General features: G+C 63.8%; 100 protein-coding genes, 1 other RNA gene, 1 pseudogene and 1 riboswitch. Of the genes and pseudogenes, 41 read left to right on the top strand and 61 right to left on the bottom strand.

Going from position 1 to position 115,343, the window contains the following annotated elements:
- Window positions 1–4: 4 nt before the first annotated feature.
- Window positions 5–307: a hypothetical protein gene (locus C8K18_RS17805; protein WP_006049949.1), complete on the top strand. Its 303-nt coding sequence runs from the start codon at window positions 5–7 to the stop codon at window positions 305–307.
- 26 nt (window positions 308–333) lie between these two features.
- Window positions 334–585, top strand: a complete 252-nt coding sequence (locus C8K18_RS17800) for a YodC family protein (RefSeq protein WP_107708765.1) — start codon at window positions 334–336, stop codon at window positions 583–585.
- Between the two features lie 179 nt (window positions 586–764).
- Here the strand turns inward: C8K18_RS17800 and C8K18_RS17795 are convergent, their stop codons facing one another.
- Together C8K18_RS17795 and copC are read right to left on the bottom strand one after the other, a co-directional pair.
- Window positions 765–1,694, bottom strand: coding sequence for a CopD family protein (locus C8K18_RS17795; protein WP_029968194.1), 930 nt, complete (start codon window positions 1,692–1,694; stop codon window positions 765–767).
- Complete coding sequence (gene copC, locus C8K18_RS17790) at window positions 1,691–2,068, bottom strand: copper homeostasis periplasmic binding protein CopC (RefSeq protein WP_029968195.1); 378 nt, start codon at window positions 2,066–2,068, stop codon at window positions 1,691–1,693. Before copC ends, C8K18_RS17795 begins: the two co-directional genes overlap by 4 nt.
- A 405-nt stretch (window positions 2,069–2,473) precedes the next feature.
- Here copC and C8K18_RS17785 point away from each other — a divergent pair, with 405 nt between their 5' ends.
- From C8K18_RS17785 to C8K18_RS17770, 4 genes are all read left to right on the top strand, one after another.
- Window positions 2,474–3,205 carry a cytochrome c gene (locus tag C8K18_RS17785; RefSeq protein WP_029968196.1) on the top strand — a complete coding sequence of 244 codons (732 nt, stop codon included), beginning with the start codon at window positions 2,474–2,476 and terminating at the stop codon, window positions 3,203–3,205.
- Window positions 3,206–3,226: 21 nt separating this feature from the next.
- A complete protein-coding gene (locus tag C8K18_RS17780) occupies window positions 3,227–4,525 on the top strand; it encodes a cytochrome c (protein WP_006049944.1) in 1,299 nt (432 codons plus the stop codon).
- 131 nt (window positions 4,526–4,656) lie between these two features.
- Window positions 4,657–5,277, top strand: coding sequence for a hemolysin III family protein (locus C8K18_RS17775; protein ID WP_006049943.1), 621 nt, complete (start codon window positions 4,657–4,659; stop codon window positions 5,275–5,277).
- Between the two features lie 229 nt (window positions 5,278–5,506).
- Window positions 5,507–7,039, top strand: coding sequence for a DEAD/DEAH box helicase (locus C8K18_RS17770; RefSeq protein ID WP_029968197.1), 1,533 nt, complete (start codon window positions 5,507–5,509; stop codon window positions 7,037–7,039).
- Window positions 7,040–7,085: 46 nt separating this feature from the next.
- Here the strand turns inward: C8K18_RS17770 and C8K18_RS17765 are convergent, their stop codons facing one another.
- Complete coding sequence (locus C8K18_RS17765) at window positions 7,086–7,607, bottom strand: hypothetical protein (protein ID WP_029968198.1); 522 nt, start codon at window positions 7,605–7,607, stop codon at window positions 7,086–7,088.
- A gap of 135 nt (window positions 7,608–7,742) precedes the next feature.
- Window positions 7,743–8,570 carry a ferritin-like domain-containing protein gene (locus C8K18_RS17760; RefSeq protein WP_006049940.1) on the bottom strand — a complete coding sequence of 276 codons (828 nt, stop codon included), beginning with the start codon at window positions 8,568–8,570 and terminating at the stop codon, window positions 7,743–7,745.
- Between the two features lie 448 nt (window positions 8,571–9,018).
- Here C8K18_RS17760 and C8K18_RS17755 point away from each other — a divergent pair, with 448 nt between their 5' ends.
- Window positions 9,019–9,798 carry a DeoR/GlpR family DNA-binding transcription regulator gene (locus tag C8K18_RS17755; RefSeq protein WP_006049939.1) on the top strand — a complete coding sequence of 260 codons (780 nt, stop codon included), beginning with the start codon at window positions 9,019–9,021 and terminating at the stop codon, window positions 9,796–9,798.
- A gap of 318 nt (window positions 9,799–10,116) precedes the next feature.
- Window positions 10,117–10,314 (top strand): hypothetical protein, encoded by a 198-nt coding sequence (locus C8K18_RS17750; RefSeq protein WP_006049938.1) that lies wholly within the window; start codon window positions 10,117–10,119, stop codon window positions 10,312–10,314.
- Window positions 10,315–10,558: 244 nt separating this feature from the next.
- On the opposite strand, the gene C8K18_RS17745 is transcribed toward C8K18_RS17750, so the two are convergent.
- Window positions 10,559–10,933: a hypothetical protein gene (locus tag C8K18_RS17745; RefSeq protein ID WP_175130891.1), complete on the bottom strand. Its 375-nt coding sequence runs from the start codon at window positions 10,931–10,933 to the stop codon at window positions 10,559–10,561.
- 200 nt (window positions 10,934–11,133) lie between these two features.
- Here C8K18_RS17745 and glpD point away from each other — a divergent pair, with 200 nt between their 5' ends.
- From glpD to C8K18_RS17725, 4 genes are all read left to right on the top strand, one after another.
- Window positions 11,134–12,663, top strand: a complete 1,530-nt coding sequence (glpD, locus tag C8K18_RS17740) for a glycerol-3-phosphate dehydrogenase (protein WP_107708595.1) — start codon at window positions 11,134–11,136, stop codon at window positions 12,661–12,663.
- Between the two features lie 202 nt (window positions 12,664–12,865).
- The gene (gene glpK / locus C8K18_RS17735; RefSeq protein WP_107708593.1) at window positions 12,866–14,374 is read left to right on the top strand and encodes a glycerol kinase GlpK; all 1,509 of its coding nucleotides are present in this window, start codon (window positions 12,866–12,868) and stop codon (window positions 14,372–14,374) included.
- 119 nt (window positions 14,375–14,493) lie between these two features.
- Window positions 14,494–15,207 carry an MIP/aquaporin family protein gene (locus tag C8K18_RS17730; protein WP_006049934.1) on the top strand — a complete coding sequence of 238 codons (714 nt, stop codon included), beginning with the start codon at window positions 14,494–14,496 and terminating at the stop codon, window positions 15,205–15,207.
- Between the two features lie 147 nt (window positions 15,208–15,354).
- Window positions 15,355–16,041 carry an HAD family phosphatase gene (locus tag C8K18_RS17725; protein ID WP_107708763.1) on the top strand — a complete coding sequence of 229 codons (687 nt, stop codon included), beginning with the start codon at window positions 15,355–15,357 and terminating at the stop codon, window positions 16,039–16,041.
- A 51-nt stretch (window positions 16,042–16,092) separates the two neighbouring features.
- On the opposite strand, the gene ribB is transcribed toward C8K18_RS17725, so the two are convergent.
- The 4 genes from ribB to C8K18_RS17705 all read right to left on the bottom strand — a co-directional run bounded on the left by ribB (window position 16,093) and on the right by C8K18_RS17705 (window position 19,824).
- Window positions 16,093–16,809 carry a 3,4-dihydroxy-2-butanone-4-phosphate synthase gene (gene ribB, locus C8K18_RS17720; protein ID WP_181324923.1) on the bottom strand — a complete coding sequence of 239 codons (717 nt, stop codon included), beginning with the start codon at window positions 16,807–16,809 and terminating at the stop codon, window positions 16,093–16,095.
- Between the two features lie 154 nt (window positions 16,810–16,963).
- Window positions 16,964–17,148, bottom strand: a riboswitch (FMN riboswitch).
- A gap of 115 nt (window positions 17,149–17,263) precedes the next feature.
- Window positions 17,264–17,953 carry a helix-turn-helix domain-containing protein gene (locus C8K18_RS17715; protein ID WP_029968205.1) on the bottom strand — a complete coding sequence of 230 codons (690 nt, stop codon included), beginning with the start codon at window positions 17,951–17,953 and terminating at the stop codon, window positions 17,264–17,266.
- Window positions 17,954–18,195: 242 nt separating this feature from the next.
- A complete protein-coding gene (locus tag C8K18_RS17710) occupies window positions 18,196–19,383 on the bottom strand; it encodes an MFS transporter (protein ID WP_107708589.1) in 1,188 nt (395 codons plus the stop codon).
- A gap of 42 nt (window positions 19,384–19,425) precedes the next feature.
- Entirely contained in the window at window positions 19,426–19,824 is a 399-nt protein-coding gene (locus C8K18_RS17705) for a VOC family protein (RefSeq protein WP_107708587.1), read from the bottom strand.
- A 119-nt stretch (window positions 19,825–19,943) separates the two neighbouring features.
- On the opposite strand from C8K18_RS17705, the gene C8K18_RS17700 reads away from it, so the two are divergent.
- From C8K18_RS17700 to lnt, 7 genes are all read left to right on the top strand, one after another.
- Window positions 19,944–20,936 (top strand): LysR family transcriptional regulator, encoded by a 993-nt coding sequence (locus C8K18_RS17700; RefSeq protein WP_053858715.1) that lies wholly within the window; start codon window positions 19,944–19,946, stop codon window positions 20,934–20,936.
- Window positions 20,937–21,089: 153 nt separating this feature from the next.
- Window positions 21,090–22,475 carry a tRNA (N6-isopentenyl adenosine(37)-C2)-methylthiotransferase MiaB gene (miaB, locus tag C8K18_RS17695; RefSeq protein ID WP_006049926.1) on the top strand — a complete coding sequence of 462 codons (1,386 nt, stop codon included), beginning with the start codon at window positions 21,090–21,092 and terminating at the stop codon, window positions 22,473–22,475.
- A gap of 85 nt (window positions 22,476–22,560) precedes the next feature.
- Window positions 22,561–23,634: a PhoH family protein gene (locus C8K18_RS17690; RefSeq protein WP_006049925.1), complete on the top strand. Its 1,074-nt coding sequence runs from the start codon at window positions 22,561–22,563 to the stop codon at window positions 23,632–23,634.
- A 58-nt stretch (window positions 23,635–23,692) separates the two neighbouring features.
- Window positions 23,693–24,154: an rRNA maturation RNase YbeY gene (gene ybeY / locus C8K18_RS17685; RefSeq protein WP_006049924.1), complete on the top strand. Its 462-nt coding sequence runs from the start codon at window positions 23,693–23,695 to the stop codon at window positions 24,152–24,154.
- A gap of 54 nt (window positions 24,155–24,208) precedes the next feature.
- Window positions 24,209–24,988, top strand: coding sequence for a gamma-glutamylcyclotransferase (locus C8K18_RS17680; RefSeq protein WP_107708585.1), 780 nt, complete (start codon window positions 24,209–24,211; stop codon window positions 24,986–24,988).
- Between the two features lie 384 nt (window positions 24,989–25,372).
- Window positions 25,373–26,266: an HlyC/CorC family transporter gene (locus tag C8K18_RS17675; protein ID WP_006049922.1), complete on the top strand. Its 894-nt coding sequence runs from the start codon at window positions 25,373–25,375 to the stop codon at window positions 26,264–26,266.
- Between the two features lie 79 nt (window positions 26,267–26,345).
- On the top strand, window positions 26,346–28,070 hold the full coding sequence (gene lnt / locus C8K18_RS17670) for an apolipoprotein N-acyltransferase (RefSeq protein WP_107708583.1): 1,725 nt from the start codon (window positions 26,346–26,348) through the stop codon (window positions 28,068–28,070).
- Window positions 28,071–28,160: 90 nt separating this feature from the next.
- Here lnt and C8K18_RS17665 read toward each other — a convergent pair whose 3' ends face one another.
- A complete protein-coding gene (locus C8K18_RS17665; RefSeq protein WP_006049920.1) occupies window positions 28,161–28,919 on the bottom strand; it encodes a M48 family metallopeptidase in 759 nt (252 codons plus the stop codon).
- 258 nt (window positions 28,920–29,177) lie between these two features.
- Window positions 29,178–29,792 (bottom strand): glutathione S-transferase C-terminal domain-containing protein, encoded by a 615-nt coding sequence (locus tag C8K18_RS17660; RefSeq protein WP_181324922.1) that lies wholly within the window; start codon window positions 29,790–29,792, stop codon window positions 29,178–29,180.
- Window positions 29,793–30,048: 256 nt separating this feature from the next.
- On the opposite strand from C8K18_RS17660, the gene C8K18_RS17655 reads away from it, so the two are divergent.
- The 5 genes from C8K18_RS17655 to purH all read left to right on the top strand — a co-directional run bounded on the left by C8K18_RS17655 (window position 30,049) and on the right by purH (window position 35,871).
- Window positions 30,049–31,455 (top strand): aminopeptidase P N-terminal domain-containing protein, encoded by a 1,407-nt coding sequence (locus C8K18_RS17655; RefSeq protein ID WP_107708579.1) that lies wholly within the window; start codon window positions 30,049–30,051, stop codon window positions 31,453–31,455.
- Window positions 31,456–31,461: 6 nt separating this feature from the next.
- On the top strand, window positions 31,462–32,724 hold the full coding sequence (locus tag C8K18_RS17650; protein WP_107708577.1) for a UbiH/UbiF/VisC/COQ6 family ubiquinone biosynthesis hydroxylase: 1,263 nt from the start codon (window positions 31,462–31,464) through the stop codon (window positions 32,722–32,724).
- A 218-nt stretch (window positions 32,725–32,942) separates the two neighbouring features.
- The gene (gene dusB, locus C8K18_RS17645) at window positions 32,943–34,019 is read left to right on the top strand and encodes a tRNA dihydrouridine synthase DusB (RefSeq protein ID WP_029968232.1); all 1,077 of its coding nucleotides are present in this window, start codon (window positions 32,943–32,945) and stop codon (window positions 34,017–34,019) included.
- Window positions 34,016–34,249, top strand: coding sequence for a Fis family transcriptional regulator (locus tag C8K18_RS17640; protein ID WP_107708574.1), 234 nt, complete (start codon window positions 34,016–34,018; stop codon window positions 34,247–34,249). The genes dusB and C8K18_RS17640 overlap by 4 nt, the downstream gene beginning before the upstream one ends.
- A 56-nt stretch (window positions 34,250–34,305) precedes the next feature.
- On the top strand, window positions 34,306–35,871 hold the full coding sequence (gene purH, locus C8K18_RS17635) for a bifunctional phosphoribosylaminoimidazolecarboxamide formyltransferase/IMP cyclohydrolase (protein ID WP_006049914.1): 1,566 nt from the start codon (window positions 34,306–34,308) through the stop codon (window positions 35,869–35,871).
- A gap of 150 nt (window positions 35,872–36,021) precedes the next feature.
- Here purH and C8K18_RS17630 read toward each other — a convergent pair whose 3' ends face one another.
- On the bottom strand, window positions 36,022–36,261 hold the full coding sequence (locus C8K18_RS17630; RefSeq protein ID WP_006049913.1) for a hypothetical protein: 240 nt from the start codon (window positions 36,259–36,261) through the stop codon (window positions 36,022–36,024).
- Between the two features lie 128 nt (window positions 36,262–36,389).
- Here C8K18_RS17630 and ruvC point away from each other — a divergent pair, with 128 nt between their 5' ends.
- The 3 genes from ruvC (at window position 36,390) to ruvB (ending at window position 38,754) form a co-directional block, all read left to right on the top strand.
- Entirely contained in the window at window positions 36,390–36,932 is a 543-nt protein-coding gene (gene ruvC / locus C8K18_RS17625) for a crossover junction endodeoxyribonuclease RuvC (protein WP_007180437.1), read from the top strand.
- 54 nt (window positions 36,933–36,986) lie between these two features.
- Window positions 36,987–37,568 carry a Holliday junction branch migration protein RuvA gene (gene ruvA / locus C8K18_RS17620; RefSeq protein WP_006049911.1) on the top strand — a complete coding sequence of 194 codons (582 nt, stop codon included), beginning with the start codon at window positions 36,987–36,989 and terminating at the stop codon, window positions 37,566–37,568.
- Window positions 37,569–37,689: 121 nt separating this feature from the next.
- Window positions 37,690–38,754 carry a Holliday junction branch migration DNA helicase RuvB gene (gene ruvB, locus C8K18_RS17615; protein ID WP_053858723.1) on the top strand — a complete coding sequence of 355 codons (1,065 nt, stop codon included), beginning with the start codon at window positions 37,690–37,692 and terminating at the stop codon, window positions 38,752–38,754.
- A gap of 130 nt (window positions 38,755–38,884) precedes the next feature.
- Here ruvB and C8K18_RS17610 read toward each other — a convergent pair whose 3' ends face one another.
- The 3 genes from C8K18_RS17610 to tyrS form a co-directional block, all read right to left on the bottom strand.
- On the bottom strand, window positions 38,885–39,556 hold the full coding sequence (locus tag C8K18_RS17610) for a histidine phosphatase family protein (protein ID WP_107708572.1): 672 nt from the start codon (window positions 39,554–39,556) through the stop codon (window positions 38,885–38,887).
- A gap of 66 nt (window positions 39,557–39,622) precedes the next feature.
- On the bottom strand, window positions 39,623–40,093 hold the full coding sequence (gene dtd, locus C8K18_RS17605) for a D-aminoacyl-tRNA deacylase (protein ID WP_107708570.1): 471 nt from the start codon (window positions 40,091–40,093) through the stop codon (window positions 39,623–39,625).
- Window positions 40,094–40,142: 49 nt separating this feature from the next.
- On the bottom strand, window positions 40,143–41,396 hold the full coding sequence (tyrS, locus tag C8K18_RS17600; RefSeq protein WP_107708761.1) for a tyrosine--tRNA ligase: 1,254 nt from the start codon (window positions 41,394–41,396) through the stop codon (window positions 40,143–40,145).
- Between the two features lie 250 nt (window positions 41,397–41,646).
- On the opposite strand from tyrS, the gene C8K18_RS17595 reads away from it, so the two are divergent.
- Entirely contained in the window at window positions 41,647–42,777 is a 1,131-nt protein-coding gene (locus C8K18_RS17595) for an anhydro-N-acetylmuramic acid kinase (protein WP_107708759.1), read from the top strand.
- A gap of 100 nt (window positions 42,778–42,877) precedes the next feature.
- Here C8K18_RS17595 and erpA read toward each other — a convergent pair whose 3' ends face one another.
- The 3 genes from erpA to rplM all read right to left on the bottom strand — a co-directional run bounded on the left by erpA (window position 42,878) and on the right by rplM (window position 44,253).
- A complete protein-coding gene (gene erpA / locus C8K18_RS17590; RefSeq protein WP_029968241.1) occupies window positions 42,878–43,243 on the bottom strand; it encodes an iron-sulfur cluster insertion protein ErpA in 366 nt (121 codons plus the stop codon).
- Window positions 43,244–43,420: 177 nt separating this feature from the next.
- Window positions 43,421–43,813 (bottom strand): 30S ribosomal protein S9, encoded by a 393-nt coding sequence (gene rpsI, locus C8K18_RS17585; RefSeq protein ID WP_007180423.1) that lies wholly within the window; start codon window positions 43,811–43,813, stop codon window positions 43,421–43,423.
- 11 nt (window positions 43,814–43,824) lie between these two features.
- Window positions 43,825–44,253, bottom strand: a complete 429-nt coding sequence (gene rplM / locus C8K18_RS17580) for a 50S ribosomal protein L13 (RefSeq protein ID WP_020069304.1) — start codon at window positions 44,251–44,253, stop codon at window positions 43,825–43,827.
- Between the two features lie 643 nt (window positions 44,254–44,896).
- On the opposite strand from rplM, the gene C8K18_RS17575 reads away from it, so the two are divergent.
- On the top strand, window positions 44,897–45,319 hold the full coding sequence (locus C8K18_RS17575) for an OsmC family protein (protein ID WP_006053300.1): 423 nt from the start codon (window positions 44,897–44,899) through the stop codon (window positions 45,317–45,319).
- An 87-nt stretch (window positions 45,320–45,406) separates the two neighbouring features.
- Here the strand turns inward: C8K18_RS17575 and rnpB are convergent.
- The 3 genes and pseudogenes from rnpB to pyrC form a co-directional block, all read right to left on the bottom strand.
- An RNA gene (rnpB, locus tag C8K18_RS17570) (RNase P RNA component class A) lies at window positions 45,407–45,820 on the bottom strand.
- Window positions 45,821–45,907: 87 nt separating this feature from the next.
- A pseudogene (locus tag C8K18_RS17565) lies at window positions 45,908–46,537 on the bottom strand (DUF3025 domain-containing protein); the annotation flags it as partial.
- A 255-nt stretch (window positions 46,538–46,792) separates the two neighbouring features.
- Window positions 46,793–47,863, bottom strand: coding sequence for a dihydroorotase (gene pyrC / locus C8K18_RS17560; protein ID WP_107708568.1), 1,071 nt, complete (start codon window positions 47,861–47,863; stop codon window positions 46,793–46,795).
- Window positions 47,864–48,094: 231 nt separating this feature from the next.
- Here pyrC and C8K18_RS17555 point away from each other — a divergent pair, with 231 nt between their 5' ends.
- On the top strand, window positions 48,095–49,033 hold the full coding sequence (locus tag C8K18_RS17555) for a class II glutamine amidotransferase (protein WP_029968250.1): 939 nt from the start codon (window positions 48,095–48,097) through the stop codon (window positions 49,031–49,033).
- A 102-nt stretch (window positions 49,034–49,135) separates the two neighbouring features.
- On the opposite strand, the gene C8K18_RS17550 is transcribed toward C8K18_RS17555, so the two are convergent.
- The 6 genes from C8K18_RS17550 to C8K18_RS17525 all read right to left on the bottom strand — a co-directional run bounded on the left by C8K18_RS17550 (window position 49,136) and on the right by C8K18_RS17525 (window position 54,964).
- On the bottom strand, window positions 49,136–49,861 hold the full coding sequence (locus C8K18_RS17550) for an amino acid ABC transporter ATP-binding protein (protein ID WP_006051922.1): 726 nt from the start codon (window positions 49,859–49,861) through the stop codon (window positions 49,136–49,138).
- Window positions 49,858–50,535 (bottom strand): glutamate/aspartate ABC transporter permease GltK, encoded by a 678-nt coding sequence (gene gltK, locus C8K18_RS17545; protein WP_029968252.1) that lies wholly within the window; start codon window positions 50,533–50,535, stop codon window positions 49,858–49,860. The genes C8K18_RS17550 and gltK overlap by 4 nt, the downstream gene beginning before the upstream one ends.
- Window positions 50,535–51,275, bottom strand: coding sequence for an amino acid ABC transporter permease (locus C8K18_RS17540; protein ID WP_006051920.1), 741 nt, complete (start codon window positions 51,273–51,275; stop codon window positions 50,535–50,537). Before C8K18_RS17540 ends, gltK begins: the two co-directional genes overlap by 1 nt.
- 82 nt (window positions 51,276–51,357) lie before the next feature.
- Window positions 51,358–52,251 (bottom strand): glutamate/aspartate ABC transporter substrate-binding protein, encoded by an 894-nt coding sequence (locus C8K18_RS17535; protein ID WP_006051919.1) that lies wholly within the window; start codon window positions 52,249–52,251, stop codon window positions 51,358–51,360.
- Between the two features lie 283 nt (window positions 52,252–52,534).
- Window positions 52,535–53,857 (bottom strand): Glu/Leu/Phe/Val dehydrogenase, encoded by a 1,323-nt coding sequence (locus C8K18_RS17530; RefSeq protein ID WP_006051918.1) that lies wholly within the window; start codon window positions 53,855–53,857, stop codon window positions 52,535–52,537.
- 150 nt (window positions 53,858–54,007) lie between these two features.
- On the bottom strand, window positions 54,008–54,964 hold the full coding sequence (locus C8K18_RS17525; protein ID WP_053858726.1) for a LysR family transcriptional regulator: 957 nt from the start codon (window positions 54,962–54,964) through the stop codon (window positions 54,008–54,010).
- 234 nt (window positions 54,965–55,198) lie between these two features.
- Between C8K18_RS17525 and purB the strand changes: the two genes are divergently transcribed.
- Window positions 55,199–56,587, top strand: coding sequence for an adenylosuccinate lyase (gene purB, locus C8K18_RS17520; RefSeq protein ID WP_006051916.1), 1,389 nt, complete (start codon window positions 55,199–55,201; stop codon window positions 56,585–56,587).
- Between the two features lie 96 nt (window positions 56,588–56,683).
- Here the strand turns inward: purB and C8K18_RS17515 are convergent, their stop codons facing one another.
- The 4 genes from C8K18_RS17515 to edd form a co-directional block, all read right to left on the bottom strand.
- Window positions 56,684–57,178 carry a gluconokinase gene (locus C8K18_RS17515; protein WP_053858727.1) on the bottom strand — a complete coding sequence of 165 codons (495 nt, stop codon included), beginning with the start codon at window positions 57,176–57,178 and terminating at the stop codon, window positions 56,684–56,686.
- 10 nt (window positions 57,179–57,188) lie between these two features.
- Window positions 57,189–58,583 carry a gluconate:H+ symporter gene (locus C8K18_RS17510; protein ID WP_006051914.1) on the bottom strand — a complete coding sequence of 465 codons (1,395 nt, stop codon included), beginning with the start codon at window positions 58,581–58,583 and terminating at the stop codon, window positions 57,189–57,191.
- Window positions 58,584–58,853: 270 nt separating this feature from the next.
- Window positions 58,854–59,495, bottom strand: coding sequence for a bifunctional 4-hydroxy-2-oxoglutarate aldolase/2-dehydro-3-deoxy-phosphogluconate aldolase (gene eda / locus C8K18_RS17505; RefSeq protein ID WP_006051913.1), 642 nt, complete (start codon window positions 59,493–59,495; stop codon window positions 58,854–58,856).
- Window positions 59,496–59,614: 119 nt separating this feature from the next.
- Window positions 59,615–61,543, bottom strand: a complete 1,929-nt coding sequence (gene edd, locus C8K18_RS17500; RefSeq protein WP_107708566.1) for a phosphogluconate dehydratase — start codon at window positions 61,541–61,543, stop codon at window positions 59,615–59,617.
- A gap of 290 nt (window positions 61,544–61,833) precedes the next feature.
- Between edd and C8K18_RS17495 the strand changes: the two genes are divergently transcribed.
- Window positions 61,834–62,679, top strand: a complete 846-nt coding sequence (locus C8K18_RS17495) for a MurR/RpiR family transcriptional regulator (protein WP_029968261.1) — start codon at window positions 61,834–61,836, stop codon at window positions 62,677–62,679.
- 79 nt (window positions 62,680–62,758) lie between these two features.
- Here C8K18_RS17495 and C8K18_RS17490 read toward each other — a convergent pair whose 3' ends face one another.
- The 11 genes from C8K18_RS17490 to C8K18_RS17440 all read right to left on the bottom strand — a co-directional run bounded on the left by C8K18_RS17490 (window position 62,759) and on the right by C8K18_RS17440 (window position 85,892).
- Window positions 62,759–63,454 (bottom strand): OmpA family protein, encoded by a 696-nt coding sequence (locus tag C8K18_RS17490; protein WP_258196142.1) that lies wholly within the window; start codon window positions 63,452–63,454, stop codon window positions 62,759–62,761.
- A 176-nt stretch (window positions 63,455–63,630) separates the two neighbouring features.
- A complete protein-coding gene (locus tag C8K18_RS17485; protein WP_107708758.1) occupies window positions 63,631–75,021 on the bottom strand; it encodes a YadA-like family protein in 11,391 nt (3,796 codons plus the stop codon).
- A 1,143-nt stretch (window positions 75,022–76,164) separates the two neighbouring features.
- A complete protein-coding gene (locus C8K18_RS17480; RefSeq protein ID WP_006051907.1) occupies window positions 76,165–76,581 on the bottom strand; it encodes a CopD family protein in 417 nt (138 codons plus the stop codon).
- 153 nt (window positions 76,582–76,734) lie between these two features.
- On the bottom strand, window positions 76,735–78,006 hold the full coding sequence (locus C8K18_RS17475; protein ID WP_006051906.1) for a glutamate-5-semialdehyde dehydrogenase: 1,272 nt from the start codon (window positions 78,004–78,006) through the stop codon (window positions 76,735–76,737).
- 259 nt (window positions 78,007–78,265) lie between these two features.
- The gene (gene holA, locus C8K18_RS17470) at window positions 78,266–79,387 is read right to left on the bottom strand and encodes a DNA polymerase III subunit delta (RefSeq protein WP_107708562.1); all 1,122 of its coding nucleotides are present in this window, start codon (window positions 79,385–79,387) and stop codon (window positions 78,266–78,268) included.
- Window positions 79,388–79,426: 39 nt separating this feature from the next.
- Entirely contained in the window at window positions 79,427–79,981 is a 555-nt protein-coding gene (lptE, locus tag C8K18_RS17465) for an LPS assembly lipoprotein LptE (protein WP_029971464.1), read from the bottom strand.
- Window positions 79,982–80,072: 91 nt separating this feature from the next.
- A complete protein-coding gene (gene leuS, locus C8K18_RS17460) occupies window positions 80,073–82,664 on the bottom strand; it encodes a leucine--tRNA ligase (protein WP_107708560.1) in 2,592 nt (863 codons plus the stop codon).
- A gap of 154 nt (window positions 82,665–82,818) precedes the next feature.
- Window positions 82,819–83,292: a biopolymer transporter ExbD gene (locus C8K18_RS17455; protein WP_107708558.1), complete on the bottom strand. Its 474-nt coding sequence runs from the start codon at window positions 83,290–83,292 to the stop codon at window positions 82,819–82,821.
- 20 nt (window positions 83,293–83,312) lie between these two features.
- Window positions 83,313–84,032: a MotA/TolQ/ExbB proton channel family protein gene (locus C8K18_RS17450; protein WP_006051901.1), complete on the bottom strand. Its 720-nt coding sequence runs from the start codon at window positions 84,030–84,032 to the stop codon at window positions 83,313–83,315.
- Window positions 84,033–84,065: 33 nt separating this feature from the next.
- Complete coding sequence (dapB, locus tag C8K18_RS17445) at window positions 84,066–84,863, bottom strand: 4-hydroxy-tetrahydrodipicolinate reductase (RefSeq protein WP_044021887.1); 798 nt, start codon at window positions 84,861–84,863, stop codon at window positions 84,066–84,068.
- 198 nt (window positions 84,864–85,061) lie between these two features.
- The gene (locus tag C8K18_RS17440; RefSeq protein ID WP_107708557.1) at window positions 85,062–85,892 is read right to left on the bottom strand and encodes an outer membrane protein assembly factor BamE; all 831 of its coding nucleotides are present in this window, start codon (window positions 85,890–85,892) and stop codon (window positions 85,062–85,064) included.
- Window positions 85,893–86,050: 158 nt separating this feature from the next.
- Between C8K18_RS17440 and fur the strand changes: the two genes are divergently transcribed.
- Window positions 86,051–86,479, top strand: a complete 429-nt coding sequence (gene fur / locus C8K18_RS17435) for a ferric iron uptake transcriptional regulator (protein ID WP_006051897.1) — start codon at window positions 86,051–86,053, stop codon at window positions 86,477–86,479.
- A gap of 148 nt (window positions 86,480–86,627) precedes the next feature.
- On the opposite strand, the gene C8K18_RS17430 is transcribed toward fur, so the two are convergent.
- The 3 genes from C8K18_RS17430 to C8K18_RS17420 all read right to left on the bottom strand — a co-directional run bounded on the left by C8K18_RS17430 (window position 86,628) and on the right by C8K18_RS17420 (window position 89,788).
- Window positions 86,628–87,164, bottom strand: a complete 537-nt coding sequence (locus tag C8K18_RS17430) for an ureidoglycolate lyase (RefSeq protein ID WP_107708555.1) — start codon at window positions 87,162–87,164, stop codon at window positions 86,628–86,630.
- Between the two features lie 14 nt (window positions 87,165–87,178).
- On the bottom strand, window positions 87,179–88,189 hold the full coding sequence (gene alc / locus C8K18_RS17425; protein WP_006051895.1) for an allantoicase: 1,011 nt from the start codon (window positions 88,187–88,189) through the stop codon (window positions 87,179–87,181).
- Between the two features lie 267 nt (window positions 88,190–88,456).
- The gene (locus C8K18_RS17420) at window positions 88,457–89,788 is read right to left on the bottom strand and encodes a C4-dicarboxylate transporter DctA (RefSeq protein ID WP_107708553.1); all 1,332 of its coding nucleotides are present in this window, start codon (window positions 89,786–89,788) and stop codon (window positions 88,457–88,459) included.
- 228 nt (window positions 89,789–90,016) lie between these two features.
- On the opposite strand from C8K18_RS17420, the gene C8K18_RS17415 reads away from it, so the two are divergent.
- Window positions 90,017–90,712, top strand: coding sequence for a FadR/GntR family transcriptional regulator (locus C8K18_RS17415; RefSeq protein ID WP_107708551.1), 696 nt, complete (start codon window positions 90,017–90,019; stop codon window positions 90,710–90,712).
- Between the two features lie 116 nt (window positions 90,713–90,828).
- Here C8K18_RS17415 and gap read toward each other — a convergent pair whose 3' ends face one another.
- Together gap and tkt are read right to left on the bottom strand one after the other, a co-directional pair.
- Window positions 90,829–91,839 carry a type I glyceraldehyde-3-phosphate dehydrogenase gene (gap, locus tag C8K18_RS17410; protein ID WP_006051892.1) on the bottom strand — a complete coding sequence of 337 codons (1,011 nt, stop codon included), beginning with the start codon at window positions 91,837–91,839 and terminating at the stop codon, window positions 90,829–90,831.
- A gap of 107 nt (window positions 91,840–91,946) precedes the next feature.
- Window positions 91,947–93,968 carry a transketolase gene (tkt, locus tag C8K18_RS17405; RefSeq protein WP_006051891.1) on the bottom strand — a complete coding sequence of 674 codons (2,022 nt, stop codon included), beginning with the start codon at window positions 93,966–93,968 and terminating at the stop codon, window positions 91,947–91,949.
- Between the two features lie 301 nt (window positions 93,969–94,269).
- Here tkt and speE point away from each other — a divergent pair, with 301 nt between their 5' ends.
- The 3 genes from speE to C8K18_RS17390 all read left to right on the top strand — a co-directional run bounded on the left by speE (window position 94,270) and on the right by C8K18_RS17390 (window position 96,440).
- The gene (gene speE, locus C8K18_RS17400) at window positions 94,270–95,151 is read left to right on the top strand and encodes a polyamine aminopropyltransferase (protein WP_107708549.1); all 882 of its coding nucleotides are present in this window, start codon (window positions 94,270–94,272) and stop codon (window positions 95,149–95,151) included.
- 115 nt (window positions 95,152–95,266) lie between these two features.
- Entirely contained in the window at window positions 95,267–95,680 is a 414-nt protein-coding gene (locus C8K18_RS17395; RefSeq protein ID WP_006051889.1) for a glyoxalase/bleomycin resistance/extradiol dioxygenase family protein, read from the top strand.
- Between the two features lie 19 nt (window positions 95,681–95,699).
- Complete coding sequence (locus C8K18_RS17390; RefSeq protein ID WP_006051888.1) at window positions 95,700–96,440, top strand: 16S rRNA (uracil(1498)-N(3))-methyltransferase; 741 nt, start codon at window positions 95,700–95,702, stop codon at window positions 96,438–96,440.
- Between the two features lie 184 nt (window positions 96,441–96,624).
- On the opposite strand, the gene C8K18_RS17385 is transcribed toward C8K18_RS17390, so the two are convergent.
- From C8K18_RS17385 to C8K18_RS17375, 3 genes are all read right to left on the bottom strand, one after another.
- Window positions 96,625–97,194, bottom strand: coding sequence for a barstar family protein (locus C8K18_RS17385; protein WP_029971475.1), 570 nt, complete (start codon window positions 97,192–97,194; stop codon window positions 96,625–96,627).
- Between the two features lie 7 nt (window positions 97,195–97,201).
- On the bottom strand, window positions 97,202–97,618 hold the full coding sequence (locus C8K18_RS17380; RefSeq protein WP_006051886.1) for a ribonuclease: 417 nt from the start codon (window positions 97,616–97,618) through the stop codon (window positions 97,202–97,204).
- Window positions 97,619–98,038: 420 nt separating this feature from the next.
- Entirely contained in the window at window positions 98,039–100,378 is a 2,340-nt protein-coding gene (locus C8K18_RS17375) for an NADP-dependent malic enzyme (protein WP_029971476.1), read from the bottom strand.
- A 96-nt stretch (window positions 100,379–100,474) separates the two neighbouring features.
- On the opposite strand from C8K18_RS17375, the gene thiL reads away from it, so the two are divergent.
- The 4 genes from thiL to C8K18_RS17355 are packed head-to-tail and all read left to right on the top strand — an operon-like array spanning window position 100,475 to window position 103,108.
- Window positions 100,475–101,473, top strand: a complete 999-nt coding sequence (gene thiL, locus C8K18_RS17370; protein WP_107708546.1) for a thiamine-phosphate kinase — start codon at window positions 100,475–100,477, stop codon at window positions 101,471–101,473.
- Window positions 101,463–102,020: a phosphatidylglycerophosphatase A gene (locus C8K18_RS17365; protein WP_006051882.1), complete on the top strand. Its 558-nt coding sequence runs from the start codon at window positions 101,463–101,465 to the stop codon at window positions 102,018–102,020. Before thiL ends, C8K18_RS17365 begins: the two co-directional genes overlap by 11 nt.
- 28 nt (window positions 102,021–102,048) lie before the next feature.
- Window positions 102,049–102,549 (top strand): CinA family protein, encoded by a 501-nt coding sequence (locus tag C8K18_RS17360; RefSeq protein ID WP_107708544.1) that lies wholly within the window; start codon window positions 102,049–102,051, stop codon window positions 102,547–102,549.
- Between the two features lie 28 nt (window positions 102,550–102,577).
- Window positions 102,578–103,108, top strand: coding sequence for a cupin domain-containing protein (locus tag C8K18_RS17355; RefSeq protein WP_053858742.1), 531 nt, complete (start codon window positions 102,578–102,580; stop codon window positions 103,106–103,108).
- Between the two features lie 190 nt (window positions 103,109–103,298).
- On the opposite strand, the gene pyrF is transcribed toward C8K18_RS17355, so the two are convergent.
- The 11 genes from pyrF to C8K18_RS17300 form a co-directional block, all read right to left on the bottom strand.
- Window positions 103,299–104,114: an orotidine-5'-phosphate decarboxylase gene (pyrF, locus tag C8K18_RS17350; RefSeq protein ID WP_006051879.1), complete on the bottom strand. Its 816-nt coding sequence runs from the start codon at window positions 104,112–104,114 to the stop codon at window positions 103,299–103,301.
- 84 nt (window positions 104,115–104,198) lie between these two features.
- Window positions 104,199–105,278 carry an aldose 1-epimerase gene (locus tag C8K18_RS17345; RefSeq protein ID WP_006051878.1) on the bottom strand — a complete coding sequence of 360 codons (1,080 nt, stop codon included), beginning with the start codon at window positions 105,276–105,278 and terminating at the stop codon, window positions 104,199–104,201.
- Window positions 105,279–105,512: 234 nt separating this feature from the next.
- Window positions 105,513–106,430: an SMP-30/gluconolactonase/LRE family protein gene (locus C8K18_RS17340; RefSeq protein WP_181324921.1), complete on the bottom strand. Its 918-nt coding sequence runs from the start codon at window positions 106,428–106,430 to the stop codon at window positions 105,513–105,515.
- Entirely contained in the window at window positions 106,427–107,227 is an 801-nt protein-coding gene (locus C8K18_RS17335) for an SDR family NAD(P)-dependent oxidoreductase (RefSeq protein ID WP_107708542.1), read from the bottom strand. Before C8K18_RS17335 ends, C8K18_RS17340 begins: the two co-directional genes overlap by 4 nt.
- Window positions 107,228–107,254: 27 nt before the next feature.
- Window positions 107,255–108,271, bottom strand: a complete 1,017-nt coding sequence (araH, locus tag C8K18_RS17330; protein WP_053858746.1) for an L-arabinose ABC transporter permease AraH — start codon at window positions 108,269–108,271, stop codon at window positions 107,255–107,257.
- Window positions 108,272–108,323: 52 nt separating this feature from the next.
- Window positions 108,324–109,856 carry an L-arabinose ABC transporter ATP-binding protein AraG gene (gene araG / locus C8K18_RS17325; RefSeq protein WP_006051874.1) on the bottom strand — a complete coding sequence of 511 codons (1,533 nt, stop codon included), beginning with the start codon at window positions 109,854–109,856 and terminating at the stop codon, window positions 108,324–108,326.
- 170 nt (window positions 109,857–110,026) lie between these two features.
- Complete coding sequence (locus C8K18_RS17320) at window positions 110,027–111,025, bottom strand: arabinose ABC transporter substrate-binding protein (RefSeq protein ID WP_006051873.1); 999 nt, start codon at window positions 111,023–111,025, stop codon at window positions 110,027–110,029.
- Window positions 111,026–111,190: 165 nt separating this feature from the next.
- Window positions 111,191–111,967 carry an SDR family oxidoreductase gene (locus C8K18_RS17315; protein ID WP_107708540.1) on the bottom strand — a complete coding sequence of 259 codons (777 nt, stop codon included), beginning with the start codon at window positions 111,965–111,967 and terminating at the stop codon, window positions 111,191–111,193.
- Window positions 111,964–112,644: a 2-dehydro-3-deoxy-6-phosphogalactonate aldolase gene (locus C8K18_RS17310; RefSeq protein WP_006051871.1), complete on the bottom strand. Its 681-nt coding sequence runs from the start codon at window positions 112,642–112,644 to the stop codon at window positions 111,964–111,966. Before C8K18_RS17310 ends, C8K18_RS17315 begins: the two co-directional genes overlap by 4 nt.
- 36 nt (window positions 112,645–112,680) lie before the next feature.
- Window positions 112,681–113,805 (bottom strand): 2-dehydro-3-deoxygalactonokinase, encoded by a 1,125-nt coding sequence (locus C8K18_RS17305; RefSeq protein ID WP_107708538.1) that lies wholly within the window; start codon window positions 113,803–113,805, stop codon window positions 112,681–112,683.
- Entirely contained in the window at window positions 113,802–114,809 is a 1,008-nt protein-coding gene (locus C8K18_RS17300; protein ID WP_107708536.1) for an IclR family transcriptional regulator, read from the bottom strand. The genes C8K18_RS17305 and C8K18_RS17300 overlap by 4 nt, the downstream gene beginning before the upstream one ends.
- Between the last annotated feature and the right edge of the window lie 534 nt (window positions 114,810–115,343).

Raw genomic sequence — 115,343 nt, 5'->3', positions numbered from 1 at the left:
CTTCATGGGCGAATTCATTCCGGACTATCTGCTGCGCGAACAGGCGGCCGTCGGCGCGCTCGCGCTGTTCGGCGTGCTGCGCATCATCGGCGCGGCCGTCGCGTATGAACGCGGCTGGCGCATCGCGGCGCTCGAAAAATGGTTCATCGCCGCCGCCGTCATCTATTGCATTCCGCAGCTTTTCGACGTGCTCGCGCATGTCTACGGCGCGCACGCGGCCGCAGCCGAACTCGAAGGCAAAGCCGCAGGCTGCGCGATCGCGCTCTTTAGCGCGCCGATCGTCGGGCATCGGCTGGGCCTCGAATGAATCGATCGGGCGGCCACATGCTGAACATGCTGTCGACGCACATCGCCAGAACGGCCCGGCTCGCCAGGCCGGTGTACGGCGTCGGCGATGTGCTGAGGCTGAAATCGGGCGGATCGCCGATGACCGTCACATGGAGCGGTCCCGTGCTGTTCGCGTCAGGCAACTGGCTGATCTGCCAATGGTTCACCGATACGGGGGAACTGATGCAGGAGATGTTTCCCGAGGAAACGCTGGAGCCGGCGCAAGTGGAGAGGCGGTTGCCGGCTGCTGGGCAGTAGCGGATCGCCGGGTACACTAGCGGATTCGCTTGCCGAGTTCAGCGACCGTGTCTACGACGCCGCGCGTCGAAGTGCGCGGCGTTTTATGCGACGCGTGCGAACTACGCGTCGCCCGAGGTGACGCGGCAAGGCGCACCGTCACCGCCGCCTCGCCCCATCCAAACCCACCGACCCACCCCTCACCCAAGCGCCGCAAACGCCGGCACGCTATGCGACAGCACGGCGGCCGCGACAAAAACGCCGATCAGCGCTAGTGCTTCCAGGTAAAGCACGTTGACGAAGGTATGCGCGTCCATCGTCGATGCCGTGCGGCGCAGGCGTGGCAGCGCGAGGAAGCGGTTCAGTCCGCCAAGCACCAGCGCCAGTCCGACGAGCGTGAGCTTGAGAATCAGCACATGGCCCCACGAGCTCGACTCGATCGCCAGCAACGACCCGCCCGAACCCCGCACCGCATTGAAGATGCCGGACAGGATGACAAACCCGACCGCGACCAGCGACACATTCGACACCTGCGTCGCCGTGCGGATCAGCACGCCGCGCGCCGTCGACGCGCCCAGCGCCGGCAACGCGACGAGCCCGGCCGTGATCGCGAGACCGCCCCAGACGGTCGTCACGAGCACATGCAGCGTTTGCATCGCGATGGCCGCCGACGCGAGGCCGGCGTCCGCCGCATGTCCGAGCGACGCCTTGCCCGCCGCGATGACGATCACCGCGAGCCACAGCAGCGCATTGCGCAGCATGCCGCCGTGACTCGTCATGGCCGTGCCGAGCAAAATCAGCGCGCCGGCGAAGGCAACGCTCCAGCCATAGCCGACATGCGTTTGCGAAAGCACGGTCGGCACCATGCCGAACGCGGCGGGCAACGCCACGCCGCTCATCGACGCCGCCTGATACAGCAGCCAGCCGAGATCCGCGAGCACCAGCACGACGCTCGCCGTCAGCAACGACCGTTGCGCGCGCAACCACGCGGGTTGCGCGGGCGAGATCTTCGCCTTGGCATCGTCCGCCAGCCACGCGCCGAGCAACGCCGAACCGACGGCAAACGCAAACGCGACATTCATGAGCGCGGCCATCGCGACCTGCCCGATCCACAGTCCGTCGATGCTCATTTGACAGTGAACGCAAAGTCGCCTTGCGTGCGATGACCGTCGGTGGCAACCGCGGTCCAATGCACCGCGTAGTGGCCCGCGCCCAACTGCGGCAGCGGCAGATGCATGACGCGCGCATCCTGTTTATCGACTTGCGACGCAGCCGATGCGGCCGGCTTGCCGTTGGCATCGGCGAGCGCGATCTTGCTGAACGCCGGTTCGAGCGGCTCGGTGAAGTGCAGCGTGACCTCGGCGGGTGCGGCGACTTCGGCGTTGGCAGCCGGCTCGCTGGAAACGAGATGCGCATGCGCGAATGCCGTGGACGTCAGCAAGAGCGCCGCGGCGCCGAACGCGAATGAAAGCCGCGCCGGACGAATAATATGGATTAGCTTCATGTAAGGCCGATAGCGGTGAACAGGAAAACGGCAGTGGCCGGCAAGGCTGGAGCGGAATGCAGCAGACCGCGCGCGCCGCGCGAACAGATCGAACGCGCAACCCGGCGCGCCCGGAAGTGTACGCTTCGATGGTCCGCGTGCGCGTGGGTTCAACATCGCGCGCAAAAGTTCGCCGGGTACAGCGCTTGCAACCGTGGACCACGCAGTAAAAAGTCGAGAAGGCGTGCATGAACATGCTCGGGCGCGGCAATGCGCGTCAAACTGTCGCACGCCTGTGACATCCGCAAGCGTCGCGCGTGCGGCAAATAGTCATCATCACCCTTCGATGATAGAATGCTGCGTCGCCGCAGCGCCGGCTGCCCTTCACACCGAGCCGCTCGAAGTTCGGTCAGGTCCCCGATTTTGATGGAGTTACGCGTGTCTTCAAGACGCATTTTCCGCCCGTTGCTTGCCCTTCTGCTGATCGGCTCCGCGGGTGTCTATAGCGCTGCGAAAGCGCAGACTCAACCGAAGGCCCCCGATACGATGGAAGCGCGCGTGCAAGGTTGCACGGCCTGCCACGGCACACACGGTCAAGGCACGGACAACGACTACTTCCCGCGCCTCGCGGGCAAGCCGGCCGACTATCTGTACAACCAGTTGCAGAATTTCCGCGAAGGGCGCCGCAAGTATCCGCCCATGAACTACCTCGTCACGTATCTCTCCGACGACTATCTGCATCAGATCGCCACGTACTTCTCGAAGCAGCGCCCGCCGTATCCGGCGCCGGCCAAGCCGACGGTTTCGTCCACCACGCTCGCGCGCGGCCAGCAGATCGTGCTGAACGGCGACGCGTCGAAGCAGATTCCGGCTTGCGCGGCTTGCCACGGCAAGAGCCTGACCGGCATGGAGCCGGCCATTCCGGGTCTGGTCGGTCTGCACTCCGATTACATCAGCGCGCAGCTCGGCGCATGGCGTTCGGGCACGCGCCACGCAATCGCACCTGATTGCATGCACACCATCGCCACGCGTCTCACCGACGAAGACGTCAACGCGGTCGCTGCGTGGCTTTCCACGCAACAGGCTCCACAAAACCCCGTGCCGGCTCCGGCCCGCTCGATGAAGACTCCGCTTGCCTGCGGCAGCGAACCGCAATAAGGCACCGGGAGAGACACTCAAATGAAACGCAAGTCTTTGTTCGCCCTCTCGGCAGTTGTCGTTGTCGCGGCTGCTGCACTCGTCCCCGTCCTGTGGTCGGGCGGCGACAATCTGCATAACGGCTCGGCCGTGGCGGCAACGCCGGCCGACCAGGCCGCGCTCGTCAAGAAGGGCGAGTACCTCGCCCGCGCCGGCGACTGTATCGCCTGCCACACGGTGCGCGGCGGCAAGCAGTTCGCGGGCGGTCTGCCCATGGCCACGCCGTTCGGCACGATGTTCACGCCGAACATCACGCCTGACGACCAGTACGGCATCGGCAAGTGGACGCAGGACGACTTCTATCGCGCCATGCACACGGGCCGCTCGAAAGACGGCAGCCTGCTCTATCCGGGCTTCCCGTTCACGAGCTACACGAAAGTCACGCGCGCCGACTCGGACGCGATCTACGCGTATCTGCGTTCGGTGCCGCCGGTTGCCGTGCCGAGCCGTCCGCACGAACTCAAGTTCCCGTTCAACCAGCGCAACATGCTGATCGGCTGGCGCACGCTGTTCTTCCGTGAAGGCGAGTACAAGCCGGACCCGACCAAGTCGGTCGAGTGGAACCGCGGCGCCTATCTGATAGAAGGTCTCGGCCATTGCGGCATGTGCCACACGTCGATCAACGCAATGGGCGGCCCGGTCAGCTCGGCGGCCTTTGCCGGCGGTCTGATCCCGCTGCAGAACTGGTACGCGCCGTCGCTCACGTCGAACAAGGAAGCGGGTCTCGGCGACTGGGAAACGAAAGACATCGCCGATCTGCTGAAGACCGGCGTGTCGAACCGCGGCGCAGTGTTCGGCCCGATGGCGGAAGTGGTCCACAACAGCTTGCAGTACATGAGCGATGCGGACATCAACGCAATGGCCACGTACCTGAAGACGATTCCGCAGAAGAGCGAAGCACCTGAGCCGATGCAGCTCGAAACGTCCGAAAAGTTCGGCGGCGAACTGTTGAAGCAAGGTCAAAAGATCTACGCTGACAACTGCGCGAAGTGCCACGCGGACAATGGTCTCGGCATGCCGCCGGCCTTCCCGCCGCTCGCGAACAACCAGTCGATCCAGATGCCTTCGGCGGTCAACCCGATCCGCATGGTGCTGAACGGCGGTTATCCGCCGAGCACGGACGCGAACCCGCATCCGTACGGCATGCCGCCGTTCGCACAGTCGCTGTCGAATCAGGAAGTCGCAGCGGTCGTGACGTACATCCGTATGTCCTGGGGCAACCACGGCACGGCCGTGTCGCCGCAGCAAGTGTCCGATCTGCGTTCGGCGCCGCTCGACTAAGCAGCGTTTGTAGCATCAAGGGCGCGGCCTGCGAGATTCGCGGCCGCGCCCTTCGTTTTTTGATGACCGGTATCATGGAGTAATTAGCGCGGCAGCTTTTGCCCCAATGAAACCGTGCAGGAGAAAAGACCGTGCATGTCGGTGAGCGTTTGAACAGCATTACCCACCTCGTCGGCGCCGTGCTGTCGGTGGCGGGGCTGGTGACGCTCGTGACGATGGGCGCGGTCGAAGGCGACGCGTACAAGGTGGTCAGCTTCAGCGTGTACGGTGCGATGCTGTTCGTGCTGTATGCTATCTCGACGCTCTACCACAGCGTGCGCAACCCGCGCGTCAAGGCGGTGCTGCAGAAATGCGACCACTCGGCGATCTATCTGCTGATCGCCGGAAGCTATACTCCGTTCACGCTTGTCACGTTGCGTGGGCCGTGGGGCTGGTCGCTGTTCGGCGTGAGCTGGGGGCTTGCCGCTCTTGGCATCGTGCAGGAACTGACGCTCGGGCGACGCACCCGCAGCGTTTCGATGGTGCTGTATGTCCTGATGGGATGGCTCGCGCTCGTTGCCGTCCGCCCGCTGCTGGAAGCATTACCGGCTGCGGGCACTGCCTGGCTCGTGGCCGGCGGGGTCATCTACAGCGCCGGTATCTACTTCTTCATCAACGACGAGCGCATCCGGCACGGACATGGTATCTGGCACCTGTTCGTACTGGCGGGCAGTCTGTGTCAATTCGTCAGCGTCGCGCGCTATGTCGCGTGACGTCCACGGCGGCGAAATGCAACTTAAGGCCAGTCAACGTGTCTGCATAGCGCGTTGAAGCATCCGGCACGCATCTCGAGCGTGCCGCCGATTTCCCTGCGAACGGAACTGGGCCTCGGCCTTGATCTCGATCACGCCAGGCGGCGCGTACGTGCGGCATTGATGCCGCATTCCTGCCCCGCCGGCGCTTACATGCGCCGTTCGCGAAACTGCATTGCAAAGAGCATTTATGTCTTTTGATTCCCTCGGCTTGTCCGAACCGTTGGTCCGCGCTGTACACGAACTCGGCTACACCACTCCGACTCCTATCCAGACTCAGGCGATTCCGGCTGTGCTCAACGGCGGCGATCTGCTGGCCGGCGCGCAAACCGGCACCGGCAAGACGGCCGGCTTTACGCTGCCGATCCTTCAGCGTCTGAACTCCATGCCGGCGAACACGTCGGCGTCGGGCAAGCGCGCCGTGCGCGCGCTCATTCTCACGCCCACGCGCGAACTGGCCGCGCAGGTTGAAGAAAGCGTGCGTGCCTATGGCAAATATCTGAAGCTCAAGTCGACGGTAATGTTCGGCGGCGTCGGCATCAATCCGCAGATCGGTGCATTGCGGAGCGGCGTCGACATCGTCGTCGCGACGCCGGGCCGTTTGCTCGACCACATGCAGCAGAAGACCATCGACCTGTCGCATCTCGAGATTCTCGTGCTCGACGAAGCGGACCGCATGCTCGACATGGGCTTCATCCACGATATCAAGCGCGTGCTCGCGAAGCTGCCTCCGAAGCGGCAGAACCTGCTGTTCTCGGCAACGTTCTCGGATGAGATCAAAACGCTCGCCGACAACCTGCTCGACTCGCCGGCGCTAATCGAAGTCGCGCGCCGCAATACGACGGCGGAAACCGTCGCGCAAAAAATCCACCCGGTGGATCGCGACAAGAAGCGCGAGTTGCTCACGCACCTGATCAAGCAGCACAACTGGTTTCAGGTGCTGGTGTTCACGCGCACCAAGCACGGCGCGAATCGCCTTGCCGAGCAGTTGACGAAGGACGGCATCAGCGCGCTCGCCATTCACGGCAACAAGAGCCAGTCGGCGCGCACGCGCGCGTTGGCCGAGTTCAAGGACGGCACGCTGCAGGTTCTGGTGGCGACCGATATCGCCGCGCGCGGCATCGACATCGATCAGTTGCCGCACGTCGTCAACTTCGACTTGCCGAATGTGCCGGAAGATTACGTGCACCGCATCGGCCGTACGGGCCGCGCGGGCGCGACGGGCGAAGCGGTGTCGCTCGTGTGCGTCGACGAATTGCAGTTGCTGAAGGACATCGAGAAGCTGATCAAGCGTCCGGTGCCGCAGGAAGTGATCGCCGGTTTCGAACCGGACCCGACTGCGAAGCCGGAGCCGATTCTGCGCCGCGGCCAGGGCGGCGGCGGTGGCGGCGGACGTTCGCCGCGCCAGGGTCAAGGCGCGCCGAAGGGCGGCAACGGCGGCGCGGCAAAGCCAGCGCAACGCTCGGGGCAACGTCCGGCGAACGCTCAGCAGCAGCCGAAGCCGCAAGGCGCAAAGCCGGCCGGCAACGGCGGCCAGCCGCGCCGCGACGGTCAGCGTCAGGACGATCGTCCGCGCGCGATTGCTCATGAAGGTAGCGCCGCGCAGCACGCGCCGCGCAAACCTCAGGGTGGCAATCCGGGCGCATTGCTCGGCGGCGCAAAGTCACGCAACGACTCGCCGCGCGGTGGCAATCCGGCGCGCAGCGGTCAGCGCGGTCGCTAACCAAGCTTAGCCACAACCCAGCCGCAACACGAACGCGAGCCGCAAGTCACCCACCCGACGACGCGGCTCGCTTCAAATGCTCGACCTGCCGTTCCCATCGGTCGAGCACCTTCTCTCTCCCAACATCCAGCTCGAACGTGATGCCGCTCGTCAGGCGCGCATACTGCACGCTTTGCGTTTCCGCCGACTCGATCGAGCAGCTCATATAGACGAGACCGCTGTCGTCGCCGTCCGCGGAAGGCAGCGGTGCGGCGAGCAACTGCACCTGGTAAAACGCGTCGTCGAACACGAAGCTCAAGGCCGCGCGCCCGCTCCGTGCGATCGCGCGCGCCGCCCGCGCCTGCGGCCACAGCGCGATGCATAGCGTGCGCGAATCGGGCGCGTATAACTCGCCGATGCCGAGCAGTGACGTGCGAATGTGCTGGTTCACGTCGACGGTCAGGAGCGACGCGGTGAAGCCGGTCTTGCTCGCGAGCGACGAGCCGTCGAAGAGCGCGCGAATCGAGTCGGGCCATTCGTCGAATGCAGTCTGATCGAGTGCGCGCTGTGGCTGAGAGGAATCGCTCATCGCAAAGGTCCGGTTAAGAGGCAAGCATTCGTCATCATGCCTCGAAAAGCAGATGGCCCGCATCGAGCGGGCCATTTCTTTGACGGCGCGTTTGCGCGCGTGACCTAAGCAATGCGTCACTAACCTGCTACGCCCTCACCGAAAGAACACATGCTGCGTGATCTTCGCGAGCGGATAGTGCACGCCGGGTTGAATCTTCGCGGGCAAATCGAGCGGTTTGAGCAGCATCTTCACGCACATGTCCGCCGACAGATTGCGCCGCACGAGCGCGTTGATGCGCGCGGCGCGCTCGCGGTTATAAGCCTGATCGCGCACGCGTTCCGGATAACGAATCGCGAACACGTGACGCAAGGCGATCTCCGAATCTTCGTTCTTGATCTCCATCACGCGGCGCATTAGTGCGCCGAGCACCGCGAGCCGGCCATTGCCCTCGATCTTGTTGTACTTCTTGAAGTACTTGAAAAAGTGCTTGTAATGGCGGACTTCGTCCGTGCGAATGTTGTCCGTGATCTGCTTGAGAACCGGTTCGTCCGAACACTCGCCGATCGCGCGATACAGCGTCGCGGTGCCTGTTTCAACGACGCAGCGCGCCACCATTTCCAGCGCGCGAGTCTTTTCGAAATCTTCGACGGAACAGGTCAGCGAATACTCGTCCATGAAATTGCGGAACGCGGTGTCCCAGTCGTATTCGGGCCACACGTACGCGATATACGTCTTGAGCGCGCGGCCGTGCTGCATTTCCTCGGGCTCCCATTCGTTGTTGAGCCACGCGGAAACTTCGGGATCGTCGTTAAAGAACTGGCTGAGATTACTGGTGTAAAGATCAGTACCGCTTTCAATAAACGAAGCGGCGCACAACAGCAACAACAGGTCTTCATTTGCGACGGCTTTCTGGCGGTCGATCCGAGTGAGGTCGATGTCCTCGATTCGCCAGGGCATGACATGGTTCAGCTCTGTGTGCATCGTGTCTTGCTCCGAAAGCTGTATCGACTCGTGGAGCATGCTCGCAACCGCTGCTATTGCGCTGCCTCGCGTTGCGGTTCGCCGTGTCGGATACAGCGCCGTGAATTAGAGTTAACCCCTTGTGTCTGCATCTTAGCCTCTGTTTCGCAAGTCTGCAGACAACCCAGCACAGACCGTGCCGATTGGCCGCAGTTCCAATTCCACGATAGACGAAAGTTTCAGTGAGGCAAGCGCGATTGCAGCGCCCGGCAAAAAAGCCGACTCGGCGAGCTGACTGTGCTTCGCGAAATGCGAGTAACGGCGGCTCGCGAATGACGGCGTCGAGATAGCGACGATCCTCCGAGTTGGCGGACGCGCCCCGCGATGGTCTTACAATACGCGCACGCTCGTTCCCGCCCTGCCCGCGCCGCCGTGGGCAGACGCCATAACAAACTCACGACCCGAGACCATGACCCGAGATCCCCGCCTCACGCTGAACGCCCGGCAACAGGAACTGCTGGAGTGGGTGCAACGCGACGGCTTCGTGACCGTGGACGACCTCGCGTCCCACTTCGACGTGACGCCGCAGACGATCCGCCGCGACGTCAACTGGCTCGCCGACATGAACCTGCTGCGCCGCTATCACGGCGGCGCGAGTTTGCCGACCAGTTCCGAGAACGTCTCGTACACCGCGCGTCAGCGCATGTTCCACGACGAGAAACGGCGCATCGCCGCGTTAGTCGCCACGCACATTCCCGATCAGGCATCGCTCTTCATCAATCTCGGCACGACCACAGAGGAAGTCGCGCGCGCGCTCAACCGGCACCGCGGCCTGCGCGTGATCACCAACAATCTGAACGTCGCGAGCATGATGAGCGGCTATCCCGATTGCGAAGTGCTCGTCACGGGCGGCATCGTGCGACCGTGGGACAAGGGCATCGTCGGCGAACTGGCGATCGACTTCATCCGTCAGTTCAAGGTCGACTTCGCGATCATCGGCACCTCGAGCATCGAGACCGACGGCACCTTGCGCGATTTCGACACCCGCGAAGTGCGCGTCGCCGAAGCCATCATCCAGCACGCGCGCACCGTATTCCTGGCCGCCGACAGTTCCAAGTTCGGCCGCCCGGCGCTGGTCCGTCAGGGCCATCTCGACCAGATCGACGCACTTTTCACCGATGCCGCGCCGCCCGCCGACATGGTCGAAACGCTCAATACGGCCAATTGCCAGGTGTATGTGGCCGCGTGACCCGGCGCTGGCCGGCATGTTGCAGTGCACGCCGAACTTCAAGTGAAATCATGGATCTGCCCGCCGCCGCGAACCGCCTCTGCGACGCCTGATTGTCAAAGGGAAAATTTGCAGGGGCCGGTTTGGTGTTTAACGTTCGCTTGACTACACTCCAGTTCCCGGCGTTCGTTGCGCTCTCGCGTGCCGCCGGTGCGAAGTCAAAACTGTCGTAAGCCGTACCTCCCGCCCGATTTTTTGCGGACCACCTGGCAATGGCCCTGCCATTCGATGCCAGTCGCCGTCGAGGCTGTCCGCGTTTGCTTGACATGGAGAGAAACGATGCTGAGTCCGCACGAATTCGCCACGTTGTTGCTCGTCAAGGACGCTCCCAATCAAGTCGACATGGAGCGAGAAGAACTCGACGCCCTCCTCGAACGCCAGCTCGTGCAACTGGAGCGGCTCGCCTCGGGCAATGAACAATGGCGTGTAACGGAATCCGGCGATAGCGCACTTCGAGCGATTAAACGACTTTCCTGAAAACGACCCGCGCATCGTCGGGCTCGACGCCGGTTGTGGTCGAACGGTGAACGGCGATCGCCGCACGCGGCTCGCGGCAACGCAATGCCGCGGCGGCTGATCGCTGAGCGCTTTCGTCTTTTATGCTTGTGTCCACGCGGGCGCCTTTAACGGCGCCCGCTTCGATTTGGCACGCTTCAAAACGCTCGCGCCCTGCGGCCCTGGTTCGCTAACGCGACACAACCCAACGCGACCCACCGCGCCTTCAACCACTCCGCAAAGTCGGGTCCACCGCCGCGCGCCAACTGATCGCTCGCGCGCGCTGCTCGGTAAAGAACGCGACCCACTGATTACGAAGCTGCGGGTCCGCACTTGCGCCCTGGCTCGTGTAGCGCTGCGCAATCGACGCCTGGAACGCGCAGTAATCGTCCTTCGACAAGCGCCCGCGCCGGTTCGCCACATACGCATCGAACAGCGTCGCATACACGCCCTGCGCGTCGTTGCCGTAATCGACGGTCTGCGCGCTGCACATCTGCTGCAATGAAACGAACGACGGTGCGCCCATCGTTCCAGTCAGGCTCGGCGAAGCGACGCACCCTGCGAGCAACGCAGCGGCGCCCGCCATGAAAAGTCCACGCATGAAATTCACCCAGAAATGGCCAGTGCCAAGAGTATCGTCCGTGGCCGCGCGTCGCGCCACTACCCTGGCCATTCGATAGAGTCGCGCTCGGGCGCAGCGAACTTTACTTTTTCGAATATGTTCATTAAAGTTCGAAAACGAACACGAGCCGTTCGGTCGATTTTCAGACCGGTTCCCATACGACGCAGGAGACGCAGCAGGTGACGCAAGGCACGAAATACGATTTGCTCGTCGTGGGCGGCGGGATCAACGGCGCGGGCATCGCGCGCGACGCGGCCGGCCGCGGACTGTCCGTGCTGCTTTGCGAACAGGACGACCTGGCGGCGCATACATCGTCCGCGAGCACCAAGCTGATTCACGGCGGCTTGCGCTACCTCGAGTACCGCGAGTTCGGGCTCGTGCGCAAAGCATTGCAGGAACGCGAGACCTTGCTGCGCGCCGCGCCGCACATCATGTGGCCGCTGCGCTTCGTGATGCCGCACATGCCCGATCTGCGCCCGGCCTGGCTGATCCGCGCGGGCCTCTTTCTTTACGATCACCTCGCACGGCGCGAGCTGCTTCCCGGCTCGCGCGGCATCGTGATGCGCGATCATCCGGCCGGCGCGCCGCTCGTCGAATCGATCAAGCGCGGCTTCGTGTACTCGGACGGCTGGGTCAACGACGCGCGCCTCGTCGTGCTCAACGCGCTCGACGCCGCCGAGCACGGGGCGAAGATTCTCACGCGCACGAAACTGCTGAGCGCCGTGCGCGCCGGCGGCGAATGGCGCGCGCAACTCAGGCGCGCGGACGGCACCACTCTCGACGTGCGTGCCGCGTCGATCGCGAACGCCGCCGGCCCGTGGGTCGGCGAACTGCTGCAAGGCGCGCTGGGCCGCGCGGCGTCGCACAGCGTGCGGCTCGTCAAGGGCAGCCACATCGTCACGCGGAGGCTGTTCGAGCACGACCATGCGTACATTTTCCAGAACCCGGACAAGCGGATCATCTTCGCGATTCCATACGAGCACGACTACACGCTGATCGGCACGACCGACATCGAATATCGCGGCGACCCCGCGCAGGTCGCGATCACCGCCGACGAGACGCAGTACCTGTGCGACTCCATCAACCGCTATTTCAGGCAGAAAATTTCGCCGGCCGACGTGCGCTGGACCTACTCGGGCGTGCGGCCGCTGCTCGAGGAAGAAGGCGCCGACAACCCGTCGGCCGTCACGCGCGACTACTCGCTCGAACTCGACGCGCCCGCGGGCGAAGCGCCGCTGCTATCGGTGTTCGGCGGCAAGATCACGACGTTCCGCAAGCTCGCGGAAGAAGCCGTCGACAAACTCGCGGCCGCGCTAGGCAAAGGCGCGCCGTCGTGGACGGCCGGCGCGTCGTTGCCAGGCGGCGATATTGCGCATGCGAACTTCGAGCGCTTCCTCGCCGAGCTGAAGCAACGTTACGCATGGTTGCCCGACGATCTCGCGCATCGCCTCGCGCGCGCTTACGGCACGCGTGTGACGAAGGTGATCGGCCATGCGCATTCGCTCGCCGATCTCGGCCACGCGTTCGCGCCTGGTCTTTACGAGGCCGAGCTGACTTATCTGCGCGACGTCGAATGGGCGCGCAGCGCGCAGGACGTCCTCTGGCGCCGCTCGAAACTCGGCCTTCACGTCGAGCCGGGCACGCTCGACGCGATCACGCGCGACATCGACGCATGGTTCGCACACGAACCCGAGCGACAGCGCGCGTAACAAGAAAACCGAACAAGACCGAACACAACCGCTTTACCCTTCGGCTCGTTCGGCCACGCGCACGCGCGGACTCCGTTGCGGCGCGCTGGAAACGATAAGCCGTTCCCGTCGCCGGCACGCAGCCTGAACTGCTCGAGCTGCCTGAACCGCTTAAGCTATTCGAGCTGTCACGGCGACTCATAAAATGCATGGAGAAGAGACAATGCAGGATCAGTACATCCTCGCGCTTGACCAGGGCACCACCAGTTCGCGTGCGATGCTGTTCGACCGCCTCGGCAATGTCGTGTCGACGGCGCAAAAGGAGTTCGAGCAGATATATCCGCGGCCGGGCTGGGTCGAGCACGATCCGCAGGAAATCTGGTCGACGCAGGCGGGCGTCGCCGCCGAAGCCGTCACGCGCGCCGGCATGAACGGCACGTCGATTGCCGCCATCGGCATCACGAATCAGCGCGAAACGACCATCGTGTGGGACCGCGAAACCGGGCATCCGATCTACAACGCGATCGTCTGGCAGGACCGCCGCACCGCCGACTTCTGCGACCAGCTCAAGGAGCAGGGACTCGAAGCCCGAGTGCGTGCGAAGACCGGCTTGCCGGTCGACTCGTATTTCTCGGCGACCAAGATTCGCTGGATTCTCGACAACGTGGAAGGGGCGCGCGACAAGGCGAAGCAAGGCCGCCTCGCATTCGGCACAGTGGATAGCTGGCTCGTGTGGAATTTCACCAAGGGCGGCCTGCACGTCACCGACGTGACGAATGCATCGCGCACCATGCTCTTCAATATCCACACGCTGAAATGGGACGACGAATTGCTCGACGCGCTCGACATTCCGCGCAGCATGTTGCCGGAAGTGCGTCCTTCGTCGGAAGTGTATGGGCCGACCAAGACCACGGTGTTCGCGTCGAAGATTCCGCTCGCGGGCATCGCCGGCGACCAGCATGCGGCGCTGTTCGGCCAGATGTGCACGGAGTCGGGCATGGTGAAGAACACCTACGGCACCGGCTGCTTTCTCGTGATGAACACCGGCGACAAGCCAATTGAATCGAAGAACAATCTCGTCACGACGATTGCGTGGCAGATCGGCGATCAGATCAACTACGCGCTCGAAGGCAGCATCTTCATCGGCGGCGCGGTCGTGCAATGGCTGCGCGACGGTCTCGGCATCATCAAGAACGCGGCTGAAATCGAAACGCTCGCGCGCGGCGTGCCGCATTGCGACGGCGTGTATCTGGTGCCCGCGTTCGCCGGCCTGGGCGCGCCGCACTGGAATGCGCGGGCTCGCGGCACGCTGTTCGGCGTGACGCGCGGCACGACGTCCGCGCATATCGCGCGCGCGGCGCTCGATTCGATCGCGTATCAATCGCTCGACGTGCTGAAGGCGATGGAGGCCGACTCCGGCATTCGCATCGGCGAATTGCGCGTGGACGGCGGCGCATGCGCGAACAATCTGCTGATGCAATTCCAGGCCGACATTCTCGGCGTCGACGCGGTGCGTCCCAAGGTGTCGGAAACCACGGCGCTCGGCGCCGCGTATCTCGCGGGGCTCGCGGTCGGCTACTGGAAAGACGTCGGCGAACTGCAAAGCCAATGGAAGCTCGATCGACGCTTTACGCCCGCGCTCGGCAAAGAGGACGTGAAGGAATGCCTCGACGGCTGGCAGCGCGCGATTCGCGCTGCCAAAGCCTGGGCCGATACGCCGTCGAAATCCTGAGCTTGCGCGCGCTATTCACGCATCGACGTTCTGCAGGGCTAACACAAACCTGAGATAAAGCCGCAACGAAGCCGCCCGCCTCGCGGCTTCCCTAACAACAATATTTCGGATAACCAACGATGTCTCCTTACATTGCGGAATTCATCGGCACGGCACTGGTCGTGCTGCTCGGCGACGGCGCTGTCGCCAACGTGCTGCTTGCACGCACCAAGGGCAAAGGCGCGGACCTGATCGTGATCGTCATGGGCTGGGCGATGGCCGTGTTCATCGCGGTCTACGTGACGGCCTCGTACAGCGGCGCGCACCTGAATCCGGTGGTGACCATCAGCCTCGCGCTCGCGGGCAAGTTCGCGTGGGCCAAGGTGCCCGGTTATGTGGCCGCGCAAATGCTCGGCGGCATGGCGGGCGCACTGCTCGTGTGGGTCGCGTATCGGCAGCACTTCGCGAAGGAAGGCGACGCCGACGTCAAGCTCGGCGTGTTCTGCACCGCGCCCGCGATTCGCAGCGTGCCGCACAACCTGCTGACAGAGATGATCGCCACGTTCGTGCTGATTCTCGGCGTGCTGTATCTCGCTTCGCCGCAAGTCGGCCTCGGCGCGCTGGACGCGCTGCCGGTCGGACTCCTCGTGCTCGGCATCGGCATTTCTCTCGGCGGACCGACTGGTTACGCGATGAGTCCCGCGCGCGATCTGTCGCCGCGTTTGATGCACGCGCTGCTGCCGATCCCCGGCAAGCGCGACAGCGACTGGCGCTACGCGTGGATTCCCGTGTGCGGTCCGCTCGTCGGCGGCGCGGTCGCGGCGGGGCTTTATCTGTATCTGCACGCGCGTTGAGCGCGGCGCGCTCGCGGACCGGGAGCAATGCAATGGAGCGAAAGCGCCGCCGAAGCACGTATCATGGCGCTTTCACACCGCGCGCATGAGCCGGCTATTTATGGCTATGGCGTCTGCGCGCGCCACCGCTTTCCGGTTCCTCCACGCATGATCGACCACCTTATCTGCGACTGCGACGGCGTACTCGTCGACAGTGAAGTCATCGCCGACCGCGTCATGCACGAGACGCTCTCGGCTACGTTTCCGGGCCTCGACTTCGAGCCTATCGTCAAGACGGCGTTTGGCCAGCAAACGTCGCGCTTTCTCGAAGGCATCGAGACCGCGTTCGGCATCACGCTGCCGGCGGATTTTCTGAACACGATCGAACACAACGTCGAGCTCGCGCTCGCTGCGTCGCTTAGTCCGATCAACGGTGTGCGCGACGCGCTGCAGCGCGTGACGCTGCCCGCCGCCGTGGTGTCGAACAGCCGCATGTCGCGCGTCGCCGCATCGCTGCGGCGCGCCGGATTGCAGCAGATTTTCGGCGATCGCGTGTTCAGCGCGGAACAGGTCGCGCGGCCGAAGCCGTTCCCCGACGTGTACCTGTTTGCCGCGCAAATGCTCGGCGTCGATCCATCGCGATGCATCGTCGTGGAAGACAGTGTGGCCGGTTTGAACGCGGCGCGCGCGGCGGGAATGAAGACAATCGCGTTTGTCGGCGCGAGCCATATTCCCGACGGCTACGCGGACGCGCTGCGCAACATGGGTATCACGCGGATCATGCAGCACATGGACGAATTGCCGGCGTTAATCGACGCAGGTGTGCGCGGCGAGTTCGGCGACGTGCAGTCGTAGCGGTTCACAGAACCGCTCACTTCACGCGCCACGCCGCTCACGTTCGCACTCTTAAGCCGCTTCGACGCATTCGCGCGCCTGCGTCAGCGCCAGGCGAAACTCGGCCAGCTCCGCAATCGTCAGCATCGGCAGATTGTGTTTTGCGGCAAAGCGTTCGACGTCGGCGCCGCGCGTCATCGTGCCGTCGGCGTTCATCAATTCGCACAGCACGCCGGCGGGCTTGAGCCCGGCCAGAATCGCGAGGTCCACGGTGCCTTCCGTATGTCCGCGACGCGCCAGCACGCCGCCCGGCATCGCGCGCAACGGGAACACATGGCCGGGGCTCACGATGTCGGCAGGCTTCGCGTTATCGGCAATCGCCGCGCGGATCGTCGTCAGCCGGTCGAGTGCCGACACGCCGGTCGTCACGCCCTCGCGCGCTTCGATCGACACCGTGAACGCGGTGCCGTGACGGCTTTCGTTATGGACGGCCATCGGCGGAAGTTCGAGCGCGCGGACCTTGTTGTCGGTCAGACACAGACACACGATGCCGCTGCATTCGCGAATCAGCAGCGCCATGGTTTCGACGGAAAGACGCTCGGCGGACACGATCAGATCGGCCTCGTTCTCGCGGTCGTCGTCGTCTTGCAGCACGACGGCGCGGCCTTCGCGCATGGCTTGCAAGGCGGCGGCGATACGCGGCGGAACGGCTTCGGTGGAGAGCAGCGGGAGATCGGCGAATGCGTCGCGCGCAAGCGTCGAAGGAGCGGGAAAAGTAGCAAAGGACATGGTTGAAACGCTCATCGCAAAAGTTGGGCGAGAAACGTTTCAGGGCATTGCAAACAGACAAAGACGCGCCGTGCAGCGCCGCCTCACGATGCAGGCGGCGTTCGCGCACCACTCCGACATGCGAGCGGCGCCACGGAAACGAACATGACTATCTGCACATCTTCTTCCATCCGGACTGTGACCGTCGGCTCTGGCCTCTCACCAGATCTGCTGACCCCGCGGCGGCTTTCGGTCGATTGAAAACCGCAATATTGCGGGCGCTCGCGGGCTCGCCGGCCTGCGCTTTCGCGCTGCCGGCATACCGCCGGTGGGGAATTTCGCCCCGCCCTGAAGACGCACTGATTGCCGGACGAACCGGCGGGCCAAGCATACAACAGTCGCGCGCGAACCGCAGCGCAACCCCTACTGCCCGGACGGGTTTCGCGCCCGAGCGGCGCCTATGCGGCGCATTCGATCAAACGGGCGCAGCCTCGCGCGACGTGTCGTGCTGCGCGGGCACGTCCCAGCGCGGCGGCGTCTCGGCCTTCAGCGTCACGCGAAACGCGCGCGCTTCGGTGTCGCCGGGATTGCGCAGACTATGCGGCTGATCGGCGTCGAATACGATCGCGTCGCCGGTTGCCAGCAACTGGCGCTGGTCGTGCACGCTGACCTCGAGCGTGCCCTCGCTGACGACCAGATTGACCGTCGTGCCAGGCGCGCGGCGCACGCCCGCTTCGGTGTGCAACGGCGCGATGCGCAGCTCGTGAAATTCGGCGGCGGTCGGTTCGTTGTCGGGATAGAGCGGGCGAGCCGAATAGCGTCCGTTGGAACTGACGACGCGCGACGAACGCTCCGCCGGCAAGTGCTCGAAACCGTTCGTCGCGTGACGTCGCAGGAAGGCCGCGACCGACACCTTCAACGCGGCGGCCACCTTGCACAGCACCTTGATGGACGGCACGCTGCGCGCCGATTCGATTTGCGCGAGCATCGCGCGCGATACGCCGGACGCGCGGGCCAATGCGTCGAGCGACAACTGACGTTCCGCGCGCAAACGCGCGAGATTCACGCCGACGAGATGTTCGAGCGCGTCGAAAGGTTCAGCGGCACGCGGCGGCGCATCGGTATCGGCCGTGGGATCGCGGACCAGAGCAAGCGGGGAATGCATGATTGCCTCCAGAAGCGCCGCCGGGCGGCGGGCAAGCAGTTAGTGGAAGCAAGATAGCATCGCGCCCCGCAGCGCCCAACGAAGTTATCTTCACACTGTTATCAGTATTGCGGAGGACGCTTTTCGCAAAGCTTGTGCGCATTTTTCATATGCGGAGTGCAGTGCGCGTTTCGTTGTGGTCGCGATTGCGATTGCGGCTGTGATGGCGTGCAACGGCCTCCGCGTGCACGCCTCGCCAGGACTCACGCCCGCTCGCGCACCTGCACGCCGCTTCGTGCTTCATCGGACGCCGGCGTGTCCATGCGCGATGCGAACCACGTCAGCAGCAACGCGCTCAAGCTCACCGCCGCCGCGACCCACGGCAACGTATCGAGCGAATGGCCGTGATCGATCACGAGACCGCCGAGCCACGCGCCGCCCGCATTGCCGACATTGAACGCGCCGATGTTCAGCGTCGACGCGAGATTCGGCGCCTTGGCCGCCTTCTCGACCACGCGCATCTGCAGCGGCGGCACGGTCGCGAACGCGGCGATGCCCCACACGAACACGGTGACCGCCGCGGCCACCTGCGAATGGCTGGTGCGGGCGAACAGCGCCATCACGACGGCAAGCGCCGCGAGAATCGCCATCAGCGAAGGCATCAGCGCGCGGTCCGCAAGCTTGCCGCCCACGGTGTTGCCGATCGTCAGTCCCACGCCGAACAGCACGAGAATCAGCGTGACGGCGCGCGGCGAGAAGCCGCTCACCTGCTCGAGAATCGGCGCGATGTACGTGAACACGACGAACACGCCGCCGAAGCCGAGCACGGTCATCGCGAGCGCGGTCCAGACTTGCGGGTCCTTCAGCACGCGCACTTCATGGCCGAGACCGGCCGGGGCGGAATCGTGGCGATTCGGCACGAGCGCCGTCACGCCCGCCAGCGACAGCACGCCGAACGCGCTGACAATCCAGAAGGCGACGCGCCAGCCGAACTCCTGGCCGACGAACGTGCCGAACGGCACGCCGAGCACGTTCGCGAGCGTGAGGCCGGTGAACATCAGCGCAATCGCGCTCGCGCGCTTTTCCGACGGCACGAGCGACGCCGCCACCACCGCGCCGATGCCGAAGAACGAGCCGTGCGCGAACGAGGTCACGACGCGCGCGATCATCAGCACCGAATAGCTCGACGCAATCGCACACAGCGTATTGCCGACGATAAACACGCCCATCAGCAACTGCAGCGCGAGCTTGCGCGGCATTCTGCTGGTGACGACCGCAAGCAGCGGCGCGCCGACCGCGACGCCGAGCGCATAGCCGCTCACGAGCAGTCCTGCCGATGGAATCGACACGGCAAGATCGCGCGAGACTTCGGGCAGCAGGCCCATGATGACGAACTCGGTGGTCCCGATCGCGAAGGCGCTGATCGCGAGCGCGAGTAGTGGAATCGGCATTGTTGTTCTCCAGCTTGCAGGTTCGAAGTTTTACGGTTGGTTTTACGGTTGAGCGTGATGAAGCGCCGTCACGAACTCGACGACGACGCCCGGCGCGTGCGCCACGAAAATCTGCATGGCGGCTTCTTGCGGGGCCATCGGCGGGACTTGCGCCGTTCGATAGACGACGCCGGATGCGCGCAGGCGCGCGAGCAGCGCCTGCCATTCGGCGGCGCTTTCCAGACGGAAGGCGATATGGTCGATGCGCGGCGCCGCGCGTAGCGACGGGTCCGGTGCGCTCGCCTCGACCAGATGCACGACCGGCCGGCCGTCCGCGTAGAGCCAGTAGCCGTCGACGGAAAACGGCGGACGCGCGCCTTGCGTCAAGCCGGCAATATCGACGAAGAAACGGCGGGCCGCGTCGAGATCGGCCGTGACGATGGTCGCGTGATCCAGTTGCATGATTTCCGGCGGCGCTCAGCGCCGCATGAGTTTTCGAGAAACGAATTGTCGGCGCGCGGCGGCCATTTGATAATTGGCGTAGCATTTGAAGCATTTTCAAATGCCATTTGAAGCGAGCGATGGATAATCTCGGCGACATTCGCCTCTTTGTCGAGGCCGCGCAGCAAGGCAGTTTGTCCGCGGCGGGCCGCAAAATGGGGCTCACGCCCGCCGCCGCGAGCGCGCGCCTCGCCAAACTCGAAGCCGGCCTGAAGGCGCGGCTTTTCGAGCGCACGACCCGCCAGTTGCGGCTCACCGACGAAGGCCGTCTCTATCTGAACTGTTGCCGCCAGGCGCTGCAATCGCTGGACGACGCGAAGGCCGCGCTCCAGGCCGGGCAAGGCGTGGTGCGCGGCAAGGTGCGCGTGTCGGCGACTTCGGACTTCGGCCGCAATCTGCTGATGCATTGGCTCGACGAATTCAACGCGCTCTACCCTGAAGTGACGTTCGCGCTCACGCTGTCGGACTCGCTGTCGAATCTCGTGCAGGAGGACATCGACCTCGCGATCCGCTTCGGCGTGCCGCAAGACAGCTCGCTCGTCGCCCGCAAGCTCGCGCCGAACCGGCGTGTGCTGTGCGCGTCGCCGGACTACATCGCGCGCAAAGGCGAGCCCGAAGATCCGCACGATCTCGCCAATTTCGACTGCATCGTGCTCAACACCGGCTCGGGGCCGGCCAACGAATGGCGGTTCACGCGCGGTGACGAAGTGCAGAACTACACGGTGCCGCTCGAAACCGCGCGCGAGACCAACGACGGCGCCGTCGCCCGCGAATGGGCGCTGCGCGGCTACGGCATCGTGATCAAGTCGATGTGGGACGTGGAAGCGGATTTGCGCGCGGACGGCCTGAAAATCCTGCTACCCGAATGGCGCTATCCGGACGCGCCGCTGCACGCGCTATACCACCGCAACCGCTTCATGGCGCCGCGCGTGCGCGTGCTGCTGGATTTTCTGAGCGAGCGCTTCGCGCAGGTATCGGACGAACTGGAAGGCCTGCTCGGCTTGCCGCCCGAGGCGCTGGAGGCGCCGGAGGCCGATGTGCGCCGCGAGGCCCTATCCGGCGAAGGGCTATAATATTGCGTTACGCGGCAAGCGCGCGCGGGCTGCGGCTAGAGCCCAGCCGACGGCGACCAGAAGCCCCGTCCCACGGACCTCGCGCACGTTTTCGCCTCTCCTCGACCCTTTACACAGCGCCCCCAGGTTAACCACTGCGACCGGCGAAATTCGATGACCAAAAAAGTTTATGTAAAGACCTTTGGCTGCCAGATGAACGAGTACGACTCCGACAAGATGGTCGACGTACTCGGCGCGGCTGAGGGCCTCGTCAAGACCGACACGCCCGAAGACGCGGACGTGATCCTGTTCAACACCTGCTCGGTGCGCGAAAAAGCCCAGGAAAAAGTGTTCTCCGACCTCGGCCGCGTGCGCGAGCTGAAGGAAGCGAATCCCAACCTGATCATCGGCGTGGGCGGCTGCGTGGCGAGCCAGGAAGGCGCGTCCATCGTCGCGCGCGCGCCTTATGTCGATCTGGTGTTCGGCCCGCAAACGCTGCACCGTCTGCCGCAAATGATCGACAAGCGCCGGGAAAGCGGCCGCGCGCAGGTCGACATCTCGTTTCCCGAAATCGAAAAGTTCGACCATCTGCCGCCCGCGCGCGTGGAAGGCCCGAGCGCTTTCGTGTCGATCATGGAAGGTTGCAGCAAGTACTGCAGCTATTGCGTCGTGCCCTACACGCGCGGCGAAGAAGTCTCCCGTCCGCTTGACGACGTTCTGACGGAAATTGCCGGTCTCGCCGATCAGGGCGTGCGCGAAGTCACCTTGCTGGGTCAGAACGTGAACGCCTATCGTGGCGCGCTGACCGTCGGCTCGTCGGAAATCGCCGACTTTGCGACGCTGATCGAATACGTCGCCGATATTCCGGGCATCGAACGGATTCGCTATACCACGTCGCATCCGAAGGAATTCACGCAGCGTCTGATCGACACCTACGCGAAGGTGCCGAAGCTCGTGAGCCATCTGCATCTGCCGGTGCAACACGGTTCGGACCGCATTCTGATGGCGATGAAGCGCGGCTACACGGTGCTCGAGTACAAGTCCGTGATCCGCAAGCTGCGGGCGATTCGCCCGGACCTGTCGCTGTCCACTGACATGATCGTCGGATTTCCCGGCGAGACCGAAGAAGATTTCGACAAGATGATGGCGCTCGTGCACGAGATGAAGTACGACACGAGCTTCTCGTTCATCTACAGTCCGCGTCCGGGCACGCCGGCTGCGAACCTGCACGACGACACGCCGCGCGAAGTGAAGCTCAAGCGCCTGCAACACCTGCAAGCCACGATCGAGGAAAACGTCCAGCGCATCAGCGATTCGATGGTCGGCAAGGTCGAGCGTATTCTGGTCGAGCGCCCGGCGCGCAAGGACCCGAACGAGCTCGCAGGCCGCACGGAGAACAACCGCGTGGTGAATTTCCCGGCGCCGTTGGCTTCGCATGCTCGGCTGACCGGTCAGATGGTCGACGTGAAAATCGTCAAAGCGTACCCACATTCGCTGCGTGGCGAGCTTGTGCTGGTGCACGACAATGCAGAAAACGGTGCGAGCGCCGCCACCCATTGACCGACCATTGACGCCACGCGAACGTAAAACCGCAAGCCGGCCGCCGCCGCCCGCGTACTGAAACCGACAGGATCGACTCATCGCCTTGAAAACCACTCAGCCGCATCTGGAATTCACCGCTCCGCGCGACGACAACGCGCGGCTCGCCAACCTCTGCGGACCGCTCGACGAAAACCTGCGGCAGATCGAGCAGGCGCTCGACGTGACGCTGCAACGCCGCGGACACCGCATCACGATCCGCGGGCGCGGCGCGAAACTCGCGCTCACCGCGCTCGAGAACTTCTACAACAACGCGCGCGATCCGCTGTCTGTCGACGACATCCAGCTCGCGCTCGTCGAAGTGCGGCACCCGGCGCGGCATCGCACGAACGGCAACGGCAATGGCGACGAAGCTGGCGAGCCTGGCTTTCCGGGCAACCCCGACCATCCGTTCGACCAGCCCGCCGATCTTCTCGAAGACGACGCCGAGGAACTCGGTCCGAAGCTCTACACCCGGCGCGCCGATCTGCGCGGCCGCACGCCGGCGCAGCGCGACTACCTGAAGCAGATCGTCTCGCACGACGTCACCTTCGGCATCGGCCCGGCGGGCACCGGCAAGACGTATCTGGCGGTGGCCTGCGCGGTGGACGCGCTCGAGCGCGATCAGGTCAAGCGCATCGTGCTGACGCGGCCGGCCGTCGAAGCCGGCGAGCGGCTCGGCTTTCTGCCGGGCGATCTCGCGCAGAAGGTCGATCCGTACCTGCGTCCGCTGTACGACGCGCTCTACGATCTGCTCGGCTTCGACAAGACCGCGAAGATGTTCGAGCGGCAGATGATCGAGATCGCGCCGCTCGCGTACATGCGCGGCCGCACGCTGAATCACGCGTTCATCATTCTCGACGAGGCGCAGAACACCACGCCCGAGCAGATGAAGATGTTTCTCACGCGGATCGGCTTCGGCTCGAAGGCCGTGGTGACCGGCGACACGACGCAGGTCGACTTGCCGCGCGGCCACAAGAGCGGGCTCATCGAGGCGCAGCAGGTGCTGTCGGACGTGCGCGGCATTGCGCTCACGCGCTTTACCAGCGCGGACGTGGTGCGCCATCCGCTCGTCGCGCGGATCGTCGAGGCCTACGACGCGCATTCGCAGAAGACCGCCAGCCCCGCGGATTCGCGTTGATGCGGCCCGACGCACAGCGCAGCGCGCAACACCTCGCCTGATAAGACATCGAACAAGCATGAGCCGCGCCCCGAAACTGACGCTGAATCTGCAATTCCCGGCCGCGAAGGCGTGGCCCGAACACAAGGCCGTGCTGCCGCGCGCGACGGTGGCCGGCTGGATCAAGGCCGCGCTTTTCGCCGACGGCGAGCTGACCGTGCGTTTCGTCGACGCCGAGGAAGGCCGCACGCTGAATCGCACGTATCGCGGCAAGGACTATTCGACGAACGTGCTGACGTTTGCATACGCGGAGTCGGAGGACGATCCGGTCACTGGCGATCTGATCCTGTGCTGTCCGGTTGTCGAAAAGGAAGCCGCCGAGCAGGGCAAGCCGCTCGTCGCCCATTACGCGCATCTGCTCGTGCACGGTACGCTGCATGCGCAAGGCTACGACCACGAAGTCGAAGAAGAAGCCGAGGAAATGGAAGCGCTCGAAACCGAGATTCTCGGCAAGCTCGGCTTTCCCGACCCCTACCGTTGACCCTTGACTGTTAGCCGCTAACCTTTAACCACTGCACGCTGCCCGAACCGAACCGTGAGTTCCTTTCCTTCCGACGCCGACACTGACGCCCGACCGCCCTGCCCGGACTATCCGCCGGCGCTCGGCGAGTCGCGGCTGCTGACTGACGAAGAACTGCGCGCGTCGCTGGAATGCACGCTGCGTGACTGGGACCGGCAAAGCGACTTGTGGCTCTTCGGCTATGGCTCGCTGATCTGGAACCCTGGACTGCCCACCGTCGAAGCCACGCGCTCGAAGGTGCACGGCTATCACCGCGGGCTGTATTTGTGGTCGCGCGTGAATCGCGGCACGCCGGAGCAGCCGGGGCTTGTGCTCGCGCTCGATCGCGGCGGCTCGTGCACGGGCATCGCGTTTCGTCTCGCGGCAGAAGGCGCGATGCCGCATCTCGAGGCGCTCTGGCGCCGCGAAATGCCGATGGGTTCCTACCGGCCCGCGTGGCTGCCCTGTGTGCTCGCCGACGGCCGGCGCGTCGACGCACTTGCGTTCGTGATGCGCCGCGACGTGCCGACGTACACCGGCAAGCTCGGCGACGAGGTCGTCAAAACGGTGCTCGGTTGCGCGCGCGGCCGCTACGGCACGACGCTCGAGTACGTGAGCCGCACGGTTCACGCGCTGCGCGAAAGCGGCATGCCCGATCGCGCGCTGGAAGCGCTGCTCGCGCGCTGCCGGGCTGCGAGTGATGGGACGGAGGCGAACGGCGAGGCAAGCGGCGACTCAAGCGGCGACTCAAGCGGTGACTCAAGCGGTGACTCAAGCGGCGGCGAGCTTCGCACACAGCCGCAGACGAAGCTGTGAGCGCGCACGCCGAAGCGCCACATGCGGATGCAACGCGCAGACCGCAACTGGCGAATAGCCGCGCCATCGAACCTGCGATGCACTCTTTTCGCCGCAATCACGAGCAAACGAGCACGCGCGAAATCGCATGAAAGAAAGCGCCCTTCGCTCCGCCGTTCGTTTCGCGAATGTTCCGCGATTGTTCCGTGAAGCGCCCGGGTTTTTTCTCCAGGACGCTTTTCACCGCGTAATCAGTTAGGATTGACCCACGGCCCGTCGCTTGCGTCGGACCCTGTCAGCCCGGTTTCATTCATCGCCCGGCCGGGTGGGACACGGTCCTGCCATGTGCCTGGTGTATCCTTAATGCTCTGCAACAGCGCGCCCAGTCTTGCCGGGCGCACTACCATGAACGACACGTATCCCAGTCGACGCCAAACCGACAAACCGCACGAAAAGCGCTCGCTGCTCGAGCGTCTGACCGACTTCATCTCGCCCGAGCCCGACTCGCGCGCCGAACTTCTGGAAATCCTGCAGGACGCGCACGAGCGCAACCTGATCGACGCCGACTCGCTGTCGATGATCGAAGGCGTATTCCAGGTCTCCGAACTAAGCGCACGCGACATCATGGTGCCGCGCGCGCAGATGGACGCGATCAACATCGCGGACAACCCCGCCGAATTCATCCCTTACGTGCTGGAAAAAGCGCACTCGCGCTATCCGGTGTACGAGGGCAATCGCGACAACGTGATCGGCGTGCTGCTCGCGAAAGACCTGCTGCGCTACTACGCCGAAGAAGAATTCGACGTGCGCGGCATGCTGCGGCCGGCCGTGTTCATCCCCGAATCGAAGCGGTTGAATGTGCTGCTCCACGACTTTCGCGTGAATCGCAATCACCTCGCGGTGGTCGTCGACGAATACGGCGGCGTGGCCGGCCTGATTACGATTGAAGACGTGCTGGAGCAGATCGTCGGCGACATCGAGGACGAATACGATTTCGACGAGGAAAGCGGCAACATCATCGCGTCGCCGGACGGACGCTTTCGCGTGCGCGCGCTGACCGAGATCGAGCAGTTCAACGAGGCCTTCGGCACGCATTATTCAGACGAAGAAGTGGATACGATCGGCGGGCTCGTCACGCATTATTTCGGGCGCGTGCCGCACCGGGGCGAGAAGGTTCGCATCGACGATCTGATCTTCGAAATTCTGCGCGGCGACGCACGCCAGATACACATGCTGCTCGTGCGGCGCGATCCGCTTGCCGGTCAGCGCGAGCGCGAAGCGCAGCACGTGCAGACCTGAGCGGTCCTTCCCGCCTGCCGACCTTCGGCCTTCGCCCGAGCCTTTCCAACTTGTCACTCCTCTCGCCGACCGCGCAACAATGGCCGACCCGATCACTTCCTCCTCGCGCCGCGGCGTGAACACGACCGCCGCGCGACCGACGGGCGTGCGTGCGCTGCCTCGCTGGCATTACCTCGTCGCGCTCGCGGCCGGCGCGGCCAACACGTTGTCGTTCGCGCCCACGCCGCACGGCGGCTGGCTCGAACTCGCAATCTTCGTGTTCCTCTTCGGCTGGCTGACGCGCACGACCGGCTGGAAAAGCGCCGCGTTGACGGGCGGCGCGTTCGGCTTCGGCAACTTCGTGAGCGGCGTGTGGTGGCTCTACGTCAGCATGCATGATTTCGGCGGCATGCCCGCGCCGCTCGCGGGCGCTGCGCTCGTGCTGTTTTCGCTCTACCTCGCGCTGTATCCCGCTCTTGCCGCGGGCGTCTGGTCGTTTTGCGCGGGTCACGCGCGCAACGGCAAGTCCGCGGTCGACATGCCGTTTTCGCCGACGTGGCATGGCGCGCTCGCCTTCGCGAGTGCATGGGCTATCGGCGAATGGCTGCGCGGCACGGTGTTCACCGGCTTTCCGTGGCTCGCGAGCGGCTATGCGCAAGTCGACGGCCCGTTCGCCGGATTCGCGCCGCTCGCGGGTGTGTACGGCGTCGGCTGGATGCTCGCACTCGTGGCCGCGCTGATCGTGCAGGCGTTGCTCGCGTTGCTGCGCCGTTCGCGGGCGTCTCGCGAAACGTCGGCAAGCAGCGGCGACACGCGCGGCAGCGCAAACGCAGCGAGTATCGCGGTGCCGGCCGGCATCGCAGTCGCGTTAATCGCGGCCGGCCTGCTGCTGCCGCTCGCGAAGTGGACGGTGCCGGCCAACGCGCCGCTGACCGTGCGTCTGCTGCAAGGCGACGTCAAGCAGGACATGAAGTTCGAGGAAGCGGGCGTGCGCGCCGCCATCGACCAGTATCAGCAGATGATCACCTCGAAGCCGGCCGATCTGATCGTCACGCCGGAAACCGCCATTCCGGTGCTCGCGCAGCAACTGCCGGTGCCGTTCGCGTCGGCGGTGCGCAGCTTCGCCGATTCGACGGGCAGCGCGATCCTGTTCGGCGCTGTCGGCGGCTCGGTCACGCCCGAGGGCCGCGTGGTCGACTACACGAACAGCCTGTTCGGCGTCACGCCCGGCACGCGCGATATTTACCGCTACGACAAGCATCACCTCGTGCCGTTCGGCGAATTCGTGCCGTGGGGCTTTCGCTGGTTCGTCAATCTGATGAATATTCCGCTCGGCGATTTCGCGCGCGGCGGCCCCGTGCAGAAGCCGTTCGTCGTGCATAACCAGCCGGTCGCGGTCGACATCTGCTACGAGGACATTTTCGGCGAAGAGATTGCGCGGACGATCCGCGAGAGCGATACGCCGCCGGGCGTGCTGATCAACTCGACGAATCTCGCGTGGTTCGGCGACACGATCGCGCTCGAGCAGCATCTGCAGATTGCGCGCATGCGTTCGCTGGAAACCGGCCGGCCGATGCTGCGCGCGACCAACACCGGCACGACGGCCGCCATCGACGCCAACGGCAAGGTGCTTGGCAAGCTCGCGCCCTACACGATCGGCTCGCTCGACGTCACCGTGCAAGGCACAGCCGGCCGCACGCCGTATGTGACGAGCGGCAATAACACGGTGCTCGCGGTTTCGTTATTGCTGCTGGCATTCGGCTTTGCGTTCGGGCCGGGCATCAGGCGTCGCAAAAACGGTGACGCGGGAAATGGCGGGCAGTAAGCGATAAAAGAGCCATAAAAAGCACAGCAATAAAAACGCGCGCTGCGGCATAACCGCCAGCGCGCGTTTTTTCATCCGCTCAAACCAGGCTTACTGATTCGACGCAATGCGCTGCTGAATATGCTGCGCACGCGCCGGCGATGCCGGATGCGAACTCAGCATGCTCGATTTTCCGCCGTCCATTTGCGCGAGTTTGTTGAACGCCGTGACGAGACCCGACGGATCGAGATTCTTCTTTTTCTGCAAATCGAACGAGTAATCGTCGGCGGCGCTTTCCTGCGTTTGCGAGAATTGCGCGTTAATCAGCTTTTCCGAAAACTCGCCCAATTGCGAGCCGGACAGCGCGCCTGCAACGCCACCCGCCGACGACGCCACCGAACGCACCGCCGACGTCGCATACGCGACCTGCATCGCCTTCTTCGTGTGGCCAAGCGCCACGTGGCCCATTTCATGGCCGACCACGCCGCGCACTTCGTTGTCGTTCATCATGTCCATCAGGCCGCTGTAGACGCGCACGCAGCCGTTCGCCATCGCCCACGCGTTGACGTCCTTCGTCACATACACCTTGTAATTCACCGGCGTGCCGTTGATGTTGTCGCCCAGTTGCGCGGCGATCTTGTTCAGGCGCTTCTGGTATTTGCTGTTGGCCGGCGCAATTGTGTTTTCGCTGTCGAGTTGCGCGCACGATTTGTCGGTGAGCGCGCGCACGTCTGCGTCCGACAGCGTGGCGGCCTGCGTGGCCAGTTGGCCGGACTGAATCAGCGACGACGGGTCCAGGTTGCTGACGCTGGAACACGCGGCAAACAGCGAGCAGACGGAAGCGGCAATAACAAGGCGATATGGTTTCATTATGAAAGTCTCTTTGTGGTGTTATTCGTTCGACGGCGCGATGGACTCGCCGCCATTTGCAACGGCGCATATCCGCACGAAAAGACCGGATATGTTGACTGCATGACCATTGCCCACGCGACAGACGAAAAAAAAGCGCCTGAGGGCAGGCGCTTTTTTACCACAACTGAAAGCTTTAATTCATGACTTTGAAAGTGCGATTAACGCAATTTTGCAAACTTGCCTTAACCGTTAGCAACTTCGCTTTTATTTTGCAGGTCAGTTGGCCGGCGCAGTATCGATAAACGATTGGCGCAGCGAAAGCTTCTGAAAATGCTTGTCGAGATTCGGATGCGCATCGCGCCAGTTCAGCTCCGGCATGCGGAAATCCAGATAGCCCAACGCGCAGCCCACCGCGATATCGGCGAGCGTGTAGTGATTGCCCGCGCACCACGGCTTGGCCGCGAGCCCTTGCGACATGGCGACGAGCGCTTCGTCGATCTTGCGCTGCTGGCGCGCCACCCAGGCGTCGACGCGCTGCTCCGGCGTGCGCTGCGTGCTTTCGAGGCGAATCAGCACGGCGGCGTCGAGGAGGCCGTCTGCGAGCGCTTCCCAGCAGCGCACCTCGATGCGCTCGCGTCCCGATTGCGGGATCAGCTTGCCGACCGGCGACAGCGTGTCCACGTACTCGCAGATCACGCGTGAGTCGAACACCGCTTCGCCGTCTTCCATCACGAGGCACGGCACCTTGCCGAGCGGATTGAAGGTATGAATGCGGGTGTCCGGCGCCCAGATGTTCTCGGGCACCAGCTCGTAGTCGATCTTCTTGTCGGCCAGCACGATGCGCGCTTTGCGCACGAACGGGCTGGCGAGCGAACCGATGAGTTTCATCATTGCCATCTGCCTTTTTCTGAATCCGGCGAAAGTATAAGTGCTGAGCGGCATGCGCGAGCGCCCCGCGCGCGCTTCGCGAGCCGCACGCTCAGTCGCTGTGGATGGATTGCAACATTGCCGCGCCGCGCGCGCGCCGTCTAGCTGGCTGAATGGCCAAGGGGCGGTTTGGCCCCGACCAATCCCGCGCGCCCGCGCAACGTGCCGCCCCAACGCGCCGGCGCAAATTCGTCCGCGCATTGGGCGCTACAATCGCACGATGAACCAGCCGACCGAACCCACCATCGCCATCGACGTCTACCGCACGCGCCGCGAGCGCGTACTCGCCGCGCTGCGTGCAGCGGGCGGCGGCGTCGCCATCGTGCCGACCGCGCCCGAAGCGCTGCGCAACCGGGACGCCGACTACCCCTACCGGCACGACAGCTACTTCTACTACCTGACCGGCTTCACCGAACCGGAGGCGCTGCTCGTGCTCGACGCAAGCGCCGCTCCCGGCGAGCCCGCGTCGATCCTGTTCTGCCGCGAGAAAAACGTCGAGCGCGAGATCTGGGAAGGTTTCCGTTTCGGGCCCGAGGGCGCACGCGTCGCGTTCGGATTCGACGCCGCGTTTCCCTTCGACGAAATCGACGCACACCTGCCGCGGCTCCTCGCGGACAAGCCGTCGCTGCACTACGCGCTCGGCACGTCGGACGAACTCGACGGCCAGGTGCGCGGCTGGCTCGAAGCCGTGCGGACGCAGGGCCGCAGCGGCGTCGCGGCGCCCACGGCCGCGCGCGATCTGCTGCCGTTACTCGACGAGATGCGGCTCATCAAGGACGACCACGAGCTCGCCATCATGCGCCGCGCCGGACAAATTTCCGCGCAGGCGCACCGCCGGGCGATGGCCGCGTGCCGTCCCGGCGTGCGCGAGTACCAACTCGAAGCGGAGCTGCTCTACACGTTCCGCAAGTTCGGCGCACAGGCGCCCGCGTACACGTCGATCGTCGCCGCGGGCGCGAATGCGTGCGTGCTGCACTACCCGGCCGGCAACGCGATTGCGCAGGACGGCGACCTGATTCTGATCGATGCGGCCTGCGAACTCGACGGCTACGCGTCCGACATCACGCGCACTTTCCCGGCGAGCGGCCGCTTCACGCCGGCGCAGCGCGAGCTGTACGACATCGTGCTGGCCGCGCAGCAGGCCGCCGTCGACGCGACGCGCGCCGGCGCGACCTTCGACGACCCGCATCAGGCGGCCGTGCGCGTGCTGTCGCAAGGCTTGCTGGACACGGGCATCGTCGACCGCACGAAGTTCGCTTCCGTCGACGACGTGATCGCCGAGCGCGCCTACGCACCCTTCTATATGCACCGCACCGGCCACTGGCTCGGCATGGACGTGCACGATGTCGGCGACTACCGCGAGCGCGGCGCGCCGCGCGACGAGGCAGGCGTGCTGCCGTGGCGCACACTGCAGGCGTCGATGACGCTGACTATCGAGCCGGGCCTGTACATCCGGCCGGCCGAAGGCGTGCCCGAGCGTTACTGGAACATCGGCATCCGCATCGAGGACGACGCGATCATCACGCCAACGGGCTGCGAACTGATTACCCGCGACGTGCCGGTGGCCGCCGACGAAATAGAGGCGCTGATGCAGGAAGCCCGCGCGGCTCAGCAGACAAGGACGTAACCGGCCATGAACGATGCTTCTCCGTCCACGGTCATCCTGAAGCCCGCGGCGCTCAATCAGCATTTCGATTTCGACGTGACGATCGTCGGCGCAGGGCCGGTCGGACTCGCGCTTGCCGGTTGGCTCGCGCGCCGCAGCGCGACGCGCGAGCTGAAGATCGCGCTGATCGACGCGCGCGAGCCCGAAGATTCGATCGCGGACCCGCGCGCGATCGCCGTCTCGCACGGCAGCCGCATGATTCTCGAACCGCTGCGCTGGCCCGCCGACGCAACCGCGATCCAGCGCATCCATGTCTCGCAGCGCGGACACTTCGGCCGCACGCTGATCGACCACGGCGAGCACGGGCTGCCGGCGCTCGGCTACGTGCTGCGTTACGGCTCGATCGTGCACGGTCTGGCCGAAGCGGTGCATGCAACGCGAGTCCACTGGTTCCGTTCGACGTCCGCCGCGGCGCCGGTTCAGGAACACGACGGCGTCACGCTGCCGATCGAAACCGCGGGCGTCACGCGCCGGCTGCGCACGCGCATTCTGGTGAGCGCGGAAGGCGGTTTGTTCGGTGATCAGCGGGGTGCGCAGAAGGCTGGAAAGCGCGAGGGAGACAGCGCCACAAATGGCGCGGACAAGCCCGGCACGCGCGACTACGGGCAAACGGCGCTGGTCGGCACGGTGAGCGTGTCGACGCCGCAACCGCATGTCGCGTGGGAACGCTTCACGCCGGAAGGCCCGATTGCCTTGCTGCCGATGGGCGGCGTGCGCGGCGCCGACTACGCGCTCGTCTGGTGCTGCGCGCCCGAAGAAGCCGCGCGCCGCGCGCAGCTTCCCGACGACGAATTCCTGCGCGAACTCGGCGCCGCATTCGGCGGACGCATGGGACGCTTCACGCACATCAAGGGACGGGCGTCGTTCCCGCTCGGGTTGAACGCCGTCGATACGCAGGTGAGCGGCCGGGTCGTCGCCATCGGCAATGCCGCGCAGACGCTGCATCCGGTTGCGGGCCAAGGGCTCAATCTGGGTTTGCGCGACGCGCACGCGCTCGCCGACGCATTGTCGGCGGAAGGCCCGACGACGCTTGCGCTCGCCACTTTCGCGCAGCGTCGCGCGCTCGACCGGCGCTTGACGATCGGCGCCACCGACACGCTCGCGCGCCTTTTCACCGTCGACTTCGCGCCGCTCGCGATCATGCGCGGGCTTGCACTCACCGCGTTGGAATTCGTGCCGCCGGTGAAGACCGCGCTCGCGCGTCAAATGATGTTCGGCCAGCGCCGCTGACAAGCGCGGGCCACTTAACCAGGAACCCTCGCGCGAACCCTCGCGCGAGCGGCGCCGACTCTATGACGCAGGCGACTTTCATAGAAGATTTAATGGGTTACGACGCCCGCAATTGAAGTGCGGGCTATCTGTTAACGCTAAAATGGCGGTTTTCCCTCGCATTTCGCGAATGCTCCGATTGACGAAATCGAACAATCGGCGGCGCGCGCGTCCACGTCATGCCCACCATCGGCTCGCACAATCTGCGTAACAACCTGTTCGTCGCGCCCATGGCCGGCGTCACCGATCGTCCGTTCCGCCAGCTTTGCAAACGGCTCGGCGCGGGCTATGCGGTGTCGGAAATGGTCGCGTCGAACGCGCAACTGTGGAAGAGCGAGAAAACCATGCGCCGCGCGAACCACGCGGGCGAAGTCGAGCCGATTGCCGTGCAGATCGCCGGCGCCGACCCCGACATGATGGCCGAAGCCGCCCGCTACAACGTCGCGAACGGCGCGCAGATCATCGACATCAACATGGGCTGTCCGGCCAAGAAAGTCTGCAACGTCGCGGCCGGTTCTGCGCTGCTGCAAAACGAGCCGCTCGTGCAGCGCATCGTCGAGGCGGTGGTCGCGGCAGTGGGCGTCGGTCCCGACGCGGTGCCGGTCACGCTGAAAATCCGCACGGGCTGGAATCGCGAGAACAAAAACGCGCTGAACGTCGCGCGTCTCGCCGAGGCCGCCGGCATCTCCATGCTGACCGTGCACGGCCGCACGCGCGCCGACCTGTATCACGGCGACGCCGAGTACGAGACCATTGCCGCGGTCAAGGCGGCGGTGCGCATTCCGGTCGTGGCCAACGGCGACATTTCGTCGCCGGAAAAAGCGCGCCATGTGCTCGCCGTGACGGGCGCCGACGCGATCATGATCGGCCGCGCGGCGCAGGGGCGTCCGTGGCTGTTCCGCGAGATCGAGCATTTCCTGCAAACGGGCGAGTTGCTGCCGCCGCCGCGCATCGACGAAATCCAGCAGGTCATGAACGAGCACCTGGAAGATCACTACGGGTTCTACGGCGAATTTACGGGCGTTCGCACTGCGCGCAAGCACATCGGCTGGTACACTCGCGGCCTTTCCGGCGCCAACCTGTTCCGGCATCGCATGAATACGCTGGACAGCACGCGCGAACAACTCCTCGCCGTCAACGAATTTTTCGACGCGCAGAAGGCGATCTCCGACCGCCTCGTCTACGTCGACGAATCACCCGGCGATGCCGGGCTCGACAACCAGGGCGAGAACCACACCGACCGACTAGCTGCATGAGCAAGAACAATATCGAACAATCTGTCCGCGACAGCCTGGGCATCTATTTCCAGGATCTCGACGGCTCGAATCCGCACGACGTCTATGACATGGTGATTTCGTGCGTTGAAAAACCCCTGCTCGAAGTGGTGCTCGAGCAGGCCGGCGGCAATCAGTCGCTGGCCGCCGAGTATCTCGGCATCAACCGCAATACGCTGCGCAAGAAGCTGCAACACCATGGTCTGTTGTAGCGGGTTGTAGTTTTCTCGCGCCCTGCCACGTTTCCCTTCGGCTTTTCGTCTTCATCATGATCAAGCAAGCGCTCATCTCCGTTTCCGACAAGTCCGGCATTGTCGACTTCGCCAAGTCGCTGTCGGACCTCGGCGTCAAGATCCTGTCGACCGGCGGCACCGCGAAACTGCTCGCGGACGCGGGTCTGTCCGTCACCGAAGTCGCCGACTACACGGGCTTCCCGGAAATGCTGGACGGGCGCGTCAAAACGCTGCATCCGAAGGTGCACGGCGGCATTCTCGCGCGCCGCGATCTGCCGGAACACATGGCGGCGCTCGAGAAGCACGACATTCCGACCATCGACCTGCTGGTCGTGAACCTGTACCCGTTCGTGCAGACGGTGTCGAAGGAAGAGTGCTCGCTGGAAGACGCGATCGAGAACATCGACATCGGCGGCCCGACCATGCTGCGCTCGGCCGCGAAGAATCATCGCGACGTGACCGTGGTGGTCGATCCCGCTGATTACGCGGTCGTGCTCGACGAAATGCGCGCGAACAGCAACGCGGTCTCGTACAAGACGAACTTCCGTCTCGCGACCAAGGTGTTCGCGCACACGGCGCAATACGACGGCGCGATCACGAACTATCTGACCAGCCTCACCGACGAACTGCAGCACTCGTCGCGCAACGCTTATCCGGCTACGTTCAACCTCGCCTTCGACAAGGTGCAGGACTTGCGCTACGGCGAAAACCCGCATCAGAGCGCTGCGTTCTATCGCGATCTGTCGGTGCCGGCGGGCGCGCTGGCGAACTACAACCAGTTGCAGGGTAAGGAACTGTCGTACAACAACATCGCGGATTCGGACGCGGCGTGGGAATGCGTGAAGACCTTCGACGTGCCGGCCTGCGTGATCGTCAAGCACGCGAATCCGTGCGGCGTGGCGGTGGGCGCGGACGCGAACGAAGCGTATTCGAAGGCGTTCCAGACCGATCCGACTTCGGCGTTCGGCGGCATCATCGCGTTCAATCGCGAAGTGGACGAAACCGCGGCGCAAGCAGTGGCCAAGCAGTTCGTCGAAGTGCTGATCGCGCCGTCGTTCAGCGCCGAAGCGCGCCAGGTTTTCGCAGCGAAGCAGAACGTGCGTCTGCTGGAAATCGCGCTGGGCGAAGGCCATAACGCGTTCGATCTGAAGCGCGTGGGCGGCGGCCTGCTGGTTCAATCGCTCGATTCGAAAAACGTGCAGCCGCGCGAATTGCGCGTGGTGACGAAGCGTCATCCCACGCCGAAGGAGATGGACGATCTGCTGTTCGCCTGGCGCGTCGCGAAGTACGTGAAGTCGAACGCGATCGTGTTCTGCGGCAACGGCATGACGCTCGGCGTCGGCGCGGGTCAGATGAGCCGCGTGGATTCGGCGCGCATCGCCAGCATCAAGGCGCAGAACGCGGGCTTGGCGCTGACCGGTTCGGCGGTGGCGTCGGATGCGTTCTTCCCGTTCCGCGACGGCCTCGACGTGGTCGTGGCAGCGGGCGCGACGTGCGTGATCCAGCCGGGCGGCTCGATGCGCGACGACGAAGTGGTCAGCGCCGCGGACGAGCACAACATTGCGATGGTGCTGACCGGCGTGCGTCACTTCCGGCATTGATATTGGCTTGATCGGCGGCGTGTTGTTTTGCGTGTCCGCGGTAAGAGACGATAGAACGGCCCGGTGGAATTTTCCGCCGGGCCGTTTTGTTTTGGTGCTCCTGCGGCGGTCAGCGTTGGGCCGTCGGCGTTCGTGAGGCGTCATAGGTGATCAGTCCGGTGGGTCCTTGCGCTCGTAACCGTCCCTCACCTCGGGGTGCTGACTGATGTAGGTGCCGAGACCCTCGCCCTGTTTCGCCAGCCGCTTGAGCGCCGCGACGTGTTTGACGCCGACGCTTTTTTTCGAGTACCAATACGTCGTGCCCGAGTTGAAGCGGGCAGCGACAAAGTTATCGCCGATTTCGTAGGCCACGACGCCGGATGTCCCGCTTCTGTTTCCATAGCGCTGCATATCCGATCACCTCCTTCCGACAGACGCAGCAGTTTTTATTCCGCCCGCGCCGCCTTTTGCGGGCCGCCGTGCGGCGCGTCTGTTGTAGTATCGCAGGCACCTGGCTTTAACCGCATGTGCGGCACTTCATGAGAATTCTTGGCATCGACCCCGGCTTGCGCGTGACGGGCTTCGGCGTGATCGACCAAAGCGGACACACGCTCAGCTACGTCGCGAGCGGCGTTATCAAGACCGCCGACGCCGATCTGCCGTCGCGCCTCGGCACTATTTTCGAAGGCATTTCGACGCTGATTCGCCAGCACTCGCCGGATCAATCGGCGATCGAAAAAGTGTTCGTCAACGTCAATCCGCAGTCCACCTTGCTGCTCGGTCAGGCGCGCGGCGCGGCCATTTGCGGCCTCGTCGCGGGCGGCGTGCCAGTGGCCGAATACACCGCGCTGCAGTTGAAGCAGGCGGTGGTCGGCTACGGCCGCGCGACCAAGGAGCAGATGCAGCAGATGGTCGTGCGCCTGCTCAATCTTTCCGGCGTGCCGGGCACCGACGCCGCCGACGCGCTCGGCATGGCGATCTGTCACGCGCACGGCGGCACGACGTTGAGCACGCTCGGCGGCATCGCGCCATCGCTTGCAAAGAAAGGGCTGCGGGTCAGACGCGGGCGTCTCGTGGGATAGGTGCGCGGCACGCGCTGCGCTACACTCGCCCTTTCTCACAAGTTCGAACTCGCCATGATCGGTCGCATTGCCGGCGTTCTGCTGGAAAAAAACCCGCCGCATCTGCTCGTCGATTGCAACGGCGTCGGTTATGAAGTCGACGTGCCGATGAGCACGTTCTACAACCTGCCGTCCACTGGCGAGCGCGTCGTGCTGCTCACGCAAATGATCGTGCGCGAAGATGCGCACCTGTTGTACGGCTTCGGCACCGCCGAGGAACGTTCGACCTTCCGCGAGCTGCTGAAGATCTCCGGCATCGGCGCACGCATGGCGCTCGCCGTGCTCTCCGGCATGAGCGTGCACGAGCTCTCGCAGACGGTCACGCTGCAGGACGCCGCGCGCCTCACGCGCGTGCCGGGCATCGGCAAGAAGACGGCCGAGCGCTTGCTGCTCGAGTTGAAGGGCAAGCTCGGCGCCGACCTGGGCGCGATGGCCGGCACGGTGTCCGCATCCGGTCACGCGTCGGACATTCTCAATGCGCTGCTCGCGTTGGGCTACTCGGAGAAGGAAGCCCTCGCCGCAGTCAAAAACGTGCCGGCCGGCACGGGCGTGTCCGAAGGCATCAAGCTTGCGTTGAAGGCCTTGTCGAAGGCCTGAGGCTTTTTCACAGTGCGCGGGCCGCACGACCGATGCAGCAAGCTTTCCACAGTTCGCGAAGCCGCGCACCCTGGCCATTCGGCCGGGTTTCGCCGCGCGCCTCGCGCGGTACAATGACCGGATGATCGAAACCGACAAACTCGCCGCCGAGCGCATCATCGCGGCCACGCCCGTCTCGCCGAACGAGGAAGCGTTCGAACGCGCGTTGCGCCCGCGTCAGCTCGAAGAATATGTCGGGCAGGAAAAGGTGCGCGGCCAGCTCGAAATCTTTATCGAAGCCGCGAAGCGCCGCTCGGAATCGCTCGATCACGTATTGCTGTTCGGGCCGCCGGGTCTTGGCAAAACCACGCTCGCGCACATCATCGCGCGCGAAATGGGCGTGAATCTGCGGCAGACGTCCGGACCAGTGCTCGAACGCGCGGGCGACCTCGCCGCGCTGCTCACCAATCTCGAAGCCAACGACGTACTGTTCATCGACGAAATTCACAGGCTCTCGCCGGTCGTCGAGGAAATCCTGTACCCCGCGCTCGAGGATTATCAAATCGACATCATGATCGGCGAAGGGCCAGCCGCGCGCAGCGTGAAGCTGGACTTGCAGCCGTTCACGCTGGTCGGCGCGACCACCCGCGCGGGCATGCTGACGAATCCGCTGCGCGATCGCTTCGGCATCGTTGCGCGGCTCGAGTTTTATAACGCCGAAGAACTCGCGCGCATCGTCACGCGTTCGGCTTCGCTGCTGAATGCGCAGATTCATCCGGACGGCGCATTTGAAATTGCGAAGCGCGCGCGCGGCACGCCGCGTATCGCCAACCGGCTGCTGCGGCGCGTGCGCGATTTCGCCGAGGTCAAGGCCGACGGCAACATCACCGCGCAAGTGGCCGACGCGGCGCTGCGCATGCTCGACGTCGACGCGGTCGGCTTCGATCTGATGGACCGCAAGCTGCTCGAAGCGATCCTGCACAAGTTCGACGGCGGACCGGTCGGCGTCGACAACCTGGCGGCGGCGATCGGCGAGGAACGTGACACGATCGAAGACGTGCTCGAGCCGTATCTGATCCAGCAAGGCTTCCTGCAGCGCACGCCGCGCGGCCGCGTGGCCACGCTGCTCACTTACCGGCACTTCGGGCTTGCGGCGCCGGAAGCGTCGAGCGGGCTGCCTGGCTTGTGGGACTCGGCTGCGAGTTGAGTGCGGATTGGGTGTGGGAGTTCAGTTAATGTGCGGCTTAGCCGCGTGAGGGCTGAGTTCAGTTCAGCGTGCGGCATGGCCCTGCGCGCAGGCGGCGCAACGCGCACCGCCCGACGCATCCAACGCCTGATTACCGCCCCGGTTCCGGCACCTTCTTGAAACTGTCGTCGGCGCTCGGTGCGTCGAGATGCGATACATCGCCCCACGACACCACCGTCGCGCGCCCGTCGTCGTAATCGACCACGTTCACGCTCGTGTTCAACAGCGGGTAGTCGCGCGGCGCATCGAGCGGCAAGCCGCACGCGAAGCGGCGCACGCAATCGAGCACGCCGCCATGCGCGACGCAGGCGATCCGGCCGCCCGGATGTGCGGCCACAAGCGGCTCAATTGCATGCAGCACGCGATGGTAGAACACGCGCAGCGATTCGCCTTCGGGCGGCGCAAAGCCAGGATCGCGAGTCTGCCAATGCGCGTATTCGTCGGGAAAACGCGCGGCGATTTCGTCGCTGTCGTGGCCCTGGAATGCGCCGTACGAACGCTCACGCAAGCCTTCGCGCAACTGCACGGGCAAGCCGAGCGCGTCGGCGATGGGCTGCGCGGTTTGCCGCGCGCGTTGCAGGTCGCTCGAATAAATCGCGTCGAGCCGCGCGCCGTGCTTCACTTCATCGGCGATACGGCGAGCTAGTTTCTGCGCCTGGGCGAGACCCGCTTCGGCGAGCGGAATGTCGATATGCCCTTGAATGCGCTTGATGCGATTCCAGTCGGTCTCGCCGTGCCGGATAAACAGGATCTGCGTGGTCATGGGATCGAAGTGGGCGCTGTTCGCCGGTTGTGCCAGGCCGCTATTGTCGCAAGAACCGCGCGACGTTCAGGCGTTGGTTTGCAGCCAGAAGGTGACGGGGCCGTCGTTGACGAGCGACACCTGCATGTCCGCACCAAATTCGCCGGTCGCGACGATGGGATGTTTCGCGCGCGCCGCCGACACGAAATAGTCGAACAGACGCTTGCCCTCGTCCGGCGGCGCGGCGGGCGTGAAGCTCGGACGCAGCCCGCTGTTCGTGTCCGCGGCCAGCGTGAACTGCGACACCAGCAGCAAGCCGCCCGCACGCCCCGCGCCGTCCACGTTTTGCACTGACAGATTCATCTTGCCGGCGGCGTCGCTGAACACGCGGTAGCCGAGCACCTTCGCCAGCAGCCGGTCGGCCGCGGCTTGGGTGTCGCCGCGTTCCGCGCAGACGAGCGCGAGCAGGCCCGCGTCGATTGCACCCGTCACGCGCTCGGTGTCACCGTCCACGACACGCACCTCGGCGCGCCGCACGCGTTGGATCAACGCGATCATCGAGCGGGCTCCGGCTGTGCGCTACGGTTCATCGCACGCACGGTCATAGTCAGGCGGTCAGCGTGACGCGCGCAAAGCGGCGCTTGCCGACCTGCACGACGTACTCGCCCGCCTCGACTTTCAGGCCCTTGTCCGAGATGGTTGCGCCGTCGATTTTCACGCCGCCCTGCTCAATATTGCGCAGCGCTTCGCTCGTCGACGGCACAAGGTTCGCCTGCTTGAGCAACTGGCCGATCGCGAGCGGCGCGCCGGCGAGCGCGACCGCCGGAATATCGTCCGGCACACCGCCCTTCGCGCGGTGGTTGAAGTCTTCGAGCGCGCGCTCCGCGTCAGCCGGCGAATGAAAACGCGCGACGATTTCCTGGCCCAGCATGACCTTGAAATCGCGCGGATTGCGGCCTGCCTCGGCTTCACGCTTGAACGCAGCGATCTCGTCCATCGGACGGAACGACAGCAGTTCGAAGTAACGCCACATCAGCGTGTCGGAAATGCTCATCAGCTTGCCGAACATGTCTGTCGGTTTTTCGCTGATGCCGATGTAGTTGTTCTTCGACTTCGACATTTTCTCGACGCCGTCGAGGCCTTCCAGCAGCGGCATCGTCAGAATGCATTGCTGCTCCTGGCCGTACTGCTTCTGCAGTTCGCGACCAACGAGCAGGTTGAACTTCTGATCGGTGCCGCCGAGTTCGAGGTCGGCGTTGAGCGCAACCGAGTCGTAGCCCTGCATCAACGGGTACAGGAATTCGTGGATCGAAATCGGCACGCCGCTCTGGAAACGCTTGGTGAAATCTTCTCGCTCGAGAATGCGCGCCACCGTGTAGCGCGACGCGAGCTTGATCATGCCGTCGGCGCCGAGCGGCATCGACCATTCGCTGTTGTAGCGGATCTCGGTCTTCTCGCGATCGAGCACGAGCGCAGCCTGCTCGAAATACGTCTTCGCGTTCGATTCGATCTGCTCGCGCGTGAGCGGCGGGCGCGTGGCGTTGCGGCCCGACGGATCGCCGATCAGCGACGTGAAGTCGCCGATCAGAAAAATCACCGTGTGACCGAGGTCCTGCAACTGGCGCATCTTGTTCAGCACGACCGTGTGGCCGATGTGGATGTCCGGCGCGGTCGGATCGAGCCCGAGCTTGATGCGCAGCGGCGTGCCGGTAGCCGCGCTCTTCGCGAGTTTTTGCGCGAATTCTTCCTCGATCAGCAATTCGTCGACGCCGCGCTTCGTGACGGCGAGCGCGTGACGGACTTCGTCGGTGATCGGAAAAGCGGGGGCGGCGGGGTTCGGCTTGTTGGACTCGGTGCTCATGCTGGAAACTTGAAGTCGCGAAAAAAACAGATTGTCCCATAGATGCGCGCCGCCGCGCCCACTGAAGCGGGCTGGAGCGCCTGTATACGCGTGGCATTCGCAGCCGGACGACCAGCGAAGCATGGCGACGCGCTTCATCTTCGACCGCGCTTGCGCCGATAATCTGCTACAACCTTCGCCAACAGGCGGCAGAAACAGCGGCCGGCTGGCGGCAATGAACCCGCAACTCATCATCGACAGGAGCAGCAACGTGGCGCAAGAGCCCGCAGACGGCGTCTACTTTGGATTGATGTCAGGCACGAGCATGGACGGCGTGGACGGCGTGGCCGTCCGGTTCGCCGACGGGAAGCCGCCCGTGGTGCTGGCCGAGGCGTTCGTCGGTTTCGCGGCGGGCCTGCGGGAGGCGCTGTTCGCGCTGCAACAGCCCGGCGAAAACGAGATCGAACGCGAGGCGCTCGCCGCCAACGCGCTCGCCACGCGATATACCGTGTGCTGTCACGAGCTGCTGCGCGGCTGCCACGTCTCGGCCGCCGAGGTACGCGCGATCGGCGTGCATGGGCAGACGGTGCGGCATCGGCCGGAAAAGGGCTATACGCGGCAGATCAATAACCCGGCGCTGCTCGCGGAAATGATGCATATCGACGTGATCGCCGATTTCCGCAGCCGCGACGTCGCCGCCGGCGGCCAGGGCGCGCCGCTCGTGCCCGCGTTTCACGCAACCGTGTTCGGCTCGAAGGATGAAACGCGCGTGGTCTGCAATCTTGGCGGGATCAGCAATATCACGATTCTGAATGCGACCGGCAGCGTGCGCGGTTTCGATTGCGGGCCGGCAAACGCGCTGCTCGACGAATGGGCGCAACGCCATCTCGGCAAGCCGTTCGATGAAAACGGTCATTTCGCGGCCAGCGGCCAGGTCGACCGCCCGCTGCTGAATGCACTGCTGGACGAGCCGTTCTTCGCGCAACAGCCGCCCAAAAGCACCGGGCGCGATCTGTTCAACGCCGAGTGGCTCGACGCCAGGCTGCAGCCGTTCGCGGGACTCGCACCCGCCGATGTGCAGGCGACGCTCGTCGCGCTGACCGCGGTGTCGGTGGCGCGAGAGATCGAACGGCATGCATCGGATGTGAAAGCGGTCTACGTATGCGGCGGCGGCGCGCGAAATCCCGAGATCATGAAGGCCTTGCAGCAGGCGCTGGACGATAGCGGCGCGAGCGGCGTGCCGGTGATGACCACCGACGCGCTCGGCGTGCCGCCGAGCCAGGTCGAGCCGCTCGCGTTTGCATGGCTCGCGATGCGCTGCGTAGCGCGCCTGCCCGGCAGTTTGCCGGCCGTGACGGGTGCGAGCGCTGAGCGGGTGCTGGGGGCGATTTATCCGCGCTGACGGTTGATTCGCGCGGAGGGAGGCTCTCGCTTTGCCGCGCCGCCAATAAAAAAACGGGGCCGAAGCCCCGTTTCTTATGCAATACGCTGCCTACCCGGCTTTAAACCGAGAACGACGAACCGCAACCGCAAGTGGTGCTTGCGTTCGGATTCTTGATCACGAACTGGGCGCCGTTGATGTCGTCCTTGTAGTCGATCTCAGCGCCAACCAGGTACTGGTAGCTCATCGAATCGATCAACAATTGCACGCCGCTCTTGTTCATGACGGTGTCGTCTTCGTTGACGGCTTCGTCGAACGTAAAGCCGTATTGAAAGCCCGAGCAGCCGCCGCCCTGCACGAAAACGCGCAGTTTCAGGTCCGCATTGCCTTCTTCTTCGATCAGTTGCTTGACCTTGTCAGCCGCTGCGTCGGTAAAAACGAAGGGGGCGGGCATCTCGGTCACGGGTGTGTCGGTGACTGCGTTCATTCGAACTCTCCAGAAAGCTTCTAACCGCTATTGTAGGGCTGATCTCAATATCGTGCTGATGCCCACAAAATCAATGGGTTCTTACAGGGTGCCGCCACCATAAAAAAAGCCGCCTTCGCGATAGCGTTGGCGGCTTTTGCTGCGTTCCAGCGATAAGCCGGTTCGCACCCGAAACGATTAACGCTTCGAGAATTGCTTCCGGCGACGTGCCTTGTGGAAGCCGACCTTCTTACGTTCGACTTCACGAGCGTCACGCGTAACGAAGCCAGCCTTCGACAGTTCCGGCTTCAGCGTTGCGTCGTAGTCCATCAGCGCGCGGGTGATGCCGTGGCGAACCGCACCGGCTTGACCCGTTTCACCGCCACCGTTCACGTTGACCTTGATGTCGAACGTGACGCCGTGGTTCGTGAGTTCCAGCGGCTGACGCACGATCATCAGCGACGTTTCGCGCGAGAAGTAATCGGCGATAGGCTTGCCGTTGACAATGATCTCGCCCTTGCCAGCCTTGATGAAGACGCGTGCGACGGCGCTCTTGCGGCGGCCCGTGCCGTAATTCCAGTTACCGATCATGTGGGCTCCCCTTAGATCTCGAGCGCTTTCGGCTGTTGTGCCGAATGCGGATGCGTTGCTTCAGCGTAGACCTTCAGCTTCTTGATCATCGCGTAGCCGAGCGGGCCCTTCGGCAGCATGCCCTTGACCGCTTTCTCGAGCGCGCGGCCCGGGAAGCGTTCCTGCATCTTGCCGAACGTCGTTTCATAGATACCGCCCGGGTAGCCCGAGTGACGGTAGTACTTCTTGTCAGTAGCCTTGTTGCCCGTGACCTTCAGCTTGCCGGCGTTGATAACGATGATGAAATCACCGGTGTCGACGTGCGGAGTGAATTCAGGCTTGTGCTTGCCGCGAAGACGGTGTGCCACTTCGCTGGCGACACGCCCGAGAACCTTATCCGTCGCGTCAATCACGTACCATTCACGCGTAACCTCATGGGCTTTTGCGGAAAACGTCTTCATGATCGATCCAAAAAAATTGCTGCGCCCAATGTATTTTTTCCTGCTTGTAGTGTGCGCATCGAGGCGCGTGCAGGCTCTCCCTGGTTCTTCCTCCGCGGGCGCGGATGCGGAAAAGCCCTGAATTATAAAGGAATTTGTGACGTCAAGTCAAAACGTGCGGGATTTGGTGCGGGAGCCGCCTGATATTGGCTCCCGCGAGCGCACGTCATGCAGGCCGGCGCGGGCGAAAAAAAACCCGAACTAGCGGTTCGGGTTTAATCCACCAAAGGAGGAGGTGGAGGAGACAGCGGAGGTTGCGCACTGCTGCAACCGATGAGGCAATTATATGAAGCATCCTTGTGCGACGCAAGAACATTTGCATTGCGAAATCGATTTTCATAATGTGGTTGGATGGCGACGGCGGCCCGGCTTGTTGTGGGACTTGCAAATAAAGGCGTCGGTGGACTGCTTCGGCTTGGGTGGCCTGCGACCTCTAGAGTAAAACCCCTAAACTTATCTCGAACTCCACCCTGCCGCCCGCCATGCCGCGCCGCAACATACAAGCCGCGATTGCGCATAATTTCCCGCCGACGTCGCCTCGGGCGGACACCGAAACGCCGGGCTACAATGCCGTCTCGATAGTCGAAGCGCGGTGGAGCACAGCATGGAATGCAAAGTAAGCTGGATGGGGCAAGACGGGATGGCGTTCGCGGCCGAGACGGGCAGCGGCCACCTGGTCGCGATGGACGGCGCGCCCGAAGGCGGCGGCCGCAATCTCGCGCCGCGTCCGATGGAAATGGTCTTGCTCGGCACGGGCGGTTGCACGGCCTACGACGTCGTGATGATCCTGAAGAAAAGCCGTCAGGAAATCGCCGGCTGCTCGGTGACGCTGAAGGCCGAGCGCGCCAGCGAAGATCCGAAGGTGTTCACGAAGATTCATTTTCACTTCACTGTGACGGGCAAGAACCTGAACCCGGCGACCGTGGAGCGCGCGATCAACCTGTCGCACGACAAGTATTGCTCGGCGTCGATCATGATCGCGAAGACGGCCGAACTGACCCACTCGTTCGATATCGTGCCGAGTTGAACCAGCGGAACTGAGTGTGGCGGCCCGCGGGCCGCATCAACGAAAAATGCCGGCGTCCCTAAAAGACGCCGGCATTTGTTTGTGTGGTGGCAAAGCAGGCCGATAAGCCGGATTCTGTGCACGCGCAACGTCCGAAGACGCGACGCGCGTGGCAGCCATTCCTCTAGGCGCGCCATTGCTGACGCGCTCAAGCTTCCTACCCGCAGACGAGACGGGGGCCCCGTCCTGCATCTCGAAGATGCGCGCCTGCCTACTTGGAATTGCTCCGGGTGGAGGTTACCGTGCCGGTCTGCCTTGCAGCAGCCGCGGTGCGCTCTTACCGCACCGTTTCACCCTTACCTGATCCCGGCTTGCGCCGGGCCATCGGCGGTTTGCTTTCTGTTGCCCTGTTCCGCGTGTCGCCACGGATGGCCGTTAGCCATCACCCTGCCCTGTGGAGTCCGGACTTTCCTCGCCCTCTTTGGCCGAAGCCGCCGAGGCCGCGACTGCCTGGCCTGCTTTGCTGGCGCCGATTTTAACATCTGCGCGCCGGCCCGCGCGGAATACGGACGTGTCGTCATAGAAGGCCGGCGTCTCGTTTTCCGGCCACCAGCCGGGGATGCCCAGCACGGGAAGCGGCGCAAACATACGGCTCGTCAACGCTTCCGTATTCAGCAACGCGGCGCTGACCGCCTCGTCGAGCCACGCGTCGCGCGAAGCGGCGTCCCATTCGAAGTACGCGGGCAGCACGTCGACGATCCACGCGTGCCCGGTGCACGCCTTGAACGGCGCGATCAGCTTTTCGAGCAGCGCGTGGCCGAAGCAGCGCACCTCGCAACTCGCGCCCGATGCGCCCCATGCGTCGCGCCGCTGGAGCAACAGCGTGCGCCAGTCGAACTGACGCAGCGCAGCGCTCAAGCGCGGATCGGCGCAAGCAAACAGCAGCGCGTTTTCGTCGAAGAGCGTCAGCGCGTCGCGCACGCCGCCGCGCGTCGGCCCGACGCCCAGCAAGTCGATGGCCGCCGACTGCCGCGCGTTCAGCGCCGCCTTGATGCGCGGAAACGCAAACCACATCGACGCGTTGAAGAAGTCGTGCAGATTGTGGCGCGTCGGCACGCAGCCGGTGGACGCAATGTGCGCCTCGTAGGCGGCGCCGGGCGGCAGCTCGTCCTGCGCGATGAACGCGAGCCGCTGGCCGCGGCCTGTCACTTGCCGCGTCTTCGACGCGTCGGCGTTCATTTCGGCGAGCAACGCGGCGTAGCTCGTGAGCGCGGCGCGCTGCCAGCGTTGGCCGCGCTCGGCGAACGGCGCGAACCACGGCTTCGACCAGTCGATTGCGGCGAAGCCCGACCGCGCGCCTGGCGAGAGCGCTTCATTGCCGGCGCCGTGGCCTTCGTCGTGGCGTGCGCTCACGTCGAGTTGTATCGCTTCAGTCGTTGCGGGCGCCGTTTCGCGCCTCGCCTCGGGCTCCGCCATCTCCGCGTCACCCACGCGTCAGATCAGGCGCCAGCCAATCGATTCACCGCCGCGCAGCGGCACGACCGGCGTATCGCCGACCGGCAATTCCGCCGGCAACGTCCATTCCTCGCGACGCAGCGTGACCTTGCCCGCGTTGCGCGGCAAACCGTAAAAATCCGCGCCGTAGAAGCTCGCGAAGCCTTCGAGCTTGTCGAGCGCGCCGGCTTTGTCGAAAGCCTCGGTGTACAACTCGAGCGCGTGCAGCGCCGTGTAGCAGCCCGCGCAGCCGCACGCGTGTTCCTTCAAACCCTTCGGATGCGGCGCGCTGTCCGTACCGAGGAAGAAGCGCGGATTGCCCGACGTCGCCGCTTCGACCAGCGCGAGCCGATGCGTCTCACGCTTGAGCACCGGCAGGCAGTAGTAATGCGGGCGAATGCCGCCCTGGAAAATCGCGTTGCGGTTGTAGAGCAGATGGTGCGCGGTGATCGTCGCGCCCAGCAGTTCCGGCGCGACGCCGGCTTCGCGGATGTAGTCGACGGCGTCCTTCGTGGTGATGTGCTCGAACACCACCTTCAGCGCCGGAAACTCGCGGCGCAGCGGCGTCATGACCCGGTCGATGAACACCTTCTCGCGGTCGAACAGATCGATCGACGAATCCGTCACTTCGCCGTGCACCAGCAGCGGCATGCCGGTTTCCTGCATCACTTCCAGCGTTTTCGCGCACTTCATGATGTCGGTCACGCCCGCGTCGGAGTTCGTCGTCGCGCCGGCCGGATAGAGCTTCACGCCGTGCACGAAGCCGCTTTCGCGCGCGCGGCGGATTTCATCGGGCGGCGTGTTGTCGGTCAGGTACAGCGTCATCAGCGGCTCGAACTGCGCGCCGGCCGGAATGGCGCCGACGATCCGCTCGCGGTAAGCCTGGGCCATCGCCGTCGTCGTGACCGGCGGCTTCAGGTTCGGCATGATGATCGCGCGGCCGAACTGGCGCGCGGTATCCGGCAGCACCGCCGCCAGCATGGCGCCGTCGCGCACGTGCAGGTGCCAGTCGTCAGGACGGGTGAGCGTAACGGAGTCGAGGGAAGCGGAAGCAGCGTTGGGAGCGGTCATGGCGAGAAAAGAGCGAGAGCGGAACGGAGCGGAATAAGAGCCGAACAAGGCGCAACGACGAATCGGAACGATGCGCGAACAACGCCCCAGCAATGCACCGGCGCTGAGGTCAAACCGCCGTGTTGCGGCCTGAACACACGTCAATTTTGCAATTTGGCGTTCGTGGCTCGGTGATATGCTTGGAAAATCATCATTGTAACGGCTCGCCCCGTTCACAGGCCTACCCGCAACATGTGCCAACTTCTAGGAATGAACTGCGCCGCGCCGACGGACGTCACGTTCTCGTTCACCGGCTTTGCGGCGCGCGGCGGCGTCACCGATCACCATGCCGACGGCTGGGGTATCGCCTTCTTCGAAGACAAAGCGTGTCGCCTTTTCATCGACCATCAATCGTCGGCTACCTCGCCGATCGCCGAGATGGTCAAGCGCTATCCGATCAAGTCGAAGAACACGATCGCGCATATCCGCAAGGCGACGCAAGGGCACATTCTGCTGGAAAACTGCCACCCGTTCATGCGCGAACTGTGGGGGCGTCACTGGATCTTCGCGCATAACGGCGATCTGAAGGATTATTCGCCGGTGCTCTCAGGCGTGTATCAGCCGGTCGGCACGACCGACAGCGAGCTCGCTTTCTGCGCGCTGCTCGAAGGTTTGCGCAAGGCGTTTCCCGGCGCGCAGCAACCGCCGCTCAACGAACTCTTCGCCGCGCTCGAAAAGCTCACGCGCGAAATCACGCAATTCGGCGTGTTCAATTTCCTGATGTCGAACGGCCAGGCGCTATTTGCGCATTGCTCGACGCATCTGCATTACATCGTGCGGCGCTGGCCCTTTTCCACCGCGCATCTTGTCGACGCGGACGTGTCCATCGACTTCGCCAAGTACACGACGCCGGAAGACCGCGTCGCCGTGATCGCGACGCAGCCGCTGACCGACAACGAAGTGTGGACCGCGTTCGAACCAGGCGATCTGCTGATGTTCCAGCACGGCGACGTGATTGGCCGCGTCAATGTGCCGGTGCCGGCCTCGGTGCTGGAAAAGCTGCGCAATCCGGCGCTCGACGCGTCCGCTTCGGCGAGCACGATTGCGGCTTCGGCGGCGGCCGAATCTGCCGCGGCTGAGTTGGAAGTCGATCTGGAAGCGGCCGACGACGCCGCCGCCTTCGAGTCGTGAAAGTCGTAGCCACGGCGATCACGCATCGATAAAAAAAGCCGCTTTTTCAAGCGGCTTTTCGTTGAAGCGCCCACCGCGACAACCACGCGGCAACGCTTGCGCTCAGTGCAGGATCTTCGCCAGAAAATCCTTCGCGCGATCGGACTTCGGATTGTCGAAGAAGTCGTCCTTGCGGTCGTCCTCGACGATCAAGCCCTTGTCCATGAAGATCACGCGATGCGCGACCTTCTTCGCGAAGCCCATTTCGTGCGTGACGCACATCATGGTCATGCCTTCCTGCGCGAGTTCGACCATCACGTCGAGCACTTCGTTGATCATTTCCGGATCAAGCGCCGAAGTCGGCTCGTCGAACAGCATTGCAATCGGGTCCATCGACAACGCGCGCGCAATCGCCACACGCTGCTGCTGACCGCCCGACAATTGCCCTGGAAACTTGTCCGCATGCGCGCGCAAGCCGACGCGGTCCAGCAGCTTCAGACCCTTCGCCGAGGCTTCGTCTTTCGAGCGGCCGAGCACCTTGATCTGCGCGAGCGTAAGGTTTTGCACGATCGACAGATGCGGGAACAGTTCGAAGTGCTGGAACACCATGCCGACCTTCGAGCGCAGCTTCGACAGATTGGTTTTCTTGTCCGTCAGCGACTGCCCGTTGATGACGATCTCGCCCTTCTGAAACGGCTCGAGTCCGTTGACGGTCTTGATCAGCGTGGACTTGCCCGAACCCGACGGTCCGCACACCACCACCACTTCACCCTTTTTGACTTCCGTCGTGCAGTCCGTCAGCACCTGAAACTGGCCGTACCACTTCGAAACATTCTTGATAGAGATCATCTTGCGACCTTTTTCTGAAGACCTTTGACAAGGCTCGACGCGACCACGCAGATCACGAAATAACACGCGCCCGCGAACAGTACCATTTCGACATTCGTGCCGTCACGATCGCCAATATTCGTGGCAGTGCGGAAGAAGTCGGCGAGGCTGATCACGTAGACGAGCGACGTATCCTGGAAGAGCACGATGCCCTGCGTGAGCAGCAGCGGCACCATCGCGCGGAACGCCTGCGGCAGCACCACGAGACGCATGGACTGCGCGTAGTTCATGCCGAGCGCGAACGACGCGTTGACCTGCCCGCGCGGCACGGACTGAATCCCCGCGCGAATGATCTCGGAGTAATACGCCGCCTCGAACAGCGAGAAAGCGACCATTGCCGATGCGAGACGAATGTCGATATCCGCCGACAGACCGAGCACGTTCTGCAGCAGTTGCGGCACGATCAGGAAGAACCACAGCAGGACCATGACCAGCGGGATCGAACGGAAAATCGTCACGTAGCCCTTCGCGAACCACTCGAAAGGCTTGAACGACGACAGCCGCAGCATGGCGAGAACCGTGCCCCACACAATGCCGATCACGATCGCGATCAGCGTGATCTTGAAGGTGACGACCGCGCCCGTCCACAGCGTAGGCAGTGCGCCCGGAATACCGCTCCAGTCGAAATGGTGCATCACTTGCCTCCGATATAGCCGGGCAACCGGGTCTTGGCTTCGACCCAGCGCATGAATTGCATGACGACCAGATTGATCAGCACGTACGCGAGCGTGACAGCGATGAACGACTCGTAGGTCTGCGACGTGTAGTCGACAAGCTGTCGCGCCTGGGCGGAGAGATCGAGCAGACCGATGGTCGACGCGACCGCCGAGTTCTTGAAGATATTCAGAAACTCAGACGTGAGCGGCGGCACGATGATCCGGTACGCGACAGGCAGCAGCACGTAGCGATACGTCTGCCATTGCGTGAAGCCCATCGCGAGCCCCGCGGCACGTTGGCCGCGCGGCAGCGCGTTGATGCCCGAGCGCACCTGCTCGCACACGCGCGCGGCGGTGAAGAGCCCGAGACAGATGATCGAGGAAGAAAAGAACTGCGCGCCTGGCGGCAGTTGCTTGAACCAGTTTCCGATGGATGCCGGCAGCAACTCCGGTATCACCAGATACCAGATAAAGAACTGCACGATCAGCGGAATATTGCGGAAAATCGCGACGTAGAGCGTGCCGATGCCGGACGCCCACTTGTTCGGCACCGTGCGCAGCACACCGAACAACGAGCCGACGATCAGCGCGATCACCCATGCCGACAGCGACACGGTAATCGTCACCCAGAAACCCGACAGCAGCCAGCCCAGATAAGTGGTCGGCTCGCCGGTGGAGACGGGACTCAGCAGAATGCCCCAGTTCCAGTGATATGACATGACCAAGACTCCAGCAAAAAGAAACGGAAGAAGCGCGTGGCCCCTTCCGTTTCATTCAGCATTTCAAAAAAACAGCTAAGGTTTAATCGATTGCCTTGTCATTCGGATTCTTGTAAAGCGCCTTCATGTCGTCGCTTTCCGGGAAGTTCAGGTTCAAGCCCTTCGGCGGAATCGGCGATTCGAACCACTTCTTGTAGATCTTGTCGGCTTCGCCCGAAGTTTCGACCTTCGCGATTGCGTCGTCGACGACCTTCTTGAATTCCGGATCGTTCTTGCGCAGCATGCAGCCGTATGCTTCATGCGACTGCGGCGCGCCGACGATCACGAAATCGTTCGGCGTGTTCGACTTTGCACGCTCGCCGGCGAGCAGCGCGTCGTCCATCATGAACGCAGCGGCGCGGCCGGTGGAGAGCGTCAGGAACGACTCGCCGTGATCCTTCGCGCTGATGATGTTCATGCCCAGGCTCTTGTCCTGGTTCATCTTGCGAAGCAGGCGCTCGGACGTGGTGCCGGCGGTCGTGACGACCGTCTTGCCCTTCAGGTCGGCCCAGTCCTTGATGCCCGAATCTTTCTTGGTCATCAGACGCGTGCCGATCACGAAGATCGTGTTAGAGAACGCCACTTGTTGCTGGCGTTCCGCGTTATTCGTGGTTGAGCCGCATTCCATGTCGACGGTGCCGTTCTGCACCAGCGGAATACGGTTTTGCGACGTAACCGGAATCAGCTTCACTTTCAGGTTCGGCGCGTTCAGCTTCTGCTTGACCGCCTCGACCACCTTCAGCGCGAATTCCTGCGAATAGCCGATGACTTCCTGCTTGTCGTCATAGTACGAAAACGGAATCGACGACTCGCGATGACCCAGCGCGATGACGCCCGTGTCCTTGATCTTTTTCAGCGTGCCGGCGTCTTGCGCGTGCGCGCCAACCGTAAACAGTCCGAGAGTCGCGAGCAGCAGCGCAGCTTTTTTAACCTTCATGTTTGATCTCCTTGGCAAGAACCGGCGCCAGTTTAGCAAAGTAATTATTCTGAAAGTATGGCTATAAACCATTGTTGTTGCGTGCACGCCGCTATTGGTCGGCGGCGGCTTCGCGCAGCCGGTCAACCTTTCCGGATATGCAAAGGCGGGCAGCATCGTCGCGATGCCGCCCGCCAGGTAAAACACGCGCTCTTGTGAAGTGCGTTCAGGCATGCGCATTTACTTCAAATGCGCGGCGCATCCGCGAGGTAGCGAATCCGCCGTTCGCTTTACAAGCCCGCGATCAGGGGTACAGACCGCGCATTTCGCGCGCTTGCAAAATCCGCTTGCACGCGACGATAAACGCCGCCGTCCGCACCGAAACGTTCTGCTCGCTCGACACTTGCCATACGGCCGCAAACGCTTCGCGCATCACGCGCTCGAGGCGCTGGTTGATCTCGTCTTCGGTCCAGAAGAAGCTCGAGAAATCCTGCACCCATTCGAAGTACGACACCGTCACGCCGCCCGCGTTGGCCACCACGTCCGGAATCACGAGGATGCCGCGGTCGTGCAGGATGTCGTCGGCGGCCGTGGTGGTCGGGCCGTTCGCGCCTTCCACGACGATCTTCGTCTTGATCTTGCCGGCGTTCTTTTCGGTGATCTGGTTTTCGAGCGCGGCCGGAATCAGGATGTCCGATTCCACGGTCCAGAACTCTTCGTTCGTCACCGAGTCGGCTTCGGCGAAACCGCCCACGCCGCCCGTCTTCGCCACATGTTCCAGCAACGCGACGGCGTCGATACCGGTCGACTTGTACAGCGAGCCGGTGTGATCCTGCACCGCGACGACCTTCGCACCCGCTTCCTGGAACAGACGCGCCGCGATGCCGCCGACGTTGCCGAAACCTTGCACTGCAATGCGCGCGCCTTCGATATCGAAGCCGATGCGGCGTGCCGCTTCGCAGCCGACCACGAACACGCCGCGGCCGGTCGCTTCGCGGCGGCCGAGCGAACCGCCGAGCGTGATCGGCTTGCCGGTCACGACGCCGGTTGCCGTTTGGCCCTGGTTCATGGAGTACGTGTCCATCATCCACGCCATGATCTGCTCGTTCGTGTTCACGTCCGGCGCGGGAATGTCGGTGTTCGGTCCGATGATGATGCCGATTTCGCTGGTGTAGCGGCGCGTGACGCGCTCGAGTTCACCACGCGACAGCTTGCGCGGATCGAGGCGGATGCCGCCCTTCGCGCCGCCGTAAGGAACGTTCACCGCAGCGTTTTTCACCGACATCCACGCGGACAGCGCCATCACTTCCGACAGCGTCACGTCCTGGTGATAACGCACGCCGCCCTTGCCTGGACCGCGCGACACGTTGTGCTGCACGCGGTAGCCCTCGAAGTGCGCGACCGTGCCGTTATCGAGTTCGATAGGCACGTCAACGATCAGAATCCGCTTCGGGCGCTTCAGGGTTTCCAGCCAGCGTGACAGCGAGCCGAGGTAGGGCGCGACGCGGTCGACCTGGCGCAGGTAGTTGCCCCACGGGCCGAGGTCTTCGCTATTCAGGTAGGAGGGGACGGACTGCGACGTTAATGCTGATTGGGCAGATTGGGCGGCTTGCTGCTGGGAAGACATGAACGCTCCGGCGTTGATCGAGTAGCAGCATTGTCGAAAAAGGCCGTTTTGAAATCCAATGCCGTTTCCTTATCCGATTATGTCTTTTTTGCATAACCCTTCGGAAGCCGCAAATTCGCGTCGCGGGCGCGCAGGTTTGGCGAGGCTCTCTTACGCGCCGCGCTGCGCCAGTTCTTCCGACACCACGTCCCACAACTGCCGCACGAGAATCTGCCGCGCGTCGTCGCTTTTCGCGGCGAGCTTGTCACGGTAGAGGCGTATCTCCATCGTGAGCGTGAGCTGGCCTTCGGGCGTGCCGCGCGTCGCCCGGTCCAGACGAATCAGCTTGCCGTCCGCGACCGCGTCTTCCACAGCGCTGTGCGGCAGAAAAGCGATGCCGTGGCCGGCGAGCGCCATCGCCTTCAGACCTTCGGCCATGTCGGTTTCGTAGAGCCGGTCCAGATTGAGACGCTCCGGGGCGTTGGCGAGAATCACCTCGGTCATGCGCCCCAGATACGCATTCGGCGTGTACGACAGATAAGGCGTGGGCGCCTCAGCGGTGCCCGGCAGCGTATGACGCGGCCGGCCCGCGCGCCCCGGCGCCGAGAACGGACTGATCGGCTCGTTGCCAAGCGTCAGCATGTCGTAGCGGGCCGGATCGAGCGCGACCGGATGGCTCGGATGGTGATAACCCATCATCAGATCGCAGCCGCCTTCCACCAGAGAGAGCGCCGCGTCGTGCACATTCAGCGCACGCAACCGCGTATGAATCGGGCCCATCTGCGCCTCGATGCGTTGCAGCCAGCGCGGAAAGTACGTGAGCGAGAGCGTGTGCGGCACCGCGAACTCGATCGTCGCTTGCGGCGTCGCCGTGTGGCCGCGCAACAGCGCGCGGGCCTCGTGGAACTGCGAAAGCATCGCGAGCGCCTGCTCGTTGAACACCTGGCCCGCCGGCGTGAGACGCGTCGGATACACCGAGCGGTCGATGAGCTCCGTGCCGAGCCACGCCTCGAGCGCCTGGATGCGCCGCGAGAACGCCGGCTGCGTGACGTGACGCAGTTCAGCCGAGCGGCTGAAACTGCGCGTTTCCGCGAGCGAAACGAAGTCTTCGAGCCATTTCAGTTCCATGCGAAGCCTGCTGCCGGCGAGAGAGAGGAAGTCAGCATTCTAGTGGCTCTGCCGATGCGAATGCTCACGCTCCACCCGGCAGCCGACTTTGCCTTTGCATCGTCCGCTGCGGCTCACGCGCGTCCGGCCTATTCCGGCCGAATCCGCCTCTGGTGGTAAAATTCGCGGTTCCCTCCGTTCCGATCCGCTCGCTGTGACTCCAGCGAGCGCTCAACGCCTAGACCAGCCGCCATCATGTCCGACACCCGCCCCGACACTCTGTTCGCGCTGAATGCGCTCTCCCCGCTCGACGGCCGCTATGCGTCGAAAACCGAAGCCCTGCGCGACTGGCTCTCGGAAGCCGCGTTCATGCGCAATCGCGTGACGGTCGAAATTCATTGGCTGATCGCGCTCTCGCGCGCCGGTTTCGCCGAAGTGCCGCGCTTTTCAGACGCCGCCGAACAATTCCTGCTGCAACTGGCCGAGCGCTTCACCGCGCATGACGCCGCGCGCATCAAGGACATCGAGCGCGTGACGAATCACGACGTGAAGGCGGTCGAATACTGGCTGAAGGAATCGGTCAAGGGTCAGGAAGAACTGGAGCGCGCAAGCGAGTTCATCCATTTCGCGTGCACGTCGGAAGACATCAACAACACGTCGCACGGCCTGATGCTGGCGGGCGCGCGCGAGCATGTGATCCTGCCGGCGCTGCGCACGGTGCATCAGAAGCTCGTCGCGCTCGCTCACGCGCACGCGGAACAGCCGATGCTCTCGCGCACGCACGGCCAGCCGGCCAGCCCGACGACGCTCGGCAAGGAAATCGCCAATGTCGCCGCGCGTCTCGAACGCGCGATCGAGCGCATCGCGAAGGTCGAACTGCTCGGCAAGATGAACGGCGCGGTCGGCAACTTCAATGCGCATCTGTCGGCGTATCCGGAGTTCGACTGGGAAGCGTTCTCGCGCGAAGTGGTCGAGCAGCGTCTGAAGCTCACGTTCAATCCGTACACGATCCAGATCGAGCCGCACGATTACATGGCCGAGCTGTTCGACGCCGTCGCGCGCGCCAACACGATCCTGCTGGATCTCGACCGCGACGTGTGGGGCTACATCTCGGTCGGCTATTTCAAGCAGCGCACGAAGGCCGGCGAGATCGGTTCGTCGACGATGCCGCACAAGGTCAACCCCATCGACTTCGAAAACTCCGAAGGCAATCTCGGACTCGCGAACGCAACGCTGCGCCACCTCGCCGACAAGCTGCCGGTGTCGCGCTGGCAGCGCGACCTGACCGATTCGACGGTGCTGCGCAACATGGGCGTCGCGTTCGGTTATTCGCTGCTCGCGTACGACTCGCTGATCCGCGGTCTGGACAAGCTCGAAGTGAATGCGCAGCGTCTGAACGAAGACCTCGACAACTGCTGGGAAGTGCTGGCCGAGCCGGTGCAAACCGTGATGCGCCGCTACGGCATCGAAAATCCGTACGAGCAGTTGAAGGAACTGACGCGCGGCAAGGGCATCACGCGTGAGGCGCTGCAGGCGTTCGTCGGCGGGCTTGCGATTCCGCAGGACGCGAAAGACCGTTTGCTCGCGATGACGCCGGGTTCATACATCGGCAAGGCAGTCGAGTTGGCGAAGCGCATCGGCTAAAGCCCGATTCATCCGCTGCTCTGCTCGTCGAGCAAAAGAAAAGCCGCTCCCCGGAGCGGCTTTTCTTCGTCTGAACGGTTAGTTCAGGATGGCGGATTAACGCTTCTCGACCTGCTTCAACACATCGTCGACGATCTGTTCCGGCGACAGTTCGATGCTCACCGTGACCGCCTCGTCAGCGCCCGGTTCCTCGAGCGTGTCGAGCTGGCTTTGCAGCAGCGACGGGTCGAAAAAATGGCCCGTGCGCGTGGTCAAACGCTCTTGCAGCACCTCGCGCGAACCCTTCAGGTACACGAAGCAGACGTCCTTGTCGCCGTCGCGCAAAATGTCGCGATACGAACGCTTCAGCGACGAACAGGTGAACACGGCCGTCTCGCCCGCCTTCTGCTTTTCTTCGATCGCGGCGCGGATAGTTTTGAGCCACGGCCACCGGTCTTCGTCGGTGAGCGGAATGCCGTGGTGCATCTTCTCCTTGTTTGCGGCGCTATGAAACGCGTCGCCGTCGGTGAACGCGCAGTGCAGGCGCTCCGCCAGCATCTCGCCAATTCTCGTTTTGCCGGCGCCCGACACGCCCATTGCGATCAAAATCATCAAAAACTCCTTACAGGACCGCCGCGAGCGCGAAGGTCAACAGCAAACCCATCAACGAAATGATGGTCTCGAGGAGCGACCATGTCTTGAAGGTCTGCCCCACCGTCATACCGAAGTATTCCTTGATCAGCCAGAAACCGCCGTCGTTCACATGCGAGAAGATCAGCGAGCCCGAGCCGGTTGCCAGCACCAGCAGTTCCGGCTTCACCTGGATCGCGCTGGCCGCCGCGATCGGTGCAACGATGCCGCAGGCGGTGGTCATTGCGACCGTCGCCGAACCCGTCGCGAGGCGGATCAGCGCGGCGACGAGCCAGCCGAACAGCAGCGGCGACAAATGCGCGGAGGTCGCAGCAGCCACGATTTCCTTCGAAATGCCGCTATCCATCAGCACGCGTCCGAAACCGCCGCCCGCGCCGACGATCAGCGTAATGCCCGCGATCGGCGCCAGACATTCGCCGCAGAATTTCTGGATCTGGTCGCGATTGAAACCGCGGCTCGCACCAAAGGTCCAGAAGCTGACCAGCACGGCGATCAGCAGCGCGACGTCCGAATTGCCGACGAAGTGCAGCAGGTCGTTCGGCAAGGTCTTCGGCGTGAATACCAGATCGGCCCAGCTGCCCACCAGCATCAGGATCACCGGCAGCAACACCGTGAACAGCGTAATGCCGAAGCTCGGCAGTTCGCGCTTCGGCGCTGCGTTCGCGCCGCCCGGCGTGCCGGAGAGCGCGACGTCGTCCCTGTTCAGAAACTGCGCGGCGAGCGCGTTCTCTTGCGGCAGCTTGATGTAGCGGTTGATCATCAGCGCAAACAGCGGACCGGCGACGATAGCCGTCGGCACGCCGACGATCAGACCATACGCAATCGTCTTGCCAATGTCCGCGTGGTACTGCTGCACGGCGAGCATCGCGGCCGGGTGCGGCGGAATCAGCCCGTGCACGACGGACAGGCCCGCGACCATCGGCAGGCCGACGAGCAGCAGCGATTTGTTGGTGCGCTTGGCGACGTTGAACGCGATGGGAATCAGCAGCACGAAGCCGACTTCGAAGAACACCGGCAAGCCGACGATGATCGCGACGACCATCATCGCCCAGTGAATATTCTTCTCGCCGAACCAGTCGATGAGCGTCGTGGCGATGCGTTCCGCGCCGCCCGATTCGGCCATCATCTTGCCGAGCATCGTGCCGAGACCCACCACCACCGCGATGTGCCCGAGCGTGTTGCCGTTGCCCGTTTCGAACGACTTGACGATGGTCGCCATCGGCATGCCGGAGGCAAGCCCCAGCAGCAGCGACACGATGATCAGGACGAGGAACGGATAGACCTTGTAGCGCGTGATCAACAAGATCAGCAGGGCGATGGCGATCACCCCGTAAACCAGCAGCATGCTGCCGTGAACAGCTTCCATGAAGCTCCTCCTTTGCGTTATTGATTGTGGGTGCGAAGACGGCAGCCACCTCGTCTCATGGCGACCGCTGCGCCTCGAGGACGGCAAACCGCGCGGTCGCTGAATTTTACTGTCTGTTGTCTTGAAAAGCCCGCGAAACCCGCAGCATCTTTGCAACGAAGCCTCGCTGCGACAGCCTGAAGCGGCTGTATCGGCGAGGCTCCGGTTGAGAGCTTGCTGTGTCTGCGTCTGCGTCCGCGTCTGTGTTCGCCAGAACGCGGCGGTTATCGACTAGTGAGCGGGTGCGGCCAATTGGCTCGCCGCGCGCGCGAGGCGCGTGACTTCGTCCCAGTTTTGCGCGGCGACCGCGGCTTTCGGCGTCAGCCAGGAGCCGCCCACGCAGACCACGTTCGGCAGCGACAGGAAGTGCGTGGCGGTTTCCGCCGTGATGCCGCCCGTCGGGCAGAACTTCAGCGTCGGAAACGGACCATGAAAAGCTTGCAGCATCGGCACGCCGCCCGCCTGCTGCGCCGGGAAAAACTTCACGATTTCATAGCCGAGTTCGAGCGCGGTGATGATGTCGCTCGGCGTCATCACGCCCGGCAAAAGCGGCAGGCCGGCATCCTGCGCGGCCTTGTGCATGTCTTTCGTGAGTCCCGGCGACACGCCGAACTGCGCGCCCGCTTTCTTCGCCTGCGCGCAATGCTCGGGCTTCGTGATCGTGCCGACGCCCACCACGATGTCTTCGGCCAACTGGCTCGCGCGCTCGATCGCGGCGATCCCCGCCGCCGTGCGCAGCGTGATTTCCAGCACCTTCACGCCGCCCGCATGCAGCGCGCGCGACACGTGTTCGCCCTGCTCGACCGAATCGAACGCGAGCACCGGAATCACCGGACCCAGGCGGACGATCTCGCTTACTGTTTTCGACGTCATAGTGAAACTCCTTGTTTCTGCCAACCGTCTGTTGCGTCGCCGGGCGGGCTTTGTCGGGCTGCCCGGTTGGACTTCGTTGGACCTGGTTCGACTGTCCGTTGGCTTGTTTGCGAAGACTGCTAGCCTGCCTGAGTGGTGCTGGTACGCGTTTCGCCGTGCTGTGCGGCGGCGTGCTGCACAGCAGACGCCGCGTGCTCGCCGTGCGCTGCCGGACGCTCGCCCACCATCGGACCGAACACCGACGCGCCCTGCTCCGCCGGCGCCGCCGCCGCGCGGAATACGCCGAACAGTTCGCGGCCGAAACCCACTTCGTTTTCCGCCTGATTGAGCGGCGCGGCGTTAGGTCGCGCGGCCCATTCGGCGGCGTCGATCTCGACGTCGAGCACGCCGGCTTCGGCGTCGATCACCAGCATGTCGCCCGTGTGCACTTTGCCGATCGGCCCTTGCAGCAACGCTTCCGGCGACAGATGAATGACCGCGGGCACTTTACCCGACGCGCCCGACATGCGGCCGTCCGTGACGAGTGCGACATGGAAACCCTGATCCTGCAACACGCCGAGCAGCGGCGTCAAACGATGCAGTTCCGGCATGCCGTTCGCCCGCGCGCCCTGGAAGCGCACGACGGCGACAAAGTCGCGCTTGAGCTCGCCGTTGTCGAACGCCTCCTGCACGGCTTCCTGCGAATCGAACACGATGGCCGGCGCCTTCACCTTGCGATGCTGCGCCGCAACCGCCGAAATCTTGATCACGCCGCGGCCGAGCTTGCCCTGCATCAGACGCAAGCCGCCGTCCGGCTGGAACGGCTCCTTGATGCCGCGCAACACCGCTTTGTCCGCGCTGGTATCCACGCCCGGCACCCATTGCAGCTTGCCGTCGATCAGCTTCGGCTCTTCCGTGTAGCGATGCAGCCCCTGGCCGACGACCGTGTTGACGTCTTCGTGCAGCAAACCGCCTTCCAGCAGATTGCGCACCAGGAACGCGACGCCGCCGGCCGCATGGAAATGGTTCACATCGGCCTTGCCGTTCGGGTAAATCTTGGCGAGCAGCGGCACGGCTTGCGACAGCGTGTCGAAATCGTCCCAGTCGATCACGATGCCCGCCGCGCGCGCAATGGCGACGAGGTGCAGCGTGTGATTGGTGGAGCCGCCCGTCGCGAGCAACGCGACGATTCCGTTGACGATCGCCTTTTCGTCGATCACGTGGCCGATCGGCGTGTAATTGCCGCGCTCGACCGTCAGATCGAGCACGCGGCGCGCGGCCTGCGCGGTCAGCGCGTCGCGCAACGGCGTATGCGGATGCACGAAAGCCGAGCCCGGCAGATGCAGGCCCATGATTTCCATCAGCATCTGATTGCTGTTCGCCGTCCCGTAGAACGTGCAGGTGCCGTGGCCGTGATACGCGGCGGCTTCCGCTTCGAGCAGCGCGTCGCGGCCACATTGACCGGTTGCGAACTGCTGGCGGGTTTTGGCCTTGTCGTCGTTCGACAGGCCGCTCGTCATCGGACCGGCCGGCACGAAGATGGTCGGCAGATGGCCGAACTGCAGCGCGCCGATCAGAAGGCCCGGCACGATCTTGTCGCAGATGCCGAGGCACAACGCCGCGTCGAACATGTTGTGCGTGAGCGCGACTGCCGTGCTCATCGCGATGACTTCGCGCGAGAACAGCGACAGTTCCATGCCCGCGTTGCCCTGGGTGATGCCGTCGCACATGGCCGGCACGCCGCCCGCGAATTGCGCGACGCCGCCGTTTTCACGCGCGGCCTGCTTGATGATGTCCGGGTAGTTTTTGTACGGCGCGTGCGCCGACAACATCTCGTTGTACGACGAAACGATGCCGATGTTCGGCTCGCGAATCTGCTTGATGACGAGCTTGTCGTTGCCTTCGAGGCCCGCGAACCCGTGCGCCAGATTCGCGCAGGAAAGCGCGCCGCGCGCCGGGAACCGGCCCTGCGCCTGATGAATGCGGGAGAGATACGCATCACGAGTGGGCTTGCTGCGTTCGATCACGCGCTGCGTGACTTTCAACAATTGCGAATGCGGGGAAACCATCGGAGCTCCTTCGTCGCTGGCGGCAGATTGGGCGCGCTATGCCAGGTGGGTATCGCGGGGTCGCCGGAGAGACCGGCGAAAGGAATCTTAGTAGAAAAACTACATGGCCGCAATTGGAAATCTTGCTGCAGTGCAGTTTGGCGAAACGCCGCGAAGCCCTTTACTGGCGGCGCATCGGACGAATAACACCTGAACCTAGGGATAACACCTACGGCGATAATGTAGTTTTTGTACCTTCCAGCCAATCAAGCTATAGTCCACGCATTCTTCAGCATAGTGCGAGTTTTCCAATGATGCTGTCCCAGGTCGAAGAGATGCGCGAGCAGTTGCGCCCGTCGGAGCGCAAGCTGGCCGACTATGTGATCGAGGCGCCGCGCGAGGTGCTCGACCTCTCCATGACGGAAGTCGCGGCGCGCGCGGGTGTGAGTCAGCCGACTATCGCGCGGTTCTGTCATGCGCTCGGCTTTTCGGGGTTTCGCGAGTTCAAGATCCGGCTGGCGCAAGGCATCGCTACCGAAGTGCCGGCGGTTTATCGGGATGTGCGGCCGGACGAGGGTACGCCGGGTCTGATCGCCAAGGTCTTCGACCGGACCATCGGCACGCTGATCCAGGTGCGCAACAGCCTGTCGCCGCATAGCGTGGAAGCAGCCGTCGACTTGCTGGCGAACGCGGCGCGCATCGAGTTCTACGGAGCGGGCGGTTCAGGTATTGCGGCGCAGGACATCCAGCACAAGTTCTTCCGGCTCGGCATGCCGAGCGTCGCCTACTCCGATCCGCACACCTACTCGATGTCGGCCGCACTGCTCGGCCCCGGCGATGTGATCGTGACGGTATCGAATACCGGTCGAACCCGGGACATCATCGAAGCGACACATTCCGCGCTAAACTGCGGCGCCAAAGTGATTGCGATTACACATGGATCGTCGCCGCTCGCGAAGCTCGCGTCGATCTGTCTGTTCTCAAATGTCGTCGAGGAAAGCGATGTGTTTTCGCCGATGACGTCGCGCATGTCGCATCTCGCCATCGGCGACATTCTCGCTGTAGGCGTCGCACTCAAGCGCGGGCCCGAGCTTGTCGAGCGGATGGGTAAGGCGAAAGAAGTGATCGGCCGGCTGAGAATCGACGGCGAAAGCTGAAGAGGCGCAAATGAAAAATGCCTGCTCGATGGCAGGCCTTTTTCAGGTCAAACTCAGGTCAAACGATGCACGCGGCCAGTTACTCGGCGACCACGCGAACATCGACGCGGCGGTTCTGCGAACGACCTTCGGCCGTTGCATTCGACGCAACCGGATCGGCGCTGCCGAGGCCTTGTGCGACGAACTGCCCACCCTCGAGACCGCCATCGCGCAGATATTGCACGACCGCTTCGGCACGAGCCTTCGACAGCGCCAGGTTGTGTGCTTCGGAACCCGTCTTGTCGGTGTAGCCCGTCACCGTCACGCGGCGCAGATTCGCGCCCTTGTTCGCGGCCATGAAGTGATCCAGGTTTTCCTTCGCGATCGGGCTGAGCGTCGCGCTGTCCGTTGCAAAGTTGGCGTTGCCTTGCAGCAGCAGCCGGGCCTGCGGCGCCGCCGGCTTTGCTTGCGGCTGCGCAGCCTCTTGCTGCTGAACCGGCTGTTGCGGCACCGGCTGTTGTGCGACCGGCTGCTGTGCGACGGGCGCGCCGCACATGAACGTCATTTCACGCGCATCTTTCACCGGCTGGTTGTTGCTCACGCCGTCGACCGCGCCGAGCCACGTAATCGGCTTGGCCTGGCAGGTTTCTTCGGCCACGCGCACGCAGGTTTGCGAGCTGTCGAGGAGTCCAAGGCAGCTAACCCGATAAGTCGGTACGGTTTGATTCGGCGGGCTGATCGTACGCAGCGTGTAGGACGGTCCAGATTGCGTGCTGCACGCTGCAAAGATCGCCAAAGACGCGCCTGAGACCAACGCGCGGAGATATTTAAAAAGAGAAGTGTTCATTTTCACGAATGCAGTGATTGAAGCGGCGCCCTTGCCCCGTGTCCTGCGGACAAGAGCGCGCTTACAGTTCTAGTCAAGACAGATCCGGTTGATGGACCGGACTTGCGTCCGATCCATCGCGGCGCTTACCACTGGTACGAAGCACCGATGCCGATCGCCGTGCCTTGCGAGCTGGTGCCCGCGCCGGCCTTCATCTTCAGGTTCTCGGTGATACGTGCCGAGACGCCGAGCGCGACAGCCTGCGAACCCTTATACGAACCGCCACCGATACCGACCGCGATCGTCTTGCCTTGATCGACGTCCGGGATCATCGTCAGCGCCGTAGCGGCTGCGACACCGGCGTACGCGTTCTTGGCGACCTGGCTCACGCTGTTCTGCACCGAGTTGATCTGCTGATCGGTGTAGGCCTTCGAGGTCATGCCAGCCGGCAGATTGCCGACCGCCGAGCCGATTGCGTCGTTCAACTGACCCACGTTGACCGCGTCGGTCGTTGCCGTACCGGCTGCGACGTTGGTGACCTGGCGTTCGTTACCTGCCGAGCCCACCGACACCGAGTTCGCACGATCAGCCACCGAGTTCGCACCCAGCGCCACCGAGTTCGCCGCGGTTGCGCTTGCATTCGCACCCATTGCGGTCGAATGCGTACCGCTTGCAACTGCTGCTTCCGTATCGCGGTTGCCGTCTGCTGCGAACATCGGGTTGTTGGCGGCGTGCGCAATGTTCGTCACCGTCGAGATCGCCGAGTTCATCTGGTCGACGTTGACTGCGTCGTCACCGGACGTGCCTGCTGCCACGTTGTGGATCGTCGTGCCGCCCGCAGCACCATTACCCATCGTAATGCTGCTGTAGTTGGTCGTACCATCGGCGTTGTGGTCGTACGTGACTGCCGCGTTGGTCGTGCCGTTCGGGTTGATGATGCCCGACGCCTTCAACTGCGCGACGTTCACTGCGTCCGTGTCGGCCGTACCGGCTGCGACGTTGGTGATCTGGCGTTCGTTGCCCGCCGAGCCCACCGACACCGTGTTCGCACGGTCAGCCACCGAGTTCGAACCCAGTGCAACCGAGTTCGTCGCCAGAGACTGCGCATTACCGCCGATCGCCACCGATTCCGCGCCCGTTGCCTGTGAATCCGGCAACGTCGAGCTGGCGTGGAAATACTTGATACCGGTGCCGCCGCTGGTGATGTTGTTCAGCGTGTTGTTGATGTTGGTGATGTCCGACGTGTTCTGCGTCACACGGCCGTCGATGTTGGTGATCGCGTCACCCACGCTGTTCACGGTCGTGCCGCCCACCGAGTACGTCGGGGCCGAGATCGTGCCATCGCTGTTCACCGTCGAGCCGCCGCCGAGGGCATCTGCCGCCGACTGGCTCACGCCGTAGAGCTGCGAACCGTTCACTGCATCCACGCTCGTGGCGTTCACCGCGCCTGCGGCTACACCAGTCAACGTACGCGAACCTGCCGTACCCGTGAAGTCAACCACCGTGCCGTCGGTATCCTTCGCCACCGTGATGTTGCGCGACGTCGGGTCCTGCTGCACCAGACCGACCGAACCGTTGGCGATGTTTTGCGTCAGGTTGTCGATGTTCGTCGTGTTCTGCGTCGTACGACCGTCGATGTTGGTGATTGCGTCACCCACCGTGTTCACCGTCGTGCCGCCCACCGAGTACGTCGGAGCCGTGATTGCGCCCGTCGTCGAGTCGTAGGTCGAACCGCCACCCAGCGACGAGGCCGTGCTCGTGCCGATCTGGTTGACCTTCGCATCTTCCGACATCAGCTGGCTCACGTTCACCGCGTCCGTGGCGTTCAGACCTGCTGCCACATTCGTGATGCGACGCTCAGCACCTGCTGCACCCACCGACACTTCACCGGCTGCCGTGGCTGCAGAGATAGCGCTGCCGCCCGGGTTGAAGCCTGCCGTCGTCAGCGTGGTCGAGTTGGCCACCGAGTTCGAGCCCAGTGCTACCGAGTTCGCCGTCGTAGCCTGTGCGTTGCCGCCGATCGCCACCGCATCCGTACCCGTTGCCGACGAATCCGCCAGCGTCGAGTTGGCGTGGAAGTACTTGATGCCGCCACCATTCACGATGTTGTTCACCGTGTTGTTGATGTTGGTGACATTGCCTGCCAGGTTTGCGACGTTGTTATTGGTGTTCGACAGGTTGTTCGCGACGTTCGACACGTTCATGTTCGTCGCGTACAGCTGCGAGCCGTTCACTGCGTCCGTGCTCGATGCGCTCAGATCACCAGCCGTTACACCAGTCAGCGTACGCGTGCCTGCCGTACCCGTGAAGTCGACCACCGTGCCGTCGGTATCCTTCGCCACCGTGATGTTGCGCGACGTCGGGTCTTGCTGCACCAGACCGACCGAACCGTTGGCGATGTTTTGCGTCAGGTTGTCGATGTTCGTCGTGTTCTGCGTTGTGCGGTCATCCAGGTTGGTGATCGCGTCACCCACCGTGTGGACCGTCGTGCCGTCGACCGAGTACGTCGGAGCCGTGATTGCGCCCGTCGTCGAATCGTAGGTCGAACCACCGCCCAGCGACGAGGCCGTGCTCGCGCCGACCTGGTTCACCTTCGCGTCTTCCGACATCAGCTGGCTGACGTTCACCGCGTCCGTGGCGTTCAGACCTGCTGCCACGTTCGTGATACGACGCTCTGCACCTGCTGCGCCCACCGACACTTCACCGGCTGCCGTGGCTGCCGAGATCGCGCTGCCGCCCGGGTTGAAGCCTGCCGTCGCCAGCGTGCTCGAGTTGGCCACCGAGTTCGAGCCAAGTGCCACCGAGTTCGCCGTCGTCGCTTGCGCGTTGCCGCCGATCGCCACTGCGTTCGTACCCACTGCCGACGAATCCGCCAGCGCGGTGTTCGCGTGGAAGTACTTGATGCCGCCACCGTTCACGATGTTGTTCACCGTGTTGTTGATGTTGGTGACGTTGCCCGCCAGGTTTGCGACGTTGTTGTTCGTGTTCGACAGGTTGTTCGAAACGTTGTTGACCTTCGCGTCTTCCGACTGCAACTGGCTCACGTTCACTGCATCAGTCGCGTTCAGACCGGCTGCGACGTTCGTGATACGACGCTCCTTACCTGCCGCGCCCACCGACACTTCACCACCAGCTGCTGTCGCTGCTGCGATCGCCGTGCCGCCGACCGGCGTGAAGCCTGCCGTCGTCAACGTCGCCGAGTTCGCCACCGAGTTGGAGCCCAGTGCCACCGAGTTCGCCGTCGTCGCTTGCGCGTTGCCGCCGATTGCCACTGCGTCCGTACCCGTTGCCGACGAATCCGCCAGCGTGGTGTTCGCGTGGAAGTACTTGATGCCGCCACCGTTCACGATGTTGTTCACCGTGTTGTTGATGTTCGTGACGTTGCCGCTCAGGTTCGCGACGTTGTTGTTGGTGTTCGCGAGATTGTTGGCGACGTTCGAAACGTTGTTCGAAACGTTGTTCACCTTCGCGTCTTCCGACTGCAACTGGCTCACGTTCACTGCATCCGTAGCGTTCAGACCTGCTGCCACGTTCGTGATACGACGCTCCGCACCTGCCTTGCCCACCGACACTTCGCCGCCGGCTGCCGTCGCTGCTGCGATCGCCGTGCCACCGACCGGCGTGAAGCCTGCCGTCGTCAACGTGCTCGAGTTCGCCACCGAGTTGGAACCGAGTGCTACGGAGTTCGCCGTCGTTGCTTGAGCGTTGCCGCCGATCGCAACTGCATCCGTACCCGTTGCCGACGAATCCGCCAGCGTCGAGTTGGCGTGGAAGTACTTGATGCCGCCACCATTCACGATGTTGTTCACCGTGTTGTTGATGTTGGTGACATTGCCGCTCAGGTTCGCGACGTTGTTGTTGGTGTTGGACAGGTTGTTCGAAACGTTCGAAACGTTGTTCGAGACGTTGTTCACCTTCGCGTCTTCCGACTGCAACTGGCTCACGTTCACTGCATCCGTGGCGTTCAGACCTGCTGCCACGTTCGTGATGCGACGCTCCTTACCTGCCGCGCCCACCGACACTTCACCGCCCGCTGCCGTGGCTGCTGCGATCGCCGTGCCACCAACCGGCGTGAAGCCTGCCGTCGCCAGCGTCGCCGAGTTCGCCACCGAGTTCGAGCCCAGTGCCACCGAGTTCGCGGTCGTCGCCGAGGCTGCACCACCGATCGCCACTGCGTCCGTACCCGTTGCCGACGAATCCGCCAGCGTCGAGTTGGCGTGGAAGTACTTGATGCCGCCACCATTCACGATGTTGTTCACCGTGTTGTTGATGTTGGTGACATTGCCGCTCAGGTTCGCGACGTTGTTGTTGGTGTTGGCCAGGTTGTTCGAAACGTTCGAAACGTTGTTCGAGACGTTGTTCACCTTCGCGTCTTCCGACTGCAACTGGCTCACGTTCACTGCATCCGTTGCGTTCAGACCCGCTGCGACGTTCGTGATACGACGCTCCGCACCTGCCTTGCCCACCGACACTTCACCGCCTGCTGCCGTGGCTGCCGCGATTGCCGTGCCACCAACCGGCGTGAAGCCTGCCGTCGCCAGCGTCGCCGAGTTCGCCACCGAGTTCGAGCCCAGTGCCACCGAGTTCGCCGTCGTTGCCTGAGCGTTGCCGCCGATCGCCACTGCGTCCGTACCCGTTGCCGACGAATCCGCCAGCGTCGAGTTCGCGTGGAAATACTTGACGCCGCCACCGTTCACGATGTTGTTCACCGTGTTGTTCATGTTGGTGACATTGCCTGCCAGGTTGCTCAGGTTGTTGCTGACGTTGTTCACCTTCGCGTCTTCCGACTGCAACTGGCTCACGTTCACCGCGTCCGTAGCGTTCAGACCTGCTGCCACGTTCGTGATGCGACGCTCTGCACCTGCTGCGCCCACCGACACTTCGCCGCCGGCTGCCGTCGCTGCCGAGATCGCCGTGCCGCCGACCGGCGTGAAACCTGCCGTCGCCAGCGTGGCCGAGTTCGCCACCGAGTTCGAGCCGAGGGCCATCGAGTTTGCCGTCGTCGCCGAGGCTGCACCGCCGATTGCCACCGCGTTCGTGCCCGTTGCCGACGAATCAGCCAGCGTCGAGTTCGCATGGAAGTACTTGACGCCGCCACCGTTCACGATGTTGTTCACCGTGTTGTTGATGTTGGTGACATTGCCGCTCAGGTTCGCGACGTTGTTGTTGGTGTTCGACAGGTTGTTCGAAACGTTGTTGACCTTTGCGTCTTCCGACTGCAGCTGGCTCACGTTCACTGCATCGGTCGCGTTCAGACCCGCTGCCACGTTCGTGATACGACGCTCTGCACCCGCTGCACCCACCGACACTTCACCGCCAGCAGCCGTCGCTGCCGCGATCGCCGTGCCACCGACCGGCGTGAAGCCTGCCGTCGTCAACGTGGCCGAGTTTGCCACCGAGTTGGAGCCCAGTGCCACCGAGTTCGCCGTCGTCGCAGTTGCTGCACCACCGATCGCCACTGCGTTCGTACCCACTGCTGAGGAGTCGACCAGCGTCGAGTTAGCGTGGAAATACTTCGTACCCGCGCCGTTGGTGATGTTGTTCACCGTGTTGCTCAGGTTGTTCAGGTTGTTGTTGACCGTGTTGACCTTCGCGTCTTCCGACTGCAGCTGGCTCACGTTCACTGCATCCGTGGCGTTCAGACCCGCTGCCACATTCGTGATGCGACGTTCCTTACCTGCCGCGCCCACCGACACTTCACCACCAGCAGCAGTGGCTGCCGAAATCGCCGTGCCGCCAGCCGGCGTGAAGCCTGCCGTCGCCAGCGTGGCCGAGTTCGCCACCGAGTTCGAGCCCAAGGCCACCGAGTTCGCCGTCGTCGCCTGAGCGTTGCCACCGATCGCCACTGCGTCCGTACCCGTTGCCGACGAATCCGCCAGCGTCGAATTCGCGTGGAAGTACTTGACGCCGCCACCGTTCACGATGTTGTTCACCGTGTTGTTCATGTTGGTGACATTACCGCTCAGGTTTGCAACGTTGTTGTTCGTGTTCGACAGGTTGTTCGAAACGTTGTTGACCTTTGCGTCTTCCGACTGCAACTGGCTCACGTTCACTGCATCTGTCGCGCTCAGACCCGCTGCCACGTTCGTGATGCGACGTTCTGCACCTGCCTTGCCCACCGACACTTCGCCGCCCAGAGCCGTCCCTGCGGAGATCGCCGTGCCACCCGTCGGCGTGAAGCCTGCCGTCGCCAGCGTCGCCGAGTTCGCCACCGAGTTCGAGCCCAGTGCTACCGAGTTCGCCGTCGTCGCCGACGCTGCACCGCCGATTGCGACCGCGTTCGTGCCCGTTGCCGACGAATCAGCCAGCGTGGAGTTAGCGTGGAAGTACTTGATGCCGCCACCATTCACGATGTTGTTCACCGTGTTGTTGATGTTGGTGACGTTGCCGCTCAGGTTCGCGACGTTGTTGTTGGTGTTCGACAGGTTGTTCGCGACGTTCGACACGTTGTTCGAGACGTTGTTCACCTTTGCGTCTTCCGACTGCAACTGGCTCACGTTCACTGCATCAGTCGCGTTCAGACCGGCTGCGACGTTCGTGATACGACGCTCCTTACCTGCCGCGCCCACCGACACTTCACCACCAGCTGCTGTCGCTGCTGCGATCGCCGTGCCGCCGACCGGCGTGAAGCCTGCCGTCGCCAGCGTGCTCGAGTTGGCCACCGAGTTGGAACCCAGTGCCACCGAGTTTGCCGTCGTCGCTTGCGCGTTTCCGCCGATTGCCACTGCGTCCGTACCCGTTGCCGACGAATCCGCCAGCGTGGAATTCGCGTGGAAGTACTTGATGCCGCCACCGTTCACGATGTTGTTCACCGTGTTGTTGATGTTGGTGACGTTGCCGCTCAGGTTCGCGACGTTGTTGTTGGTGTTCGCCAGGTTGTTCGCGACGTTCGAAACGTTGTTCGAAACGTTGTTCACCTTTGCGTCTTCCGACTGCAGCTGGCTCACGTTCACTGCGTCCGTCGCGTTCAGACCTGCTGCGACGTTCGTGATACGACGTTCCTTACCTGCCGCGCCCACCGACACTTCACCACCAGCAGCAGTGGCTGCCGAAATCGCCGTGCCGCCAACCGGCGTGAAGCCTGCCGTCGTCAACGTCGCCGAGTTCGCCACCGAGTTCGAGCCCAAGGCCACCGAGTTCGCCGTCGTTGCCGAGGCTGCACCACCGATTGCCACCGCGTCCGTACCGGTCGCCGACGAATCCGCCAGCGTCGAGTTGGCGTGGAAGTATTTAACGCCGCCACCGTTCACGATGTTGTTCACCGTGTTGTTGATGTTGGTGACGTTGCCGCTCAGGTTCGCGACGTTGTTGTTCGTGTTCGACAGGTTGTTCGAAACGTTGTTGACCTTTGCGTCTTCCGACTGCAACTGGCTCACGTTCACTGCATCGGTCGCGCTCAGACCCGCTGCCACGTTCGTGATGCGACGCTCAGCGCCTGCCTTGCCCACCGACACTTCGCCGCCGGCTGCCGTCGCTGCCGAGATCGCCGTGCCACCCGTCGGCGTGAAGCCTGCCGTCGCCAGCGTCGCCGAGTTTGCCACCGAGCTCGAGCCCAGTGCTACCGAGTTCGCCGTCGTCGCCGACGCTGCACCACCGATTGCCACCGCGTTCGTGCCCGTTGCCGACGAATCAGCCAAGGTCGAGTTCGCGTGGAAGTACTTGATGCCGCCACCGTTCACGATGTTGTTCACCGTGTTGTTGATGTTGGTGACGTTGCCGCTCAGGTTCGCAACGTTGTTGTTGGTGTTCGACAGGTTGTTCGCGACGTTCGACACGTTGTTCGAGACGTTGTTGACCTTCGCGTCTTCAGACTGCAACTGGCTCACGTTGACGGCATCGGTCGCATTCAGACCGGCGGCGACGTTCGTGATGCGACGCTCTGCACCTGCTGCGCCAACCGACACTTCGCCGCCGGCTGCCGTGGCTGCCGAGATCGCCGTGCCGCCGACCGGCGTGAAACCTGCCGTCGCCAGCGTCGCTGAGTTCGCCACCGAGTTCGAGCCCAAGGCCACCGAGTTCGCCGTCGTTGCCGAGGCTGCACCACCGATTGCCACAGCATTCGTACCCGTTGCCGACGAATCAGCCAGCGTCGAGTTGGCGTGGAAGTACTTGACGCCGCCACCGTTCACGATGTTGTTCACCGTGTTGTTCATGTTGGTGACGTTGCCGCTCAGGTTTGCAACGTTGTTGTTCGTGTTCGACAGGTTGTTCGAAACGTTGTTGACCTTTGCGTCTTCCGACTGCAACTGGCTCACGTTCACTGCATCGGTCGCGCTCAGACCCGCTGCCACGTTCGTGATGCGACGCTCTGCACCTGCCTTGCCCACCGACACTTCGCCGCCCGCTGCTGTCCCTGCCGAGATCGCCGTGCCACCCGTCGGCGTGAAGCCTGCCGTCGCCAGCGTCGCCGAGTTTGCCACCGAGTTCGAGCCCAGTGCTACCGAGTTCGCCGTCGTCGCCGACGCTGCACCGCCGATTGCGACTGCGTTCGTGCCCGTCGCCGACGAATCAGCCAGCGTCGAGTTCGCGTGGAAATACTTGATGCCGCCACCGTTCACGATGTTGTTCACCGTGTTGTTGATGTTGGTGACGTTGCCGCTCAGGTTCGCAACGTTGTTGTTGGTGTTCGACAGGTTGTTCGCGACGTTCGACACGTTGTTCGAGACGTTGTTGACCTTCGCGTCTTCCGACTGCAACTGGCTCACGTTGACGGCATCGGTCGCATTCAGACCGGCTGCGACGTTCGTGATGCGACGCTCTGCACCTGCTGCGCCAACCGACACTTCGCCGCCGGCTGCCGTGGCTGCCGAGATCGCCGTGCCGCCGACCGGCGTAAAGCCTGCCGTCGTCAGCGTGGCCGAGTTCGCCACCGCCGCCGCGCCGAGCGCAACCGAGTTCACGGTTGCGGCCGAGGCGCCTTGCCCCAGCGCAACAGTATTTATTGCAGTGGCGCTGGAATAGTCGCCGATAGCGATAGCCTCACTGGCCGTCGCGTTGGCGTGAGGACCTACCGCGACTGCTGCATGAGCGCCGGCATTCGCGTTACCACCGATCGCAACGCCCCAGCCGTTGGTGTTCGACGTCGTGCCACTAACCGTGGACGTCGCGCCTTCGCCAACCGCCACGCTATCGTATGCTGCGGCGGTGGCAGATTCGCCAAACGCGGATGAGTTTGTTGCGGAGGCGAGCGAACCCCAGCCCATTGCGGTCGAACTGGCGCCGCTAGCCACGGCAACCGGTCCGGCAGCAACGCTGTTCGAGCCCGTCGCGGACGCGTCCGCCAGCGTCGAGTTAGCGTGGAAATACTTGATGCCGCCACCGTTCACGATGTTGTTCACCGTGTTGTTGATGTTGGTGACGTTCCCGCTCAGGTTCGCAACGTTGTTGTTGGTGTTCGACAGGTTGTTCGCGACGTTCGAAACGTTGTTCGAGACGTTGTTCACCTTTGCGTCTTCCGACTGCAGCTGGCTTACGTTCACTGCATCCGTGGCGTTCAGACCTGCTGCCACGTTCGTGATGCGACGTTCTTTACCTGCCGCGCCCACCGACACTTCACCGCCCACGGCCGTGGCTGCCGAAATCGCCGTGCCACCAACCGGCGTGAAGCCTGCCGTCGTCAGCGTGGCCGAGTTCGCCACCGAGTTGTAACCCAGTGCCACGGAGTTCACCGTTGCAGCAGTGGAAGAGCCACCCAACGCCGTGCCGTTGGCCGCACCACTGGTGGCCCCCGTGCCCACAGCAAGCTGGTTGTTTACACCGGTGCCGCCAGCAGTAGACGCCTGCGTGCCTATCGCGATCGACAGACCACCGCCTGCTGTAGCGTTCTGACCGATCGCCATATCCTGCGAGTAGCCGGTATAGCTGCCATCGCCAATCGCGATCGCTCCATCCATGAGCATCCCGCTCTGCATCGATGCATTACGGCCAATCGCAATGCTGCCTGCACCGCGAGCAACTGCATTCGGTCCGACCGCCACGCTATCGACGCCCACAGCCGACGAGTCGGCCAGCGTCGAGTTCGTGTGGAAGTACTTGATGCCGCCACCGTTCACGATGTTGTTCATCGTGTTGTTGATGTTGGTGACGTTGCCGCTCAGGTTCGCGACGTTGTTGTTCGTGTTGGCCAGGTTGTTCGCGACGTTCGAAACGTTGCTCGAGACGTTGTTCACCTTCGCGTCTTCCGACTGCAACTGGCTGACGTTCACTGCGTCGGTCGGGTTGAAACCTGCTGCGACGTTCGTGATGCGGCGTTCGGCACCTGCCGAACCCACCGACACTTCGCCGCCCGGGGCCGTCGCTGCCGAGATCGCCGTGCCACCGACCGGCGTGAAGCCTGCCGTCGTCAGCGCGGCCGAGTTCGCCACCGAATTGGAGCCCAGCGCCACCGAGTTCGATGTGGTCGCCGTTGCAAGGTAGCCAACCGTGACCGCACCCGCGCCAGACGTAAGCGAGTTGCTGCCGAGTGCGGTCGAGTTCGTGGCGCCAGCGGAAGCAGAGGTGCCGAGAGCAACCATGTTGTTCGTGGATACGGCGTTCAGCGTCGATGCGCCGTAACCGATGGCCGTCGACGATCCTCCGCCGGCTGTCGCGAAGCCGCCTATCGCGGTATCTCCGATGTACGTCGCGTACGCTGAGTCGCCTATGGCGATAGCGTCGTTCGTCGCCGTGCCAGACGCCCACGACAAAGCTTTCGGACCAATGGCGATTGAGCCGTATGATGATGTTGATGCACCCGCCTTGGCGTCGTCCGTGCCGTCGTTGTTCCCAGTCACCTTGAAATAGCGTGTACCTTGGCCGTTGTTGATGTTGGTGATCGAGGTGTTCAGCTTGCCCAGTGCCGTATCCACCGTGCCGAACGCCGTGCCGATGTCCGTCTTCGCGCCCGTCGTACCGTCGATCGAATTTGCGTTCGTCAGCGCGTAGCTAGGTGCGCTAATCGCGCCCGTCGAGCTAACCGTGGAACCGCCGCCAATGGCGCTGGCCGCAGAAGCGCTCACCGCGTAGAGCTGGCTGCCGTTGATCGCGTCGCCGCTAATGCTGCTGACGGTACCGGCTGCAACGTTCACGATCTTGTGACTGGTCATGTCGACCTGGTTCATCATTGCAATGCCGCTCGGGCCGTAGATCGTGACCTTTCCCGTCGCGTTGCTCCCGGAAGCGCCCACCAGAATCGCGGCGTTCGTGCCGTCAGGACTGAAGTAGTTGCCGTTTTCGGAAAGGACTACTCCAGTGCCGAGGCTCGAGCTACCGCTGAAGCATGTCGCAGCCTGCTGCGTGTTCGTCCATGCACCAGCTTGGGCCGCGCTAAAGCTGGCATAAGAGTTTATTGCATTCCCGCAATTGATGATCGAGCCCGCCATCGCGGATGGTGCGAACGCCGACAATCCCACCCCGGCAGCAACCAGCACTCCGCTTGCGCCTAGCGCCTTGATGCTACGTGCCTTGCGGCCGCTCTTTCCGCGTCCCTTCGCCACTTCCGGCGCTGCAACATATGTACCGGTAGTCTCATTCCAAACTGTTTTGTACGACTTGTTCACGATTTCATCCTGTAAAGGCGTGATGACTGGGATCTGCGCGGCACCGTGCTGATTAACGTGGTGCGTCGCTGCCAACGAGCTGCCAAAAGGATTCAATCTGACCGTCGCACTTATGCACTTGAGACTGTCTTAATATCCTTCCAGCGAAGATCTCAATATAAAACTGAGCGACTCTGGAGATAATCAGACTATGCTTAATTGGTCTCAATCGACTGTCACATACTAGGAAACGCGACTCGCGCCAGAACCTCACGGATCCTTGAAATTCTGTAAAGAAGTGGCTTTAAGGCAGGCAAGCATCGAAGTTAATTTAGGATTATTCTTATTCGATGCAGTTCGATCTGGAGAAACACGGCCTGTGGACGGGGCTTTGCCCGTGCGACCGCAGCGCTTGTCTCATCGCGCGAATTTGAAATACGAACGAGGCAGACCGACGATTGCGCGATTATGCGATGGCCCGACCAGGAATATACGGACTAAAATTCAGAAAAGTCCTAAAATACGAAAAATCACGGGAATAGCGTTTTTTAGGATTTGTCTTATTTCTATTATTTCTTTATTTGATAACTCCGGCCGTCACTAGAATAATGACGAGCTTGCCCTCGATTGCATCAGGCCAACACGAGTTTTAAACCGCCAAATTTCCCTCCACATGAAAGGCGGCGGAATTCGCAGATGAGCGCGAAAAAAACCGCGGCGAGGCGGTGGTTAGTTGCCCGGAAGCGGTTTGATTTAACTTTAAAGATCGACGCTTCCATGGCAGCTGGAGCGTTAAATTGCCGTGACAATCACGGCCGCGTCGGCCGTCCTTTACGCGGACTTGCGCTTCCCAGCCATCCGCGCTGAACGCCCGCTCCGGCCTATATCACGCCGGAGTGCTGCAAGCCGGTTACGTCCAGTCAATTCCCGTTGACAGTGACCGAACTCGGGAAAGCCGAGCTGTTCATGCCGCAACGCACCGATCGGTGAGCGTCAGGCCGTTTGGCCTGTGATGGGCCTGCTCATGCCCCGATTTGGCCAAGGCTTGCCGGCCCGTCCGGCGCCTGCTCTGCACGACGGTCAGGAGCGCGCACATAGCGGCATCAGCAGACCGGCGTTTCAACCATCCGCACACCCTGTGCAAGTCTCACAGCCGGGTACCTCTCAAAACGGCTTGATCACCACCAACGCGACCGCGGCCAGCATCCCCAGCACCGGCAGTTCATTGAACATCCGATACCACTTGTCCGAGCGACGGTTTTCCCCGCGCTCGAAAGTGCGCAGCAGCACGCCGCAGTAAGCGTGGTAAATCACCAGCAGCACAACCACGCCAACCTTCGCGTGAAGCCATCCCTGCCCTCGTCCGATACCGACGACAAGCCACAACCACAGCCCGCAAGCGAGCGCCGGCACCGCGATAAACGACATGAAGCGGAACAGTTTGCGCGCCATGATCAGCAGACGCTTCACCGCGGCGGGTTCGGTTTCCATCGCCAGATTGACGAAAATGCGCGGCAAATAGAACAGGCCGGCGAACCAGGAAGCGATCAGAACGATGTGAAACGTCTTGATCCAGAGCATCGTGGGAGTCCTTGGGTGGTGTGTGAGTTATTGTGGAGAGCGCCGACGATCATGCCGGGCCTGTGCCGCGACGCAAAGTGATCGGCGGTCGCGGGATTTGAAACAATCATGCGTGGCCGCGTTGCACGGCCACGCTTCCCATCGTGCAGGCGCCTACTGGCGGCCTTCGCCATGCCCAAGCACGACATACTTCAGCGACGTCAACCCTTCCAGCCCCACCGGGCCGCGCGCGTGGAGCTTGTCGTTGGAAATGCCGATTTCCGCGCCGAGACCGAATTCGAAGCCGTCGGCGAAACGCGTCGAGGCGTTCACCATCACGCTCGCCGAATCCACTTCGCGCAGGAAGCGCATGGCGCGATCGTGGTCTTCCGTGACGATCGCGTCGGTATGTTGCGAACTGTACGTGTTGATGTGCTCAATGGCGGCGTCGAGATCGTCGACCACCTTGATCGCGAGCACCGGCGCGAGATATTCGGTGCGCCAGTCTTCTTCGGTTGCGTCGGCGAGCGGACCCACGCCCGCGTCTGCCAGCACAGCACGCGCCGCCGCGTCCACGCGCAATTCGACATTTTTCTCGCGATACAGCTTGCCGAGCGGCGGCAGCACGTCGGACGCAATGCCGCGCGCGACCAGCAGCGTCTCCATCGTGTTGCAGGTGCCGTAGCGGTGCGTCTTGGCGTTATCGCAAACGGTCAGCGCCTTCTTAAGATCGGCGCGGTCGTCCACGTATACGTGGCAGATGCCGTCCAGATGCTTGATCATCGGCACCCGCGCTTCGTTCATGAGCCGCTCGATCAGGCTCTTGCCGCCGCGCGGCACGATCACGTCGACGTATTCGGTCATCGTGATCAGTTTGCCGACCGCGGCGCGGTCCGACGTCGCAACAACCTGCACGGCGTCTTGCGGCAAACCGGCCGCTTCGAGCGCCTCGCCGATCAGCTTCGCGAGCGCGGTGTTGCATTCGAGCGCTTCCGAACCACCGCGCAGAATCGTCGCGTTGCCCGATTTGAGGCAGAGCGCGGCGGCGTCGATCGTGACGTTAGGACGCGATTCGTAGATGATGCCGATCACGCCGAGCGGCACGCGCATCTGCCCGACCTGAATGCCGCTCGGCCGATACTTCAGATTGCTGATCTCGCCGATCGGATCGGCGAGCGCCGCGACCTGGCGCAGACCTTCGACCATCGTCCTGAGCGCCTTGTCCGACAGCGTGAGACGGTCGATGAAAGCCGCGTCGTGACCTTTATCGCGCGCGCGTGCGACGTCGCGCGCGTTGGCTTCCTTGAGCAACGCGGCATCGCGCTCGATACCCGCCGCCACCGCCGCGAGGGCGGCGTTCTTCGCAGCCGTCGACGCCCGCGCCATCGCACGCGATGCCCGGCGCGCGCGCCGGCCGAGGTCGGTCATGTACTGGTCGATATCCATGGTGATTCTCGTATTGCCGGGCACGCCGATGCGCGGCGAGCAGGCTGATTAGCTGATTAGCGAAAGATCCAGCGATTGTAAGTCGGGCCAGGGCGCTTTGCTTGCGAGGGCGCGGTTAGCGCCGCTGAGATCCGCAAGACTGCTGGTGCACGGCGGGCCGCGCTACGCTCGGCAAGCCGAGCCGGTCCGGCCTGGCTGTACGGCTGGCTAGCTCAGCACCGCGACACCTAAACCCCGCCGCCTACAGCACCAGCGAACCTCACGCCGGCCTGCGCACCGCGGCCGCAGCCGCACCCCGAGGAGGTCGCGGCGGCGGCGCAGCAGACGTTCTCGGCGACGCCACCGTCATCGCAAGCTCGAACAGCCCGTCCCACGGATCGGGCGGCGGATCGTTGCGATGATTACCCGGCGTCCCGCCCGACAATCCCTTCACCTGCCGATCCAGCCGCGCCGCCAGCGCCAATGCCTTTTCCAGCGCCGCCTCGGTGACACGCGACAATGCCGGCCCGATCAAGCGCTCGCGCGGACCCCACACGCGGTTTTCGCGCACGAGCATGGCAAGCGGCTTGCCGGCCGCGACGCCGCGCTTGATCCGCAGCAGCGTGCGCAATTCCTCGACGACGGCCCACAACACCAGCACCGCCGCCTCGCCTTCGCCGCGCAGCCCGTCGAGCATGCGCGACAAGCGGCCGACGTCGCCGGCAAGCATCGCCTCGTTCAGCTTGAAGACGTCGTAACGCGCGACGTTCAGCACCGCGTCGTGTATCTGTTCGAAGCTCAACGAACCCGCTGGATACAGCAGCCCGAGCTTCTGGATTTCCTGATGCGCGGCGAGCAGATTGCCTTCGACACGCTCCGCGATAAACGCCAACGCGCGCCGCCCTTCCTCGCCCGCGGCCACCCGCTGCCCCTGCGCCGCGAGCCGCTGGCCGACCCAGTTCGGCAATTGCGCGCGCTCGACGGGATCGATCTTCAACGCGACGCCCGCGTCGGCGAGCGCCGTGAACCACGCCGATTTTTGCGTGGCCGCGTCGAGCCGCGGCAGCGTGATCATGGTCAGCACGTCGTCGTTGACGGAGCCCGCGAGCGCCTTCAGCGCTTCGGCGCCTTCCTTGCCGGGCTTGCCCGACGGAATGCGCAATTCGACCAGTTGACGGTCGCCGAACAGCGACATGGACTGGCTCGCGCCGAGCAACGAACTCCAGTCGAAACTGCGCTCGACGGTGAAGACCGAGCGGTCGGTAAAGCCGGCCGCGCGAGCCGCCGCGCGAATCCGGTCGCACGCTTCCTGCGCGAGCAGATGCTCGTCGCCGTACACGACGTACAGTCCGGCGAGTCCCTTGCCGAGATGCGCTTCGAGCGCGTCAAGTCGCAGTTGCATGGCTATGCTGATGTCCGGTCAGGTCGACGTGCCCGCCGCTCACAGCGGCGGCGGCGGCAACGGCGCGCGCGGCACGACGCCGGGCACCTGCTCGCCCGGCGCCGGATGCATCGAACGCACGCTCGACAGACGTCGCGTGAGCTGGTCGATCGCGTCGTTTTCCATGTCGGCAAAAAGGATTTCCGACTCGGCGGTCTTCGCCTGCGAGTACTTGTCGCTATAGGTCATCGCGCGGTTCAACGCGATCACGCTCGGCGGAATCAGCACGGTGCCGTCCTTGCCGATCAGCGTGTAGTTCATCGCAAGGTTCAATTGATACTCGGAGACGACGCCCAGCGAATTCAGCGTCAGCGTGCTCGTGCCGCGGCTTTCGGTGATTTGCAACGTCGCGTCCGCGTTGGCCACCGACTTCACCACCACCGTGTCGCTGCCGCCCTGCACCATGCGCGTGAGCCGCGCGCCCGCGGCCGGCGAGCCGCCCGCGATGAAGAGGCGTTTGAACGCATAGTCCTGCTGACCGCGCAACTGGAAGCCGCATGCGGACAACATCAATACGCTGCAAGCCAGCGTTACAAAAAGCGATCTGCGAGTCACATTGGCTCCTGGTTCGCAGTGGATTTCCGGCGCTCGGCAAGCGACGCCGCGCGAGGCGGCGCGTTGCCGGCCGGCAGGTGTTGCTGTGTCGTCAAACGACCACGTTCACGAGACGGCCCGGCACGACGACGATCTTCTTCGGCGCCTTGCCTTCGCTGAACTTCGCGACCATTTCGTGCGCGGCCGCGAGCTGTTCGATCGATTCACGCGACGCGTCTTTCGCCACCGTCAGCGCGCCGCGCACCTTGCCGTTCACCTGCAGCACGAGTTCGATCTCCGATTGCTCGAGCGCTTTTTCATCGACCTTCGGCCACGGCGCGTCGAGCAGCGAACCGAATTCGTCGGCATAACCGAGTTCCTGCCAGAGCTGGAACGTCAGGTGCGGCACGACCGGATACAGCACGCGCAGCATCACGCTGTACGTTTCGCGCAGTACGCCCGGCAGCGCGCCCTTCGCGCCGTCGAGCGCGTTGAGCATTTTCATCGCGGCCGACACCACGGTGTTGTACTGCAGACGCTGGTAGTCGAAGTCGGCCTGCTTCAGCACGCTATAGACTTCGCGGCGCAGCAGTTTGTCGGCGTCGCCCAATTGCGCGGCGTCGAACTGCCCGCCCGCGCGCAACGCGGCTTCGTTCGCCTGAGCGAAATTCCAGACGCGGCGCAGGAAGCGGCTCGCGCCTTCCACGCCCGAGCCCGACCATTCGAGCTGCTGCTCGGGCGGCGCGGCGAACATGACGAACAGACGCGCGGTGTCCGCGCCGTGCTGATCGATCAGCGATTGCGGATCGACGCCGTTGTTCTTCGACTTCGACATTTTCTCGACGCCGCCGAGCACGACCGGCTCGCCGTCCGAGTTCAGCACGGCGCCGACCGGGCGGCCCTTGTCGTCGAACGAGACGGTCACGTCTGCCGGGTTGTACCAGGTCTTCTTGCCCGTCGCGTCTTCGCGATAGTAGGTTTCGTTGAGCACCATGCCCTGTGTGAGCAGGTTCCTGGCCGGCTCGCCGAACTTGACGAGACCCAGATCGCGCATCACCTTGGCCCAGAAGCGCGAGTACAACAGGTGCAAAATCGCGTGCTCGATACCGCCGATGTACTGGTCCATCGGCGCCCAGTAATCGGTGCGCTCGTCGACCATCGTCTTCGCATCCGGCGACGCGTAGCGGTAGAAGTACCACGACGAATCGACGAACGTGTCCATCGTGTCGGTTTCGCGCTTGGCCGCGCCGCCGCAAGCCGGGCAGGCGCAGTTCACGAACGCTTCGGACTTCGCGAGCGGATTGCCCGTGCCGTCCGGCACGAGGTCCTCAGGCAGCACCACCGGCAGATCTTTTTCCGGCACCGGCACGTCGCCGCACTTCGGACAATGGATAATCGGAATCGGCGTGCCCCAATAGCGCTGGCGCGACACGCCCCAGTCACGCAGACGCCAGGTGATCTGCTTGTCGCCGAGGCCGAGCGCTTTCAGGTCGGCGGCGATCGCGTCCACCGCCTGTTCGTAATCGAGGCCGTCGTACTTGCCGCTGTTGACGAGCGTGCCCGTCTTCTCGCCGTACCATTCTTCCCACGCGTCTGTCGAAAATTCCTTGCCTTCGACCGCCACCACCTGCTTGATCGGCAGACCGTACTTCTTCGCAAACGCGAAGTCGCGCTCGTCGTGCGCCGGCACGCCCATCACCGCGCCTTCGCCGTAGCTCATCAGCACGTAGTTGCCGATCCACACTTCGACCCGTTCCTGCGTCAGCGGATGCGTGACGTAGAAGCCGGTGGCCATGCCCTTCTTTTCCATCGTCGCGACGTCGGCTTCGGCGACGCCGCCGCGCTTGCATTCGTCGATGAAAGCCTGCAACTCCGGCTTGTCTTTCAGGAGGCGCGTGGCGAGCGGATGCTCGGCGGCGATCGCGCAGAACGTCACGCCCATGATCGTGTCGGCGCGCGTGGTGAACACACGCAGCAGCTTCTGTTCGCCGTCGATTTCATACGGAAAGCCGAAGTTCACGCCGAAGCTCTTGCCGATCCAGTTCTGCTGCATGATCTTCACGCGCTCGGGCCAGCCGAGACCTTCGAGATCGTTCAGCAGTTCGTCCGCGTACTGCGTGATGCGCATGTAGTACATCGGGATTTCGCGCTTTTCGACGAGCGCGCCCGAGCGCCAGCCGCGGCCGTCGATCACCTGCTCGTTCGCGAGCACGGTTTGATCGACCGGGTCCCAGTTGACGGTGCCGGTTTTCTTGTACGCGATGCCCTTTTCCAGCATCTTCAGGAACAGCCACTGGTTCCACTTGTAGTAGTCGGGGCTGCAGGTGGCGACTTCGCGCGACCAGTCGATCGCCAGACCCATCGACTGCATCTGCTTCTTCATGTAAGCGATGTTGTCGTAGGTCCACTTGGCCGGCGGCACGTTGTTCGCCATCGCCGCGTTTTCCGCGGGCATGCCGAACGCGTCCCAGCCCATCGGCATCAGCACGTTGTAGCCGTTCATCCGCAGATAGCGGTACATCACGTCGTTGATCGTGTAGTTGCGCACGTGCCCCATGTGCAGCTTGCCCGACGGATACGGCAGCATCGAGACGCAATAGAACTTGGGCTTGTCGGTGGTTTCCGTCGTCTTGTACGCGTCGATGGCGCGCCATTGCCCTTGCGCGGCGGATTCGACGTCGGAGGGAACGTATTTTTCGTGCATGGTGTGATGGGTCGCTGGGTTCGGTGCTTCCGCACCGGCCGCTATGCTGCTTTGGTGCTTTTGCTGGATGAAATGGCGTCGTTTCCCCTTCTGCGGGGGAAAGGGCTGATTATACCGTTCGCGGACGGCTGCGCCGCGCTCTGAAGCCGCGCGCTTACTGCCGCGCGGCCGGCGGCGGGTCCGTCACGAAACCGATCCGCTCGAGACCGGCCTGCTGCGCGGCGCCCATCACCTGCGCGATCACCTCGTAGCGCGTGTTGCGCTCGGCGTGCAGGTGGATTTCGGGCTGGCCAGTGGCTTTGCCGGCGTCGCCGTTCTGCACGGATTCACTCGCTTCCGCCGCTTTCGCCGCCTGCGCGAAGCGGCTGCGCATCTGTTCGAGCGTGATGAGGCTGCCGTTCCAGTAGAGCTTGCCCGCGGCGTCGATTGAAAGCGAAATGGTTTGCGGCGTTTCGCGCGCCGGCGCCGCGGCGACCTTCGGCAGATCGAGCCGGATAGCGTGCGTGAACAAAGGCGCGGTAATGATGAAGATCACGAGCAGCACGAGCATCACGTCGATCAACGGCGTCATGTTGATCTCGGCCATCGGCGCGGCCGTCTGCTTTTTCTCGAGTCCGCCGAATGCCATGTCGCCTCCCCGCGCTGCGCTCAGTGAGCTTGCTGAGCGGCGGCCTGCTGCCCGCGCAGCGGCGCTTGCGGCTGGCCGGCGGGCGCGCAGACGTACGCGTGCAGATCGTGCGCGAAGCCGTCGAGTTCCTCCGACAACTGCCGCACGAGACGCCCGAGCACGTTGTAGGCGAGCACCGCAGGAATCGCGACCACGAGGCCAAAGGCAGTCATGATGAGCGCCTCGCCGACCGGGCCCGCGACGTTTTCGATCTGTGCCTGCCCGCTCGCCGCGATACTGCCGAGCGCGTGATAAATGCCCCACACGGTGCCGAGCAGCCCGACGAAAGGCGCCGTGCTGCCGACCGAAGCGAGCAGCACTTGCCCGAATTCCAGCCGCCGTTGCGACGCACTGAGCGCCTGGCGCAGCGCTCTCAGCACCCGCTCGCCGCGCTCGACGCGCGCAAGCAACGCGCCGGGAATATCGACCTCGGCGGCATGGAGCGCCGCTTCGGCGAGCGGCGAGAAGACGCGCTCGCGGTCGGCGCGCTTCAGTGCGGCGACGCCTTCAGCGAGCGTAGGCGCCTGCCAGAAGCGCGCAATCGCACGCGTCGCCTGGCGTTTCGCGCGCACGAGCACCCAGCTCTTGACGATCAGAAAGCACCAGCTCGCCACCGACATCGCCAACAGCACATAGGCGACGCCATGCGTGATCGCGTCGCTCGTTTGAAGGTAATGGATGATGCCGCTGCCGCCTGCCATCTGGCCTCGTCGAAAGAATGTGCCGGACTGTGCCTAGCGCAAGCCGAGCACGTCCTGCATGTCGAAGAAGCCGGTCTGATGGCCCTCGAGGAAACGCACGGCGCGAAGCGCGCCCTGCGCGTACGAGAGACGGCTCGCCGACTTGTGCGTGATTTCAATGCGCTCGCCGATGCCCGCAAACAGCACCGTATGATCGCCGACGATGTCGCCGCCGCGAATCGCCGAAAAGCCGATGGTGGACGGATCACGTTCGCCCGTCACGCCCTCGCGGCCGTAGACGGCGCAGTCGTCGAGATTGCGGCCTAGCGCATTCGCGATCACCTCGCCCATGGTGAGCGCGGTGCCCGACGGCGCGTCGACCTTGTGACGGTGATGCGCCTCGATGATCTCGATGTCGTAGCCGGTGGCGAAATGCTTCGCCGCGAATTCGAGCAGCTTCAGCGTGACGTTCACGCCCACGCTCATATTCGACGCGAACATGATCGCGACGTTGTCCGCCGCGGCGCGCAATTGCGCCTTCTGCGCGTTGTCGAAGCCGGTCGTGCCGATCACCATTTTCACGTTGTGGCGCTGCGCCGCTTCGAGATGCACGAGCGTGCCTTCCGGGCGCGTGAAGTCGATCAGATAGTCGGACTCGGCGAACACGCGCTCGATGTCGTCCGTCAGCGCGACGCCCGTCTGTTTGCCGACAAAAGCGCCGGCGTCCTGACCGAGTTGCGGCGAACCTGGACGGTCGAGCGCGCCGGACAGCGTGGCGTCGGAATCGTTAAGAACCGTTTCGATGAGCATGCGGCCCATACGGCCCGATGCGCCAGCAATCGCAATTTTCATGGCTACGAGGGTTCGAAAGAACGGCCCGGCAAGCGCGGGCAAAAGCGGCGGCGGGCAGCACGCCCTCGCGCCGCGCATGACTGGAACAGCAGAGAACCGGACGGCGCCGCGCAACCTGGCTTCATGCGCGACGCAATGCAAGAAGTCGCGTTGCAGCGGGCGCTTGCGGGGCTACCGTCTAAAACAAGGACAACGATATTACTGGCTCGTTCCCGAAGTGGACGGCGCGGTCAACGGTGCGTTGTACGTCGGGCTGCTGCCGCTTTGCGACGAACCGCTCGGCCCGACCGGATTGTCCTGCGACGACGGCGCGGGAGGCGGCGGACGATGGAACTGGAACTGCGGCTGACCAGCGGACGTGGCGCCTTGCGGCGGCACGCCGCCGGCATTCGCGGTTGGCGCCGTTGAGCGCACCGACGAGCGCGTATTGCGCGACGGCGCCTGCACGGCATTCGTCGCACGATTGGCGGCTTGTGCGGCTTCGGCGTTCGCGTCGGTGGACGGCGCGGCGGCGGCCGCTGCACCCTCGACGGACGGCGAGCGCGTGGTGTCCACGTTGACCGGGGCCGCAGCGGCGACCGGCGCACTTGCGCCCGCAGCGCTGCTTGCTACGTTAGGCACCGCTGCCTTCTTGCCGCGCTTGTCGCCGTCGATTTCGGCGAGCAGTTCGAGGTTCGACGGCAGATCTTCGCCGCCGCTCCAGCTCGCGACGCGGTCGCCGGCGAACAGGACGATGAAGTCGCGCTGCTGCACGACGTTGGTCGAGCCGCGCTTGAAATAGAACACGTAGTCCCAGCGGTCAGCGTGGAACATGTCGGCCAGAAGCGGCGTGCCGAGCAACTGACGCACCTGCGCGCGCGACATGCCCACCTGCATTTGCGAGGCAGCTTCTTTCGAGACGAAGTTGCCTTGCACAACGGTAATCCGGTACGGCGTGATGCTTTGAGCAATCCGCTGCGTGAGGCTGTCGTACGTGGAACATCCTGCGAGAATCGCGACAGCCGCAACAGCGATCAAGGTACCCCGCATGCGGCTCCCCCGGTAGATCAATTGAGATTTTGAAATCATTTCACTCACCGTGCGGGCCCGCTGACGAGCCGCGCGAGTTTCATTCCATCGAAGATGACCAGAACGGCAAAAACACATTACTATGAGAGCCCAGCATTGTACTCTAGGGATCCCTTGTCATGACCAATCCAACCGATCTCAAGAATATCGGGCTCAAGGCGACCCTTCCGCGCCTCAAAATCCTTGAGATTTTTCAGCACAGCCCCGTCCGTCACCTGACGGCCGAAGACGTGTACCGCAATCTCCTGCACGAAGAACTCGATATCGGTCTTGCCACCGTTTATCGCGTGCTGACGCAATTCGAGCAGGCCGGCCTGCTGTCGCGCAGCAATTTCGAATCGGGCAAGGCGGTGTTCGAACTGAACGAAGGGTCGCACCACGACCATCTGGTGTGCCTCGATTGCGGCCTCGTGGAAGAGTTTTTCGACTCGGAAATCGAGAATCGTCAGCAGTCCATTGCGAAGGAACGCGGCTTCAAGCTGCAGGAACACGCGTTGGCGCTGTACGGTGCCTGCACGAAGGAAAATTGCCCGCATCGCAAGCATTGACGTGGCATCGGCCGTGTCGGGGGGCGCGGTCGGAAATTGAGCGATAAGCACAGAATGGCCCGGACGGTGGTGAATCGGCCGGGCCATTTTTTCGTCGAATGAAAAGCGGTGCGTTGCGCTACTGCATTTCACTTGCTTACTTCAGCGCTTACGCCGATATTTCGACGCTCTCCGCGAACACGAGCCGCCACGGCTGCAGCAACATCTGCTCGTCGCAATTGCGCCCCTCACCGCCGCGATCGACGACGAGAAAATCGCTCACGCGATCAAGCGCGAGAAGCGGATGATGCCAGACGCCCTTCGCATAATTGACGCCCTGCCAGGCGTCGGTCCAGAAGCCGCGCATCTGCGTGCAATCGAGCTCGCCGGCCGGCGCGACGACGATCAGATAGCGGCACGGCGTCAACGGAATGAAAGCCTGACTGCCGAGCGGGTGCCGCTCCATCATTGCGATGTCGAGCGGCAACGCATGCGGCTGCGCCCGGAACAGGTTGACGAGCGGCCGCCCGCCGTCGTCCGCCACGTCGACGCGCGCGAGGTCGTGATAGCGCTCGGTCGTGCCGCCGTTGATCGGAAAATGACGCGCGCCTTCGAGTTCGATCACGTCGCCAAACGGCGCGAACGCCTCGCGCGTCAGACGCTGCAGTTGCAATGTCGGTTTCAAAGCCGCTTCCGGGGTCTTCATGCGTGACGCTCCATTTACGCGATCTCGCCCCACAGGCGCAGCCGCGACACGCCGCCGTCGGGGAAGATATTGAAACGCACGTGCGTGACCGGCCCGAGCGACGCGAGGCCGTCCGCGAACGTGTGAACGTGATCCATCTGCAGCTTCTGCTCGTCGAGCAGCACGGGCCAGAACATCGCTTGCGTGACGAGCGAATCGTCGGTCCCGCCGATGACGCGCGCGGCCTGCAACGAGCAGCGATCCGGGAAATTGCCCTTGAAATGCGCGGTATCCACTTCGATTTTGCGGATCACGCCCGGCCGCGCCAGCGCGACGATCGCCCAGTCGTTGCCCGGCTCGCGGCGGCGCCGCGTCTCCCAGCCGTCACCCATGTTGACGCCGCGGCCGGGCATCAGCATCTGCGAGGCGGGGCCGAAATGCTGGTTGTTGGCGGCGACCAGATACGCGCCGTTTTCAATCGCCGCGAGGTCCAGCAGCGCGCCGCGCTCCACGCGTTCCCAGTCGCGCCTGGGGTGGCCGTACACGCGCAAACGCGCGAGGCCGCCGTCCGGGTACAGGTTCACGCGCAAGTGAGTGAAGGCACGCGCGTCGTTCACTTCGACGTAATGGTGCTGGTTGCCCTGGAGCGTCGTCGCGGGAACCAGCGTTTGCCAGTCGGCATTGTCGGGCGGCACGTCGCCGTCCGCGTGACAGGCGTCGATCGACGCCGCCGGCGGAAAATTGCCGGTGAAGTGGCTCGTGTCCAGATCGACGCCGTGCACGACGCCCGGCCGCGCGAGGCGGATCACGCAAAAATCGTGGCCGCTCGTGCGCTTGCGGCGGGTTTCCCAGCCGTCCATCCATTTGCCGTGGTCGTCGTATTTTCCGGGGATGAACACCGCCGGCTGCGGATCGAGCATGCGTTCTTTCGGCGCGAAGAATTCGTCGCTGGCGAAGAGCGCCTTTGCGCCGAGCCGCGGATCGGCGAGATTCATGTAGCGGCGGGTGAAGGCGGGAGCATTCGGGTCGAGGATCGGATTAGCCATGGTTTTCAGTCAAGCGACGTGAAGTTGGAGATGCGCCGGCGGTCCAGCGGGTTTGTCGGCGGAGAAAACGTGCGGCGTGGGGCGCGGAATCGGGAAGCGTCAGGCGAGCGTGCGAGCGGGCTTCGCGGACAGCAACGGTAGCGAGCGGTGGCTCTGCCCGCGGCCTGGCCAAACCGGCCGGCGCGAGGCGGCGTGGTTCGCTCGCTTCAAGGTCTCGCCCACGCGCCGCCATTTGTGCTGCCCTTCGTGCTGCCCTTAAAGCCGCCCTCAAACAGCGGGCGCGCCGCTATGACCGCTGACGGGTTCGACAGCAGCTTCCTCGCCGCCGGCGACATAGCGGAAATCCGCATCGCCATTCAGCACGCGATGCGCGCGCGCCCGGTCGATGTCCTTCTCCCACACGGCGACGACCACCGTCGCCACGCAGTTGCCGATCAGGTTGGTCAGCGCGCGGGCAATGCCGACGAACCAGTCGACGGGAAGAATCAGCACGAGCCCAAGCACGGGAATCGCCGGAATCGCGGACAGCGTCGCCGCCAGAATGACGATCGCGGAGCCGGGAATGCCGTGCGCGCCCTTCGACGTCACGAGCGACACCAGCACGACCACGATCAGATCGTGCGTGGAAAGCGGCGTGTTGGTCGCCTGCGCGATGAACAGCACCGCGAGCGTCAGATAGATCGAAAAGCCGTCGAGATTGAACGAGTAGCCGGTCGGAATCACGAGACCGACCGTCGAATCCTTCACGCCCATCCATTCGAGCTTGCGCATGACTTGTGGCAGCACGGCATCGGAAGAAGCGGTGCCGAGCACGATCGACAACTCTTCGCGCAGATAACGGATCAGCTTGAAAATGCTGAAGCCCGCGAGCCGCATGACGACGCCCAGCACGACCACCACGAACACGACACAGCTCGCGTAGAACACCAGCACCAGCATGCCGAGCTGCTTGAGCGATTCGACGCCGTACTTGCCGGTCGTAAAGGCAATCGCGCCGAGCACGCCGAGCGGCGCGAGCTTGATGATGAAACCCATCACGCGGAAGAACACCTGCGCGAGTTCGTCGATCATGCTGCCCACGCGCTGCCCTTTGCTGCCGAGCAACGAAAGCGCCGAGCCGAACAGCACCGAAAAGACCAGAATCTGCAGAATGTCGCCGGTGGCGAACGCGTTGAACGCAGTGTCCGGAATGATCTTCAGCAGAAAACCGGCCGTGTCCTTGAGGCTCTTCGCGTGCTCCGTGTAGGTGGAGAGCGACGCCGGATCGAGCGAATGGAGGTCGATGTTCATGCCGGCGCCAGGACGCGTTGTGTAGGCCAGCACCGCGCCGATCACGAGCGCGATCGTCGTCATCACCTCGAAGTAGATCACCGCCTTCAGGCCGACGCGGCCGACCTTGCGCAGATCGCCCGCGTGCGCCATCCCGCTCACCACGACGCAAAACACGATCGGACCGATCACCATCTTGATCAGCTTGAGGAAACCGTCGCCGAGCGGACGCAGCGATTGCGCGAACTGCGGGTAGAGCGCGCCGATCGCGACGCCGATCAGAAGCGCTATGACGACCCGGCCAAACAGCGAATTGAGAAACTTCAGCACGGCTTCCTCCTGAGGTGGATGTCCATCTGTTCAGACTGGTCCGACCAGACCTGTTATGGTGGATAGTAGGAAGCCGATATACTGACGTCAAGGCGTCTTGAAACGGTGTTTACCCGCGCTTTGTCGCTTGCTTGTGCGGTTCGCGGCGCAGGCTGTTCGTCGTTAATTCGCCATCCGCTGGGCCGCGTACTACAATGCCGGTCAGACCGCGCTTCGAGGTGAATTCCGATGAGAAATGTCCCGCACACCGTCACCGATGCCGCCATCGCGACCATTCGCGAGCGCATCGAAGCGGGCGTTTATCCGGTGGGCAGCCTGCTGCCGGCGCAGCGCCAGCTTTCGGAAGAACTGGCGATCAGCCGCGCGTCGCTGCGCGAGGCGCTGTCCACGCTCGAGGCGCTCGGGCTGCTCGTGATCAGGCCCGGCAAAGGCGTGTACGTGGAGCGCGCGCAGGCGTCGGCGGCGGCGCAGTCCTGGCGCTTTGCCGCGCAGTCTTCGCTGCCCGACACCTATCAGATGCGCTACGCGCTGGAGGGCTTTATCGCGCGCATGGCGGCGCTCGCCGTCAGCGATTCCGACCTCGCCTGGTTCGAGGAAAACATCACCGCCATGCAGACGGCGCTCGCGTGCGACGAACTCGACGAGGCCGCGCGCCTCGACTACGACTTCCACATGCGCATTGTGAGCATTGCGGGCAACGCCGCGATTGAGTCGATTCTGAGCAGCAGCGCGGACGTCATGAAGGAAAGCCAGCGCATGCCGTTTTACCGGCGCGAACTGGTGCTGTCGACGTACACCGAGCACCGCGCGATTCTGGACGCGCTCAAGGCACGCGATTCAGCCGCGGCGGGCAAAGCCATCGAGACGCATATTTCGAACGCCGCGCAGCGCGCCGGCGTCTATTTCCCGACTCCGCAGGCGTAAAAAAGCCGCTCCGTGGAGCGGCTTTGGAGCGGCAGTGGCTTCTTTCTGCGTCGGCATCTTGCGCCGCGGGACGAACCGCCGGCGCAACTCCGGCGGCCCGAGCGAAGCCTCGAACCTTACTTCGCGTTCGCGAGCGCAACCGCCGTATCCAGCATGCGGTTCGAGAAGCCCCACTCGTTGTCGTACCAGCTCGACACCTTCACGAGACGGCCCGACACCTTGGTCAGCGTAGCGTCGAACGTCGACGAAGCCGGGTTGTGGTTGAAGTCGATGGACACCAGCGGCGCGTCGTTATAGCCGAGGATGCCCTTCAGCGCGCCTTGCGACGCTTCCTTCATGATCGCGTTGACTTCTTCGACCGTCGTGTCGCGCGCGGCGATGAACGACAGGTCGACCACCGACACGTTGATCGTCGGCACGCGAATCGCGTAGCCGTCGAGCTTGCCGTTCAGTTCCGGCAACACGAGGCCGACCGCCGAAGCCGCACCCGTCTTGGTCGGGATCTGGCTATGCGTGGCCGAGCGCGCGCGGCGCAGGTCTTCGTGATAGACGTCCGTCAGAACCTGGTCGTTCGTGTACGCGTGGATCGTCGTCATCAGGCCGTTCACGAGGCCGATCTTGTCGTTCAGCGGCTTGACGAGCGGCGCGAGGCAGTTCGTCGTGCACGATGCGTTCGAGATGACCGTGTCCGATGCCTTCAGCACGTTGTGGTTCACGCCGTAGACGATCGTTGCATCGACGTCCTTGCCGCCCGGCGCCGAGATGATGACTTTCTTCGCGCCGCCCTTGATGTGCGCGCTGGCCTTTTCCTTGGTCGTGAAAAAGCCCGTGCATTCCATCACGACGTCGACGTTCAGCTCGCCCCACGGCAGTTCAGCCGGGTTGCGGTTGGCCAGCACGCGGATCTTGTCGCCGTTCACAACCAGGTAGTCGCCGTCCACCGACACTTCGCCCGGGAACTTGCCGTGCGCGGTGTCGTATTGCGTGAGGTGGGCGTTGGTCTTGGCATCGCCGAGATCGTTGATGGCGACGATTTCGATATCGTGCTTCTTGCCGTTTTCATAGAAGGCGCGCAGCGTGTTGCGGCCGATCCGGCCGTAGCCGTTGATTGCGACGCGAATCGTCATGGTCTATCTCCTGATGGCTGAAAAAATACGTCGATGTTCCGTCTGACCGGCCGCGTCGCCACGCGTTCGCGTTGTTACTTCCACGCGCGGCAACGCTTTGTCCTGAATCAGCCGAGTGCGGCTTTAGCCGTCTCCACCACGTGCTCGACGGTGAAGCCGAAATGCTTGAACAGCACGCCAGCCGGGGCCGATTCGCCGAACGTGTCGATGCCGACCACGCCGCCTTCCAGGCCCACGTACTTGCGCCAGAAATCCGTCACGCCCGCTTCGATCGCGACGCGGCGCACGCCTTGCGGCAGCACGCGTTCGCGGTACTCGGCGTCCTGCCTGTCGAACACGGTGGTCGCCGGCATCGACACGACCCGCGCCGCAATGCCTTCGCGCGCCAGCGGCTCGACCGCGTTCAGCGCCAGTTCCACTTCCGAACCCGTCGCGATCAGGATGATTTTGCGCGCGACGATCTCGTCGTTCCAGTCGCGCAGCACATAACCGCCCTTTTCGATGTTGGCGATTTGCGCGTCGGTGCGCTCCGAGAACGGCAGGTTCTGACGGCTGAAGATCAGGCACGACGGGCCGTTGTGTTCGACGGCCTGCGTCCATGCCACCGCCGTTTCCACCGTATCCGACGGACGCCACACCTGCAAATGCGGAATCAGGCGCAGGCTCGCGACGTGTTCGACCGACTGGTGCGTCGGGCCGTCTTCGCCGAGACCGATCGAATCGTGCGTGAACACGAAGATGGACGGCGCCTTCATCAGCGCGGCGACGCGCAGCGCGTTGCGGCTGTAGTCGGAGAACGTCAGGAACGTGCCGCCGAACGCCTTGAAGCCGCCGTGCAGCGCGAGGCCGTTGATCGCTGCGCTCATGCCGAATTCGCGCACGCCGTAGTTGACGTAGTTGCCCGCCGCGCGGCCTTCCTCGTTCACGCGGACCGGCTTTGCGGCCTTCCAGTTGGTCAGGTTCGAACCGGTCAGGTCGGCCGAGCCGCCCAGCAGTTCCGGCAGCACCGCCGACAAACCTTCAATAGCCTGCTGCGACGCCTTGCGAGTCGCGATGGTTTCCGCGCGCTCGTTAGCGCCGGCGATGATCGCCTTCGCTTTTTCCTTCCAGTCCGCGGGGAGTTGCTTCCCGCTGCGACGCGTGAATTCAGCCGCTTCTTGCGGATATTTCGCAGCGTAGGCGGCGAATGCCTTGTTCCAGTCGGACTCGAAGCGCGCGCCGGCTTCTTTCGCGTCCCATGCCGCATAGACTTCCTGCGGAATCACGAACGGCTCCCACTTCCAGCCGATGGCTTCGCGCGTCGCCGCGATTTCCTTCTCGCCAAGCGGCGCGCCGTGCGAATCGTGACTGCCGGCCTTGGTCGGCGCACCTTCGCCGATCACGGTCTTGCAGCAGATCAGCGTCGGCTTGTCGGACTGCTTGGCCTGCTTGATGGCCGCGTCGACTGCGTCGACGTCGTGGCCGACCACGTTCGGGATCACGTTCCAGCCGTAGGCTTCGAAGCGCTTCGGCGTGTCGTCGTGGAACCAGTGCACCACTTCGCCGTCGATCGAGATGCCGTTGTCGTCGTAGAACGCGATCAGCTTGTTCAGCTTCAGCACGCCGGCAAGCGAGCAGGCTTCGTGCGAGATGCCTTCCATCAGGCAGCCGTCGCCGACGAACACGTACGTGTGGTGGTCGACGATCTTCGCGTCAGGCTTGTTGAATTCGGTGGCGAGCAGCGACTCCGCGAGCGCCATGCCGACCGCATTGGCGAGGCCCTGGCCGAGCGGGCCGGTGGTCGTTTCGACGCCCGGCGTGATGCCGTATTCCGGGTGGCCCGGCGTCTTCGAATGCATCTGGCGGAAATTCTTGAGCTCGCTGATCGGCAGGTCGTAGCCGGTGAGGTGCAGCAGCGAGTACAGCAGCATCGAGCCGTGGCCGTTCGACAGCACGAAGCGGTCGCGGTCCGCCCATTGCGGATTCTTCGGATTGTGGCGCAGATGGCGCGACCACAGGGCCACGCCGATTTCGGCCATGCCCATCGGCATGCCGGGATGGCCGGAATTCGCTTGTTGAACGGCGTCCATGGACAGCGCGCGGATCGCGTTGGCCATCAGGGAAGTGGGTGCGGGAGACGGGGTCGTCATGTCAAGTCCGGAGACAGAGTCAAAAAGCGGTGCGCGCTTGAGGCCCGGAAGCTCGGCGGCCAGTCCGCTTCGGCGCACGGTGCGGCGCCTCAAGACGCGAAACGGGCAGAGCAAACGGACAAGGCTGAAAGCGTGACATTCTAACAGAAGGCCGCACCGGCCCCAGTGCGCCAAGCCGCATGGCGGCGTGCGCATTGCCAAGTCGAAGCTCTGTTGATCCGGGCGTGGCGGCGGGCCAGGAACGCCGTGGGTCGTTAGAATTGAGCGGCGTAACTCAACGCGTTTTCATGCAGGCCGACCCTTGAGCGACTCTTTGCTGTTCCACCCCACACCCGACGTCGTCTACGGATTTCCGCACGCTTCGCTGCTTGCGCGCGTCGACTCGCCGTATCAACGCATCGAGGTGTGGGAGACGCGCCAGCTCGGCCGGCTTTTCACGCTCGACGGCCGCCCGATGACGTCCACCGGCGACGAGTTCATCTATCACGAGTGCATGGTGCATCCGGCGGCGCTCGCGCATCCGGCGCCGAAGGCGGCGCTCGTGCTGGGCGGCGGCGATGGCGGCGCCGCGCGGCAACTGCTCGCGCATCCCGGAATCGAAAGAATCGTCGTCGCCGAGCTCGACGAACAGGTGGTTCGCCTGACGCGCGAGTATTTGCCGGACGTGCACGACGGCGCCTTCGACGACCCGCGCGTCGAACTGCTAATCGGCGACGCCGCGCACTACGTGGCCGCAGCAGCCGACGCGCAATCCATGCAGTTCGATCTGATCGTGTTCGACCTGACGCCGCCGGACTCGCCCGCCGCCGGCCTGTACACGACAGCCTTCTACCGCCAACTGAAGCGGGTGATGAGCCCGACTGCCGCGTTGTCGATCCATCTGGGCTCGCCGTATTTCCACGCCGGCAGAATTGCCGGTCTGCTCGACGACCTGCGCCGCGCGTTCGCCGTCGTACGCATCATGAGCACCTTCATCCCCCTATACGGCTCGCTATGGATGATGGCAACAGCCAGCGACACGCTCGACCCCGCCGCACTTACCGCCGATGACGTGACCGAGCGCCTCGCCGCGCGTCGAATCGACGCATTGAAGCATTACAGCGCGGCCACGCACGCCGGGCTCTTTGCGGCGTCGCCGTCAGCCAGCGGTAAACTAGGTCAATTCTTAAAGCCAGCACGCTAACGACCGGGCAAAATGCTCGGCTTGGCCCGTGCGCGCTATCTCATAGACAGACGATACGGGACTCGCTGCCGGCTTCCGAGCACGCGCCCAACAACCCATAGATCCGGAGAACTCCATGACGGCCTCCCGCCCAGCCGGTGTGCCCTGGTTGACCCCCTATCTGACGGTGCGCGACGCGCGTGCCACGACCGCGTTCTACACCGCGGCGTTCGGCTTCGAGTTGAGGGACAGCGTGCAGGACGACGGCGTCGTCATGCACGTCGAGATGACCTATCAGGGCCAGCTGATCGTGATGTTCGCGCCGGAAGGCGCGTTCGGCTCGACCGCGAAAACACCGCGAAGCGCAGGCGCGATTGCGCCGCAATCGTTTTATGTCTATGTCGACGATGTCGACGCGGTTTACGCCCGGGCGCTCGCCGCCGGGGCAAAATCGCTGAGCGAGCCGCAGGACCAGTTCTGGGGCGACCGCTTCGCCCAGGTCGAGGATCTGGACGGCTACCGTTGGGCGCTCGCTCGCCACCTTTCGTGAACTAATGAGTATTTTTCTGATGCCTCGCTTCTTCGTCGGTACGTCCCTTTCGCCCGACGACATCGTGCAGCTTCCCGATGACGTCGTTCGGCACGTCCTTGTCCTGCGCTTGCAGGTGGGCGACTCCATCGTGCTTTTCAACGGAGAAGGCGGTGAATACAGCGCCGAACTCGCCGCCATCGAACGCCGCGCGGTCACCGTAAAAATTCGCGAGTTCCGCGATATCGAAGTCGAAACGCCTTACCGGCTCACGCTCGCCCAAGGCATTGCGAGCGGCGACAAGATGGACTGGCTGATCGAAAAGGCCGTGGAACTCGGCGCATCCAGCTTCGTGCCGCTCACCACCACGCGCAGCGTGGTGCGCCTGGCGGGCGAACGCGCGGCGCGACGGCATGCGCATTGGGAAGGCATCGTGCGGGCGTCGTGCGAGCAATGCGGGCGCAACCGCCTGCCCGAAGTCATGCCGGTGCGTGAAATCGCCACATGGCTCAGCGCGATGCCGCGCGTTCCCGCCGGCGACGAACTGCGCATCCTGCTGTCGCCGCGCGCCAGCATCCCTTTCTCGGCTTTGCCTGCGGCTCCGCCGAAGGGGCCCGTCACCGTGCTGGTCGGCCCGGAAGGCGGTTTTTCCGCCGCCGAAGAAGCCGCCGCGATGGATCATGGCTTCCAGGCTGTGGGGCTCGGACCGCGCGTGCTGCGCACGGAAACCGCCGGCATGGCCGTGCTGTCGGCGCTGGCGGCTGGCTGGGGCGGGTGGTGAGCGGCCGATTGGACTCTTGCCGGGCCCGCGGCACTGACTAAGGCCGCGGCATCAGCAGCGGCCGCAACGCCTCCGCGCAAAAGCCAAAATAAAGGCCCGCCAATTGGCGGGCCTTTATCGTTCTGGCGACAAGCTCCGGCTGCAATCCAGCCAGGACGCGAAAGCCTCAGGGTTTTTAGCTCATTCAGGCAAACGAATAAAACACGCGGAACGCGACCTTGCGCTCAGCCCAGAATTCGGCGGCCTCGCGGAACACGTCCAGCAGCGTCTCCCGCCCTTCCTTATCGAACTTCTGTGCGACGGGCAATTGCTCCAGCACGATCACGAAACCTGGCTGCGCACCGGCCTTGTGGACGAGATCGGTCAGGCAATCGTAGAGCGCGTCGTAATTCTTGCCAAAATGTTTCGGAAACAGGAACGAGGTGGCGATGGTCTCGAGCACTTCCTGCTTCGATTGCGCATTGGCGCAATACGCATAGAGAAAGTGCTGCCCTAGTTGATTCGCCTCGTCCGCGAGATCCTGAACGCGGAACGCGCGGATCGACTGTACGATGTTCGGTCGTACGGTCTTGAAAAGACTCATGGGCTCCTCGTTCGATGAAACCACACTGTCAGGCTCGCTCCGGTTCTCACGGCCCTGATCGCCCGCGCGCATTTGCATGACGCGCTGGAACAGGTTGCCCTCGCCGGCCGCGAAAAGATCCGTCGCGACTCCGGTGTCGTGCGCGTAGACGTTGTCGCTCATGCCGTTCATCCCGATGTCATTCAACAATACGATTAAAACTGGTGTAGTGGTCGTCCGAGTAGTAACAATTGTCGGTTCGCTTCAGCGGACCTCCGCAGACGATGCGACGCGCCCCCCGATTACGTGAGCGAGGCGTGGGAACGGTGTATTCGTGGTAGTAGCCGCGCCGGTTGGGCGGCAGCAACCGTTCGCGGTTGCCGAATACGACGCCGTCCTTTTCATATGGATAAGGCCCGCCTGCGGCAATCAAGTTCAATGTATCGACCGCCTGACGGGGCAGTTGCGCCACCGTGACAGTGCCGAGTGCCTGTGCATCGGTGCCGGCGGGTGCCGTGTAGTTGCGCGCGAAGGCGTAAGGCACGGGGCCGCAGAAAGCGCACAGCGCAGCCGCACCGATCAGCACGCCCTTGATCCGCTGCCAGCTGCGTGCCATTTACCAAGATTCCCGGCGGTTAGATCACGAGTTTGACGACCATGAAAGTCGTAAGGGTATCGCTAATGGTCCCTGGAATCAACGTTCGCCAGGCGCGCGAAATTGCTCAAATCGACGGCGACGCGCTGCTGGCCGCACTTTGACGACTTTTGACAGAAAATTTTGCTCACTCGGGCTAGTATTAGCCCAACGAAGCAAAAACAGCCGCCCGCCGGGCCTCCGTCGCCGGAGTTCGGAAGCGGGATTCTTGTAACGATGCCTGTTGTTTGCCGTTTTGGGGCGGCTATCCCCTGTTCGCCCTAAGGCGTGTCCATTGCGGACACGCCTTCTTTTTTTGCAGGGCGAGATGCCGGCCAAGGTAGCCGGCAGGTTTGCGTGCGCCGGCCGGTGCTTACTACGCAACCAGCCAGCGCGGTGCGATCAACGCGCCGCGATCACATCCGCGACCAGCAGCGCCGTCATGTTGACGATGCGTCGAACCGTCGCGGACGCCGTCAGCACATGCACCGGCTTGTCCGCGCCGAGCAGCATCGGGCCAATCGCGATGTTGTTGCCGGCCGCCGTCTTCAGCAGGTTGTACGAGATGTTGGCCGCGTCGATGTTCGGCAGCACCAGCAGGTTCGCATCGCCTTCGAGCGTCGAGTCCGGCAGGATTTCGCGGCGCAGATTCGCGTCGAGCGCGACGTCGCCGTGCATTTCGCCGTCCACCTGAAGATCCGGCGCGCGTTCGCGCAGAATCGTCAGCGTGTCGCGCATTTTCTGCGCGGTCGGCGCGTGGCTCGATCCGAAGTTCGAGTGCGACACCAGCGCGACCTTCGGCTCGATACCGAAACGGCGCACTTCCTCGGCGGCCATGATCGTGATCTCGGCCAGTTGTTCCGGCGTCGGATCGACGTTCACGTGCGTATCGACGAGGAAAATCTGGCGATTCGGCAGCACCAGCGCGTTCATCGCGGCGTAGACAGCGCAGCCTTCGCGCTTGCCGATCACCTGGTCGATGAAGTGCAAATGGCGATGCGTCGTGCTCACCATGCCGCAGATCATGCCGTCGGCTTCGCCCTTTTTCACCAGCATCGCGCCGATCAGCGTGGTGCGGCGGCGCATTTCGAGCTTCGCCATCTGCTGCGTGATGCCCTTGCGCGACATCATCTTGTAGTATTCCTGCCAGAAATCGCGGTAGCGCTCGTCGTGATCGGTGTTGACGACCGTGTAGTCCTGACCCGCCACCAGCCGCAGCCCATAGCGCGCAATGCGCTGCTCGATCACGGCCGGACGGCCAATCAGGATCGGCTTCGCCAGCTTTTCGTCGACGATGATCTGCATCGCGCGCAGCACGCGCTCTTCCTCGCCTTCCGCGAACACGATGCGCTTCTTCTCCGGCTCGACGCCGCGCGCGAGCTGGAAAATCGGCTTCATCGTCGTGCCGCTGTGATACACGAACTGCTGCAGGTGCTGTTCGTACGCTTCCATGTCCTCGATCGGACGCTCGGCGACGCCGGAATCCATCGCGGCCTTCGCCACCGCCGGCGCGACCTTGACGATCAGGCGCGGATCGAACGGCTTCGGAATCAGATATTCCGGCCCGAACGACAGGTCCTGAATGCCGTAAGCCGTCGCGACGATGTCGCTCTGCTCCTGGCGCGCCAGTTCCGCGATCGCGTTGACCGCGGCAATTTCCATTTCCCGCGTGACCGTGGTCGCGCCCGCGTCGAGTGCGCCGCGGAACAGGAACGGGAACACCAGCACGTTGTTCACCTGGTTCGGATAGTCGGTGCGGCCCGTGCACAGCACCGCGTCCGGACGCACTTCCAGCGCCAGTTCCGGCAGGATTTCCGGCGTCGGGTTAGCGAGAGCGAGAATCAGCGGCTTGTCGGCCATCTGCTTGACCATGTCCTGCTTGAGCACGCCGCCCGCCGACAGCCCGAGGAAAACGTCCGCGCCGCCAATCGCTTCGGCGAGCGTGCGGGCTTCGGTTTCGCGCGCGAAGCGCTCCTTGTCCGGGTCCATCAGTTCGACCCGGCCCTTGTACACCACGCCCGCGAGGTCGGTCACAAGAATGTTCTCGAGCGGCAGGCCGATGTCCACCAGCAGGTCCAGACACGCCAGCGCCGCCGCGCCCGCGCCGGAGGCCACGAGCTTGACGTCCTTGATGTCCTTGCCGACCACCTTCAGACCGTTGGTGATCGCCGCCGCGACGACGATCGCCGTGCCGTGCTGGTCGTCGTGGAAAACCGGAATCTTCATGCGCTTGCGGCATTCGCGCTCGACGATAAAGCAGTCCGGCGCCTTGATGTCTTCCAGGTTGATGCCGCCGAAAGTCGGCTCGAGCGCCGCGATCACGTCCACCAGCTTGTGCGGATCGGACTCGTTCAGCTCGATATCGAACACGTCGATGCCGGCGAACTTCTTGAACAGCACGGCCTTGCCTTCCATGACCGGCTTCGACGCGAGCGGCCCGATATTGCCGAGGCCAAGCACCGCCGTGCCGTTCGTGACGACGCCGACGAGGTTGCTGCGCGCGGTGAAACGCGCCGCATTCATCGGGTTTTCGACGATTTCCTCGCACGCGAACGCGACGCCCGGCGAGTACGCCAGCGCGAGGTCGCGCTGGTTGATCATCTGCTTGGTCGGGGAGATCGCGAGCTTCCCTGGAGTCGGGAACTCGTGGTAATCGAGGGCGGCTTCGCGGAGTTTGCTATTGACGGGAGTCGACATAAGGCGGGCTTCGAAGTGCGGATTAGAATAGATGTTCGACGGCATTGTAGCCCCAATTGCCGGCCCAATTCCTTCAATACGGGTACAACTGCCGCGACCGAAACGTAGCGAAAGCCAGTGGTGCCTGCACTTTTCCTCACAATGCTCTCAGAGTTTTCGCTGATCGAACGTTTCTTTGCCCGCCGCGCGGCGGGCCAGCCGTCGGCTGCCGCGGACGGCTCGCTCGGCATCGGCGACGACTGCGCGCTGCTCGCGCCGCGCGCCGGCGAAATGCTGGCGATATCGACGGACATGCTGGTGGAAGGCCGCCATTTCTTCGCCGATGTCGATCCCGAGGCGCTCGGCCACAAGGCGCTCGCCGTGAATCTGTCAGACCTTGCCGCGATGGGTGCCCAACCGCAGGCGTTTACGCTCGCCTTCTCGCTGCCCAAAGCCGACGAGGCGTGGCTCGCCGCCTTCAGCGAAGGCCTGTTCGCGCTCGCCGAACGGCACGGTTGCGCGCTGATCGGCGGAGATACGACCGGCGGGCCGCTGAACCTGTGCATCACCGTGTTCGGCAGCGTGCCGCCGCGAGCGGCCCTGCGACGCGACGCCGCACAAGCCGGCGACGACATCTGGGTGTCCGGCACGCTCGGCGATGCGCGCGCCGGCCTCGGCATCCAGCGCGGCGAGTGGCAGGCGGATGCGGCCGACGCCACAAGCTTCCGCCGCGCGCTCGAACGCCCGGAGCCGCGCATCGCGCTCGGTCTCGCATTGCGCGGCGTCGCGCGCGCCGCGTTGGACGTATCGGACGGCCTCGCGGGCGACCTCAAGCACATTCTGGATCGCTCGAAGCTGCGCGCCACCGTCGACGCCGACGCCGTCCCGCGTTCGGCCGCGCTGCGCAAGCTACCGCTGGATACGCAGCGGCGCTGCACGCTGGCAGGCGGCGACGACTACGAACTCTGCTTCACCGCGCCGCCCGCCGCGCGCGGCGCGGTGGAAAACGCCGGGCATAAGGCGGGCGTGCCGGTCACCCGCATCGGTACAATAAGCGCTCTTCGATCGGCGGCGGATCGCCCCGCGATCGACTGGCGCGACGCCGCCGGCGCGCCGCTCACCCTGACGTTGCAAGGCTTCGACCACTTTCATGCAGACTGATCCCCCGCTTCGGCCCGCCGACGAGTTCGTCGGCGGCCAGCCTCCCAAGCCGCAACGCCCGCAGCCGCGCCGCGCGACCGCGCGCTTCATGTTGTCGCATCCTCTGCATATTCTGTCGCTCGGTTTCGGCAGCGGCTTGTCGCCGTTCGCGCCTGGGACGATCGGCACGCTCTTCGCGTGGGCGTCTTTTGCCGTCTTCAGCCGCTATCTGACGGTAATCGAATGGGGTGTGCTGATCGGCGTCGGCTTTGTCGGCGGCATTGCGATTTGCGGTTTTACCGCGAAGAGGCTCGGCACCGACGACCCGTCGCCGGTCGTTTGGGACGAAATCGTCGCGTTCTGGCTGGTTCTGCTGATGGTCACGCCGGTCACGCTGACCGGGCAGTTCTGGGCGTTCGTGCTGTTCCGCTTCTTCGACATGGTGAAACCGCCGCCTATCGGCTACTTTGATCGCCGGCTGAAAGGCGGTTTTGGCATCATGTTCGACGACCTCGTCGCCGCGTTCTTCACGCTGCTCGTGATTGCGCTTTGGCGCATGTCCGTTTAACCGTTGCGCCCCGTTCCGGATTGACGCCATGCCTACCGATTCCGTCGTTCACCAGCTCGCGATCCGCGTGAGCAACCGCCTGCGCGACGAGCGCCTGATGCTCGTCACCGCCGAATCGTGCACGGGCGGCATGGTCGCGACCGCGATCACCGACATTTCCGGCAGCAGCGGCTGGTTCGAGCGCGGCTTCGTCACGTACTCGAACCAGGCGAAGAGCGAAATGATCGGCGTGCCCGCGGACATGATCGAAAAACATGGCGCGGTCAGCGAGCAGGTGGCGCGCGCGATGGCCGAAGGCGCGCTGCGCAACAGCCGCGCGCAGGTGTCGCTGTCGATCACGGGCGTCGCCGGTCCGGGCGGCGGCACGGAGACCAAGCCGGTCGGCATGGTGTCGTTTGGCTGGAGCAACCGGCTGCATACATCGGTTGAGACGAAGGTTTTCAAGGGCGACCGCGAGCAGATTCGCGTGCAGGCTGCGGCGCACGCGCTGCGCGGCGTGCTCGCGCTGCTCGACGAGCGCGAACATTGACCGTTGCAGTTGCGTGGAGACGAAACGAATGCCGGATTCCGATGCAGCCCGAGACGAATTGATCCGCCGCTTCGATCTGAAGCCGCATCCGGAAGGCGGATTTTTCAGCGAGACGTATCGGTCGGCGGAGCGCGTGAGCCGCGCGGACCGCGCGGCGGACGGAACGACGGAGACGCGCTCGGCGTCGACGGCGATCTACTACCTGCTGTGCGACGGCGCGCATTCGGCCTGGCATCGGATCAAATCCGATGAAGTCTGGCATTTCTACGCCGGCGAGCCGCTGAACGTTCACGTACTCGACGCAGCCGGCAAGCTGGTCACGCACAAGCTCGGTAACGCGCTGATTCACCGCGACGCGGTGTTTCAGGCCGTGGTGCCGGCCGGTTTGTGGTTCGCCGCCGAATGCGCGGACCCGGCGAGCTTCGCGCTGGTTGGTTGCACCGTCGCGCCCGGTTTCGAGTTCAGCGAGTTCGAGCTGGCGGATGTCGATGCGTTGAAAGCGCGCTATCCGCAACATGCGGCGTTTATCGGGCGGCTGGGGCCAACGGCCGGCGCGTGAAGCGAAACGGCTACTGTGTGGCGCGGCTGGCGCGAATTGCGATTGCCGGAAGCGGCTAGCGTCGGGCCGTTAGGGAAGCGACAAACCCACGCGGCAAACGCAAGCGATAAACCAGGCGACCAACCAGCCGATCACCGAAGCACTCAACTGGTCGACCACCGAAACACCCGCCAAACCGCCAAACCACCCCTCACCGAAACGCGTTAATCCGCTCCCGCGTTTCCATCGCCGCCTTCGCCGCCGCCTGAGCGAAGTCCTCGCCCTTGCCCGCATAGATGATCGCGCGCGACGAGTTGATCAGCATGCCCGTGCCGTTCGCGGTGCGGCCCGCGCCGACGGTCGCCTGAACGTCGCCGCCCTGCGCGCCGATGCCCGGAATCAGGAGCGGCATATCGCCGACAATCCCGCGCACCACTTCGATTTCCTTCGGAAAAGTCGCGCCGACGACGAGCCCGAGCTGGCCGCTCGCGTTCCACTTCTCCGCCGCCAGTTGCGCGACGACCTGATAGAGCGGACGCCCGCCCGTCTCCAGAAATTGCAGGTCCGAACCGCCCGCATTCGACGTGCGGCACAGCACGATCACGCCCTTGCCTTCGTGCTCAAGGTACGGCTCGATCGAATCGAAACCCATGTACGGATTGACCGTGACCGCGTCCGCCTGATAGCGCTCGAACGCTTCGCGCGCGTACTGCTCGGCGGTGCTGCCGATGTCGCCGCGCTTCGCGTCCAGAATCACCGGCAAGCCCGGATGATGCGCGTGAATATGCGCGATCAACTGCTCAAGCTGGTCTTCCGCGCGATGCGCCGCGAAGTAGGCGATTTGCGGCTTGAACGACGACGCGTAAGGCGCGGTCGCGTCGACGATCTCGCGGCAGAAGTCGAAGATCGCGTCGGGCCGGCCGGCGAGCGCGCCGGGAAATTTGCTCGGCTCGGGATCGAGGCCGACGCACAGCAGCGAGTTGGTGCGCTGCCAGGCGTCGTTGAGTGTCTGGATGAAGTTGGACATGGTGAGTCTCGCGGCGAGCCGGTAATCGGGGAAGGCGCGTATTTTACCTGCCCGGCGCGGCGGGTCGGCGGTGGTTGCCCGCCCCTACTGCCGGCGCCGCGTTCCGCGCGCGCCCGGCATCGAACGCAAACCGGTGCGCTCGACGGTAAACCGGAAGCTCCTCGTGAGCCGCTCGCCGCGTCCCAGCAGCGTCATGCCGTTTTCGCACGCGCCGCCCGCCAGATTCATCGCGTTGATCGGATGATCGACCGGCTCGAAGCAGAAAAAGTCCTCGCCTGGCGGCGTGTACAGCACGTAGTAATCGGTGTCGGCGGCAATGTTCAGCGACAGCCGGCGCTTCGGCCAGACCACAGCCGCCTGCCCGCTCCAGCCCGTGAACGCATGATTGACGATGGTCTCCGGCAACGGATACGCGACGCCGAACTGCCACGCCGGCGGCGCCTGCACGTGACGGACCGGCAACCAGTCGTCGCCGGCGAGCCACAGACCGCCCGCCGCCGCCGACAGCTCGGTGTCCGCATCGCGCACGAAAAACGGATGCACGCCGAGTCCGAACGGCAAAGCCTCGCGGCCCGCGTTTTCGATTTCGAGCGTGATGACGAGCGACGGCCCGTCGAGCTTATACGTCTGCGCCGCACGAAACGCGTACGGTTTGCCGTCCCGCCGATCGAGCGTGAGCCGCACGTACTCGCGGTCCGAGTCGGCGACTTGCCACGCGGACTGCCAGCCGTCGCCGTGAATCGGAAAAGGCTCGTCGGCGCAATTGCGCGCCACGTCGACGCGCCGTCCCGCGACATTGAAATGTCCGCCGCCGATACGGTTCGAGTACGGCAGCAGCGGATAACAGGCGAGTTCGTTCGGCTGCGTGTCGGCGGCGACGTGGCGGCAGCGCCGGAAGATCGGCGTGAGCGCGCCGTCGTCGCGCCAGTCGAAGCGCGTGATGCCGCCGCCGAGCGTCGGCGCGACGTCGAGCCGCAATTGCGCATTGGCGAGCGTGACGCACGCGACATCGCCGGCCGAAGTCTCACCGACTGCCACCGCCGATGTGCTCGGCCCCGCCAGCACCGGATTGGCGGCGGCCGCGAGCCGCGAGCGCCGGCTCTGAGCGCCTGGCGAGTTCTGAGCGTTCTGGGAAAAGGCGGAAACAGGGTTCGCAACAGTCATATCTGCTCCTTCGAGAGGCTTGCACGTTGCCGTCATGGCTGACGGATGCTGTCGGGCGATTTTCTTGAACCGGTCGCCTCTGGTCCGAACTCTGGTTGCTGCGCGGCTTCGTTGCCGGCGTTCATGCGCGATGTCGCGACATCGGCATCGACACCTTGCATCGGACTCGCCGCTGCTGTCTACGTTCTGCACCGCTGCACCGCCCCGTCGCAAGCGACGCGGCGTCGCACATCCCTACGCCGGCGCACCTGCAAAAACCGGCTCCGGCAAACCACGCCGCGCGGGCGTCGCGATAAACACGCCGCCGGCGCGCGAGTCGCCCGCGAGCGCCGCTGCGTCCAGACCGACGCGCGCGCTCGTAATGTACAGCGTGCCCAACTGCGCGCCGCCCAGCGCGACGCAACTCGGCTGCACCGTGGGCACGTCGACGCGCTCCGTTTCGACGCCGTCGGCGCCGTAGCGCACGACGCGCGCGCCGCCCCATTGCGCGTTCCACAAGCCGCCGTCGCGATCGACGGTCGAGCCGTCCGGCTCGCCGGTTGCATCGGTGAGGCGCGTAAAGACGCGGTCGTTGGCGATGCCGCCGTCCGCCAGGTAGTCGCAGGCGCGAATCTCACGCGTCGGCGAATCGCAGTAGTACATCGTCGCGCCGTCGGGACTGAACGCGATGCTGTTCGAAATGGCGGGCGCGGGCAACGGCAAGCGCTCCAGCGTCAAATCACGATCGAGCCGGTAAAACCCGCCGATCGCGCGCAACGGCGAGCCTTCGTCTTTCGTGCCGAACACAAAACGCCCCTGCCGATCGCAACGGCCGTCGTTCACGCGCGTGTTCAGACCAGGCTCGACATCGACGATATGGCGCGTCTCGCCGGTCGCGAGATCGAAGAACGCAAGCCGCGACGCGAGGCCGAGCAGCAGGTAATGAGGATCGGCGCACAGCGCGAAGGTGGCGAGGCGCTCAGGCATCGTCCACGACATGCTGCGGCCGTCGCGCGGATCGTAGCGCCACAGGCGTGCGCCTTCGATGTCGGTCCAGTAGAAGCGGCCGGTTGTCGCGCACCACGTCGCGCCCTCGCCCAGCGTGCACTTGCAGTCGACGAGAAGCGCCGCGCGCGGCGTGTGTGAGGCTCGCACGTCCACGCTCGCCGTCACGCCCAGCCTCCATCCACGACGATGTCCTGCGCGGTGATCATGCGGCTGTCGTCGGCGGCGAGGAAGAGCGCCATGCGCGCGAGGTCGGCGGGCTCGAGTTCCGCGTCGATGCACTGGCCTTCCTTGATCGAACGGCGTCCCGCGTCGTCGAGCCACAGACGCTTCTGCTTCTCCGTCATCACCCAGCCCGGCACGAGCGTATTCACGCGAATGTTGAAGTGGCCGAGATCGCGTGCGAGACCGCGCGTCAAACCCTGCACCGCGGATTTCGACATCACGTACACCGGATAGCCGCCGTTCTTCAGCATCCAGCTGATCGAACCGAGGTTGATGATCGAGCCGCTCTGCGCCGCCTTCATGTCCTCCATCACCGCCTGCGCCGCGAAGAACTGATGGCGGATATTCACCGCGATGCCCGCGTCGAAAGACTCGCGCGTGACTTCGCCGATCGTGTGACGCTTGTCGTTCGCCGCGTTGTTCAGGAGCACCTGGATCGGGCCGAGCGCGGCTTTGACATCGGCGATGGCTTTTTGCAGCGCGTCGATGTCCGTCAGATCGCACGGCAGGAACAGCGGCTTGTGCTTCGAGTCGCCGAGTTCGTCGGCGAGCGCTTCGCCCGCCGTCGCGTCGATATCGAAGAACCCGACGCGCGCGCCTTGCGCCGCGAAATGCTCGACGAACGATGCGCCGATGCCGGTCGCGCCGCCCGTGATCAGCACCGTGCGGTCGACAAGACTCGGGTAGCGCGCGAATACGTTGTTCGCGAGGCGCTCGTTTGCGTTGGCCGGAGACGACATCGTTCGATTCCTTTTAGAGCGAGTGGATTAATCCCGCGATCCGCGGTTCTTCAACTGGTCGAGCAGCACGGCGGCGAGCAGGATCGCGCCGCGCACGAGGTACTGATAGAACGCGTCGATGTTCATCAGGTTCATCACGTTCTCGACCGTGCCCATGATAAGCACACCGATCACGACGCCCGAAATCGTCGCGCGTCCGCCGAGCAGCGACACGCCGCCGAGCACGCACGCCGAGATCACATTCAGCTCGAAGCCTTGCGCGGCGTTCGGCTGACCGGAGGTGATCCGCGAAGCCAGAATCACACCGGCGAGCGCGGTCACGGCGCCCTGGATCAGGAAGATGTAGACGCGCGTGCGTTCGACGTTGATACCCGCAAGACGCGACGCTTCCGGATTGCCGCCGATGGCAAGCGTATTACGTCCATACACGGTCTGATTGAGCATCACGCCGAACACGATGAAGCACAGCAGCGTGACCCAGATCGGCAGCGAGACGCCGAAAAAGCTGAGACCGCCGAGCGCGATGAACGTATCCGACGACACACCGACCGCCTGACCATGCGACACGATGAAGCCGAGGCCGCGCACGATTTCCATCGTCGCGAGCGTGGTAATCAGCGCATTGATGCGCAGATAAGCGATCACCGCGCCGTTGACGAAACCGATCACCGCACCCGCCGCGACTGCCGCGACGATCGCGATAAACGTGTTGTCGGTGGCGTTCAATACCATCGCGCACAACACGCCGGCGAACGCGACCGTCGAACCGATCGACAGGTCGAAGTCACGCGACGCGAGGCAGAACATCATCGTGCACGCGACCATGCCGATCTGCGAAATGGACAGCGCGAGGCCGAGCATGTTCTCGATCGAGAAAAAGTGATCGACCGTCAGCGACATCGTCACGAACATCACGACGAAGATCAGGATCAGGCTGTACTCGGTGATCTGCTGCCACCACTTCGCCTTGTCGCTCGCCTGCGGAATCAGCGCTTCGGCGGCGCTCTTGGCGGCCTGTTGCGCGAGGTTTTCTCTAGCTTGCATTTGAAGACTCCTCCCGTTCCTCACGGGTTGCGGACTTGCGTCCAAATGATGTTCAGGCCGCCTGTTGAGCGGCGCTTGCTGGCAGTGCGGTCGAGCTTTGCGGCAACGCGAGGCTCAACACCGCTTGTTCCGTTGCGTCGTTGCGCGCGAGCTCGCCGGAAATGCGGCCCTGGCGCATCACGACGATGCGGTCCGATACACCCAGCACTTCAGGCAATTCCGACGAGATCATCACGATCGCGCAGCCGCGTTCGGCGAGCTGATAGATCACGTTATAGATCTCGTGCTTCGCGCCGACGTCAATGCCGCGCGTGGGTTCGTCGAGAATCACCACCTTCAGATCGGGCTCGGCCAACCAGCGCGACAGGATCGCCTTCTGCTGATTGCCGCCCGACAGGAAGCGGATTTTCTGGCGACGGCTCGGCGTCTTGATCTTCAGCAGCTTGATGAAACGGTCCGCGGTTTCGGCCTCTTTCTTGCGGTCGAGGAACATGCCCGCGCGCAAGTAATGCCGCCTGCAACTGATGTTGATGTTCTCCGACACGGTCGCCATCGCGACAATGCCTTCTTCCTTGCGGTCTTCCGGACACAGCACGATGCCGTGACGGATCGCTTCGCCCGCGCTCTTTACGCGAATCGGCTTGCCGTCGAGCAGCAGTTCGCCGCCCTTCTTGTGCTCGGTGCCGTACACGAGATGCATCAGTTCGCTGCGGCCCGCGCCCACCAGTCCGAAGAAGCCGACAATCTCGCCGCGCCGCACTTCGAAGCTGGTCGGCTGTGAGAGCGCGTGACCTTCAATGGCCTTCGCCGCAAAGCGCACTTCGCCGAGCGGCCGCGGCGAATAGTTGTAGATGTCCGAAATTTCACGCCCGACCATTTCGCTGACGATGGTGTCGCGCGACACGCCTTCGAGCGTCGGATGCGAAGCCACCTTGCGTCCGTCGCGGAAGATCGTGCATGCGTCGCACAGCTCGTAAATCTCGTCCATGCGATGCGAGATGTAGATCATCGCGCGGTTGTCGGCGCGCAGATCGCGCACCAGCTTGAACAGCACTTCCGTCTCGCGATGCGAGAGCGAACTCGTCGGTTCGTCGAGTGCGATCACGCGCGCGTTGCGCAGCAGCGCCTTGCAGATTTCCACCATCTGCCGTTGCGCGATGGAAAGCTTGCGCAGCTTCGCGTCCGGATCGAGCGCGACGCCCATTGCCTCGAGACGTTCGCGCACGAAACGCTTCGCATCGCGCTTCTTGACCCAGCCGAACGAATTCGGCAACTGGCCAAGCAGCAGATTTTCCGCGACCGTGAGGTCGGGCACGTATTGCAGTTCCTGGTGAATCACCGCTATGCCGGCCGCGATCGACGAAGCCGCGCTCGTAAAGCGCACTTCCTTGCCGTCGATCATCACGCGGCCCGAGTCGGGCTGATATTCACCGCCGAGTATCTTGAGCAGGGTCGATTTCCCTGCGCCGTTCTCGCCCATCAGGCCGTGCACCTGGCCGACGTTGACGTCGAAGGACACACCGTCGAGCGCGCGCACGCCTGGAAAAACCTTGCCGATATTGTCAAAACGTAGCGTCGCTGACACTTCGCCTCCTCGCTGTTTCATTCGAACAGCCTTGCCCTGCGTTGCCGGCCTTCCAGTCTTTGCAAAGGCGCGGCATGTCTGGACTACTGGTGTTCTATGGCTATTGCCGGCGCGTCGTATTTCAACCGACGCGCCGGCGATTCACTTCATCGAACTGCTTTCAAAGCGGCTTACTTCGAAGCCAGACCCATCTTCTCGCGCACTTCGCCGACGTTCTCACGCGTCGCCAGCATGCCGGTCGTCAGCGTCAGCGGCGGCGGTGCCTTGCCTTGCGTGATCCAGTCGTACATCAGCGCCGAAGTTTCCTCGCCGTGACGCTTCGGGCTGATGATGACCGTGCCGAAGAAGCCAGTCGGGTTCGGCTTCTTGAACTCGTTCAATGCCGAATCCGAACCGCCGATGCCGATGCCGATCATGTTGTCCGCCTTGAAGCCGCGGCCTTCCGCTGCGCGCACCGCGCCGAGCACGCCTTCGTCGTTCAGCGCGTAAGCCACCCAGTGCTTGAACTGCGGGTTCTTCGTGAGCGCGATGTTGGCGGCGTTGAACGCGTTTTCCGTGTCGGTCTTCGCTTGCGGCGCGGCGATCACGTTGGCCTTCGGGAAGCCGGCGGCGAGCAGCGCGTCGGTGGCGCCGCTCGTGCGGTCATGCGCGGTCGGCAGCTGTTCGTAAGTGACGTCGATTGCACCGACATCCTTCATGTCCCAGCCGCGCTTCTTGATTTCGGCTGCGAGGCCGTCGCCGACCTGCTTGCCGATGTTGTACGCCGAGATGCCCATGTGCGGCACCGACGCGATGGGCTTGCCCGCGCCGTCGACGAGACGGTCGTCCACGGTCATCATCTTCAGGCCGTCGGCCTTCGCTTTGGCGACGATGCCCGGTCCGAGCTTGACGTCAGGCGTGCAGATCACAAAGCCCTGTGCCTTTTGCGCCGACAGGTTGTCGATCGCGCTCATCACTTTCTCGCCCGACGGCGCGCCGATCTTCACGAGCGTGAAGCCCTTTTCCTTGGCGGCCATTTCGGCGAACTTCCATTCGTCCTGGAACCACGGTTCTTCCGGCTGCTTCACGAGAAAACCGATCTTGACCGGATCGGCGGCTTGAGCGGCGGTTGCGTTGAAAAGCACACCCGCCGCCGCTGCTGCCAGCGTGAGGAATATTCTGCGTTTCATGTTGTGTGTCTCCTGACTAATTGATAACGAGAAGGTATCGGCCGCGTCTTCTTGTACCGGTTGTGACACACGCGGCCAGCGCGTCGTCCGGTGAAACGGTGCTGCGTTTTTCTTTTTTACTGCGTTGTTCTTTTGCGTTGTTCTGTTGCGCCCTTCTTTCACGGCTCAGTCGTGATACAGCACCGAGCGCCCGCCGTCCACGGTGATGCAGGTGGCGTTGATGAACGGCGCTTCATCCGATGCAAGGAACACCGCCGTCATCGCCACTTCTTCCGGGCGGCCGATGCGCTTCATCGGCTGCAAATCGATCGTCGCCTGTCGCGCGGCGGCCGGGTCCGGCTGTTCGTTCCACCAGTCGTGCGTCAGTTGCGTCTCGATGTAGCCCGGCGCGATCGCGTTCACACGCACGTTGCGCGGCGCGTATTCGATGCCGAGCGCGCGCGTGAGCCCAATCACGCCATGCTTCGCGACCGGATACGGAAAGCAGCCCGCGATGATCTTGAACGAATGCGTCGACGCGATATTCACGATGCTGCCCGCGCCGCGTTCGACCATGCCCGGCAGCACCGCGCGGCAGCCGTTCCAGACACCGTCGAGATCGACCGCGAAGCAGCGGCGCCAGTCGTCGTCGGTCATGGTCAGCGGGTCACAAAACACGTTGATGCCCGCGTTGTTCACCAGCACGTCGACGGGTCCGAGCGCGCGTTCCGCCTCGCTCACGGCATGCTGAGCCGAAGCCGATTGCGTGACGTCGGTATGCACGGCCAACACGCGTGCGCCGGTTTCAGATGCGATCTGCAAAGCCGTCTGCCGCGCCGTGTCGATGTCGAGTTCGGCGAGCGCGACCGCCGCGCCCTCGCGTGCAAACGCAAGCGCGATCGCCGCGCCGATGCCGCGGCCTGCGCCCGTCACCAAAGCGACTTTGCCGGCGAGCCGTGTCATTTCTTCGCACCTGCGCGCGCCACGCGCAAACCGTTGATGAACGCCTTCGCGTGCGACGCCGTCACGGCCGCGCTCTGACCCGGCTTGTACAGCGCCGAACCGAGCCCGAAGCCATTCGCGCCCGCGCTGAGAAACGGCCCCATGTTGTCAGGCGTGATGCCGCCGACGGGCACCAGCGGCACCTGCGCCGCGATCACCGCGCGCCACGCTTTCACGACCTGGCAGCCGAGCTGCTCGGCGGGGAACATCTTCAGTACGTCGGCGCCGTGCTTGAGCGCGATGAACGCCTCGGTCGGCGTCGCGACGCCCGGCGAGCAAGCCATGCCTTGCGCTTTCGCGGCGCTGATCACTTCCGAATCGCTATGCGGCATGACGATCAGTTCGCCGCCGGCCGACTTCACGTCCTTGACGAAGCTCGGATGCAGCACCGTGCCCGCACCGACGATCGCATCGGCGGGCAGCGCCTTGCGGATCGCGGCGATGCTGTCGAACGGCTGCGGCGAATTCAGCGGCACTTCGACGATGCGAAAGCCCGCTTCGTACAGCGCCTGACCCTGTTCGGCCGCATCGGCGGGCGTCACGCCGCGCATGATCGCGATCAGCGGACATGCCTCGAACGCCGCGATCAGACCCGCGTGCGGCATGTACGGAGCGGGCAGATTGATGTGAGGTTGCATGTCGTTTCCCTGTTTCGTGGATGACGGCGTGGCCGCTTAACCGGCGCGCGCCGCGTGGGCGGCCGGCTTGACGAGCCCCGCCTGCGAGGCGACGCGCCACAAGCCGCGCTCCGTCGCCTGCCTGACGAGCTCGGCCTGCGTGCAGCCGAACTGCGCGAGCGCGACGCGATAGCGTTCGCACAGCGCTTCGTTACCGATGAGGCGCAGGTTTTGGCCCGCGAGCGAACTCTGCTGCTGCGCGAGCACGGCTTCGAGGCCGGCCAGTTCATGCCCGATCAGCAAGCCGGACAGATAGTCCGGCTGCTGCTCGCGCGAAAGTTGCCCGGTGAGCCCGAGCGTGCGCGAACTGAAGACCGTCGCGAGCATGCCCGCCTGGCCCTTGTCCCGCGCGATTTTCACGCCGCGCAAAAACGCTTCGGTATCCGGACGATCGGGCGTGACCATCGTGCGGCCGAGAATGGTGTGTTCGCGCAGCGCGCCGAATACTTCGCCGGTCATGAACGTATGAAAACGTTCGATGCGGCCCGCCTGCACGACTGCCCACTTCGCGTGCGTACCGGGCAAGCCGATGAGCGCACGCTTGCTGGTGTCGGTGCTATCGGCGCTATCGGCGCTATCGGCGTTATCCAGATCCTGGCCTAGCGCGCCGAATATTTGCGTTTCCTCGCCGCGCATCACGTTGGGCAGCTCGCCGCGTTGCAGCACGCCGGGCACGATGTTCAGCGTCGCGCCGCAGGCCGCCTCGACGCGCACGATGCCGGCGGCGAGCGCGTCCGCGTTCGCGGGTGCATCGACGTAAGGTGCTTCGACCCAGCCTTGCGCGCTGCCGACCATGCCCGCCGCGATGACCGGCGTGGCGGGCGCGGCGTCGAGCCAGGCGCCGCAGGCGTCCTCGAAAGCCGCGTCGAAGCCGCCGTGTTCCGCGCTGCGCGGCAGGTTCATGATGCCGGCCGTCGATGCGCGCGTCGCGAGCACGTTGCCGGCCGCGTCGTAGAGATACGCGCGCAGCGACGTCGTGCCCCAGTCGAGCGCGATCAGCGCTGCTTGACTGGGGGCTTGTGTGCCGGCTTGTATGTCGGCTCCGGCGTCGGCTCGTGCGTCGGCTCCGGCGCCGGCTGCGAGTTGCGCGTCCGACGGTGTGGGAGAACCCGCCTGTTTCATCGCTTGATCCTGCGGGTGGTGGGTTGCGGGGCGCGCCAGCCGAGTTCTTCGGAGATCGCGCGCGCTTCGCGCTGCACGACCGGAATCAGTTCGTCCATGCGTTCGAGCGACATATAGGGAATCGTGCTCGCCACCGACAGCGCCGCGACGATCGCGCCCGACGCGTCGCGCACGGGAGCCGCGACGCAGCGAATCGACGCTTCGTTTTCCTCGAGGTCGAACGTGTAGCCGCCGGCCGCGTAGTTCGTCATGCGCTGCATGAAGGTCTGCGCGTCCGGACGGTTATCGGGCTTGAACGTGACGCTGGCGAGCGCGCGGCGCGACGCGTCGAACAGCGACTGCCAGAGCTCGGGCTTGAGGTCGAGCATCATGGCCTTGCCGATGCCCGTCGACGCGAGCGGCATCCGGTGACCGACGCGCGAGCGCATTTCGAGGCCGCGCGTGCCGGGGATTTTGTCGATGTACAGCACGTCATCGCCGTCGCGCACGCCGAGGTGAATCGTGTCGAGCGTCTGTTCCGCGAGCGATTCCAGATGCGGACGAGCGACCGCGGTGAGCGGCATCTGCTCGAGCGCGATGGTGCCGAGTTCGATCAGCTTGGGGCCGAGCAGATAACCGCCTTGCACCTGGCGCAGGTAGCGCGCCTGCACGAGGCTGCTCACCAGCCGATGCGTGGTGCTGCGCGTCGTGCCGAGCGCCGCGCCGAAGGTGCGCAGATCGCGCACGCCGGCGGCGGCCGCCTCGAGAATCGCGAGACCGCGCAGGAGCGTCTGCGTGCCGGCCTGTTGCGGCGTGATGTCGAGCAGCGTGCTCGGCAACGCGATTTCGTTGACGATGGTGGGTTGCGCGGCGGCGCGGGGGGCTTTGGCGGCGGTGGCCGGGGGGCGTGGCGCTTTCGCGGCGGTCGCCAAGGCGCGCGGCGCGGGGCTCGACGTGTGGTCGGCGCGCGGCGTCAGTTCGGCTTCGGCAGCGCTCTCGGCGTGATTCGGCATCGCTTTGTTCATGGCGATTCGCTTTTCGTGGTTTCTGCGCTTACAGCGCGGGGCCGGAGAGCGGGGCCTTGAGTGCGCGCGATGCTGCGGGCGCGGCGGTGCTGCCAGGTGATTTGGCTAGGCATGGTTGGGCTTTGTCTCCGGTTTTTTTTGCTGTCGCAGACGTGTCTGCTTGTTGGTCTGGATTGTAGGGGTGTTTTTGAGAAAGCTCCAATATGTGATTGGAGTGGTCAGATAATGGGATTTGGGTTGCCGTGGGCTTTTCGGTTTGGTGGTTTTTTGTTGGACTTTGGCCTTTCCTTGATTTCATGGTGGTCTATTGGCGTTGCCCCTGTGCGGGGCGGCACTCACTTTCTTTGCCGCCGCAAAGAAAGTAAGCAAAGAAAGCGGGCTCACACCGGTAGCTTATAAGTGGGTCCACTGGCTCGCTTTGGCCTTTCCTTGATTTCGCGGTGGTCTATTGGCGTTGCCCCTGTGCGGGGCGGCACTCACTTTCTTTGCCGCCGCAAAGAAAGTAAGCAAAGAAAGCGGGCTCACACCGCCAGC

The organism is Paraburkholderia sp. GV068 (assembly GCF_003058125.1).
Lineage (GTDB): Bacteria > Pseudomonadota > Gammaproteobacteria > Burkholderiales > Burkholderiaceae > Paraburkholderia > Paraburkholderia graminis.
The sequence above is the reverse complement of the archived record's forward strand: the minus strand, read 5'-3'. Positions and strand labels throughout refer to the sequence as shown.

Coding starts and splice junctions, on each gene's coding strand:
- C8K18_RS17650 (WP_107708577.1), top strand. CDS start 31,462: ATGAACGATGCTTCTCCGTCCACGGTCATCCTGAAGCCCGCGGCGCTC.
- thiL (WP_107708546.1), top strand. CDS start 100,475: ATGCTCTCAGAGTTTTCGCTGATCGAACGTTTCTTTGCCCGCCGCGCG.
- tyrS (WP_107708761.1), bottom strand. CDS start 41,396: ATGAGCACCGAGTCCAACAAGCCGAACCCCGCCGCCCCCGCTTTTCCG.
- ribB (WP_181324923.1), bottom strand. CDS start 16,809: ATGTCCTTTGCTACTTTTCCCGCTCCTTCGACGCTTGCGCGCGACGCA.
- C8K18_RS17375 (WP_029971476.1), bottom strand. CDS start 100,378: ATGCCGTCGAACATCTATTCTAATCCGCACTTCGAAGCCCGCCTTATG.
- C8K18_RS17630 (WP_006049913.1), bottom strand. CDS start 36,261: ATGCAGCGCTATGGAAACAGAAGCGGGACATCCGGCGTCGTGGCCTAC.
- copC (WP_029968195.1), bottom strand. CDS start 2,068: ATGAAGCTAATCCATATTATTCGTCCGGCGCGGCTTTCATTCGCGTTC.
- C8K18_RS17715 (WP_029968205.1), bottom strand. CDS start 17,953: ATGCATTCCCCGCTTGCTCTGGTCCGCGATCCCACGGCCGATACCGAT.
- eda (WP_006051913.1), bottom strand. CDS start 59,495: ATGACGTCGAAAACAGTAAGCGAGATCGTCCGCCTGGGTCCGGTGATT.
- C8K18_RS17800 (WP_107708765.1), top strand. CDS start 334: ATGCTGTCGACGCACATCGCCAGAACGGCCCGGCTCGCCAGGCCGGTG.
- C8K18_RS17415 (WP_107708551.1), top strand. CDS start 90,017: ATGAGAAATGTCCCGCACACCGTCACCGATGCCGCCATCGCGACCATT.
- C8K18_RS17495 (WP_029968261.1), top strand. CDS start 61,834: ATGATGCTGTCCCAGGTCGAAGAGATGCGCGAGCAGTTGCGCCCGTCG.
- fur (WP_006051897.1), top strand. CDS start 86,051: ATGACCAATCCAACCGATCTCAAGAATATCGGGCTCAAGGCGACCCTT.
- C8K18_RS17430 (WP_107708555.1), bottom strand. CDS start 87,164: ATGAAGACCCCGGAAGCGGCTTTGAAACCGACATTGCAACTGCAGCGT.
- C8K18_RS17480 (WP_006051907.1), bottom strand. CDS start 76,581: ATGCTCTGGATCAAGACGTTTCACATCGTTCTGATCGCTTCCTGGTTC.
- C8K18_RS17770 (WP_029968197.1), top strand. CDS start 5,507: ATGTCTTTTGATTCCCTCGGCTTGTCCGAACCGTTGGTCCGCGCTGTA.
- dusB (WP_029968232.1), top strand. CDS start 32,943: ATGCCCACCATCGGCTCGCACAATCTGCGTAACAACCTGTTCGTCGCG.
- C8K18_RS17365 (WP_006051882.1), top strand. CDS start 101,463: ATGCAGACTGATCCCCCGCTTCGGCCCGCCGACGAGTTCGTCGGCGGC.
- C8K18_RS17535 (WP_006051919.1), bottom strand. CDS start 52,251: ATGAAGGTTAAAAAAGCTGCGCTGCTGCTCGCGACTCTCGGACTGTTT.
- C8K18_RS17765 (WP_029968198.1), bottom strand. CDS start 7,607: ATGAGCGATTCCTCTCAGCCACAGCGCGCACTCGATCAGACTGCATTC.
- C8K18_RS17315 (WP_107708540.1), bottom strand. CDS start 111,967: ATGACACGGCTCGCCGGCAAAGTCGCTTTGGTGACGGGCGCAGGCCGC.
- C8K18_RS17345 (WP_006051878.1), bottom strand. CDS start 105,278: ATGACTGTTGCGAACCCTGTTTCCGCCTTTTCCCAGAACGCTCAGAAC.
- araH (WP_053858746.1), bottom strand. CDS start 108,271: ATGCAAGCTAGAGAAAACCTCGCGCAACAGGCCGCCAAGAGCGCCGCC.
- C8K18_RS17660 (WP_181324922.1), bottom strand. CDS start 29,792: ATGATGAAACTCATCGGTTCGCTCGCCAGCCCGTTCGTGCGCAAAGCG.
- C8K18_RS17320 (WP_006051873.1), bottom strand. CDS start 111,025: ATGAAACGCAGAATATTCCTCACGCTGGCAGCAGCGGCGGCGGGTGTG.
- C8K18_RS17745 (WP_175130891.1), bottom strand. CDS start 10,933: ATGCGTGGACTTTTCATGGCGGGCGCCGCTGCGTTGCTCGCAGGGTGC.
- C8K18_RS17305 (WP_107708538.1), bottom strand. CDS start 113,805: ATGAAACAGGCGGGTTCTCCCACACCGTCGGACGCGCAACTCGCAGCC.
- C8K18_RS17805 (WP_006049949.1), top strand. CDS start 5: ATGGGCGAATTCATTCCGGACTATCTGCTGCGCGAACAGGCGGCCGTC.
- C8K18_RS17515 (WP_053858727.1), bottom strand. CDS start 57,178: ATGATTTTGATCGCAATGGGCGTGTCGGGCGCCGGCAAAACGAGAATT.
- C8K18_RS17750 (WP_006049938.1), top strand. CDS start 10,117: ATGCTGAGTCCGCACGAATTCGCCACGTTGTTGCTCGTCAAGGACGCT.
- C8K18_RS17725 (WP_107708763.1), top strand. CDS start 15,355: ATGATCGACCACCTTATCTGCGACTGCGACGGCGTACTCGTCGACAGT.
- leuS (WP_107708560.1), bottom strand. CDS start 82,664: ATGCACGAAAAATACGTTCCCTCCGACGTCGAATCCGCCGCGCAAGGG.
- C8K18_RS17525 (WP_053858726.1), bottom strand. CDS start 54,964: ATGGAACTGAAATGGCTCGAAGACTTCGTTTCGCTCGCGGAAACGCGC.
- dtd (WP_107708570.1), bottom strand. CDS start 40,093: ATGATCGCGTTGATCCAACGCGTGCGGCGCGCCGAGGTGCGTGTCGTG.
- C8K18_RS17510 (WP_006051914.1), bottom strand. CDS start 58,583: ATGGAAGCTGTTCACGGCAGCATGCTGCTGGTTTACGGGGTGATCGCC.
- C8K18_RS17450 (WP_006051901.1), bottom strand. CDS start 84,032: ATGGCAGGCGGCAGCGGCATCATCCATTACCTTCAAACGAGCGACGCG.
- gap (WP_006051892.1), bottom strand. CDS start 91,839: ATGACGATTCGCGTCGCAATCAACGGCTACGGCCGGATCGGCCGCAAC.
- rpsI (WP_007180423.1), bottom strand. CDS start 43,813: ATGATCGGTAACTGGAATTACGGCACGGGCCGCCGCAAGAGCGCCGTC.
- C8K18_RS17700 (WP_053858715.1), top strand. CDS start 19,944: ATGGATAATCTCGGCGACATTCGCCTCTTTGTCGAGGCCGCGCAGCAA.
- alc (WP_006051895.1), bottom strand. CDS start 88,189: ATGGCTAATCCGATCCTCGACCCGAATGCTCCCGCCTTCACCCGCCGC.
- C8K18_RS17705 (WP_107708587.1), bottom strand. CDS start 19,824: ATGCAACTGGATCACGCGACCATCGTCACGGCCGATCTCGACGCGGCC.
- C8K18_RS17530 (WP_006051918.1), bottom strand. CDS start 53,857: ATGTCTTCCCAGCAGCAAGCCGCCCAATCTGCCCAATCAGCATTAACG.
- glpK (WP_107708593.1), top strand. CDS start 12,866: ATGCAGGATCAGTACATCCTCGCGCTTGACCAGGGCACCACCAGTTCG.
- C8K18_RS17710 (WP_107708589.1), bottom strand. CDS start 19,383: ATGCCGATTCCACTACTCGCGCTCGCGATCAGCGCCTTCGCGATCGGG.
- lnt (WP_107708583.1), top strand. CDS start 26,346: ATGGCCGACCCGATCACTTCCTCCTCGCGCCGCGGCGTGAACACGACC.
- C8K18_RS17455 (WP_107708558.1), bottom strand. CDS start 83,292: ATGGCATTCGGCGGACTCGAGAAAAAGCAGACGGCCGCGCCGATGGCC.
- C8K18_RS17655 (WP_107708579.1), top strand. CDS start 30,049: ATGAACCAGCCGACCGAACCCACCATCGCCATCGACGTCTACCGCACG.
- tkt (WP_006051891.1), bottom strand. CDS start 93,968: ATGACGACCCCGTCTCCCGCACCCACTTCCCTGATGGCCAACGCGATC.
- ybeY (WP_006049924.1), top strand. CDS start 23,693: ATGAGCCGCGCCCCGAAACTGACGCTGAATCTGCAATTCCCGGCCGCG.
- C8K18_RS17440 (WP_107708557.1), bottom strand. CDS start 85,892: ATGCGGGGTACCTTGATCGCTGTTGCGGCTGTCGCGATTCTCGCAGGA.
- C8K18_RS17550 (WP_006051922.1), bottom strand. CDS start 49,861: ATGATCTCTATCAAGAATGTTTCGAAGTGGTACGGCCAGTTTCAGGTG.
- erpA (WP_029968241.1), bottom strand. CDS start 43,243: ATGAACGCAGTCACCGACACACCCGTGACCGAGATGCCCGCCCCCTTC.
- purB (WP_006051916.1), top strand. CDS start 55,199: ATGTCCGACACCCGCCCCGACACTCTGTTCGCGCTGAATGCGCTCTCC.
- C8K18_RS17385 (WP_029971475.1), bottom strand. CDS start 97,194: ATGAACGGCATGAGCGACAACGTCTACGCGCACGACACCGGAGTCGCG.
- C8K18_RS17780 (WP_006049944.1), top strand. CDS start 3,227: ATGAAACGCAAGTCTTTGTTCGCCCTCTCGGCAGTTGTCGTTGTCGCG.
- holA (WP_107708562.1), bottom strand. CDS start 79,387: ATGCAACTGCGACTTGACGCGCTCGAAGCGCATCTCGGCAAGGGACTC.
- C8K18_RS17610 (WP_107708572.1), bottom strand. CDS start 39,556: ATGACCACGCAGATCCTGTTTATCCGGCACGGCGAGACCGACTGGAAT.
- dapB (WP_044021887.1), bottom strand. CDS start 84,863: ATGAAAATTGCGATTGCTGGCGCATCGGGCCGTATGGGCCGCATGCTC.
- C8K18_RS17755 (WP_006049939.1), top strand. CDS start 9,019: ATGACCCGAGATCCCCGCCTCACGCTGAACGCCCGGCAACAGGAACTG.
- gltK (WP_029968252.1), bottom strand. CDS start 50,535: ATGCACCATTTCGACTGGAGCGGTATTCCGGGCGCACTGCCTACGCTG.
- C8K18_RS17390 (WP_006051888.1), top strand. CDS start 95,700: ATGCCTCGCTTCTTCGTCGGTACGTCCCTTTCGCCCGACGACATCGTG.
- edd (WP_107708566.1), bottom strand. CDS start 61,543: ATGGTTTCCCCGCATTCGCAATTGTTGAAAGTCACGCAGCGCGTGATC.
- ruvB (WP_053858723.1), top strand. CDS start 37,690: ATGATCGAAACCGACAAACTCGCCGCCGAGCGCATCATCGCGGCCACG.
- C8K18_RS17760 (WP_006049940.1), bottom strand. CDS start 8,570: ATGCACACAGAGCTGAACCATGTCATGCCCTGGCGAATCGAGGACATC.
- C8K18_RS17355 (WP_053858742.1), top strand. CDS start 102,578: ATGCCGGATTCCGATGCAGCCCGAGACGAATTGATCCGCCGCTTCGAT.
- miaB (WP_006049926.1), top strand. CDS start 21,090: ATGACCAAAAAAGTTTATGTAAAGACCTTTGGCTGCCAGATGAACGAG.
- C8K18_RS17675 (WP_006049922.1), top strand. CDS start 25,373: ATGAACGACACGTATCCCAGTCGACGCCAAACCGACAAACCGCACGAA.
- C8K18_RS17335 (WP_107708542.1), bottom strand. CDS start 107,227: ATGTCGTCTCCGGCCAACGCAAACGAGCGCCTCGCGAACAACGTATTC.
- C8K18_RS17795 (WP_029968194.1), bottom strand. CDS start 1,694: ATGAGCATCGACGGACTGTGGATCGGGCAGGTCGCGATGGCCGCGCTC.
- pyrC (WP_107708568.1), bottom strand. CDS start 47,863: ATGACCGCTCCCAACGCTGCTTCCGCTTCCCTCGACTCCGTTACGCTC.
- ruvA (WP_006049911.1), top strand. CDS start 36,987: ATGATCGGTCGCATTGCCGGCGTTCTGCTGGAAAAAAACCCGCCGCAT.
- C8K18_RS17395 (WP_006051889.1), top strand. CDS start 95,267: ATGACGGCCTCCCGCCCAGCCGGTGTGCCCTGGTTGACCCCCTATCTG.
- C8K18_RS17300 (WP_107708536.1), bottom strand. CDS start 114,809: ATGAACAAAGCGATGCCGAATCACGCCGAGAGCGCTGCCGAAGCCGAA.
- C8K18_RS17575 (WP_006053300.1), top strand. CDS start 44,897: ATGGAATGCAAAGTAAGCTGGATGGGGCAAGACGGGATGGCGTTCGCG.
- C8K18_RS17475 (WP_006051906.1), bottom strand. CDS start 78,006: ATGGATATCGACCAGTACATGACCGACCTCGGCCGGCGCGCGCGCCGG.
- C8K18_RS17310 (WP_006051871.1), bottom strand. CDS start 112,644: ATGCAACCTCACATCAATCTGCCCGCTCCGTACATGCCGCACGCGGGT.
- pyrF (WP_006051879.1), bottom strand. CDS start 104,114: ATGTCCAACTTCATCCAGACACTCAACGACGCCTGGCAGCGCACCAAC.
- C8K18_RS17540 (WP_006051920.1), bottom strand. CDS start 51,275: ATGTCATATCACTGGAACTGGGGCATTCTGCTGAGTCCCGTCTCCACC.
- purH (WP_006049914.1), top strand. CDS start 34,306: ATGATCAAGCAAGCGCTCATCTCCGTTTCCGACAAGTCCGGCATTGTC.
- C8K18_RS17665 (WP_006049920.1), bottom strand. CDS start 28,919: ATGAAACCATATCGCCTTGTTATTGCCGCTTCCGTCTGCTCGCTGTTT.
- C8K18_RS17360 (WP_107708544.1), top strand. CDS start 102,049: ATGCCTACCGATTCCGTCGTTCACCAGCTCGCGATCCGCGTGAGCAAC.
- C8K18_RS17785 (WP_029968196.1), top strand. CDS start 2,474: ATGGAGTTACGCGTGTCTTCAAGACGCATTTTCCGCCCGTTGCTTGCC.
- C8K18_RS17555 (WP_029968250.1), top strand. CDS start 48,095: ATGTGCCAACTTCTAGGAATGAACTGCGCCGCGCCGACGGACGTCACG.
- C8K18_RS17640 (WP_107708574.1), top strand. CDS start 34,016: ATGAGCAAGAACAATATCGAACAATCTGTCCGCGACAGCCTGGGCATC.
- ruvC (WP_007180437.1), top strand. CDS start 36,390: ATGAGAATTCTTGGCATCGACCCCGGCTTGCGCGTGACGGGCTTCGGC.
- C8K18_RS17730 (WP_006049934.1), top strand. CDS start 14,494: ATGTCTCCTTACATTGCGGAATTCATCGGCACGGCACTGGTCGTGCTG.
- rplM (WP_020069304.1), bottom strand. CDS start 44,253: ATGAAGACGTTTTCCGCAAAAGCCCATGAGGTTACGCGTGAATGGTAC.
- C8K18_RS17380 (WP_006051886.1), bottom strand. CDS start 97,618: ATGGCACGCAGCTGGCAGCGGATCAAGGGCGTGCTGATCGGTGCGGCT.